Source organism: Apibacter sp. wkB309, from assembly GCF_002964915.1.
Classification (GTDB): Bacteria; Bacteroidota; Bacteroidia; order Flavobacteriales; family Weeksellaceae; genus Apibacter.
On sequence record NZ_PSZL01000001.1, the window covers coordinates 1 to 115,343 of the forward strand.

79 protein-coding genes and 1 pseudogene (1 of these 80 running past the window's edge) are annotated in these 115,343 nt (G+C 31.3%); 41 read left to right on the plus strand and 39 right to left on the minus strand.

What is annotated here, in order from left to right; genetic code table 11:
• Together C4S75_RS00005 and C4S75_RS00010 are read right to left on the minus strand one after the other, a co-directional pair.
• Positions 1-5,512 (minus strand): annotated as a pseudogene (locus C4S75_RS00005) (hypothetical protein); the annotation flags it as partial.
• A gap of 288 nt (positions 5,513-5,800) precedes the next feature.
• Positions 5,801-7,930 (minus strand): Tex family protein, encoded by a 2,130-nt coding sequence (locus C4S75_RS00010; RefSeq protein WP_105296587.1) that lies wholly within the window; start codon positions 7,928-7,930, stop codon positions 5,801-5,803.
• A 299-nt stretch (positions 7,931-8,229) separates the two neighbouring features.
• On the opposite strand from C4S75_RS00010, the gene rsmG reads away from it, so the two are divergent.
• From rsmG to C4S75_RS00030, 4 genes are all read left to right on the plus strand, one after another.
• Positions 8,230-8,856 carry a 16S rRNA (guanine(527)-N(7))-methyltransferase RsmG gene (rsmG, locus tag C4S75_RS00015; RefSeq protein WP_105296271.1) on the plus strand — a complete coding sequence of 209 codons (627 nt, stop codon included), beginning with the start codon at positions 8,230-8,232 and terminating at the stop codon, positions 8,854-8,856.
• 4 nt (positions 8,857-8,860) lie between these two features.
• Entirely contained in the window at positions 8,861-11,830 is a 2,970-nt protein-coding gene (locus tag C4S75_RS00020; protein WP_105296272.1) for a tetratricopeptide repeat protein, read from the plus strand.
• 21 nt (positions 11,831-11,851) lie between these two features.
• Positions 11,852-13,600: a hypothetical protein gene (locus C4S75_RS00025; protein WP_105296273.1), complete on the plus strand. Its 1,749-nt coding sequence runs from the start codon at positions 11,852-11,854 to the stop codon at positions 13,598-13,600.
• A gap of 71 nt (positions 13,601-13,671) precedes the next feature.
• The gene (locus C4S75_RS00030) at positions 13,672-13,893 is read left to right on the plus strand and encodes a PspC family transcriptional regulator (RefSeq protein WP_105296274.1); all 222 of its coding nucleotides are present in this window, start codon (positions 13,672-13,674) and stop codon (positions 13,891-13,893) included.
• Here the strand turns inward: C4S75_RS00030 and C4S75_RS00035 are convergent.
• The 3 genes from C4S75_RS00035 to C4S75_RS00045 form a co-directional block, all read right to left on the minus strand.
• Positions 13,888-14,688 (minus strand): rhomboid family intramembrane serine protease, encoded by an 801-nt coding sequence (locus C4S75_RS00035; RefSeq protein ID WP_105296275.1) that lies wholly within the window; start codon positions 14,686-14,688, stop codon positions 13,888-13,890. The two genes, C4S75_RS00030 and C4S75_RS00035, sit on opposite strands and share 6 nt — an antisense overlap.
• Positions 14,689-14,819: 131 nt before the next feature.
• On the minus strand, positions 14,820-15,680 hold the full coding sequence (locus C4S75_RS00040; protein ID WP_105296276.1) for a DUF2911 domain-containing protein: 861 nt from the start codon (positions 15,678-15,680) through the stop codon (positions 14,820-14,822).
• Positions 15,681-15,691: 11 nt separating this feature from the next.
• Complete coding sequence (locus tag C4S75_RS00045; protein WP_105296277.1) at positions 15,692-17,374, minus strand: glutamine--tRNA ligase/YqeY domain fusion protein; 1,683 nt, start codon at positions 17,372-17,374, stop codon at positions 15,692-15,694.
• Positions 17,375-17,552: 178 nt separating this feature from the next.
• Here C4S75_RS00045 and C4S75_RS00050 point away from each other — a divergent pair, with 178 nt between their 5' ends.
• From C4S75_RS00050 to C4S75_RS00095, 10 genes are all read left to right on the plus strand, one after another.
• Positions 17,553-19,109 (plus strand): sensor histidine kinase KdpD, encoded by a 1,557-nt coding sequence (locus C4S75_RS00050; RefSeq protein WP_105296278.1) that lies wholly within the window; start codon positions 17,553-17,555, stop codon positions 19,107-19,109.
• A 7-nt stretch (positions 19,110-19,116) separates the two neighbouring features.
• Positions 19,117-19,821 (plus strand): response regulator transcription factor, encoded by a 705-nt coding sequence (locus C4S75_RS00055; protein WP_105296279.1) that lies wholly within the window; start codon positions 19,117-19,119, stop codon positions 19,819-19,821.
• Positions 19,822-19,938: 117 nt separating this feature from the next.
• Positions 19,939-21,303 (plus strand): MATE family efflux transporter, encoded by a 1,365-nt coding sequence (locus C4S75_RS00060; RefSeq protein WP_221404039.1) that lies wholly within the window; start codon positions 19,939-19,941, stop codon positions 21,301-21,303.
• Between the two features lie 174 nt (positions 21,304-21,477).
• Entirely contained in the window at positions 21,478-28,620 is a 7,143-nt protein-coding gene (locus C4S75_RS00065) for a type I polyketide synthase (RefSeq protein ID WP_105296280.1), read from the plus strand.
• A 9-nt stretch (positions 28,621-28,629) separates the two neighbouring features.
• Positions 28,630-32,955, plus strand: coding sequence for a type I polyketide synthase (locus C4S75_RS00070; protein WP_105296281.1), 4,326 nt, complete (start codon positions 28,630-28,632; stop codon positions 32,953-32,955).
• Positions 32,943-33,242 (plus strand): acyl carrier protein, encoded by a 300-nt coding sequence (locus C4S75_RS00075; RefSeq protein WP_105296282.1) that lies wholly within the window; start codon positions 32,943-32,945, stop codon positions 33,240-33,242. Before C4S75_RS00070 ends, C4S75_RS00075 begins: the two co-directional genes overlap by 13 nt.
• Positions 33,220-33,981: an alpha/beta fold hydrolase gene (locus C4S75_RS00080; protein ID WP_105296283.1), complete on the plus strand. Its 762-nt coding sequence runs from the start codon at positions 33,220-33,222 to the stop codon at positions 33,979-33,981. Before C4S75_RS00075 ends, C4S75_RS00080 begins: the two co-directional genes overlap by 23 nt.
• Before the next feature lie 15 nt (positions 33,982-33,996).
• Positions 33,997-35,184 (plus strand): glycosyltransferase, encoded by a 1,188-nt coding sequence (locus C4S75_RS10145; RefSeq protein WP_105296284.1) that lies wholly within the window; start codon positions 33,997-33,999, stop codon positions 35,182-35,184.
• Between the two features lie 5 nt (positions 35,185-35,189).
• Positions 35,190-36,383: a glycosyltransferase gene (locus tag C4S75_RS10150; protein ID WP_105296285.1), complete on the plus strand. Its 1,194-nt coding sequence runs from the start codon at positions 35,190-35,192 to the stop codon at positions 36,381-36,383.
• 19 nt (positions 36,384-36,402) lie between these two features.
• The gene (locus C4S75_RS00095; RefSeq protein WP_158254189.1) at positions 36,403-37,971 is read left to right on the plus strand and encodes a hypothetical protein; all 1,569 of its coding nucleotides are present in this window, start codon (positions 36,403-36,405) and stop codon (positions 37,969-37,971) included.
• 75 nt (positions 37,972-38,046) lie between these two features.
• Here C4S75_RS00095 and pyk read toward each other — a convergent pair whose 3' ends face one another.
• The 6 genes from pyk to C4S75_RS00125 form a co-directional block, all read right to left on the minus strand.
• The gene (gene pyk, locus C4S75_RS00100) at positions 38,047-39,474 is read right to left on the minus strand and encodes a pyruvate kinase (protein WP_105296287.1); all 1,428 of its coding nucleotides are present in this window, start codon (positions 39,472-39,474) and stop codon (positions 38,047-38,049) included.
• Complete coding sequence (locus tag C4S75_RS00105; RefSeq protein ID WP_105296288.1) at positions 39,474-39,956, minus strand: IPExxxVDY family protein; 483 nt, start codon at positions 39,954-39,956, stop codon at positions 39,474-39,476. The genes pyk and C4S75_RS00105 overlap by 1 nt, the downstream gene beginning before the upstream one ends.
• Positions 39,953-40,705 (minus strand): ribonuclease III, encoded by a 753-nt coding sequence (rnc, locus tag C4S75_RS00110; RefSeq protein ID WP_105296289.1) that lies wholly within the window; start codon positions 40,703-40,705, stop codon positions 39,953-39,955. The genes C4S75_RS00105 and rnc overlap by 4 nt, the downstream gene beginning before the upstream one ends.
• Before the next feature lie 19 nt (positions 40,706-40,724).
• A complete protein-coding gene (fabF, locus tag C4S75_RS00115) occupies positions 40,725-41,975 on the minus strand; it encodes a beta-ketoacyl-ACP synthase II (RefSeq protein WP_105296290.1) in 1,251 nt (416 codons plus the stop codon).
• A gap of 23 nt (positions 41,976-41,998) precedes the next feature.
• Positions 41,999-42,238: an acyl carrier protein gene (locus C4S75_RS00120; RefSeq protein ID WP_055424989.1), complete on the minus strand. Its 240-nt coding sequence runs from the start codon at positions 42,236-42,238 to the stop codon at positions 41,999-42,001.
• 235 nt (positions 42,239-42,473) lie between these two features.
• On the minus strand, positions 42,474-43,250 hold the full coding sequence (locus tag C4S75_RS00125) for an HAD-IIB family hydrolase (RefSeq protein WP_105296291.1): 777 nt from the start codon (positions 43,248-43,250) through the stop codon (positions 42,474-42,476).
• A gap of 81 nt (positions 43,251-43,331) precedes the next feature.
• Between C4S75_RS00125 and C4S75_RS00130 the strand changes: the two genes are divergently transcribed.
• Positions 43,332-44,027, plus strand: a complete 696-nt coding sequence (locus tag C4S75_RS00130; protein WP_105296292.1) for a ribonuclease H-like domain-containing protein — start codon at positions 43,332-43,334, stop codon at positions 44,025-44,027.
• A 6-nt stretch (positions 44,028-44,033) separates the two neighbouring features.
• Here C4S75_RS00130 and C4S75_RS00135 read toward each other — a convergent pair whose 3' ends face one another.
• The 3 genes from C4S75_RS00135 to C4S75_RS00145 all read right to left on the minus strand — a co-directional run bounded on the left by C4S75_RS00135 (position 44,034) and on the right by C4S75_RS00145 (position 52,929).
• A complete protein-coding gene (locus C4S75_RS00135) occupies positions 44,034-45,818 on the minus strand; it encodes an LTA synthase family protein (protein ID WP_255410550.1) in 1,785 nt (594 codons plus the stop codon).
• A 778-nt stretch (positions 45,819-46,596) separates the two neighbouring features.
• Positions 46,597-47,097: a hypothetical protein gene (locus C4S75_RS00140; protein WP_105296589.1), complete on the minus strand. Its 501-nt coding sequence runs from the start codon at positions 47,095-47,097 to the stop codon at positions 46,597-46,599.
• Positions 47,098-47,145: 48 nt separating this feature from the next.
• A complete protein-coding gene (locus C4S75_RS00145; RefSeq protein ID WP_105296294.1) occupies positions 47,146-52,929 on the minus strand; it encodes a hypothetical protein in 5,784 nt (1,927 codons plus the stop codon).
• Between the two features lie 758 nt (positions 52,930-53,687).
• On the opposite strand from C4S75_RS00145, the gene C4S75_RS00155 reads away from it, so the two are divergent.
• The 5 genes from C4S75_RS00155 (at position 53,688) to C4S75_RS00175 (ending at position 60,421) form a co-directional block, all read left to right on the plus strand.
• Positions 53,688-54,563, plus strand: coding sequence for an aspartate carbamoyltransferase catalytic subunit (locus C4S75_RS00155; protein WP_105296296.1), 876 nt, complete (start codon positions 53,688-53,690; stop codon positions 54,561-54,563).
• Positions 54,564-54,597: 34 nt separating this feature from the next.
• Complete coding sequence (locus tag C4S75_RS00160) at positions 54,598-55,671, plus strand: carbamoyl phosphate synthase small subunit (protein WP_105296297.1); 1,074 nt, start codon at positions 54,598-54,600, stop codon at positions 55,669-55,671.
• A gap of 132 nt (positions 55,672-55,803) precedes the next feature.
• Entirely contained in the window at positions 55,804-58,980 is a 3,177-nt protein-coding gene (gene carB, locus C4S75_RS00165; protein ID WP_105296298.1) for a carbamoyl-phosphate synthase large subunit, read from the plus strand.
• Positions 58,981-59,306: 326 nt separating this feature from the next.
• A complete protein-coding gene (locus C4S75_RS00170; protein WP_185116728.1) occupies positions 59,307-59,720 on the plus strand; it encodes a DoxX family protein in 414 nt (137 codons plus the stop codon).
• 56 nt (positions 59,721-59,776) lie between these two features.
• Positions 59,777-60,421 carry a carbonic anhydrase gene (locus tag C4S75_RS00175; protein WP_105296299.1) on the plus strand — a complete coding sequence of 215 codons (645 nt, stop codon included), beginning with the start codon at positions 59,777-59,779 and terminating at the stop codon, positions 60,419-60,421.
• 144 nt (positions 60,422-60,565) lie between these two features.
• Here C4S75_RS00175 and C4S75_RS00180 read toward each other — a convergent pair whose 3' ends face one another.
• Entirely contained in the window at positions 60,566-61,840 is a 1,275-nt protein-coding gene (locus C4S75_RS00180; RefSeq protein WP_105296300.1) for a YeiH family protein, read from the minus strand.
• 186 nt (positions 61,841-62,026) lie between these two features.
• Here C4S75_RS00180 and lepA point away from each other — a divergent pair, with 186 nt between their 5' ends.
• From lepA to C4S75_RS00200, 4 genes are all read left to right on the plus strand, one after another.
• On the plus strand, positions 62,027-63,820 hold the full coding sequence (gene lepA / locus C4S75_RS00185) for a translation elongation factor 4 (protein WP_105296591.1): 1,794 nt from the start codon (positions 62,027-62,029) through the stop codon (positions 63,818-63,820).
• Between the two features lie 671 nt (positions 63,821-64,491).
• Complete coding sequence (locus C4S75_RS00190; protein ID WP_105296301.1) at positions 64,492-65,094, plus strand: Crp/Fnr family transcriptional regulator; 603 nt, start codon at positions 64,492-64,494, stop codon at positions 65,092-65,094.
• 107 nt (positions 65,095-65,201) lie between these two features.
• Positions 65,202-65,600: a hypothetical protein gene (locus tag C4S75_RS00195; protein ID WP_105296302.1), complete on the plus strand. Its 399-nt coding sequence runs from the start codon at positions 65,202-65,204 to the stop codon at positions 65,598-65,600.
• Between the two features lie 14 nt (positions 65,601-65,614).
• On the plus strand, positions 65,615-66,133 hold the full coding sequence (locus C4S75_RS00200) for an acyl-CoA thioesterase (protein ID WP_105296303.1): 519 nt from the start codon (positions 65,615-65,617) through the stop codon (positions 66,131-66,133).
• Positions 66,134-66,138: 5 nt separating this feature from the next.
• On the opposite strand, the gene C4S75_RS00205 is transcribed toward C4S75_RS00200, so the two are convergent.
• Both C4S75_RS00205 and C4S75_RS00210 read right to left on the minus strand, forming a co-directional pair.
• Positions 66,139-66,933 carry a UDP-2,3-diacylglucosamine diphosphatase gene (locus C4S75_RS00205; RefSeq protein WP_105296304.1) on the minus strand — a complete coding sequence of 265 codons (795 nt, stop codon included), beginning with the start codon at positions 66,931-66,933 and terminating at the stop codon, positions 66,139-66,141.
• Positions 66,912-67,355, minus strand: a complete 444-nt coding sequence (locus C4S75_RS00210; RefSeq protein ID WP_105296305.1) for a 6-carboxytetrahydropterin synthase — start codon at positions 67,353-67,355, stop codon at positions 66,912-66,914. The genes C4S75_RS00205 and C4S75_RS00210 overlap by 22 nt, the downstream gene beginning before the upstream one ends.
• A gap of 47 nt (positions 67,356-67,402) precedes the next feature.
• On the opposite strand from C4S75_RS00210, the gene C4S75_RS00215 reads away from it, so the two are divergent.
• The 4 genes from C4S75_RS00215 (at position 67,403) to C4S75_RS00230 (ending at position 73,235) form a co-directional block, all read left to right on the plus strand.
• Complete coding sequence (locus C4S75_RS00215; RefSeq protein WP_105296306.1) at positions 67,403-68,074, plus strand: ComF family protein; 672 nt, start codon at positions 67,403-67,405, stop codon at positions 68,072-68,074.
• 217 nt (positions 68,075-68,291) lie between these two features.
• Positions 68,292-68,645 carry a T9SS type A sorting domain-containing protein gene (locus C4S75_RS00220; RefSeq protein ID WP_105296307.1) on the plus strand — a complete coding sequence of 118 codons (354 nt, stop codon included), beginning with the start codon at positions 68,292-68,294 and terminating at the stop codon, positions 68,643-68,645.
• 192 nt (positions 68,646-68,837) lie between these two features.
• Positions 68,838-71,243 (plus strand): endopeptidase La, encoded by a 2,406-nt coding sequence (gene lon / locus C4S75_RS00225; RefSeq protein ID WP_105296308.1) that lies wholly within the window; start codon positions 68,838-68,840, stop codon positions 71,241-71,243.
• A 189-nt stretch (positions 71,244-71,432) separates the two neighbouring features.
• On the plus strand, positions 71,433-73,235 hold the full coding sequence (locus C4S75_RS00230) for a hypothetical protein (RefSeq protein ID WP_105296309.1): 1,803 nt from the start codon (positions 71,433-71,435) through the stop codon (positions 73,233-73,235).
• 63 nt (positions 73,236-73,298) lie between these two features.
• Here C4S75_RS00230 and C4S75_RS00235 read toward each other — a convergent pair whose 3' ends face one another.
• From C4S75_RS00235 to C4S75_RS00250, 4 genes are all read right to left on the minus strand, one after another.
• Positions 73,299-74,306: a hypothetical protein gene (locus tag C4S75_RS00235; RefSeq protein WP_105296310.1), complete on the minus strand. Its 1,008-nt coding sequence runs from the start codon at positions 74,304-74,306 to the stop codon at positions 73,299-73,301.
• A 30-nt stretch (positions 74,307-74,336) separates the two neighbouring features.
• Entirely contained in the window at positions 74,337-75,143 is an 807-nt protein-coding gene (locus C4S75_RS00240) for a hypothetical protein (protein WP_105296311.1), read from the minus strand.
• Positions 75,144-75,200: 57 nt separating this feature from the next.
• Positions 75,201-76,070, minus strand: a complete 870-nt coding sequence (locus C4S75_RS00245; RefSeq protein ID WP_105296312.1) for a hypothetical protein — start codon at positions 76,068-76,070, stop codon at positions 75,201-75,203.
• A gap of 733 nt (positions 76,071-76,803) precedes the next feature.
• Positions 76,804-76,998, minus strand: coding sequence for a hypothetical protein (locus tag C4S75_RS00250; RefSeq protein WP_105296313.1), 195 nt, complete (start codon positions 76,996-76,998; stop codon positions 76,804-76,806).
• Between the two features lie 108 nt (positions 76,999-77,106).
• On the opposite strand from C4S75_RS00250, the gene C4S75_RS00255 reads away from it, so the two are divergent.
• The 4 genes from C4S75_RS00255 (at position 77,107) to C4S75_RS00270 (ending at position 83,791) form a co-directional block, all read left to right on the plus strand.
• A complete protein-coding gene (locus C4S75_RS00255) occupies positions 77,107-77,796 on the plus strand; it encodes a helix-turn-helix domain-containing protein (RefSeq protein ID WP_105296314.1) in 690 nt (229 codons plus the stop codon).
• Between the two features lie 201 nt (positions 77,797-77,997).
• Positions 77,998-78,687: a LexA family transcriptional regulator gene (locus C4S75_RS00260; RefSeq protein WP_105296315.1), complete on the plus strand. Its 690-nt coding sequence runs from the start codon at positions 77,998-78,000 to the stop codon at positions 78,685-78,687.
• Between the two features lie 290 nt (positions 78,688-78,977).
• The gene (gene clpB / locus C4S75_RS00265) at positions 78,978-81,605 is read left to right on the plus strand and encodes an ATP-dependent chaperone ClpB (protein WP_105296316.1); all 2,628 of its coding nucleotides are present in this window, start codon (positions 78,978-78,980) and stop codon (positions 81,603-81,605) included.
• Positions 81,606-81,922: 317 nt separating this feature from the next.
• A complete protein-coding gene (locus C4S75_RS00270; RefSeq protein WP_105296317.1) occupies positions 81,923-83,791 on the plus strand; it encodes a TolC family protein in 1,869 nt (622 codons plus the stop codon).
• A 66-nt stretch (positions 83,792-83,857) separates the two neighbouring features.
• Here the strand turns inward: C4S75_RS00270 and C4S75_RS00275 are convergent, their stop codons facing one another.
• On the minus strand, positions 83,858-84,442 hold the full coding sequence (locus tag C4S75_RS00275; protein ID WP_105296318.1) for a riboflavin synthase: 585 nt from the start codon (positions 84,440-84,442) through the stop codon (positions 83,858-83,860).
• Positions 84,443-84,661: 219 nt separating this feature from the next.
• Here C4S75_RS00275 and pdxA point away from each other — a divergent pair, with 219 nt between their 5' ends.
• The gene (gene pdxA / locus C4S75_RS00280) at positions 84,662-85,759 is read left to right on the plus strand and encodes a 4-hydroxythreonine-4-phosphate dehydrogenase PdxA (RefSeq protein ID WP_105296319.1); all 1,098 of its coding nucleotides are present in this window, start codon (positions 84,662-84,664) and stop codon (positions 85,757-85,759) included.
• Between the two features lie 100 nt (positions 85,760-85,859).
• On the opposite strand, the gene rny is transcribed toward pdxA, so the two are convergent.
• The 6 genes from rny to C4S75_RS00310 all read right to left on the minus strand — a co-directional run bounded on the left by rny (position 85,860) and on the right by C4S75_RS00310 (position 90,750).
• Positions 85,860-87,431: a ribonuclease Y gene (rny, locus tag C4S75_RS00285; protein WP_105296320.1), complete on the minus strand. Its 1,572-nt coding sequence runs from the start codon at positions 87,429-87,431 to the stop codon at positions 85,860-85,862.
• A 286-nt stretch (positions 87,432-87,717) separates the two neighbouring features.
• On the minus strand, positions 87,718-87,987 hold the full coding sequence (locus C4S75_RS00290) for a cell division protein ZapA (protein ID WP_105296321.1): 270 nt from the start codon (positions 87,985-87,987) through the stop codon (positions 87,718-87,720).
• A gap of 6 nt (positions 87,988-87,993) precedes the next feature.
• Positions 87,994-88,287: a hypothetical protein gene (locus tag C4S75_RS00295; protein WP_105296322.1), complete on the minus strand. Its 294-nt coding sequence runs from the start codon at positions 88,285-88,287 to the stop codon at positions 87,994-87,996.
• 344 nt (positions 88,288-88,631) lie between these two features.
• Positions 88,632-89,393 carry a porin family protein gene (locus tag C4S75_RS00300; RefSeq protein WP_105296323.1) on the minus strand — a complete coding sequence of 254 codons (762 nt, stop codon included), beginning with the start codon at positions 89,391-89,393 and terminating at the stop codon, positions 88,632-88,634.
• A 27-nt stretch (positions 89,394-89,420) separates the two neighbouring features.
• Positions 89,421-90,143 carry a bifunctional demethylmenaquinone methyltransferase/2-methoxy-6-polyprenyl-1,4-benzoquinol methylase UbiE gene (gene ubiE / locus C4S75_RS00305; protein WP_105296324.1) on the minus strand — a complete coding sequence of 241 codons (723 nt, stop codon included), beginning with the start codon at positions 90,141-90,143 and terminating at the stop codon, positions 89,421-89,423.
• A 40-nt stretch (positions 90,144-90,183) separates the two neighbouring features.
• Positions 90,184-90,750 (minus strand): hypothetical protein, encoded by a 567-nt coding sequence (locus C4S75_RS00310; protein WP_105296325.1) that lies wholly within the window; start codon positions 90,748-90,750, stop codon positions 90,184-90,186.
• Positions 90,751-90,853: 103 nt separating this feature from the next.
• Between C4S75_RS00310 and C4S75_RS00315 the strand changes: the two genes are divergently transcribed.
• From C4S75_RS00315 to rlmN, 7 genes are all read left to right on the plus strand, one after another.
• Positions 90,854-91,936 carry a 3-oxoacyl-ACP synthase III family protein gene (locus C4S75_RS00315; RefSeq protein ID WP_105296326.1) on the plus strand — a complete coding sequence of 361 codons (1,083 nt, stop codon included), beginning with the start codon at positions 90,854-90,856 and terminating at the stop codon, positions 91,934-91,936.
• A gap of 29 nt (positions 91,937-91,965) precedes the next feature.
• Positions 91,966-93,192, plus strand: coding sequence for a metallophosphoesterase (locus C4S75_RS00320; RefSeq protein WP_105296327.1), 1,227 nt, complete (start codon positions 91,966-91,968; stop codon positions 93,190-93,192).
• Positions 93,193-93,265: 73 nt separating this feature from the next.
• Positions 93,266-94,126: a YicC/YloC family endoribonuclease gene (locus C4S75_RS00325; protein WP_105296328.1), complete on the plus strand. Its 861-nt coding sequence runs from the start codon at positions 93,266-93,268 to the stop codon at positions 94,124-94,126.
• A 7-nt stretch (positions 94,127-94,133) separates the two neighbouring features.
• Positions 94,134-94,775: a guanylate kinase gene (gene gmk / locus C4S75_RS00330; protein ID WP_317164154.1), complete on the plus strand. Its 642-nt coding sequence runs from the start codon at positions 94,134-94,136 to the stop codon at positions 94,773-94,775.
• A gap of 267 nt (positions 94,776-95,042) precedes the next feature.
• On the plus strand, positions 95,043-95,894 hold the full coding sequence (locus C4S75_RS00335) for a glycoside hydrolase family 25 protein (RefSeq protein WP_105296329.1): 852 nt from the start codon (positions 95,043-95,045) through the stop codon (positions 95,892-95,894).
• Between the two features lie 305 nt (positions 95,895-96,199).
• Complete coding sequence (gene queA / locus C4S75_RS00340) at positions 96,200-97,249, plus strand: tRNA preQ1(34) S-adenosylmethionine ribosyltransferase-isomerase QueA (RefSeq protein ID WP_105296330.1); 1,050 nt, start codon at positions 96,200-96,202, stop codon at positions 97,247-97,249.
• 19 nt (positions 97,250-97,268) lie between these two features.
• On the plus strand, positions 97,269-98,309 hold the full coding sequence (gene rlmN, locus C4S75_RS00345; protein WP_105296331.1) for a 23S rRNA (adenine(2503)-C(2))-methyltransferase RlmN: 1,041 nt from the start codon (positions 97,269-97,271) through the stop codon (positions 98,307-98,309).
• A 79-nt stretch (positions 98,310-98,388) separates the two neighbouring features.
• On the opposite strand, the gene pnuC is transcribed toward rlmN, so the two are convergent.
• The 4 genes from pnuC to gltB all read right to left on the minus strand — a co-directional run bounded on the left by pnuC (position 98,389) and on the right by gltB (position 106,018).
• Entirely contained in the window at positions 98,389-99,081 is a 693-nt protein-coding gene (pnuC, locus tag C4S75_RS00350) for a nicotinamide riboside transporter PnuC (protein ID WP_105296332.1), read from the minus strand.
• A gap of 19 nt (positions 99,082-99,100) precedes the next feature.
• Entirely contained in the window at positions 99,101-100,000 is a 900-nt protein-coding gene (locus C4S75_RS00355) for a DMT family transporter (protein ID WP_105296333.1), read from the minus strand.
• A 78-nt stretch (positions 100,001-100,078) separates the two neighbouring features.
• The gene (locus tag C4S75_RS00360; RefSeq protein WP_105296334.1) at positions 100,079-101,500 is read right to left on the minus strand and encodes a glutamate synthase subunit beta; all 1,422 of its coding nucleotides are present in this window, start codon (positions 101,498-101,500) and stop codon (positions 100,079-100,081) included.
• 18 nt (positions 101,501-101,518) lie between these two features.
• Positions 101,519-106,018, minus strand: a complete 4,500-nt coding sequence (gene gltB / locus C4S75_RS00365; protein WP_105296335.1) for a glutamate synthase large subunit — start codon at positions 106,016-106,018, stop codon at positions 101,519-101,521.
• A gap of 333 nt (positions 106,019-106,351) precedes the next feature.
• Here gltB and tssD point away from each other — a divergent pair, with 333 nt between their 5' ends.
• The gene (tssD, locus tag C4S75_RS00370) at positions 106,352-106,738 is read left to right on the plus strand and encodes a type VI secretion system tube protein TssD (RefSeq protein ID WP_105296336.1); all 387 of its coding nucleotides are present in this window, start codon (positions 106,352-106,354) and stop codon (positions 106,736-106,738) included.
• Positions 106,739-106,984: 246 nt separating this feature from the next.
• Here tssD and recA read toward each other — a convergent pair whose 3' ends face one another.
• The 7 genes from recA to C4S75_RS00405 all read right to left on the minus strand — a co-directional run.
• Entirely contained in the window at positions 106,985-108,007 is a 1,023-nt protein-coding gene (gene recA / locus C4S75_RS00375; RefSeq protein WP_105296337.1) for a recombinase RecA, read from the minus strand.
• Between the two features lie 101 nt (positions 108,008-108,108).
• Positions 108,109-108,567: a thioredoxin-dependent thiol peroxidase gene (gene bcp / locus C4S75_RS00380; protein ID WP_105296338.1), complete on the minus strand. Its 459-nt coding sequence runs from the start codon at positions 108,565-108,567 to the stop codon at positions 108,109-108,111.
• A gap of 213 nt (positions 108,568-108,780) precedes the next feature.
• Positions 108,781-109,704, minus strand: coding sequence for a GYDIA family GHMP kinase (locus C4S75_RS00385; RefSeq protein ID WP_105296339.1), 924 nt, complete (start codon positions 109,702-109,704; stop codon positions 108,781-108,783).
• Positions 109,705-109,724: 20 nt separating this feature from the next.
• A complete protein-coding gene (locus C4S75_RS00390; RefSeq protein WP_105296340.1) occupies positions 109,725-110,135 on the minus strand; it encodes a thioesterase family protein in 411 nt (136 codons plus the stop codon).
• A gap of 89 nt (positions 110,136-110,224) precedes the next feature.
• A complete protein-coding gene (locus C4S75_RS00395) occupies positions 110,225-112,180 on the minus strand; it encodes a putative porin (RefSeq protein WP_105296341.1) in 1,956 nt (651 codons plus the stop codon).
• A gap of 208 nt (positions 112,181-112,388) precedes the next feature.
• On the minus strand, positions 112,389-113,804 hold the full coding sequence (locus tag C4S75_RS00400; protein WP_105296342.1) for a RagB/SusD family nutrient uptake outer membrane protein: 1,416 nt from the start codon (positions 113,802-113,804) through the stop codon (positions 112,389-112,391).
• 17 nt (positions 113,805-113,821) lie between these two features.
• Positions 113,822-115,343 carry the end of a SusC/RagA family TonB-linked outer membrane protein gene (locus tag C4S75_RS00405; protein WP_105296343.1) on the minus strand. Its footprint extends 1,550 nt past the window's final position, so 1,522 of the gene's 3,072 nt are visible here — the last part of the coding sequence; its start codon lies off the right edge, out of view; it ends in the stop codon at positions 113,822-113,824.

Consider the following 115,343-nt stretch of genomic DNA (forward strand, 5'->3'; position numbering starts at 1 on the left):
TATAAATCCCTTTTGCTTCATTTTTAAAGGCTTCTTTGGCATCTGATTCATTTCTGTAATAACGATAATTGCTTGTCGGATAATTGCCCAGTAATTGTTCTGATTCGTGTAGATTAAATATTTCTTTTGAATCATCTTGGGAATCATCGCATTTTATTGATAAGCGTACTTCTTTTGGGATCGGTACATGGTTGGGATTTTTCTTAAACCATACTTCATTTATGCCTATACAACCACTCTCTTGGTTTAGTACTCGTACGTATAACGGATTCAGGAAGTCCACAGTAAAGTACGTTTGTTTGTCTATCGGAATTATAGTCGGATCATTTACTGCTAAGGCTTCGGACTGAGTGCGGTAATAGGTAATTTCTTGTTTCGCTGACGGGGCAATTACCAGATTATCTAAATCTTTTAGTAGTACGTCATTATACTCTCCGTCTAAGTCTTCATCACACAGGGTATAGGTTACCTTATTGGGACGTGGCGTTTCTTTTTGGGTAATTGTTATTGTTCCTTCATTTCCACATCCGTTCTCTTTGTTTTCGAATTTGACTTTTATTTCTACTTTGTTTTCTCCTACAGGGGGTTCGTAATCGGTTAAAGTATTAGGTATTTGCCCTGATGTGTCTTCTACTCTGCCAATCTCTACTCCTTTGCTGTCTTGGTAGATAATTCGTAAAGAATTGATCATTTTATTTAAACGTGTTGGATCAGGAATGCCATTTGATGAAAGCATTGACCGGGATAATTCCCAAAGATTAATTTTTGATTTTGTAGCGTCCGGTTCGTATTCGCAAATTTCTACGGATTGATTTTCTACTTTTATATAAGGATATACTTTTATTTTAATCTTTGCTATACTATCGCATTGAATTCCTTTGCTATCCTTTACTCTGACAAATACTTCATCATATGTATAAAATCCATCTGTAGTTATCACTCCGGTTTGGTAAGCATTTGGATTTGCAACAGCATTACTGATCTCTCCTTTTCGTGCTTGATTTTCATCTTTATAATATTCAAATTGAACATCGGAAGAACTACTAATCCGGTTGGAAACAGAAGTAAGATCAACGAATGATTTATCCTGACCGTCCATACATCCTATTATTTCAACTTCCTGTTTATCCAGCGATAGGCGTGGATTTACATTTACCGAAATAGCGGTAATTGTCGGACAAGTTTTATCTTTTTTATCTATTCTGACATAGATTGTATAAAACGGATTGTCAGGAGGAACATTGGTAAATTCATTATGTTTGATGGTAAAGTTTACAGGCGATACCTCATTCTTATGTTCTTCTGCATCTTGTTTCGTTCTATAGTAAGTAAAATCATATTCCGAATTGATAAAGGATAGAGATTCTCCGGTAATAATATTAGTTTTGTAATCATCTAAATTGCTGATTACATACTTGCCGTCTATGGTTCCATCGGTTTCATCACAAATATCTATAAAGTGTACATTGGCTTTAGGAACTAAAGAAATTAAAAATTCTACTTTACGGATAATTAAACACCCTGTTTTATGGTAAATAAATTTAACCCAAACTTCATCTCCTCCGGAAACTTCATATTCTTCTAAATTTGCCTCAGGTATACCTATCCCATAAATTGCGTTGTACTTACTTGCATGATAGGAAACAGTAAAATCACTCAGTGTATATGAACTTCCAATCATTTGAGATGGATATTCCTTTAAGTTAACTTTTACCTTTTTTTCTTCATTACATAATAAGGTAGCAAAATGATTTACCTCTAATTCAGGATATGCTTTAACTTCTATAGGGGCAATTGAAAAACAGTTACTTTTTATATTTCTTACTCTAACCCAAAAAGTGGTTGGAAATCGGGTAACCGAAGCACTCCCCCAAATACGATTTTGATTTTTTAGTGCATCATCCTCTCTAGTAAAATAAATAAATTCAAAGTCATTACTATCTATGTTGGAATCAAGAAAAAGGCTGTTATAATTTTCCAACCAAATAGTTTCATAGATGCTGTCTTGATCATTTTTCGTATTATTATTGCATATGGTAACACTTACATTTTGCTTTAAAACGGGAGATTCAATTAATGAAAAATTTAACATAAAATAATCCGAGCAATCTTTGGTTTTAATTTTCACCCAAATTTTTGTGGAGTTGGTTACATCAAATTCACTTACCGGATTAGTGCCATTTTTTGCATCATTTTCTGTTACATAATATTCATAATCCATTTGATTCGTCAACTTTGAATTATTGGATATAAGTGGGGCCGTTACCAGTTGGTATAAATTTGATGAATTGATCTTTTCTGTCCCGTTATTTCCAAAATCACATATATAGATGTTTGGATTACTAACTGTCGGTACAGGAATTAAGTTTATTGTAACTCGAATAATCTTAAAACACTTGGTTACCGGATCCTCCACTCTCATGCATATCTCATTATTGGTAATATTTGTTGTCGTATTTACCAGATACTTAATTGGAGTATTGCTGTCCGTATACGTTCCTAACAATTCACCGGGAGCATCTATTTCATATTCCGCATCGTATATCAAACGATAAAATTGAATGGTTGTCCCTTTTGAATCAAGTATGATTTTAGACAAATCTACTTCTTCTTTGTAGTCATCCCCTATGTCACAAACCTCTAAGTCTGTATATTCCGGTAATTGTACGGATGGAACTAAATTAAATTTAATCTCAACAATAATGGGACATTGATTTTTAAATTCTAATTTAACAAATGCCGAAAAAGTTCCTTCTCCAATTTGAAATTTAGTAGGATCTGTAATCGATGCTTTACCCCCGTCGTGAGCTTCATTTTTGGTTTTATAATACCTTAAATTTCTTATATCTTTTATAGAAGTTTTTAAACTTGATAACTGATCTTGAGTAAGAAGTTCTTCCAGCTTGTTTGGATCAGTCTTTTTAGAACCTTTTATAAATTCTAATATATTAACAACCTCAATTCCATCATCATTAAAATCACAAATAGTATGCGGACCCAATACTTTTTCTTCAATTGTTATCAAATTGAATTTCAAATCATAAGCATAGCTGCATCGATTATATCGGACCGCAGGATATATTATTTTTGGATTTTCATCCGAAGTTAGATCAAAACTCTTTTTAATCATTCCTTTTTCATGTTTAGGATCTGCCAAATACATATCCCGATCGTGCTGATTGTCAAAAAATACAATTTTATCATCTGAATCATTTCCAAAGGATGGATGAGAATATGAATAAGTATAAAGATCTTTAAGTAAATCTTCGTAATCTTTTAAGTATATTTTCTCGACACCATCATTGTATGTGTCGCATATATCAAATTCCCTTTTATATAATGTTTGATTTTTAGATACGAAGATAGTTATAGAGCTTACTGCTATAACTCCGCTTTTTTTAATCTTATATTTTAAATAAATAGTTGGTTTAGCCGGTGCCTCTACACTATAGATATAGCCGGGGGATGATTCCTTTAATTTAAGTTTATCCGTACATGCCAAATCTTTATAAAAACCTTCAATCTCAATATCTTGTGGAGTTAATGAAGTACCGGACAAAAAGTTAGGAAGATATGATTCCAAATTTACTTCTTCTGTATCATTGGCATCACATATAGTTGGATATGGCAATCCATCTCCGATGCCGCCGCCACCACCGCCGCCACCGCCACCGCTACAATCTCCGATGGCATTTAAAATCAATTTTGTTTTTACTTCTCCACAAAAATCCGGATGAGTCGCTTTGATGTAAATAGTGTTATTTAATCTCAACATACAATTATCCGGATTTACAATTTCGTTGTTGTAATAAGAATCTTTATAGTATTTCCATTTTACGGTAGTATGGGAAGGATTGATCGGAGAATTTGTTAGTAAGTTAGAGTTATATTTGGTTAGATCCAACATCACGGATTGCCCTTCCCTAACATCGCAAATTTCAGCTAAATACTCTTCTAACTCTAATTTTTTCACCAATTTTACAGTAAATGTGATTAAGGTATAACACGACTTATCCCTAATGGATTTATTCCATGCTTTAAGGTAAAACTTTACACTATCTTCGTCAGTTCCTGATAAATCAATAGGGTAATTACGTATAACAACATCGGGCAATTCTCTCATTTGATCATCCAGTATTATATACTCTGTAGTCCGTTTATTTATTCCGTAATTAAAATTATTCAGGTTCACATTCTCTATATTGTCATTTCCTTCATCGCAAACAATGAATTGCTGGTTATCTTTTAAATCAGGCCTCTTATTTAATTTAAGATTTATCTCTGTAGAAACAAAGCAAACTCCGCTTTTCAATACTTTTACATAGACCGTCATATCATCAGAAAAAGTAAAGGATTTTGCTTCTTCATCTGAAATCTGATTAGTTAAATTCTTATACCTGTAATAGGTAAATTTTAAATTTGGATCCGGGTTTATCAGTTGTTGATATGATGTTAAATCAACTGTATAACTTTCTCCATTATTAATACAAAAAGGTGGGGGTGATTGTTTTACTGCCGTAGGAAATTCTTTGCTAAACTTCACCTGTAAGGTATCCGTAAGTGAAAAACCATTACATCCATTATAAGTAACCTTTGCTCTAAAGTAAGTGTTTGAAGTAGGAGTGACTACCCAAGTATCCCCCCAATTACTTGGACTTGAAGAATTTCCTTCATACCAAGTAACGGAAATATCCGTATTTCCATTCGGAGTAAATCTCCATGCTTCTTTTTTTGCTTCCCAATCTCCCCTATTTCTTCCCGGGGGAGAAACTCCTATGTATCCATTTGAATTGATGATCCCTATTAAAGCGTTTTTATCTTTAGTGGTATTGGGGTTTTTACTTTTATTTCCAACATATATATCTATGATATTAAAAGTTTCATACAAAACAATTTGTGAAGATGAATAAATCCGATCCGGTCCGTATTGTTTTAAATTATCAAAATTAATAATGAATTTTCTATAGGGAGCTTTTCCTTCATAAGCAACTTTTACCTTGCTCGGCGTGGTATTATTCATGTCGTGATAAACACCAAATATTGAATTTTTAGGTAATCCGGAATTTGGATTATTACCTGAAATAATATACGGACATTCTTTATTTTTTTGCGACAAGTCAAAGCTGACTACTCCATTATCACTGACAATAATTTGATTATAACTTTTTCCATAAAAGCAAAAATTAAAACCTATATCGATGATATCGTTACCAAAAACATCATCGTTTTTACCATTGGAGTTACCGGTTGATACCGGAGTACCCTTGGTAAAATCTACATTTGAAGGATATTGAATGGAAGAAACTTCATATTTATTGGTTTGATTGATTATAGGATAATCTACACTTAGTTTAATGTTTTTATTTCTAAAAAACTTATAATCACAGTCAACATACACAGTATCTGAATTTCCATTATGATCTTTGATCGAGATCTTAGGTTCTTTAAAATCCTGTGAAAAAATTTTACCAATAAAAAATATTAAAATAACGAACGAATAAAGGTTTTTCATTTTTTAATTTTATTTATATTATTTAACTAAATAATACCCTATTAAATCAGATTTTATGATAAATACGGATAATGAATGGATAAAGATATTAATTCTTATTTTTTTTTACTACTATTAGAGCAATAATTATATAATTTAAAAGTTTTGAAGTGTTTTATATTTATATATACTTTTTATTTTATGTGATAAAAATATAGTATATGTATTTTAAAAAATTAAAATAATTATATAATCTATAATAGAATCTATATTTTTATCTAAAGATCTTTTATTAACCTTTTAATCAATTTAATCAATCATAGATAATTGTATTCTCTTTCGTTCCTTATCTATATCGATTATTTTTACTTCTACATGTTGATGAAGATGCACGACTGTGCTAATGTCTGTTATGAAATCATTGCATACTTTAGAAAGATGAACTAATCCATTCTCTTTAATTCCTATATCTACAAAACAACCGAAATTAGTGATATTATTGATTATTCCGGGAACTTTCATTCCCGGTTTTAAATCATCGATGGTTTTTAAAGAAGGATCGAAAGTAAACATTTTTACTTGTGTTCTTGGGTCTAGACCGGGTTTTTCCAATTCTTTACAAATATCTTCCAAAGTTAAAATCCCTACTTCTTCGTTTACGTAATTGTTTAATTTTATTTTTTGAATTAGTTCTTTATTTCGGATTAAATCTCCCAATTTTACTCCTAAATCATTAGCCATTTTCATTACTAGAGAATAGCTTTCGGGATGAACAGCGGAATTGTCTAAAGGATTTTCAGACGTCGGAATTCTTAAAAATCCGGATGCCTGTTGAAATACTTTTTCACCAAGTCTGGGAACTTTTTTCAGGTCTTGCCGGGTTGAAAATGCTCCCATTTCCGAACGGTACTGAACAATATTTTCAGCCATCTTTTCTCCTATACCCGAAACATAAGACAATAAGGATTTACTGGCTGTATTAAGGTTTACACCCACACTGTTTACGCAAGAAACAACAACTGCATCCAGTTCTTTTTTCAATAATGATTGATCTACATCGTGTTGATATTGTCCCACTCCTATGGCTTTAGGTTCTATTTTTACCAATTCCGCAAGTGGATCAGACAACCTTCTTCCTATGGAAACTGCTCCTCTTACCGTAACGTCATAGGATGGAAATTCTTCCCGAGCCAATTTAGATGCAGAATATACGGACGCCCCGGCTTCATTTACAACAAAAACTTTAAGAGGACGATCAAAAGCTATGGATTGTATTAATCGTTCCGATTCTCGGGAGCCTGTACCATTACCTATGGATATGGCTTCAATTTTATAAGCATTAATTAAAGATTTAATTTTTTTTATTGATTCTTTGATTTCTTTTTGGGGAGGATGAGGATATATGGTATCATTGTGTAATAAATTACCATTTTCATCTAAACAAACCAACTTACAACCTGATTTATATCCGGGATCAATTGCCAGTATTCTTTTTTCCCCCAAAGGAGATTGCAGTAATAATTGTTTTAAATTAGATGAAAACACTTGAATGGCTATTTGGTCGGCTGACTCTTTGGCTTTCTGGAAAACTTCATTACTTAGCGCCGGTTCTAATAAGCGTGAAAAAGAATCTTTTATTGCTAAAAGTAGTTGATCTTTAATTATTTTTTCATGAGTTTTAATTATATGTTTGCTTATTATATGTAAGGCTTCCTCTGAGTCAACTTTAACTTTGACGCGTAAAATTCCTTCTTTTTCCCCTCGTAAGATTGCTAAAAACCGATGAGATGGCGAACGTTTTAAATTTTCAGAAAATTCAAAATAATTTGAAAATTTTTGTGCTTCTTTTTCCTCCTCTTTTCCTTTAATCACCTTAGATTCCAAAAGGGCAGTTTGTTGAAAAAAACGCCTTAAATTTGAACGTACATAATTATTTTCGTTAATCCATTCCGCAATAATATATCTGGCACCTTGAAGAGCATCATCTACTGACAATACATCATCTGTGGTGTATTTTGAAGCTAATAGAGTTAAATCTGAAATCGGTTTTTGTGCCATTAAGATTTTTGCTAAAGGTTCTAAACCGTTTTCAATTGCAACAGACGCTTTTGTTTTTCTTTTCTTTTTATAGGGTAAGTAATAGTCTTCTAAAAGAGTCAGTTCGAAACAATTTTCTATTTTTTGCTTAAATTCTTCGGTTAATGCTCCTTGCTCGTCAATACTTTTTATAATAAACTCCTTACGTTTTTGAATTTCTTCAAAATCTGTTTTTAACTTAGATATATTGAATAATTGAACTTCATCCAGATTTCCGGTCATTTCCTTTCTATAACGGGCAATAAAGGGTATGGTATGATCTTCGTTTAATAATTTTACCGTATTTTCTATGCTTTTTTGAGAGATATCAATTCGTTTCTGAATGAAGGAAATCATATTTATAGTAATTATTTTATATCTAAGTAGTGTAAGTTCGTTTTTAATTTTATAAAAATAGGTAATATAAATTAATTGTCGAATCAAAAATAACTTGTTTTCAAAGTAAATTATAATTTATATTAATAGCATTCCAATTAAATTTTATCTTTACCATCTGATCTTTATAAATTTTGTTAAATGACTTCAAAAAGTCTTCTTCTTTTCCTTAAACCCTTATTTTTGTTGTAATAAAAGCAAATGTCTATTATAAAATAGAGTCTTATATTATTAAAACTTATATTTTTGTATATCTATTAATACCCATGACAAACTTAATACAAAAGTATTTTCCGGAGATAACTGAAAAACAATTGCATAGTTTCGAAAAACTCCCTGATTTGTATTCAAATTGGAATGAAAAAATCAATGTTATATCAAGGAAAGATATAGATTCTTTACTTGAAAAACATGTCCTTCATTCTTTGGGAATAGCAAAAGTAATGCAGTTCGCTCCTTCGACCAAAGTTTTGGATATTGGTACAGGTGGCGGATTTCCGGGTATACCTTTAGCTATACTTTTTCCGGAATCTCAATTTACTTTGGCCGACTCCATTGGAAAAAAAATTAGGGTTGTTAATGAAATTGCACAAGAATTAAAGTTAGATAATGTCATTGGTATTCATACTCGCGCCGAAAAAATTAAAGAGAAATTTGATTTTGTAGTAAGCCGAGCGGTTACCCAAATGCCTGTTTTCATGTCTTGGGTTAAAGGAAAATTTACATCTAAGAATATCAATAGTTTACAAAATGGCGTTTTATATTTAAAAGGAGGAGATCTAACTGAAGAATTGAAAAATTTTCCCGAGGCTACACTCTATGAGTTAAAAGATTATTTTGACGAGGAATTTTTTAAAACTAAAAAAGTCGTTTATATTAAAAATATGCACTAAAGTTATGCGAAAAAAAACCCAATGGCTTATCCCATTATTAGGAGCAAATTTATTTGTGAATGCTCAATTATCTGAAATTTATTATAACAATTACCAGATAAGCAACGCAAAGGAATTATATGAAAATGAAGCCTATAGAGGAACTCAATATATAATTAATGATTTAATTAACTTTTCCAATCTAAGATCTTATCAATTGGAAATTGCCAATTTTTACGATGCTCTCATAAGCCTCATCTTACAAGATGAAGAAGCAGAAAAGAAATTTGATGCCTTTACCAATAAATATCCTCAAAGCGTATTAACTGAAAGAGCTCACCTCCAATTGGGAAATTACTATTTAATACATCAGGATTATTTTCGCGCAGCAGAAGAACTCTCTAAAGTAGCAATAGATAAACTTCCTCCTAATAAAAGAGCCAATCAATACATCAAACTCGGGTATGCTCAATTTATGAATCAGGATTTTGAAAATGCTGAAAAAAACTTGGAAAAAGGATCTTATAGCAACCAATACAAAAATCAAATAGACTTTTTGTTAGGTCATATAGCTTATGCTAACGGTGAACATATTGAAGCTAAGGAAAAATTTACTTCCTTATTAAATCAACCGGAATTTACCGAAAAAATCAAGCCTTATATGGTACAGATTTATTTTAATGACGGTGAATATGATTCTGCCATATCAACCGGTAAAACTTTATTAGCTTCTAATCAATATCCTGAGTTAAAAAATGAGATAATAAAAATAATTGGAGAAAGCTATTTCAAATTAAAAAAGTATGCCGAAGCCGAACCCTATCTTTCATCTTATATAAAAAATAGTGCTTCTCCAACTTTGAGCGATTATTATCAAATGGGATATGTTTTGTATCAAGCCAAAAAATATGAAGAAGCAGTTACTTATTTTAATAAAATAACTGTTGGAGATATTTCTCCCATTTCGCAAAATGCATATTACCAATTGGGAAATTCATACCTGAAAACAAATAAAAAGAAAGAAGCTTTAACGGCTTTCAAAGCTGCTTCTGAAATGGATTTTGATAAAAAAATTCAAGAAAATGCCTATTTAAATTATGCGAAATTGAGTTATGAAGTAGGTAATCCATACGAGCCTGCTTCCAAAGTTTTAAATACCTATTTAAAAAGATATCCAGCTTCCAAGCATCAATCGGAAATCAATGAATTGTTGGTTAAATCATATATTAATTCCGGAAATTTCTCAGAAGCCTCTCAACTTCTATCTTCCATACCCAATAAATCTTCGGAGTTAAAACTTAAAGAGCAAGAAGTTGCCTATGCCTACGGAGTACAATTATACAATCAGGGCAAAATAGAATCGGCTTCTCAAGAATTTGAAAAAGCCATACTTTTTAAAAATAATTCTCAATTTTATGCACGTTCACTCTATTGGTATAGCGATTGTCAATACCAATTAGGAAATTATCAAAATGCTATTGATAAATTACAACTTTTGCAAAATTCCGGAATTACCATACCGGAAAGTTCTCAAGTGATGTATCAAAAAGGATATTCTTATTTAAAATTGAAGAATTTCGATTTGGCAGCAATTTCATTTCAAGAATATCTTAAAAATCCAAAGCAAGAATTTAAAGCAGATGCAGAATTACGTCTTGCCGATGCATTATTAGGCAGTAATCAGCTTAACCAAGCAATTCAAATGTATGATCAAGCATATACATCTTCTATCGAAGACAGGGAATATTCTCAGTATCAAAAAGCTATTGTATATGGTCTGCAAAAAGATTATAAAAATAAAATTGTTGAACTTGAAAAGTTCATTAAAGCATATCCAAAATCGGAAAAAATTAACGATGCTTATTTTGAATTAGGTACAGCGTACGCTGAAACTGAAAATTACCAGAATTCTAATAATTATTTTCAGAAAGTTATCAGTTCTTCCAAAAATAATGACTTAGTGGTTATGTCATATCTTGGTATTGCTGATAATTTGACCAGTTTAAAAGAATATCAAAAAGCTATTGTAAATTATGGAACTATTGCCGATAATTATCCTAAAACCGATTATGCCCTCCAAGCTTTTACCGGAGCTAAAACTGCATTTATTGAAAGCGGTAAAGAAAATGAATATATTGACTGGGCAAATAGAAAAGGCTATAATATGGACCGTGCGGAAGCTGAAGAATTATCTTTTATGTCTGCTCAAAAGAAATTTTTATCTAAAGATTACTCTGCAGCCTCTCAAGAATTTGCGACTTTTTTAACTAAGTTTCCAACTACAAATCGTAAAATAACCTCTCTCTATTATTTAGGAGAAAGTTATTTTCAGCTAACTAATTATAATCAAGCGTTAGAGGCATTAAAAGAAGTTTCAGAATCATCCAATGAATTCCAGGAAGATGCTTTGGTTAGACTTTCTCAAATTTATATAAAACAAGAAAAAGACGAAGCTGCTCAAAATTCGCTTGAATCTTTGTATAAAATTACTTCCAATCAGAACTATAAATCTTTCGCCGAATTAGAATTGATGTATATCTATTCCGATCATAAAGAATATACTAAGGCTAATGAAATGGCTATAAAAGTACTGAATAATTCCAAAAATCCTTCTACTGTAAAAGAACAAGCCACTTTGATAAAAGCGCGCAGTTTATACAATTCGGGAAAAATAAATGAAGCAAAATCAGTATTTATAACTCTTGAACAATCTAAAAACAATGCAGTAAAAGCTGAGGCCTTATACTATAATGCATTATTTAAAAATAAAGATAAAAAATACGATGCCAGTAATTCCGTAATATTTAATTTAACATCTAAATATTCTGATCAGCAGTATTGGGGAGCTAAAGCTCTTCTTATAATGAGCAACAATTATCTAAACCTTAAAGATAATTATCAGGCTACTTATATATTGGAGCAAATTATAGAAAATTATAAAGAGTTTCCGGATGTTGTACAAGATGCCCAAACTCAACTTAACCATATTAAATAATTATATCTCGTTTTGAAGTTTATGAAGACTCAATATAAAATACTGATTTTAATTTTAATAGCAACTATTTCAACCACATCAGGATATTCTCAAATTAAAGAAGAAATATTAACCATTGGAAAAAAGAAAAATCCGAATGTTAATGTAAAAAATATTGAGAAAAAGAAAACAGACCCGGATAAATATCCACCGTCTAACGAAAGCAACTCAGTAAAAAAAGATTCACTGAATTATACAATTATTGATGTTCCTGCTGTTTCTGAATTTCAAACGTCTCAACTGCCTCCCCAATCCTTAAACACTGATTTTACTAATTCATATTATGACAATCATGCTAAGTTAGGTTATGGAACCAGAAATACAGTACTGGGGGATTTATATTTTAATTATCCGATAAATAATAATTTGACCGGTATCAAATTGTCTGCACTTTCTACCGATGGTCCTAAAAACAAATACGATTGGAAAACTTCTTCTTCAACTATTGATGCAGAAGCTTTTTACATTTTTAAATTAAAAACGGGAAAATTACATTTTGCGGGAAATTATACCTATAATGGAACTAATTATTACGGTCTTAACACACCGGAAATACATGCAACTCCCCACATGAATTTAAGGCAAAATACCAATCAACTTACCTTTAAATCCGATTATGACATGTATAGTAATAATTATTTGGACAAAGCTTCTTTAAAAGCCGGATATATGTGGGACAAATTTGATTCAAATGAAACTTTTGTAGACTTAAAAGCTAAGCTGGCTAAGAGTTCCGAAAATGCAAATCTTATGCTTCCCGGTTTAAATTTTGGCGTGGAAGCAGATGTATTGTTTAATTATACTTATACGCATTTTGGATTGGACTCAAAAGATAAATATTCATTTTTAACAGCCGGATTTTCTCCTGTGTTACGAATTTCAAGTCAAGGTTCTTATTTGAAAGTGGGTGCTAATATTGCCTATAATGGCGAGTTGGAAGGTAATAATACAAAAATTTTCTTCCATCCTAAGGCTGAATTTTTATTCAATGCTGCCAGAGAAATTAATGTATATGCCGGTATTGATGGCGGTTTAAAACTTAATAATATGTCCGATTTATTTTCGGAAAATCCGTATTTATACTCCAATCAATTGTTAAGACCAACCAATATATTATATAAAGTTTATGGAGGGATTAAAGGGGATATAGATGAAAGCATTAAGTACGAAGCGGAAGGATCATTCAGTAAAGCCGAAAACCTTTATTTTTTCATGAGAAATCCTTATGACCTTACCTTGCCTTCTGTGTTAAAGGCCTATAACCGATTAAATACCTTCAATGCTGTGTACGATGATGGTAATATTATTACTGTTAAAGGTGCTTTACAATATTTTTGGACCGGAGATTTGACTATTGGATTGGAAGGAGAATATCATAATTATAATCTGGATGAGCTTAAACATGCTTATAATTTACCCAATTTTAAAGTAGGCTTAGATAGTAATTATAAAACTTTAGAAGATAAATTAAAATTAGAAGCAAAATTATTTTTTACCGGTGAGCGTAAGAGTAATTATTTTTATTACGATCCTGCCTCTTCGTCTGTTAGGGAGGGAATAACTACTTTAGACAGTTATGTAGACCTTAATCTTTCGGCTTCATATAAATTATATAAGAATTTTTCACTATTTGTTAATGGAACCAATTTATTCAGTAAAAATTACGAACGCTTTCAAGGTTATAAAGTCTTAGGAGCTCAAGTATTGGGAGGTATTTTGGTTCAATTTTAGCAAATTGATAATAGTAATTAAAAAATTGTAATTTTTTACTTTATATGAATTAATTTAATAAATACTTTTTTATGATAGAAAAATTACGCACTCTATTTGAAGCAAACGGATTTGAAGTAATTTCACGTGTATCGGAAAAATTCGGAGTACGGGCGTCTAAATTAAGACTTTTATTTATCTACTTGTCATTTATTACTTTAGGTGGAATTTTTGCTTTATATCTTACCGGAGCATTTTTTCTATGGATTAAAGACAGCATTATCACTAAACGACCTTCGGTTTTTGACCTATAGTTTCTCTTGATTTTTCAAAGAATCTTTTTCATCTTCGTGATGGACATTGTCTGTTTTATTTATCTCTGAAGTCGGATCAGATTTCGAAGGGTCTTCTTCATGAAAATATTCAGGATATTCCAATTGATATTTTTCCCAAAGTTTTTCATCATCAGAATGATCATATTCATCCTTATCCCATTGAGGTTTCTCTCTTTTTTTGCCTATTCTTCTCAACATATAAGCTAATATAAACCCGGTTACAGCTCCCGACAGATGACTTTCCCAGGAAATAGGCCGATCATCGTATATGCCTAAAAGTTCTCTGGGAAATATTCCCCAAACTAAACTCCCATATAAAAAAACGACAATCAATGAAACTGCCAGTAAGGTTTTTTCATGCCTGAAAATTCCACTAAAAAAAAGAAATGAAGCCAAAACATAGATAATACCGCTGGCTCCTATATGGCAAGATAAAACGGAAGAATTTAGTAAAGAAAAATTAGGTAGTAACCAAACCACAAAACCGGATATAATCCATCCATTTAGTAAAACGAAATATGCCAATTTTTCATAAAACTGAAAAGTAAAAAATGTTAATACAAATAAAGGAATAGTATTACTGAGTATATGGGTAAGGTTTCCATGAAATAACGGTGCGAGCAGTACTCCTCTCAACCCTTTTAGATTAAGAGGTATGATTCCATAACATTCTTTGAAAATCAATAAATTTTGTAATAGAAATACCAACCATATGGCTCCTACTAATATGATCGGAACAATAATAGCTTCTTTATGGATCGGAAGTTTATGCATTTACCTTATTTATAAATACAAATTTGAACAGATTGTAAAATCCAAAAAATTTATCTACTATAAACTATATACTACTAAAAACGGTAAGAAATCTCTTACCGTTCTGTTTTTTTTATTTTAAAATAAATAATTTATAATATTTTTTTCCATTCTTTAATAGATTCGGTATTTAATCTAATATAATCTTTATTACCTTCTTTTTGGGCTCCATCTAAAGATTTCTCAGCTGAATCTATTGCCCCTTTTATATCTCCTAACTTAGCTTGAATTTGCGATTTAACTCTGTAATACCAATAAGGGGATTCTCCTTGCTTTAAATCAATGGCTCTATTGATCCAATTTAAAGCTTTCTTCATATCTCCATTAGACTGTAAATAATAATTGGCTGAAGCATAATAGGCATTAGCATCTGCTCTTGGATTAGATAATATACCGTCAATACTTGCATTTGCTATTTTTTGTGTCGGTACATGGAAAGTTATATCTACCAAAACCTGATCCCACATAAATTGTAAATGTGCGGAATTATCTGAAAGATTATTTATTCCTATAGTAAATGATTCCACTGATTCTGCCAATTTTTTAACCGGTGCCGTTGTTTTTAAAACCACTTTTTTATCGTCCCATTTTTCAGGTGTTCCCCAATTTTCTGAATCGGAATAAAAAATTACATCCCAGGTATCTTCACGGGGGATTGTATATATTGCATATTTACCTTTAGGAATAGTTTTTCCATCAATCTCAACATCATCCCCAAACTTAATGGTTGTATTTTCATTAGCCCCTGTTCTCCAAACTTGGCCGTAAGGTACCAATCCGCCAAAAATTACCCTTCCTTTTTTATTAGGTCGAGAATACTCATATTCAACATCTGTTAAACCTACCATTTGTTCAACCTCCGCTTTTAAACTTGCTGCCGGAGTTTTTACTTGTTGAGCTTCACTGAAAAGTGAAAAAGAAGAAAGAGCAATTAAAAAGATTATTTTTTTCATAATTTAAAACTTTATTTATTAGCGATTTTCGCCCAGGTATCTTTTAATGTTACAGTTCTGTTAAAAATTAGATGATTTTCTGTTGAATCGTCATCGACTGCAAAATACCCAAGTCTTTGGAATTGATATTTTGTTCCAATTTTTGTACCATTTAAGCCGGGTTCTGCAAAACCATGAATAGTTTTTAAAGAATCCGGATTTAAAAAATTTAAAAAGTCACCTTCTTGTGTATCCGGAGATTCTTCTTTAAATAATCGATCATAGATTCTCACTTCTATAGGTAATGCGTGTTTAACGGATACCCAATGCAAAGTACCTTTCACTTTTCGCATGCTTTCTTCTGTTCCGCTTCCGCTCTTACTTTTATCGTCATACGTGCAATAAATGGTTTGTATTACACCGTTTTCGTCTTTTTCTACAGATTCTGCTTTAATTATATAAGCTCCTTTTAATCGGACTTCTCCTCCTAAGGTCAATCGGAAAAATTTCTTAGGAGCTTCTTCCATAAAATCTTCTCTTTCTATATATATTTCTCTTGAGAAAGGAACTTCTCTTTCTCCTGCTTCCCTATTCTCCGGATTGTTTTCAATAGTAACATTTTCTTCTGAGTTTTCCGGATAATTAGTGATTACAACTTTCACCGGATTGACCACAGCCATGACTCTTTGAGCAATCTTATTAAGATGATCTCTTACCGTGAATTCTAATAAAGCAAAATCAATAATGTTGTCTCTTTTAGCCACTCCTACTCGTTCCATAAAATCTTTGATAGCTTCAGGAGTATATCCTCTTCTTCTCATACCCGATACGGTAGGCATTCGCGGGTCATCCCAACCGGATACATAATTTCCTTCTACTAAACGCAATAATTTTCGTTTGCTGGTAATCGTATAACTTAAATTTAATCTGGCAAATTCACGCTGCTTACTTTTAACTTTTGATGGATCGTATACCTGATCCAAAAACCATTCATATAAAGGTCGGTGATTTTCAAATTCCAACGAACATAAAGAATGAGAAACTTGCTCTATGTAATCTGATTCTCCATGTGTCCAATCGTATAAAGGATATATACACCATTCGTTACCGGTTCTTTGATGATGTTTTTTTAAAATACGATACATTACCGGATCCCTCATATTCATATTCGGGGATTTCATGTCTATTTTTGCGCGAAGTACACAACTTCCTTCCTCAAATTCTCCTTCTTTCATTCTTTGGAAAAGATCAAGGTTTTCCTCTATGCTCCTGTTTCTATAAGGACTTTCGATACCTTCTTCAAAAGGATTTTTTTTCTGTTCATTCATCTCTTCCGAAGTTTGATTATCAACATATGCTTTTCCTTCTTTAATTAATTTTATAGCCCACTCATATAACTGTTGAAAATAATCAGAAGCATAACATTCCTTATCCCAAGTATATCCCAGCCATTCTACATCTTTTCTAATCGCGTCAACATATTCTTGATCTTCTTTAACCGGATTAGTGTCATCAAATCGTAAATTAACGGGTACATTATATTTCTGCCCCAATCCAAAATTTATCCAAATGGCTTTGATATGGCCTACATGAAGATAGCCGTTAGGCTCAGGTGGAAATCTAAACCTTAATTTCTCTTTAGGAAAACCATTTTCTAAATCTTCTTCAATTATCTGCTCTAAAAAATTTAAAGATTTTTTTTCTTCTTGGTGCATAATATAATATAGTTATAGACGTACAAATTTAAATCATTTTTAAAATTATTCTCCATATAATATTTTAAACGTACTAAATATTTCTTTAGCTTTATTTTTGATCAGATAAGATTTTAAAAATATTGAAAATTTTCGATATGTCGTAAATTTCATCGGTTAAAATGATTAATTTTGTACTATGAAGGAACGTTTCATCCCTATTTTATCGGGATTAATGACCATTTCCCTTATAGTTTTTGTGGGATTGCAGATTTTTTGGCTGAAACAAGCTATAGATGCAGGTGAACAGGATTTTTCATCTCGTGTATACAAAGCACTAAATAATTCTTCCAAAAAAATTAATACTATAGAGATTAATAAGTTTTACAAACCGTTTACTAATTTCTATCAAGACATTAATAATCAAAAAGATTCCAGCACCATCCAAACAGCCATGAGTGTTATTGACTCACAGTCTGTTAAATACATCATTTATAAAAAAACAATCGTCAATAAAAAGCCTCTTATCATTCCTTTTTCAAAAAAAGATACTTTAAAAATCACCAATTTACTAACGGATGAAGGCGTATTAAAAATTAAAAAAGATTCTCTTCAAACCAATATTAGACCGATTGAAAAAAATATTGAAAATAGTTTTGTAAGCCCTAAATTTACCTTGGACGAATTTGCAAGATTGAGTGTAAACCAGATGAGTTTGGAATCCAGGATTAACATGCAGCTAATAGATTCAGTGGTTAGCTTAGAACTTAAAAAGCACAATATTAATACTGAATTCAAATGCGGAGTGCTCAACAATAAACTTAAATTAACTAAAATCCATAGTGATGATTTTATCTTAAGTAATAAGTTTACTCAAAATTATAATGTAGTTTTATTTTCTGACGGAAAAGATAATACCCAATATTATTTATCCGTTTATTTCCCTTCTAAACAATATTCCGTACTAAATCCTATTTTGGGAGCTATTGGGGTAACCATAGCCTCTACTTTGGTCATTATAGCTATATATATTGCTTCTATATATTATATGTCCCAGCAAAAAAAGATTTCTGAAATAAAAACTGATTTCATAAATAATATGTCTCATGAATTCAAAACTCCTATAGCAACCATTAATATTGCTACGGATGCGCTAAATTCGGAGAAAGTTCAATTAGAACCGGAAAAGATGAAATTCTATACTTCTTTAATTAAGCAAGAAAATGATAGAATGAAAAAACAAGTGGAGATGGTTTTGAGAATGTCAAAACTTGAACGAAATGCACTTCAACTGATCCGAAAAGAAACAGATATTCGACAAATCCTGAAAAACAGCATTAAAACTGTTCGGGTACAAGTGGAACAACGAGGGGGGACAATCAAAGAAGAGTATTTAGCAGATAAATATATTGGAAATGTGGATGGATTTCATCTTACCAATGCTTTTGTTAACATATTAGACAACGCGAACAAATATTCATTGGAAAAACCTGAAATCTCGGTTAAAACTTACAACGATAAAAATGATTACGTAGTTGAAATTTCAGATAAAGGAAAAGGTATGTCTGAAAACGTTATAAAAAAAATATTTGAAAAATTTTATCGGGAAGAAACCGGAAACATACATAATGTAAAAGGTCACGGATTAGGCTTGGCCTACGTAAAAAATATTATTAAGTTACATAATGGTGGTATTAAAGTTGTTAGTAAATTACATAAAGGAACCACTTTTATTGTACGTATTCCTCTAAATTAAAAATATCATGGATAAAAAAGTAAAGCTATTATTAGTAGAAGATGATCCAAGTTTTGGTGCTGTTTTAAAAGATTACCTCTCTATTCACGATTACGATGTAACTCTATCTGTTGATGGTGAAGACGGGTTAGAAAAATTTAAAGCAGACAATTTTGATATTTGTCTCTCCGATGTAATGATGCCGAAAAAAGACGGATTTACATTAGCTAAAGAAATTATTGACATTAATCCGGATGTTCCGATTATCTTTTTAACAGCTAAAAACATGCGTGAGGATATTCTTACCGGATATAAACTTGGCGCTAATGATTATATAACTAAACCGTTTGATTCTGAAGTTTTATTGTATAAAATTAATGCCGTTCTTCAAAGGAATTCCAATTCTTCCGTTAATTCTGAAAATGAAGACAAAGAAATTTATGAAATTTCCAATTTTAAATTTAATACCAAATTACGACAATTAGAGGTTAACGGTAAAATGCATAAATTATCTCCTAAAGAGAATGAGCTGTTAAAACTTCTTTGCAAGTATAAAAATGATCTTATGCCAAGAGAAGAAGCCTTAACTAAAATTTGGCATAATGATAATTATTTCACTTCTCGCAGTATGGATGTATACATTGCTAAAATCAGAAAATTACTTAAAGATGACGACAATGTAGAAATCGTAAATATTCATGGAGAAGGTTTTCGCTTATTAGTGAAAGATTAACCTTTCTCAAAAACTATATGGAATAGATTATTAATATTTTTATGAAGATTAATAATCTATTCTTTCCCTTTACTTAACTAACTATTTATTAAAAAACAGACGATCTTATTATTACGAATGGAAGCTATAGATAAATCTCAAAACATTTCAGAGCTGGAGAATGAAAAACCCGGCAAACTTATTTGGAAATATGCCGTTCCGGCCATCATAGGAACTATAGTAATTGCTTTATACAATATCATTGACAGTATTTATATAGGTCATGGAGAAAATTTGGGAGATCATGCTATAGGAGGACTGGGAGTTCTTCTTCCCATAATGAACCTTATCTCAGGAATAGGTATGCTGGTTGGAGCCGGAGCGTCAACACGTACCTCAATTTTTCTAGGCCAAAAAGATATGAAATCTGCCAATATTGTATTGGGAAATTCCATCTTATTAGCTACCGCATTAACTTTCTTTTTAATCGTTGGTATGTATGCCTACATGGATCCGATACTTATTGGTATTGGAGCTACTCCTCAAACATTCCCATTTGCAAAAGAATTTTTACTCTATTATCTTCCGGGAAATATATTTTTAACCGTTAATTATGCTCTCAACAGTATCATGCGAGCATCAGGATATCCTAAAAAAGCCATGTATATGATGCTTATAGGTGTTGTAGCCAATATTATTTTGGCTCCCATCTTTATATTTGTATTGAAATGGGGAATGAAAGGTGCTGCCATAGCAACCAATATTTCCATGGCGATAGGCTTGGGTGTCGTTTTAAAACATTTTTTTAATTCTAATTCCATTGTATATTTTCACTGGAAAAGCATAAAACCCAATTATAAGATCATATGGTCCATAATTAATGTGGGGTTTGCTCCTTTTTTCATGTTACTTGCTGCATCTGTTGTTGTTTTATTCATAAATAACAGGCTTAATGTTTACGGAGGCAGCACAGCCATAGAAGCTTATACCATAGCTAATCGACTGATCATGGTATTTATAATGGTATTAGTAGGTTTAACTCAAGGGATGCAACCTATTATAGGTTATAATTTCGGAGCGAAAAATATAAATAGGGTTAAGGACACATTAATTTATAGTCTTAAAACCGGATTTTTTATTGGATGTCTAGGATTTTTATTCGGTTTTTTATTCCCTGGACTTGTTGTTCAACCTTTTAATCCTTCCCCAAAATTAGCAAAAGAAGCATCTTTAGCTTTACAAATAATGACCATTACATTACCATTAAGCGGCATACAAATGGTTATTTCGAATTTTTTTCAATGTATTGGAAAAGCTGTTATTGCTTTTATTTTAAGTATGAGCAGACAATTCTTACTACTTGTACCCTCATTATTTATTCTACCTAACTACTTAAAATTAAACGGAGTGTGGTACTCCATTCCATTATCCGATACAATCTCTACTATTTTAGCTATAATCATCTTTATTTGGCAGGTTCGCAAGATCAAAAACTTAATATAAATTAATATTAACAAAATGTTAAAATTATTTTTTTTTGATTATATTTGCGATTCGATTTCCCCCCTTTAATAACACGGGGAATATGTTTAGTTAATACTATATGATCCTAGATTATCTTAAGTAGTAAAAAACATTGATAAGTTAAATATTTACTAAATACAATTTTTTTAAGCCATGCAAGAAAAAAAAGAGTTATTTGTTCTTTCTCCTTTTGAATTACCTGACGTTGATCTAGCCTTAAAAACTATTAAAACCGGGGCTTTTCCAATTCTACATTTAGGAAGAGATAAAAACAAAGCTATTCAAAGTTTAAATGAACTTTCTGAAAAAACAAGAGAATCATTTGGTGTATGTTTTGTGTCAGAATCAATGGCTGACCTTACACTTCCTGAAAATGTAACAAAAATATTTATTCCCTTTAATTTTAAAATTTCTGTTAAAAAAAATATAGAAATTTTTCATCAAGTTCACTCTTTGGATGAGGCAGAAGAAGCTATCAAAAAAGGGGTAGAATCAATTATATTAAAAGGAAATGAAGGAGCAGGAAAAGTGGCTTATGAATCCTCATACGTTCTTTTTCAAGGAATTAAAAACAAGCACAAAAAATTAAAAACTAAAATTTACATACAAGGAGGAATGGGTATTCATACCTCTGCTGCCGCCTTAGCAATGGGGGCACAAGGTATCATACTGGATAGTCAAATTGCTCTTTTTCCAGAATGTAGCATATCAAAAGATTTAAAAAACATTTTTAACAAACTGAGTGGAAGCGAAACTGTTATTATTGACAATTTCAGAATCCTACTTAGAAAAAATTCACCGGAATTACCAATACAAGCAAAATATGCAGATATTTTACCTTTTCTAGGCGGCCTTGATCTTTCTCAAAATATAATTCCTATGGGGCAAGATATTTGCTTATCCGTGGATTTTGTAGAACGATACAAAAAGCTTGAAAATTTAATTATAGCTTTTCAAGAAGCTGCCTATGGGCATTTATTGCAAGCTAAAAATTTAAATATAATCGGAGAGAACAGCCCTCTTGCGAAAGAATTAGGAACCAGATTTCCAATCGCTCAAGGTCCTATGGCCCGAGTTAGTGACGTACCTGAATTTGCTGAAAAAATTGCCAATGAAGGTGGGGTTCCATTTATAGCAATGAGCTTGATGATTGGACAAGCAGCTAAAGATGCTGTTGAAAAAACACATGCTCTATTAAAAGATAAGGCTTGGGGAGTAGGTATCTTAGGTTTTGCTCCGGCACCATTGCGCGAAGAGCAAATGAAATACATCCTCGAAAATAAACCTCCGTTTATTATCATTGCAGGTGGTAGGCCTTCATTAGCTAAACCTTATGAAAAAGAAGGTATCAAAGCATTTTTACATGTACCATCTGTATCATTACTGGACATGTTCTTAAAAGAAGGTGCCAGAAATTTCATTTTTGAAGGAAGAGAAAGCGGTGGACATGTTGGTCCTTTACCAAGTATGGTTCTTTGGGAAAAACAAATCTATCGTTTATTAAAAGACGACCAACCAAGTACATTAAATATATTCTTTGCAGGAGGAATTCATGATGCATTTTCTTCCGCATTTATCTCTATTATGTCTGCATCCCTAGCAGCAAAAGGAGCTAAAATTGGTATATTGATGGGAACTTCTTACTTATTTACAAAAGAAGCTGTGGAAACGGGTGCTATTTCAGATGAATATCAAAAACAATCCGTAGCACATGATAAAACCGTTTTACTAGAAGCGGCTCCAGGTCAAGAAACCAGAGCTCTACCTACCCCTTTTACCAAATTATTCGATCAAGAAAAACAACGATTATTTGCGGAAGGTTTAGATTCCAAAGAAGTTTGGTTGAAACTTGAAGAAATGAACTTGGGACGTCAAAGAATTGCTGCAAAAGGAATTGAAAGACAGGGTAAAGAACTTATCAAACTATCCAATGAAGACCAGTTAAATAAAGGGGTATTTATGATTGGACAGGTTGGTGCTTTAAGAGGCAATTCAACTACCATAAAAGAACTCCACAAAGACGTAGCAATAGAAAACAATAAAGTTCTTTCAAAATTAGATAATCTTACAGAACCAACTAAAGAACCTAGTGGTTCTAAATTGGCAATTGTAGGTATGGCAGGTATTTTTCCTCAAGCCCAAACGTTAGAGGAATACTGGAAAAATATTTTGTCCGGTAAAGATTGTGTTACCGAAGTTCCTGATGACCGATGGAATAAAGAACTTTTCTATAATCCCGACACCAGAGATACTGATTTCGTTTCCTCTAAGTGGGGTGGTTTTATACCAACCATAGATTTTGACCCGTTAGAATTTGGTATCCCTCCTCAATCATTAGCTTCCATAGAACCGGTGCAGTTATTAAGCCTTTTAGTAGCTAAAAGAGCATTGGAAGATGCCGGTTATGACATGAAAACTTTCGATGGAGAAAATACATCTGTTATTATCGGTGCAGAAGGAGCAACCGAATTAGCTTCAAGTTATGGATTCAGAGGATATGCAAAACAAGTTTTCGGAGATCTTCCTGAGGAACTTAAAAATATGCTTCCTAAACTTAATGAAGATTCCTTCCCGGGGGTTTTATCCAATGTGGTGGCCGGTAGAATTACCAACAGGTTAAATTTAGGGGGTACCAACTATACTGTTGATGCTGCCTGTGGTGCATCTCTTGCAGCAGTAGATATAGGATGCCAAGAATTACAAAATTATAGAACAGACATTGCCATCATAGGGGGAGCAGATTTACATAATGGTTTAAATGACTTTTTAATGTTCTCTGCAACACATGCCTTATCAAGAAAAGGAAAATGTGCTTCCTTCGATGCTAATTCTGATGGAATTGCTTTAGGAGAAGGAATTGGAATGATTGTGGTTAAAAGATTGGAAGATGCAGAACGCGATGGAGACAGAATCTATGCCGTAATAAGAGGAACAGGTGCCAGCAGTGACGGTAAAAGCTTAGGTATGACCGCTCCAAATAAAAGAGGTCAAATGAAAGCTCTACAAAGAGCCTATAAACATGCAGGTGTTTTACCTTCAGAAGTTGAATTAATTGAAGCTCATGGAACAGGAACTGTTGTAGGTGATAAAACAGAATTAAGCGCATTGACTGAAATGTTTTTAGAGTCCGGAGCTTTAGTGGGACAAACTCATTTAGGGTCTGTAAAAACTCAAATCGGACATACTAAATGTGCTGCCGGTATGGCCGGATTGATTAAAACGGCTTTAGCAACCTATTACGGTATTCAACCGCCGACTATCAATTTAACTAATCCGAATGCTTTTTATAACAAAGAAAGCAGTCCGTTTAAATTTAATACTAAAGCGGGAATCTGGAGCAGTGAAAGAAGAATATCCGGTGTAAGTGCTTTTGGATTTGGTGGAACCAATTTCCATGTTGTAATGGAAAATTATAAATCAGAAATTCCTACTACAAGCAGCTTAACTTCTTGGCCTTCCGAATTATTTGTTTTCAAAGGAGATAACTTACAAGAAGCCAAACAAATTGCTCAAAAAGTTAAAAATTTAATTGAAATAAACAGTTCTCTAAACTTAAAAGATATAGCTTATAGTTTAGCAACTGATAACAATAAAGATATTCAAGCTTCTATAGTAGCTTCCAATACCATTGAATTAAAAGATAAAATTGAATCTCTTCTTTCCAATAAAGAAGAAGCGGGGATTTATCTAAGGGATCCTAAGGAAGGTAAAGTTGCCTTTTTATTTTCAGGACAAGGAAGTCAAAGAATTAATATGGCTCGTGATCTTTTTGTGGCTTTTCCAGCTATGAGATCCTTATTAATTCAAAATAAAGAGGTTGAAAAAATATTATTCCCTCATGCAGTTTTTGATGATGAAAGTAAGAAATTACAGCAAACTACGATCACAAAAACTCAAAATGCCCAGCCATCGTTAGGCATCGTTGATTATGCGATCGCTAGTTTTTTACGATCTTTAGAAATTGAACCGGATATGGTTGCGGGACACAGCTATGGAGAACTTCCTGCGCTTTGTTTTGCAGGAGTATTCAAACCTGAAGAATTAGTTTCTTTAAGTAGAAAAAGAGCCCATGCAATTTTAGATGCTGTTGGACAAGATAAGGGTAAAATGATTGCATTAAATCTACCGGAAGTAGAAATAAAATCATTACTTGAAGGAGAAAAAGAAGTTTGGGCCGTAAACTTCAATTCTAATAAACAAACCATTCTTGCCGGTTCTACTGCTGCAATGACTGAGTTTATGAAGAAACTTACGGATAAGAAAATCACTTACAGAGAATTGGCCGTAGATTGTGCTTTCCACAGTCCACTATTGAATAAATCTAAAGATTTATATTTGAAAGAGCTTTCTTCTGTTGATTTTACTTCTCCAACGTTGTCCATATGGTCTAATACAACTGCAGAATTATACCCTTCCAAACCTGAAGAAATTAAAAATCGTTTAGCTGAGCATTTAATTAATCCAGTATACTTTACCAAAGAGGTTACTAATATGTATGCAGAGGGTGCTCGTGTATTCATTGAAACCGGTCCGGGTAAAGTTCTCATAAATCTTGTTCAATCTACATTAGGTGCTCAAGAAATTACTACAATTCAAACCGAAGAAAAAGAAAAAGAAGGAATTACCTTTTTACTTAATGCATTAGCTAAATATATTGCTACCGGAAGAAATATAAATCTTGAAAAACTATTTGAAGGTAGAAAAGTTACTTCTATAAATTTTGATGAACCGGAAAAATATAAAAAGAGAGCTACAAACTGGCTTATCAATGGCCATTATGCTATTCCTTCCGTAGGAAGCCTTCCTCCTAACGGAGCACTTCCAATTAGCAAACCGATAAATTTAAATTTTGGAGCTATTTCCGATACTTATACCATGAATAACAATCTTACTCAAGCGGATCATGTTATCCTTGAATATTTAGGTAACATGAGATCTATGATACAAAACCAAAGAGACGTCATGTTAGGATACTTTGGTCAAAATCCAACAACTATTGCTGCTCCTCAAGCAACAACAACTATTCAAGTGCCTACTCAAAGCACTCAAATCGCTACCCCTCAACCAACGGTGGTTGTTCCGGCTCAAGTCGCCGTACCGGTACATACAGTTGCTCAAAATTCAGCTCCTGCTTTATCAATTCAAGTAATCAAAGACACTTTGCTTGATACAGTAAGTGAAAAAACCGGATATCCTATTGATATGCTAGGTTTAGACATGGATCTGGAGGCTGACTTAAGTATAGATTCCATTAAAAGAATGGAAATCATTGGAGCTTTAAAGGAAAAATTAAAAATCAATGCTGATTTTGAAGAATCTGAAGATGCTATCGAAAAAATGGCTTCTATTAAGACACTTAGCGGTGTTATCGGATGGGTTGAAGAATTAGTAAAATCAGATCAACCCGTATCTCAAGAAGCTATTGTAGCTACAAATATTTTACCTGCAGCAACTCCAAGTGCTAAAAAAGAAGCCCTTTCTTTGGAAGTGATTAAAGATGCTCTCCTTAATACCGTAAGTGAAAAAACCGGATATCCAATTGATATGTTAGGTTTGGATTTAGATTTAGAAGCTGATTTAAGTATCGATTCCATTAAAAGAATGGAAATTATTGGAGCATTACGAGAAAGATTAAATATTACTTCTGATTTTGAAGAATCTGAAGATGCTATCGAAAAAATGGCCTCTATAAAAACATTAAACGGGGTTATCGGATGGATTGAAGATTTAGCAAATGGAGATTCTTCAGAAAAAACAGACAATCAAATTGCAGCTGCACCGGCTGTAAATGAAATATCTTTTGATGCAGAATCAATTTCAGAATTAGAAAAAAACCTTGATTCAGCTAAAGACGAACCACTTTTAAGAACTCGTTTTGAACTTGAGAAATATCCAATTAATTCATCAGATAAAATAGAAATAGAAGGCAAAAAATTTGCAATTACTGATGATGGAAAATCTATGGCTAAAGATCTTAAAAAAGCTTTAGAAGCAAAAGGAGCTACAGTAGATATCATTTCAGACAGTAATATAAATCTTTCAAACTACGACGGTCTCCTTATTTTAGATGTTTCAGAATCATCTAAGCATTATACTATTAAAGATGCTTTTACTCTTATAAAAAGTGCTGATATGGATCGTATTCAATGGATCTATAGCTTCAGCGACCTGATGGGTGATTTAGAAGGTAAAAAAGATATCAAAGAATTAAAGAAAATTCAAGGGTTTCCGGGATTAATCAAAAGTTTAGCTCGTGAATATTCTAAAATAAATTGTAGAGCTATTATATCTAATACTGTATTTACTTCTAAAAATTTAACGGAAATAGTTTTAAATGAAATACAAGCAAAAGACATTTCTGCTGAAGTCATTTATAAAGATACCGAACGTTTTCGTTTTAATTTAGTACCTGAAGCTCTTGTTGTAAATGGAAGCTCTAAATTAGATCTAGATAAAGAATCCGTAGTACTTGTTTTAGGAGGCGCTCAAGGAATTACCGCTGAATTAACTAATCAACTTTCATCTGAATATCCTTGTCATTATATTTTGGTAGGACGTTCCGCTAAACCTACTGAGGAAGATAAAAAATACATTTCATTAAAAGATAAAAATGAAATCCGTAAATATCTTATCAATGAAGAGCAAATGAAAACTCCTACTGAAATAGAGAAAAAAGCTCAAAAAATTGATAAAACCAATCAAATAATACAAACCATAGCCCAAATTGAAAAATCAGGCTCTAAAGTGACGTATGTTTCTTTAGATGTAACAGATGAAAAAGGACTAAGGAAATTTATAAAAGATACGTACAAACAATATGGTAGAATTGACGGATGCATTCATGCAGCAGGACTTTTAGTTGATAAATTATTTACACATAAAACCCTTGAAGCATTCGAACAAGTTTATTCTACAAAAATAAATCCTTTACACGTACTGTTAGACGAACTTCATAGTGATATTAAATTCATTATTTTCTTCAGCAGCATCGCTTCTGTATACGGTAACAGAGGACAAACTGATTATGCCGCAGCCAACAGCGTGTTTGACATGACTTCGTGGGCTATCCAAGGAAAAACCAACGCCAGAGTTTTAGCTATTAATTGGGGGCCTTGGAAAGGAGCAGGAATGGTATCCAGCTCTTTGGAAAATGAATTTAATAAAAGAGGTGTTGCTATGATTCCTTTAAAACAAGGAGCTCGTGAATTCGTTAACGAATTAAAATATGGTAATGACAACCAAGTTTTAATTATGGGAGGAAGTGATCAAGGAGTTAAACAATTTTTCGGAATCTGAGTATAAACTATGAAAGATACAGATATTGCAATTGTAGGAATGTCTTGTTTCCTTCCAGGAGCAAATAATATCAATGATTTTTGGAACAATTTATTGAAAGGAACTTCTTCCATAACTGATGTTCCTGAAGAAAAAATTGATTCAATCTACTTTAAAAATAATTTAAATAAATTAGATCATATTTATTGTAATAAAGGAGGATTTATTCCTCCTATTACAATTGATCCATCTAAAATAGGAATAACACCGGAACAGGTACAGCACTTAGATCCTACACAACTTTTAGTAATAAAATTAGTCTATCAAGCATTAGAGGATGCTTCTGTATTTGAAAAAAATATTTCTTTAAAGAAGTCTTCGATTATAATCGGAAAAGAAAATTACATTAGTTCCAATGACTTAAAATGGATCGATATTGTTCGTACGAGTGAGCAACTTGCTTTAGCCGTTAAAAATATACTTCCGTCCATTTCCGATCAAGACATTGAAAAAGTTAAAGAGGCTTTTCAAAAGGATAAAGGGGCTCAAGAAAACAAATTACAACTTGAACATACGACAAAGTCAATTGCGGGAATAGTTTCCTCTCATTTTAATACTGAAGGTACTGCCTATACCATCGATGCATCCGAAGTAAGTTCATTACTTGCTGTTGAACAATCAATACAGGAATTACTTGCTAATAAGGTCGAAATTGCAATCGCAGGAGGTATGCAATTTAGCCAAAATTCTCCTTATTGGAGTATGTTTTCCAAATCGGGTTTATTATCTCATAAACAAGAAATTAAACCTTTTAATGAAGACGCTGACGGTATTTTGTTAAGCGAAGGAGCCGGATTTATTGTACTAAAAAAATTAAGTAAAGCTCTTTCCGATAATGATCGTATCTATGCTGTAATTAAAGGGGTGGGAATTGCTTCCAATAGCAATAATTTTTCAAACGGACAAAAAACTGCTATTCAGGAGGCTTGGAAAAATGCAAAAGTTAAATCTGAAAATATCGGATATATAGAGGCTAACGGTACAGCTATTAAAAGCGATGATAAAATTGAGATTGATGTGCTTTCTGAACTATTCAAAGATGGAAAAGTTTTAATCGGATCGGTAAAATCCAATATTGGACATACTCTTTCTGCGTCCGGTATGGCAGGTTTAATTAAAACCGCACTTTCTTTATATAATAAGAAAATCCCTGTAACTCTGAATTGTGAAAATCCTAATAATTCACTAAAAAATACACAAATTTCACCTGTTACTGAAATAATCGATTGGAATGAAAAAGAAATTCCATTACATGCAGGGGTAAGCACATTTGGTATTGATGGAATGAGTGCACACGTTGTTTTACAGGCACATAGCCATGCCGAGGAAAACAACTTATCAATTCCGATTTTTGACAACGAAGCGATTGCTATTTCCGCTTCATCTAAAGAGGCGTTAATTGAAGCATTAGATAAAAGAGATTTTTCTTTATCTGATCCAAACGGTACTTATCGATTAGTTCTTTTTAATCCGACATCGGATCGTATTGAAAAAGCTAAAAAATTAATTTCAAAAGATAAGCCTTGGAAAGGAAGACAAGATATTTGGTTCTCAAACAAACCTCTTTTAAGAAATAATGAAAAAATAGCTTTCTTATTTCCGGGATTCGATCCTTCATCTAATCCGGAAGTAGAAAGTATTGCAAAATATTTTGGGTATAAAATTCCCAAAGAAAGAATTACGGGTAATTTATTACTTGACCAGTCTTTTAAACAATTACACGGAGGTGAAATTATAGACGGAGCGTTAAAAAAAATGGGTATAATACCCGATTTAACTGCAGGGCATAGTTTAGGAGAATGGTTCGCAGCAAAATCAGGTGGTCTAATTTCTGATGAATCCGTTGAAAATTTATTAAATTCAATGGATCCGGAAAAATACAATATGGACGATGTGTATTTTATCGCCGTAGGTGCCGGTACAGAAATAGTAAATCCCATTTTAGATGGAGTCCAGGATCTTTACTTGTCCAATGATAATTGTCCCAACCAAGTTCTTTTGTGTGGAACTGAAACAGCAAAAGATCAATTAATACAAATCTTAAAATCTAAAAGTATATTTTATCAAGTTTTAGATTTTAAATCGGGCTTTCATTCACCATTCCTAAAAAAGAAGCTTTATTTACTGGACGATCTTAATTACATTAAGATTGAAAAAAATGACATTCCGGTTTGGTCGGCCACTACCCTAGATGTTTACCCGCATGATTTTGAATCTTTCAAAGAATTAACCATGCAACATCTAACTCAAGCCGTTCTTTTTCGTGAATTAATTGAAAAATTATATGAAAAAGAAAATGTTAGATTTTTTATACAAATAGGAAGTGGAAGCTTAATTGGTTTTGTGGATGATATTCTTAAAAATAAAGAATATGCTGCAATATCTGCTACAGCTCCTAAACTTTCAACTTTGGAACAATTGAGAAGGGTAATTTCTTTATTATTCATTGAAGGTAAAAAAATTAATACTTCTTTCATAGGTCTTAAAAACAAGGAAACTTCTTCTATCGAAGAAATTCAAGTTTTTGAAAACCAATCTTTAGTAAAAAACTTTCCTTTATTACAGGAATTATCCAATAAATATAAAATTCATACTACCGAATCAGATTCTATAAATTCTCTTTTCATTAAATCCAATCATCCTGTTATTCAAGCGATGAATGAGTATACTCAAGAACTTATTCTCATGCAAAAGGAATTTACTGAAATGGTTGAAACAAGAAAAGCATTTGCATCAAATTCTGATCATTTAGTTACTGATTTTGTACCCTTAAAAGAATATGCTCCTCAACCAATTATTCCTAATACGGTTACTCAAGAGATAAAAGTTGGAAGTTCTTTTGAAGAAAAATTAGATATCGACTTAAAGAATTATCCTTATATAATAGATCATTCTTTATTCAGACAACCTAAAAATTGGAAAGTTGTTGAAGATATGTGTCCGGTTATACCTATGACCATGACTTTTGAACTGTTAATAGAAGCAGCTCATAAACAAAACTTAAATAAAAAGGTTCTTCGTTTGGGACCTGTAAGTGTTTTCCAATGGATGAAAGTATATAAACCTTTCCAACATACCATTGAAGGAACATGGAAAACTGAAAATGTAGTTTCCTTGAAAATCAAAAATTTCGCAAATGGAGATGTAACTTTAGGAGATGCATATCCAAATGTAGACCCAGCTTATCTTGAAAATATTGATTTTGGAGAAAATGCGGTAGCTCTCCCTACTCCGGAAATTATTTATAAAGATCATATGTTCCATGGTCCCGGATATCAAGGTATTTTAGAAGTTACAAACATTTCTAAAAAAGGATTAAGAGCCATTGTTAAGAAATCCTTTGGTAAAGGTTCTTTAATGGATACTATTGGTCAACTTTATGGCTTATATCTTCAATTGATGTTAGAGGGAGAATCTAAAGTTAGTTTTCCGGTAAAAATTGAAGAAATTAATTTCTATCAAGATGTAGAAGATCAAGAAGGAATTTTTGAATGTATTTGTCTTCCTACCTCCTATGTAGATAAATTGGCAACTGCCGATATTATCATGAAACGCGACGGAAAAATTTGGTGTATAATTAAAAATTGGAAAAATCAAATATTTGAAGGTTTTGACACCAGACTATGGAATACGAATATGAGTCCGGCGGATCATATTTTGGCAAATGAAATAGCACCGAATGTTTATTTCTTCGATGACCGATATAAAAAAGCTGTAAATCAAGATTTCTTGATGCATATATATTTAAACACTGAAGAAAAACGTCGATATGATTCTTTAATGTTAAATAAGAAAAAAGATTTTTTAATCAGCCGTATATGTGTAAAAGATAGTGTTAGAGATTACATCAATAACCAAAATGGCATAAAATATTTCCCTATTGAATTTTCTATTCAGCACGACGAAAAAAATAAGCCATCCATACACGGGGTTCCGGAAACTGAGTCTTTAGAAATTTCAATTGCTCATAAAGGAAGCAATACGGTAAGTATGGTCTCTAATAAGCCGATAGGAATTGATATTGAAACCATTGAGGAACGTGATAAAGGCTTTTTAGATATTGCATTCACAGATAAAGAACTTACTCTTATTAAATCAAAAGAAAATATTGCTGAATGGAGCACTCGTTTTTGGGTGGCTAAAGAAGCCTATGGAAAAATGCTTGGTGTCGGATTAAACGGAAATCCTAAGCAATATGAAGTAACATCTATTGATGGTGAAAATTTAACTATCAATGAAACTATAATAAAAACAATTAAACATAATAATAAATTCATAATCGGATGGACTCTATAGAAAAACAAAAAGAAACTATTTTTGAATCACTTAAAAAATTTATTACTGAGGTAATTGGCGAAGACGTAGCGGAAGAATTAACTATTGAACCGGAAAGTGTTTTTACCAGAGATTTGGAAATGGACAGTATTGAAATTGTTTCATTTGCGGAAAAAGTAAAAGCTACCTATGGTGACAATATAGATTTTAATGGATGGTTATCAGGTATGGATATGGATCAATTAATCAATTTATCAATCAACGATGTTGTTAATTATATTGTAGATGCCAATAATTCAGATAAATAACAGAAAAACTCACATCTTAGAACTCAATCCGGAAGCTTCCGAAACAATTGTAATGGTTCATGGTATGTTTACCAATTTATCCATATTTTATTTTAATATAGCTCCGGAACTTGCTAAAAAATATCACGTGGTTATGTATGATCTACGTAGCCACGGCCTTAGCGGCAAAATTGATAATGGGTATGATTTAGAAACTCTTTCGAATGATTTGTTGGATCTTTTAAATCATTTAAATTTATCAAAGGTAGATCTTGTAGGCTATAGTTTTGGTGGTTTAATAGCTTTATATACTGCAATTCACCATCAGGATAAAATAAAAAAACTTGCTATTATCGATTCTCCTATTACAGATAAAAATGGAGATACAGAGCAAATTCTTGAAAAATATGGTAATGAGTATATTGAACACTATATGAAAAATTATAGTATTTCAACAAATATTACTCCTAATAACAAGCAACTTGAAAAAAGTAAAAAATTATTTGATTTTTTACTTCATGAAACTTCGATGCCTCAAGATTTAATAAAGGATAAGAATTTTTCAACAGAAAAAAATATGAGTCTCATAAAAAATAAAACGTTATTACTTTATGGGAATGAATCGGATTGTTTACCGGATGGGAAGTTATTAAATACCTTTATTCCTGATTCAACCTTATTTTCAGGAACAGGAGATCATAACATTCCAATTCAAAATCCTGAATGGATTAACGAAAAACTAAGTGAATTTTTTACTTAATAAATTAATTACTAGATGGCAAAATTTACTTTCATAGTTCCTCCCCTTACAGGTCATATTAATCCAACATTAAGCCTTGGCAATGAACTTTTAAATAGAAACCATGAAGTTACCTGGTATAGTTTAGATGCTAATTTAAAAGCTCAATTGCCTGAAAAAGGCCAATTAATTGTTCTTCCTTTAGAAATGGATGAAATGGCAAAAAAAAAGCTTTTTGAACATGCTCAAGAGCTTCAAAAAAAGAAAGTATACGGAATAGACAGTCTTAAATTTTTATATGAAGAAGTTCTCACTCCCATGAATTCATTAATGATGAATGGGATTGAAAATGCATTAGATGAATATAAACCGGATGTGGTGATTTCCGATCATCAAATTTTTGCCGGAGCTGTTGCTTCATTCAAAAAAAATATTCCTTATGCTACTTCCGTTACTGCACCGGCATCAATTAAAGTTAATCCTTCGTTTCCAAAAATTCATGAATGGGAAGGTGAACAGGTTATAGCTTTTCAAAATAAATATGGTGTTTCCGGATATGATCGTCTTGATTGTTCTGAATTATTAACTTTGGTATACACCTCAAGAGAATTTTTCGGTGAAACCGATTTGCCATCCAATTACAAATTTATAGGACCTGTACTATCACCACGTGCTCAAAAAATTGATTTTGATTGGGAAAAACTAGAAAAAATGGGTCAAGATCGTCCCAAGATTTTAGTAAGTATAGGAACCACATTTGATCATACACAAAAGAAACAATTTTTCAGTAAAGTTGTTGAGGCTTTTGGGGGAGAAAATATTACTGTTATTGTAGTATCCGATCCTGATTTATTTGAAAATATTCCAGATAATTTTATTATCCAAAAGAATATACCCCAACTTGAAATAATTCAACAGATGCAAGCAGTGGTATGTCATGGTGGAAATAATACGGTCTGTGAATCTCTGTCTTACGGTATTCCTTTAGTAGTTATTCCCATTGCTTACGACCAATCTTTTGTATCCAGTTGCGTTACAAATAGTGGTGCAGGTATACGTTTAAATTTTAATCGTTTTAAAACTTCTCATCTAAAAGAAGCTGTTGAATCACTATTAAATCAGAAATCATTTAGTGAAAATGCAAAAATGATTCAAAGTTCATTTGAAAAAGCAGGAGGAGTGAGTAAAGGAGCAGACTATTTACAAACATTAGTAAAAAATTAAACATTATGTCAAAATTCTTATTTGTTGTCCCTCCTTTTTTTGGGCATATCAATCCCAGTCTAAGTATAGGTAGAACTTTATTAGAAAACGGTCATGAAGTCGCATGGGCCGGATTAACCGAAATAAAACCTGAAACTATACCCGCAGGCGGTACTTTTTTTATATTAAAAGAATCATATCAAGAAAATAAAGAAGAAATACAAGATATTATTAAACTACAAGACAGAGGGGCTAAATTACCTGCTTTGGAAGCATTAAAATTGGGACTTCAGGGTACTTATATTCCTTTTGCCAGAATAATGTATGCCGAGCTTTCTAAGTTAGTAGATACTTATAAACCGGATGTTATTATCAATGACTGTATTACATTTGCGGGAGCATTTGTAGCTCATGTTAAAAAAATTCCATTGGCTACGATCACTCCTGTTACCCCAAATACACTTCATGATCCGGGGACAGCACCAAAAGTAACTCAATGGGTGCATGATTCCATCATAAATTTGCAAAAATCCTTAGGTATATCGGGTGATGAAGAATTAATTTCTTCTAAAGAAGTTAATATGTTTTATACCTCTCAAAAATTTGCAGGATATAATGATGGAGAATATCCTTCGTATATGAAATTTATCGGAGCTTTAACCGGTCGCCCGGATAATACTCCTTTTGATTGGGACAGATTGAATAAAGATAAAAATCCTAAAATATATATATCTTTAGGTACTGTCTTAGTAGATATCAGAAAAGAGTTTTTCACTAAAATGATTGAGGCTCTTAAAGATAAAAACGTAACTGTTGTTGCGGCAACAGACCCTTCTATTATAGAAAAATGGCCGGATAATTTTATTGTACAAAGTTATGTGCCACAACTTGAACTTTTAAAGCATATTGATGTAGTAATTGGTCATGGAGGATTAAATACCGTTTGTGATACTTATATGAATGGTATTCCAATGCTCATAATACCTATAGCTTTTGACCAATCTCATACCGCCACCTTAATTGAACAATACGGATGCGGCATACGGTTAAAATACAAACGCATGAGAATTATGGATATAGAACATGCGGTTGACGAATTATTATATAATGAAAAATATAAAAAAGCAGCAAAAGAAATTCAAGAATCTTTCATTGAAGCCGGAGGAAATAAAAAAGCTGCAGAGCTCATCGAAAATCTAGTTATTGAGAATAGTAAGTAAAATATTTAATTTTTATAAAATGGAAAAAACTTCTGAAAGAAATATTTACTTTTTGCTATTTATATATGTATTAAGTGTTTTATTCATATGCTCAAAGATGTCCCCTCTTTATACTACAAATGAATGGGCAGATCCTAACATTTATTTTAATGTTGCAAAAGGAATGGTTAATGGAAGGGCTTTATATACTGAAATTTTCGATCATAAAGGGCCTTTCATATTTTTTATTTATGCAGCCGGATATATAATTTCTAATGAAAATTTTTTCGGGATGTTTTTAATTGAATTAGCCTCCTGGTTTATTTTAGCATTGTCTTTATATTCTACTTCTAGACTATTCTTAGGTAAATTCATTTCTTTTGTAATTACCACCGCATTCTTTATTTTTATAATTAAAATTATGAAAGCGGGAGGTTCTGCTGAAGAATTTATTTTATGTATGGAAGGGGTCACCTTATACTTATTTTTTAAATATTTTAAATCTGACAACCCTATTCACAAACCTATATATATGTTTATTAATGGTTTGTTAGTAACTGCTGTGTTATATACTAAAATAAATCTTATAGCATTTTGGATTTTTCCCCTTTCAGCAATATTTATTAATATTTTATATCATAAGGAATATAAAAACTTTTTATACAATGTTTTAGCATTTATTTTAGGGTTTTTATTTGTTAGTATCCCTGTTATTGGTTATCTATACACACATAATTGTTTAGAAGAGGCTTATAAAATATATATTGAGTTGAATAGTGCTTATGCAAAATTAGGAACTCCTAAGGATATTGTTTTAAGGTTATTGGCAAGAATTCTTTATTTATTTTTAGAACCCACCTGTTTGTTTTTACTTGCTTTTATGGGAATATTTTTATTTCCATTTAAATATGTTAAAAATAGATTTGCTAGAGTAGGTATAGTATTTTCCGGATTTATTTTATATACGGTTATCTTTATGGGTAAATTTCAATATTATTATCCTATACCTTTTTTAATTTTCGGATTTATAGGTTTTATATATGTTGGAGCTATATTCCAAAAATGTTTTGGCTCTTTTTATATAAACTCAAGTAAAACATTATTTTTTACTATGTTGGTATTCGTATTTACCTGTGCGGGGATGTCAGGACTTGATAATACGCGCATAGAAGAATGGATATTAACGGATGAAAATTATGACCGAAAAGCTTTAATGACCATGAGGTTAAAAAAAGAAATTATGAAAGAAAATAATCCTACTTTATTAAATTTAGGATTTGGTCTGGCAAATAATCTTTTTACTACATGTAATATAGTACCTAATATTAAGTATTTTGTTACTCCTAATCTTTCTCATAAATTTTATCCTCAATTAAGAGACGAACAATTTCAATATTTAAAAGATAAAAAAACGGATTTTGTTATCATACAACAATACATTCCTAGTAATGGATATTATGATAAAATGGATTCTATTGATACGCCGTATAGTTTAAAACGAAATCCATTCTTATTGGAAAATTATAAATTAATTCTTACCGATACGATCATTAATACAATTGATGAAAGATCAGTTGATATTTATTTTCTATATAAGAAAAAACCCTAAATATAATTTTAGGGTACAACAAAAAAGAGTTCAGTTTATAACTGAACTCTTTTTTATGGTAAAAATTTAAATATGTTAAATTTGGGTAAGGCGTAATGTGTTTGTCAAACTATTCGCAAAAGAAGGCATTGCATTTAGGTTAATTACAAAATCACCTGATTTAATATACCCTTTTTGCTTAATATTATTGTTAACCTCAACAACTGTTTCATCTGTACTGTTCGCTCCTTCATATAAATACGCTTTAACGCCCCATAGTAAGCTTAGCATATTGATTATTCGTTTATTGGATGTATAAACTATAATGTTAGCTAGTGGACGATGAGATGATATTTGAAATGCTGTATATCCTGATTGAGTTAAAGTAATAATAGCTTTCGCTCCTACTTGTCCAACCATAACTGCAGCATTGTAGCAAATCATATCAGTTATATAACGCTCACTGCCTTTTTTTGGATAGTGTAAAGGGATTTGAATACGGTGATCATCTTCTACGCTTAAAATAATTTTAGACATGTTCTCAATTACTTCAACCGGATGTTTACCTACTGAGGTTTCTCCACTTAACATGACCGCGTCAGCGCCGTCTAATACAGAATTAGCCACGTCATTAACTTCGGCTCTGGTAGGGGTTAACCCGTCAATCATGCTTTCCATCATTTGAGTTGCTATGATCACAGGTTTACAGTGAGTTTTACATATGCTAACCAAATTCTTTTGAATTAAAGGAACTTTTTCCATTGGAATTTCAATTCCTAAATCTCCTCTGGCTACCATGATTCCATCGACAACATGAACTATTTCTTCAATGTTAGTTATAGCTTCCGGTTTTTCAATTTTTGCAATAATCGGGATTTTATGATCACAATGTTTCTTAATTAAATTTTGTAAATCTATAACATCCTCTTTATGTCTAACAAAGGAAAGCGCAATCCAATCAAATTCGTATTTAATTGCAGTTATCGCATCTTTAATATCCTTTTCCGTTAAAGCCGGTAAAGAGATTTGAGTATTTGGTAAGTTAACTCCTTTTTTAGATTTTAACGGACCTCCTTGAATAACTTTTGCTACTACTTTATCTGTTAAATTAGTTTCTAAAACTTCAAAAATTAATTTTCCGTCATCCAATAATATTCTTTCTCCAACTTTGACATCTTTAGCAAATTGAGGATAACTCATATAAACCTGTTTCGCGTCTCCTTCTACATTTTCATTGGTAAACGTAATTGTATCTCCAGCATTAACGATTGTTCCTTCTTTAACAATACCTACTCTAAGTTTAGGCCCTTGTAAATCGGCTAATAAGGCTACGCTAAAGCCATGTTCCTCATTAAGGTCTCTAACCGTACGTACCCATTTTTCAACAACTTCTTCTTCTGCATGAGAGAAATTCACTCTAATTACATTTACACCTGCTTGGAACATCTTTAATAATGTATTCTTATCTTCAGATGCAGGACCAATAGTAGCTACTATCTTCGTTTTTTTTCTAAATCCACTCATTATGTAGGTAATATCAAATTTTCTAAATTTTTTATTTTAATTTTATCTATATTTATTTCACTAAATTTATAAATATTTTTAAGATTTCCCAAATTTATATAGAATTCTTCATCTAATATGACATCTGATTTTAAGAAATAATTGTAATATTTATATTCAGGGATTAAAATTTTAACTTTTTCGATCTGGTCAAAAAAACTTTCGTTTTCATGTATGGTTTGAGGAAAGGAGAAGTTACTTATTAATTCTAATTTTTGTTTAGTCTTTTCGTGGAAAAACCTATAAATTGAGAAAATATAAGTAATCCCATCTTCTATTATTTGCTGGTCATTGACTCGCTTAAAATTAAGGTTACAATTCTTATTTAAATAGAATACAAAATCATAATCTTTATTAATACAGGTTTTAAATCCTAATAAATTAAAATCAAATATTGGATCATTTACTTCCCAATCTAAAGAATATGTTTTTAGTATACTCATTTATTTTGCAGAGAATTATAATACTTGCTAAGACTATGATAGGCTCTTCTGGAAGCGCTCTCTTCGGCTTTTTTCTTAGAAGTAGCTCTTCCTTTAGCAATAATCTTATTATCCAGTTGAATTATAGAATTAAAGATTAATGATTCTTCTGCATTTTCTTCTTGAAAAGTATTAAAAATAATTTCGAGTTTATTTTTTTGAGCCCATTCAATAATCAGACTTTTGTAACTTGCAATTCTTTTTTCAAGCTGTTCAAAGTTTTCTTGCTTAATGAGTGTTTCTTTAATAAAATTTCGACAAAATTCAAATCCACTATCTATATAAATTGCACCAACTAACGCTTCATATAAATTTCCATTTATATTTTCGCCCAAACTTGTATTTTGCCTCTTTTGAAGAAAAGAGGTTAATTTTAAATCTGCTCCTAAAACATTTAAGGATTTTCGACTTACCAGTTTGGATCGCATCTGAGTAAGATAACCTTCTTTTTTATCAGGTGCTTGATGGTATAAATAGTCAGATACTATACTTGATAATATGGAATCTCCTAGAAATTCTAATCTTTCGAAATTCTTATTATCATTTGTATTAATTGAGGAATGAGTAAAGCACTCATAGAAAATCGACAGGTTGGATGGTTTATATCCAATAAGATTTTCAATTTTCTTATTAAAAGTTATTTCCTCTTTTTTTTTAGAATTTTGTTTAAATAAATATGAACATAAAAGTATTTTTTTCCAAATACTCATTTGTTAGTAATCTCTTATTTTAAAATTTCTTTAAAATAACACATGCATTATGACCTCCAAAACCAAAAGTATTACTCATTGCATAATTTACTTGTTTTTCTTTTGCTACATTAAAAGTAAAATCTAATCTTTTATCAAACTCTTCATCGTCAGTAAAGTGATTGATTGTAGGCGGAACTTTATTTTCTCTGATAGCCACAATACAAGCCAAGGCTTCAATAGCACCTGCAGCACCCAATAAATGACCGGTCATTGATTTGGTTGAATTGATCTGGATGTTATACGCATGTTCACCAAATAATTTTAGGATAGCTTTTGATTCAGCTAAATCTCCCAATGGTGTTGAAGTCCCATGGACATTAATATGGTTGATATCTGTTAATTCTATTCCGGCATCCTCAATAGCATTTTTCATAACATTATATGCTCCTAATCCTTCAGGATGCGGGGCTGTCATATGATAGGCGTCGGAACTTAATCCTCCCCCAACTACTTCGGCATAAATAGTAGCCCCTCTTTTTACTGCATGTTCGTATTCTTCTAGAATAAGGGTTCCTGCTCCTTCTCCAAGAACAAATCCATCTCTATCCTTATCAAAAGGTCTAGAGGCAGTTTTAGGATCATCATTACGAGTAGACATAGCGTGTAAAGCGTTAAAACCACCAACACCACTTGCTACTATCCCGGCTTCGGAACCTCCCGTTATAATTACATCTGCTTTACCTAATCTTAATAGCATTAAAGCATCAATTATAGAATTGGAAGAAGAAGCACAAGCTGAAACAGTTGCATAATTCGGCCCTCTAAATCCATATTCGATTGAAATAAGACCTGCGGTCATATCTGCAATCATTTTTGGAATGAAGAATGGATTAAATCTAGGGGTTCCATTTCCTAAAGCATAAGCGGTAATTTCTTGCTCAAAAGTGTTTAAACCACCTATTCCGGATCCCCATACAACTCCTACTCTATCTTTATTTAAATCAGAATATTCTAATATTTTACTATCGATTACTGCTTCTTTGGTAGAAATTAATCCAAATTGAGCACATCGATCATATTTGCGAATATCTTTTTTTTCAAAATAATCCTCCGGATTATAATTCTTTACTTCGCAAGCGAATTTTGTTTTAAAATTTGTTGCGTCAAATAGAGTAATTGGACTAGCCCCACTAACTCCGCTTAATAAAGCTTTACAGTATTCTTTAAAATTATTCCCGATTGGAGTTATTGCACCCAGTCCAGTTACTACTACTCGTTTTAAAGCCATACTTGAATGTGTCTTTGTGTAAATTATTGTTTGTTTACTTCTTCAATATAAGAAATGGCTTGACCAACTGTTGAAATCTTTTCTGCTTGATCATCAGGTATTTGAATATCAAATTCCTTTTCAAACTCCATGATTAATTCTACTGTGTCTAATGAATCTGCCCCCAAGTCATTTGTAAAACTTGCTTCTGGTGTAACTTCGCTTTCATCTACTCCTAGTTTATCTACGATGATAGCTTTTACTCTTGATGTAATGTCAGACATAACCTTTTATTTTTTTATTATAGTTCAGTCGGCAAATATAAAAATTTTTTTACTATAATAATATTTTTTAATACTTTTTGATTGAAATGCTCATTCTTCAAAGAATTTATTTCAATTTTATTAACCTTAAAATCAACACATTAAAATACATTTAAATAGGACTATAAATTATTAATAATTTTTATGTTTTTCTGTCATATTTTATTAAATTATAGTTAGCAATTACAATAAAGTATCATTTAAAAAATTTTCTTTCAATGTAATTTAGCGAATCATAAACTCCTTTTCCATACTTATATGAAGAAATATAATTTGCTTTTTCTTGTAAAGATTTTACGGCATTGTTTACTGCACATCCAAAAAAGGAATTTGTAATCATTTCCAAATCATTATAGGAATCGCCAAATGAAAATATTCTACTTTCCGTATTTTTTACTATCTCTTGTACCGCTAAATATTTATTTATATTTGAAGAAAAAATTTCTATGTAAGAATTTGATGAAGTAGTTATGTGAACCTCTTTAAGATTATTTTTTAAATCTTTGATTACATCTTTTAAATTTTTTTCTTCAACAATTACTATTTTTAATACCTCTTGAAAATTATAATCTTTTAAAGGCAATGCCTGATGATTAACTCCTTTTACCTCTTTGTAGTAAACTTCTGTTTCTAAAGATGAAGCATACCAAGCATCTTCTGTGTAAAACCATAAGTTTAAATATTGCTGCTTGACTTGCAAAAAATATTTTATGATATCAAGAGATGTGGGATAGGTTTTAAATGTCTTGTTTTTATATAAAATATGTGCTCCGTTTAATGCAATTATATAATCAAGGATAAGGTCTTCCGGTGAATACATGCTTATAATTCCTTGAAAAGGGCGGCCGGATGCTAATATAACTTCACCTAATTTTAAAGCTTTTTGTAAAGCTTTAATTCCGTAAGCATCTAAGCTAGGTTTGCATGGATCAGTTAATGTTCCGTCAATATCTGTAACAAATATATTTTTCATAATATTTTACTATTTCTTAAAAATAATCAATATTATCTGAATTATAAGTTTTGATTACCTTTGAGATATTAAATATTCAGTATGTTATCTTCTATACCTTTAAAACAAATTTTATTTCTTGATTTGGAAACCGTTCCTCAATATGAAAATTGGAACGAATTATCTGAAAGAACTAAAGTTTTATGGGAGAAAAAAACTCAATTTCAAAGGAAAGAAAATGTTTCCCCGGAAGAGTATTATTATGAAAGAGCAGGAATACTTTCTGAATTTGGTAAAATTATATGTTTATCTTGTGGATTAATTATCGAGGATAAAAAAATTCGTATTAAAAGTTTTTATGGTGATCACGAAGAAAAAATATTAATAGAATTTAATGAATTATTAAAATCAAATTATTTTAAATCCAATTTAATTTTATGTGCTCATAACGGTAAAGAATTTGATTTTCCTTATCTCGCCCGGCGAATGGTGATTCATCAAATAGAGCTGCCTAAAATTTTAAGATTGCACGGTAAAAAACCATGGGAAATTCAACATCTTGATACTATGGACTTGTGGAAATTCGGAGATTATAAACACTATACATCCCTGGATTTATTATCTCATGTTTTTGGATTGCCTTCTCCTAAAGATGACATGAATGGCAGTGAGGTATCTGAAGTATATTATAAAGATAAAAATTTAGAACGTATAAAAACATATTGTGAAAATGATGTGATTACACTTATAAATGTATTTCGTAAAATGAGATATGAATCGGTTCTTGAAAGAGAATAAATTTGTTTATTTATTTTCAACCCGTAATTTATTGTTTTGCAAAAAATAGAAACATGTCTGATAATTAGCTATTGCTTCATCAGCTATAGAAGTATCAATGGATTTTGATTTTTTCATTTGAGTTCCTTCTATCACATTATATTGTTCAATTTTTTGGTTAGGTGATAAAACAATTAATTTATTATCTTTTAAATATCCTAATTTCTGATAGGTTGCGATTAATGCTCGTGGTTGATAAGTAGAGTCAAATACATCTTGCCCATAAAAACGTGATGAATAGGAAAAATGTAATTTTCCAAAAAGTGTAGGCATAAGATCAATTTGGGAAACCAGTTTAGAAAACTTTTCCGGTTTAATAAATCCCGGAGAATATATAATTGCAGGTATTTTGTATTTATCCAAAGGTATATCTTCTTTACCCGCACTTGATGCACAGTGATCTGCTACAAATACGAATATTGTATTGGAAAACCAAGGACGTTTTTTTGCTTCTTCGATAAATCTACCAATAGCATAATCCGTATATTTTACTCCTCCTTCTCTGGATTTACTGGTATTAGATATATCTATTTTCCCTGAGGGATAGGTAAATGGCCTGTGATTACTTACTGTCATAATGTGTCCGAAAAAGGGAGACTTATGTTTACTATTTTCATCAAATACATGGATTGCTTTCATAAACATATCTTCGTCACAAACTCCCCATATATTAGCAAAAGTTATCTCATCTTTTTTAAAAGAACTTCTATCTATAACATTATACCCATTTCCTTCAAAAAAAGTATTCATATTATCAAAATATCCATATCCACCATAAAAATATTGAACCGTATATCCTCTGCGTTTGAATAAATACCCAGTAGAAAACATATGATCATTGTTATTTCTTTTTATTAAGCTTTCACCGGGTGATGGAGGGATACATAGGGTAACAGACTCTAAACCTCTAACGGTTCTATTTCCGGTAGCATACATATCAGTAAAAAAAAGTCCTTCTTTTGCCAATTTATCTAAGTTTGGTGTCAAATGTTGAGTATTTCCAAATTCCTTTAGAAAACCGGCACTCATACTTTCTATGGTTACAAGAATAACGTTTTTATGAAGTTCCGGAAGAGTATCCTTTATAATTTTGGTATTATTATTTACAGACCATTCATTATCATAAATTTTATTAATTAGTGAAAATGCTTTTTGTAAGGGCAATTTTGCATAAAATTTATCATAATTTAAGGAACTGTCGCTATATGCATTACAAAATCGAACTAATCCATTTGCTTGTAATTCATTTACAAAGGCATTATCTGAATTTTCATACTTTTCATTTACTTTTAAAAGAAAAATCGCACCGATAAATAGTATTATATAAACTATACTGTTTATTAATTTTATTTTAAAATTAGGTAAATCTTCAAAATAATTTTTGGATTTTTTGAGATAAAATATGGTAATCAATACTGAGATTACTATTAATGCAGAAAACATGGGAATAATGGGATAGGATTCTAAAATATTCCCGATTACCTCATTGGTATATATTAAATAGTCAACAGCTATAAAATTATATCTTACCCCGAATTCATTCCAAAATAAAAATTCACTGATTACATTGAAATTAATTAAAAAAATGTATAAAAAGAAAATAAAAAAGTATATGCAATAACGCCATGTTTGCCTTATTTTAGGGATCAATAGTAATATTATATATGATGAAGCTTTTATTAGTACAAATGTTTTTATTATTTTAGGAACGGCACTTCCATAATCATCAAAAACCGTTTTAAAAAGAAACAAATAACCAATTAAAATCAAAAAAAGACATAATATAAAGTATTTTAAAGGTGATTTAAATTTTGAATCGGTAATGAAGATTAGATGTATCCAAAAAAAAACAAAAATTAAAATTGATACACAAAAATCATTAAGTAGACCAACAGAAAATATTTTTAAATAGTCAATAAATGAAAAATTTGAATCAGTAACAGGTGAAAAGAGGAGAACAATTCTTAAGATTAAACCAACTATTATGTAAAAACTTGAAATCTTTATAAATGGCGCTACTAACTTTTTCATTAATTATTTATCGTATTATCTTTAGTTTATTTGTTATTTATTAAATGAAACGTATTAATTTTTTTTATACTATTTAAAATAACGAAAAAAAATTATCAATAGTACAATCAACTAATAATTATTATTTTTTCTCAATTATTGTAAATAATCAAATATATAAAATTATTATAATCCACAACTTGTTTGAAAAATTTTTATGGAATTTTTAAATTTTAATTTAATCATTGCTTGAATTATTTATTTAATTATTAAGCTTATTTTTAAAAATATCTTTTTAGAACTTTTTTCTTTACTGATTAATATTCTCTATTACTATAATTATAAAATTCATTAAATAAAAAAGGGTAAATTAATTTACCCTTTTTTATCAATTAAATTTATCCATTTTATGGATTAATAAATGGTTTATTCTTCTATTCTAAAAAGAAATCTAGAGAATGAAAAAATTTAAATCTTATTATATAAAATATACTTAACATTTATCCACAAAAATTTTCTTTTACTTCCAATAATTCCATTGTAAACCATCAAAAATCGCTATACATTGACTTGCTGTATCATAACAAATCATTCCCGGATGTGGACTTTTTACATTTAAATGAGGATCGGAAATTTTTGGTAAAATTAAAGCTTTATCGACCGCCTCTAAGACTAATACTCCTTCCGGTGTTGAACTCGTATAATCTCCGATGACAACCCCATTTCCTTTTTCATCAGAATCATTAAACTTTACATTGGAAATACTACCTGTACCGGTTAAATCCATCCAACTATCATTTACTTTCACTTTAACTACTGCATCTTCTTTATCCATTATAAAAGTTCCATCAACCGCTTTCTCCGGTAACATTTCAACGATAGGCAATAGTATACCTTTAGTAGTCCCTTGACTAAAATCTAAAATTCCACCTTTATCCACCTTCTTTTTACCAATAGCAACTTGCGCGTTTGAAGTTATTGTCAGAAGCAATATAAATAAGATCAATATTTTATTTTTCATATCATTTTTCATTTTTGTGAGTTATTTTCAATTTTGCTTGTCAAAAAATTATTGAGGACAAGTTCTTTCTATACAATGCCACTCCTCACCATTATACAATTTAATACATTTATCCTTAGTATCATATATAACCATTCCTTCAACTAGTTTTTCCTGAGGAATTAAGTCAGAACTTGTTCTTGTAATTACAAAACCTTTATTTTTTGATTCCAAAACTATAAATCCATTGTAGATATTAAAAGGCCATCCTTTCAACTCTTTTTCAAGAGTGGTAATTCCTATTTTAGAAACTTCAGTTGAAGGTTCCAGATTAGGATCTAATGTACAAAATGGAACAGGTGTACAGAATGAAACCAAAACAAAGTTGTTACCGTCTATATCAATGGAGGCACAATCAATTTCGGAAGATGTCATCATATCTATATTTATTTCCATTTCCGTAAAATTATTAGGCAGAATTTCAGGCGCTTTAATTTTAAAGCTTAACGTATGATTTCCATTCGGTAAGCTAAAGTCTTCTATTTCGAACTCATTATCTTCAATATCTTCTGTGTTAATTGTACCGTCCGTCATAATAAATGAAGATTTTAAACTTCCTTTAACATATTTAAAACCTTCACTAAATGATGCATTTAAGGTTACATTATTCAATAAAGAATTAGGATTGTTTATATCCATTGTAACTAAAATGGTTTCGTCTTCTGCAATGCAAGTTTTATCAACTCTAAGATCGCTTATTATAACCGGACTAGGCAAACCTGCTGCAACTGCATTTACAGTGGTATTACCACAACCATCTATAACATCACAACTTTCATAGGATACATTTTCATTATTACGATTTAAATATTTTATAGAAGCCCTTGTGAAATAGGATGTTGTTTTATCTTCTGTGAATTTTGCTCTTGCCGTAATAATAGTTGTAGTCCCACCGGGAACTTTTATTCCTTTTATTGAAAGCAAATCACTGTCTCCATATTCTTTAGTTTCAGTAGTAAACTCTCCGTCTTCAATATTTAAAGATTCTTTCACCCACTGCATACCTTGCGGTAGTTGATCTGTTAATTCTATTATTTTGGATTCGCAATTGGTATTCATGATTTTAAATATAAAAGGCACCTCTTCACAGGTAAGGGTGGATTCAGCAACTTTAAGCGTAAATGCTAGACCATCTTCATTAACTTCCACCGGCTTTGGACAATATAGCTTTACAGCTCCAATACCTATCATTTGTGATCCCGTCGCAGGACGTCTATTATAATGAACTTTATACTCAATAACTATCTTCTCGACAGCTACGGAAAAATCTACTAAAACTTTTCCTCTGGCAGCAGTATATCCTGAAGACCTATAACCACCCGTAGCTTTTGCTTTTGCTATATTCTTATCAATAGTATAAGAACTTTTCTTTTTAGGAGCTACGTACATAAGCTTTGGTTTAACAATTCCACCTCCGCAAATTCCGTAAACATTAATTTCATCTGACCTATACGCTTGGGTATCAACATCAAATATTTCAAACATTGCAGCAGCAGCTCCTCCGGTAAATGAAATGGTAGTAGTGATAGGTTCTTTATCTTTATCGAAATTTCCATATCGGTAAAATTGCAAGGTTTTACCACTTCTTCTCGGGTACTTATATCGTAGAACTTTGCCCGGATCTGAAATATTAATATTGGCATAGAAATCATCTCCTAAATCAACCGTTTTATCTAGCTGGCCATTATTTGCCGCTCCCTTCCAAATTTGGGGTAGATCAATGGTTTTATATCCGCTGAAGCTGCAATTCGTACAAACTCCATCTGACTTAACAGCCCCAAAGGTAAAATAGGTAGTATCTTCTGTAAATTTATAATTAAATTGAACTTTGTTATCTATCCATTCGCCGGGTATAGTATAAGCCCAATTTTCATTTTTAATATCATCATCAGAATTAGCAATTAATAAATAAACCCTATAATTTTGATTAAAAACGAATTCATCTGCAGACTCATCAGCTGATAAAATAACCGATTGTTCATCTAAATTGGTTTTATTTACTAACCATATTCGATTCATTCTTCTATCTAATCCTCCACAAATAGATTGTGATAGCTCACTTAAATCTGTAGTACCGGTATCTCCGTTATGTCCCCAAAATAATCCACTTAGATCATTTTTTAATACAGACTTTTGCCCTTGTCCACATTCGGTACTTTCACCGGCTTGAATAGTTACAATTGACTGAACATCAGTAGATCGAGCTTTATTAACAAATATATTTGAATTATCATCACGTACTAAACCGGCTACATTTCTATGATAGTTAGAATAAGGCTGTGTTGATCCTTTCCAAACTTTAGTTTTAATGTCTGATAATATGTAATCAGTCGGTTGTTTTTGTAATTGCACTATTTCCTCACCCATAGTTATAGACTTAGTTGTATACAAAGTAATAGCATATTTCATTGCTAAATAGGTTTGTATACGAACTTTTTCATTCTTACTTAACTTTCTTTCATAAAAAAACAATTCTGAAATTAATCCATCAAAAAGCCCGGAATTCAAACTCGCTGCACCTATAGTTCCTCCACTAGCCATTAAGAAATCCGAACCAAAGTTAGATTCCGGCCTGGATAATGTATCAACAATACCTCCAAAATCATGTTCGATTAAAGGAAATTTCGGATCTATACCTTTATAAGCTTTACTAAGCCTGGTCATATGCAAGGCTGTAGCTCCAAATTCAAATCCTTTTACTGTACCTTGAGTTATAGCTATGGAAGTTGCTATTCTTCCTGTTCCATAATTTGGACTGAAACCTACCGCCGGGTGTCTGGTTTTCACCGTAACTGGATCCAATCCACCAAAGCCGTGGGTATAGGTTCTAACAGTTGATGGAGACGCGAAGCTATTATAAATGATAAAAGAAGTGCTATGTTCCGGCGCATTAGTACTCATAGGCCCCTTATTTATAGCAAGTGCGGAATTTTGACTAAAATATATGCTTGGAAAGAAATTCATTTTACTATTACATGAATCATATACCGGCGCTACTTTATATTTATTATCTACTAGTGAAAAATAATAATCGTTTTCATTAACGGTTTGGTCTTTCCAAATCAATAAATTAGAACTTTCCCCATCAAACACTAAACTATTTTTATCATCTGCTTTTAACCACAATCTTAATCCATTCAATACTCCCCCAGGTGCAAATCCGTATAAAGCATAACTTATATAATCTCCATCATTAATTTCAACATTTTTGGCAACTTTATTTTCCACCACATAAAATCTGGTGTTTTGGGGCTCAAATTTTCCATCAGGTGAAACTAACAAAATCTTTGCCGTCAAACTTGGTTGTATGTTTACTACATAGGAATCGGATCCTGATGTCTGTGCTTTTAAAGTCACCTGATTTCTGTAATCGATTCTAAATGGCAATTTACCGTTCGCATAAGCAGTGCCTTCAAGATAATTATAATCTAATAAATAATCTTCTAATCCATTAGAACCTAACATCAAATAATCTTTGTTTTTCAAGGTCCCGTTACCTAACTTATTCATATCTGCGACTTCATTACCAACAAAAATGGTCATAAGGTCTCTATCATAACTTACAGATTGCTTTTGATATAAATCAGAACTATCATCTCTGGCTATACCAAAAATATCATGATTAAATCCTGCATTTATTTTACCATCCCAAACTTTGTTCCCATAAGAGTCATAATAATCCGGTTCAGATTCACTATGTAATGTAATTCCATATTTAATCGCTAAATAAGAATTAATTCTATTAAAATCTTTGGAATCTATGGGTGTTCCTTTATTTCCGGAAAGAACAATTATTTCCTGAACATTACCTACAAAAGGATTGAAATTATTTAAAGTTTTACTATAGATTTGTCGAGCTCCGATAAGACTTATCGCCGGAATTTTATTTTCCATAGCATATCCGTAAAATGAATTGGAAATACCATTGAATATGATTCGTTGTGCAACATATTTATCATTGGTACGCTCCACTGCTACTACTCCGTACGTTTTATTTATACTATTGGAATGTGTTTGAACAGTATTAGACGGATTATACCCATTAGTTAATGCAGGATTCCCTAAATTCCACCCTTGGTTGTTATCATTATTGGTATTACTATAATTACTGTTTAAAGCATATAATACCGATAATCCGCTTGTATTTATTTCAGATACATAGAATATGTAGTAAGATTTATCTGAACTATAAAAACTTGGTGCAGTTAATACCGGAATTGTAGAATTTGACTGACCGGTATTAGTAAATTGCAAATGTGAATGATAATTCATTAATCCTTTTTGATTACGAATAATTGGTCCTTTAAACTCTTTAGCATCAGTAATGACCGAGTGGTCTCGTTTATATACTGAAATATCATGCCAAGTACTAATTTCAGTACTATCTTCTTCAGTGCTTGGTATATCATCAGCTCGTAACCAAAGTTCTGTTAGTAAATTTACACCTCCCGGATTAGGTCGCCCACTGGTAAAAGAAACGTAATCATCATTCTCTATCTCAACTCCTTTAACGATTCCGTCATTAACAGGATAAATACGAGTTTTTGACGGATCAAACGTTTCTACAGAACTAACAATAACATATTTAGCATCAACATTTAATTTCATGTTGACAGTTAGACTTTTAGTTCCAGTAACCTTCGTTTTCAAGGTTCTTTTTAATTTAAAAAATATATCTTCATTTAATATGCTATTAGAATATTTTTCTCCTTGCAAATGTTCATACCGTTCTACACCAATCTCATCATTAGATCCAAACATCAAAAAAGTGTTATTGGTTAGAGTTCCATTATTGTTATCATTTAATTCTGTTAATTCATCTCCAACATAAGCGGTTAAAGTTGATAAATCATAATTAGTTGATTGTTTTTGATATAATCCGTATTGATCATCTCTTCCTAAACCAAATACATGGTTTTGATAGGACATGAAATTTTCTCCGTCCCAAATTTTTTCACCTTTTGAATTAACATAATTTGGAAATGTTATATCGTCAGCTGATTCTAAAGAAATACCATATTTAACGGATAAATAAGAATTAATTTTTTGTAAATCCATATCTGATAAATAGGTATTTTTGGGGGCAGATAATACAATTATCTCTTGTATATCTCCCTCAAATGAATTGGCAGATGTTGTAGCAGAAGCTCCAACCAAACTCTGTCCGTCTCCCAGCCTTATAGAATAAGATCTTAAAGTGTTTTCGGGAATAGAGTTAAAATAAAGCATCTGGGTTAAAGTTGTACTGTTTGGACGAATTATCCCGACTATACCATAATTTTTACCTTGACTGATTTTACTTCTATAAGTTGCGCCCGCTGTAGTAAAATATGGGATTCCCGTATACCATCCCGAATAATTATTTCTCGTGGCATTTAATGTATAAACGTAAGATATCCCTGTTGTTTTTTCTAATTTTGATACATAAAATACATAATACGCTTTATTTGCAGATATTTTCAAATCCGGCCCTGCTAGAAAGGCTCTTGATCTTGGCGCAAAATACATAGACGGTTGAAAATTCATTAAATCCCCTGTTTTTTTATAGACCGGCAATAAATTATTAAATTTCTTATGATCTCTTCCATTACCGGATACATCCTTCCATAAATCCACCGTTTGATTATCCTCCAATGAGCCGACTCCCCCTTCTTGAGGTCGGTCTGCTTTTAACCATAACTCTACATTGCTATCAAACCCACCGGGACTTTGTCCCAACAAAAGCACGGGTATTACAAAATAAAATAAAAATGAATAATAAGTAATTGATCCATAATTAGCTTTTCTTTTCATATAATTTAGTTTTTTATACAGTTATAATTCTATTGAATTAAATAGAATTTTAGCCATACATCAATTCATCATAGTAATATATTTTAAATAATTATTTAGGGCTTAATTTATCTTCTATAATAAACAATGATCTATTATTTATTATCTGCAAAGAATAAAAATGATATTAACAATATATTATCTAATCAATTGTAATGTATGTTTTTTAACCTGCAAATGTAACAAAGTATTAACAAAGAAAATAAGCATTATACACATTAAATGTACATTATATCTCATTTAAAATTATAAGTAGTTAATTTTAAATATCTTAGTTTTTAACGCTTATTTAATATTTTTTTAAACTAATTTTAAAATATGAGGTATATAAATTTTTATTTTGCTTTAGAAACATATATATTTTGAATAAATAAAAATTTAAATTGCACAATCAAAAAAAACAACTTATCTTTGTAGGATTTTAAAAAATCGATTTAATAAAAAAAACAGTTTGTATAATCACACTAATTAAATCTTTTGAATAACTCTGAATCATTACCTAAAATAATAAACAAAAAAGGAAGAATTACTTTTTATAAAAAGTTTATCCCTCTACTATTCCAGATTCAGGGCAAGAAATCATCTTTAGAAGATACCGGAAATATTTTTTTTAAATATTCATTTAAAACATCTTATTATTTAAGATGTTTTTTTTTATTTTTAAATAGCAATAATAAAAATTACACTATTATAACACCAATTAAACTAATATACAAATAATGAATCATTTTATCACTTTAGAAAATCTTGATCTAAGTTTGATTGAGGAATTAGTGGATGATGCGATAAGCTTTAAAAAGAAAAAAGCTTTTCCAAATCTATCTAATCATTATATATCCAACCTGTTTTTCGAGAATAGTACTCGAACCAAACTCAGCTTTGAAATGGCTGAGAAAAAAACAGGAATGGAAATTATATATTTTGATGCAGAAAGTTCAAGTGTTAAAAAAGGTGAAACTCTTTATGATACTGTTAAAACTTTAAATTCCATAGGGGTTGAATGTTTTGTTATAAGACACATGCAAGATAGATTTTATGATGATTTAATTACAAAAATCGATGTGCCCATCATTAATGCCGGAGATGGTTGCGGAGACCACCCCACCCAATCTTTATTGGATTTAGTAACCATATATGAGGAATTCGGTACTTTTAGAGATCTGAATATAGTAATTGTTGGCGATGTGATACATAGCAGAGTAGCTCATTCAGATGCTAAAATTTTAAAAAGACTGGGATCTTCTATAACATTTGCGACTCCGGAATTTTGGAGAGATTCCAGTATGACTATGGGAACCTATGCTTCTCTTGATTCAGTAATACAAGATGCAGACGTTGTGATGCTATTAAGGAATCAAAACGAAAGACATGCGAAACAATATGACGAAAAAAATTTTTTAGAATTATATGGATTAACAAAACAGAGAGCCGATAAAATGAAATCCTCGGCAATCATTATGCATCCGGCACCTATTAACCGTAATGTTGAGATTGATGAGGATCTTATCGAATCTTCAAAATCAAGAATATTTACGCAGATGACGAATGGAGTTTTTGCCAGAATTGCTGTGCTTAACTATGTTTTTAATTCATAACCATATTCAAACCACTATAATAAATTAACAACCCTTGAAAAGAAAATTAGTATTAGAAAACGGATTAGTATTTAATGGCGAAGGCTTTGGGAGTGACCAATTCACAATCGGTGAAGTTGTTTTTACCACAGGAATGACCGGCTACCAAGAAACCTTATCAGATCCTTCCTTCCACAAACAAATTATTGTTTTCACCTATCCATTAATAGGGAATTATGGAATTAATTCCAGCGATTTTGAATCCCTTAATTCTTTTGTAGGTGGAATTATCGTTCATGAATACGCTGAAACAGAATCTCACTGGAAAAGCCAAATGAACATCGATTCTTTTTTGAAAAAACAAAATATTCCCGGTTTAAGCGGTATTGATACCCGCGCCTTGGTAAAAACCATACGAACCAAAGGCAGTATGAAAGGTAAATTCTGTGATGAAAATGAAAACATTGATGAAGTAATTAAATCTTTACAAGAGACCAAGTTAGGACATCACGTTCCCGAAGTATCTACACCAAGAGCCTATAGTGCTCCTGCAGAAGGACACAGAATTGTATTGATAGATTATGGAATGAAAAAAAGCATTTTAAAAGAATTATGCTTACGAAATTGTGATGTAGTGGTAGTACCTTATAATACAGATTCAAGCTCTATATTAGAACTAAACCCCGATGGAATTATGCTCTCCAATGGTCCCGGTAATCCGGAAGAATTAACCGAATCTATAAATACTATAAAAGAATTGAGCGGTAAAGCCCCGATATTCGGAATTTGCTTAGGTCACCAATTATATGCTCTTGCACATGGAGCTAAAACTTTTAAGATGTTATTCGGACACAGAGGTGCCAACCATCCGGTAAAAGAACTTGCCACTAACAGAGTGTATATAACTTCTCAAAATCACGGATATGTAGTTGATGAAGAATCTTTACAAAACACAACTTTAGAAGTAACGCATCGAGCTTTAAATGACGGAACTATAGAAGGATTACAGGATAAAAAGAATAGGGCATTTACTGTCCAATACCATCCCGAATCCAGTCCGGGGCCTCATGATAACGAATATTTATTTAACCGCTTTATGTCTATGGTAGAAGAGTTTAAAAATAAATAATAAAATTCTTTATATCCGAATAGTTAAGCACTATCGAATTATTACTAGGTTAAAAAGGATTAATGTAAAAGAATTAGTAAAAATTCATATAAACTGAAGTCATTACTTCAAACTAAAAATTAAAAAAACAACATGCCAAAACGCACAGATATAAATAAAATTCTTGTAATAGGTTCAGGACCTATCATTATCGGACAAGCTGCTGAATTCGATTATGCGGGAACCCAGGCTTGTCTGGCTCTTAAGGAAGAAGGATACAAAGTCGTTCTTGTTAATTCGAATCCTGCAACGATCATGACCGATAAAGAAATTGCCGATAAGGTATACATGGAACCGTTAACATTAGATTTTCTTCAACAAATTATTGCATTAGAGCGTCCCGATGCGTTGTTACCATCTTTGGGAGGACAGACCGGACTTAATCTTGCCGTTGAATTAGCTAAAGCAGGTACTCTAGCCCAATATGATGTTGAAATTATCGGAACCAAATTATCTTCCATTGAGCAGGCCGAAGACAGAGATTTGTTCAAACAATTAATGGAAAACATTAATGAACCTATTGCAGAAAGTATAATTGTTAATGACGTGGAGTCATCGGTGGAATTCGCTAATCAAATTGGTTATCCGATAATTGTTAGACCTGCTTTTACTCTGGGAGGCACCGGAGGTGGAATAGCAGAAAATGAAACCGAACTAAGGGAAATTACTGATTCCGGATTAAAATACAGTCCGGTTCATCAATGTCTTATAGAGAAAAGTATTGCCGGATATAAGGAAATTGAGTATGAAGTAATGAGGGATGCCAATGACAATGCCATAGTAGTTTGTAATATGGAAAATTTTGATCCGGTTGGAATACATACCGGAGATTCCATTGTTTTCGCTCCTAGTCAAACATTAGCAGATCAAGAATATCAATTACTTAGAAATTCTGCATTAAAAATAATCCGCGCTTTAAAAATTGAAGGAGGTTGTAATGTTCAATTTGCTTTAGATCCTTCTAGTAGAGATTATATAGTCATCGAAGTAAACCCAAGAGTTAGCCGTTCGTCTGCATTGGCCTCTAAAGCTACCGGATATCCGATTGCAAAATTGGCGGCTAAAATTGCGGTAGGATTAACTCTGGACGAAATGAAAAATCCGGTAACTAATACTACTTATGCTTGTTTTGAACCTTCGCTGGATTATGTTGTTGCCAAAATCCCTCGATGGCCTTTTGATAAATTTCAAAGTGCCAACAGGCATCTAGGAACTCAGATGAAAGCCACCGGTGAAGTTATGGCTATAGGAACTTCAATTGAAGAATCATTATTAAAGGCTGTACAATCTTTGGAAATAGGTTGTTTGCATTTAACTAAAAAAGATATGACGCCGTATGATCCTACGACATTGGAAAAGAGACTTAAAAATGCCGATGATGAACGTCTGTTTTTAATTGCCGAAGCTTTACGAAACGGTGTAAGTATTCAAAAAATACATGAAATAACCAAGATAGACCTATTCTTCCTGGCTAAAATATTACATATCATCAATATTGAAAATGAAGTAAAAGAAAAACCAAAAAATATTGAGGTTTTAGCAAAAGCCAAAAAATACGGATTTTCTGATTGGGAAATTGCCCAATTATGGAGCATGGAAGAAAAGCAAGTGTATTCTTTGAGAAAGGAAAACTCTATTATTCCGGTGTATAAAATGGTCGATACGTGTGCTGCTGAATTTATATCCACAACCCCATATTTTTACAGTACTTACGGTATTGAAAATGAATCGGTTCGTTCTGATAAGAAAAAAGTGATTGTATTAGGTTCCGGACCTATACGAATCGGACAAGGGGTGGAATTTGATTATGCTACCGTACACAGTGTTTTAGCCCTTAAAGAGTCAGGATATGAAGCTATTATCATCAACAGCAATCCGGAAACCGTTTCTACAGATTTCAGCATTTCTGATAAACTTTATTTTGAACCTCTAACCAGAGAATCCATCACTTCTATTATAGATTTAGAAAAACCGGACGGTGTTTTAGTTCAATTTGGTGGTCAAACGGCCATTAACTTGGCTCAAGCTGCCATAGATGCCGGAGCAAAAATATTGGGTACTACGCTCGAAGATATAGATCGAGCTGAAGACCGTAAAAAATTCGAAGAACAATTAAACGAATTAAATATCGCTCGTCCTAAAGGCGATACGGTATTTACATTAGAAGAGGCCTTACATGTAGCTAATTCCATTGGATATCCGGTCGTTATTCGTCCTTCTTATGTTTTAGGAGGAAGAGCCATGCAAATTGTATATCAAGATTCTGAATTGGAACGATATATGAAAGAAGCGATCAATGTTCATGAGAAACAACCTATTCTAATTGATAAATATTTAATTGGAAAAGAAATTGAAGTAGATGCAATTTCGGATGGCGAAAATGTTTTTGTTCCCGGAATTATGGAACACATTGAAAAAGCCGGAGTTCATTCCGGAGATTCTATTGCTGTATATCCTTCCCAAACGTTAACAAAAGAAGAAAAAGAAGAAATTATCAGACAAACCCAAGCATTAGCCAGAGGATTTAAAATCATTGGATTAATGAATATACAGTTTGTTTTAATGAGCGGAAAAATATATGTTCTGGAAGTTAATCCGCGTTCCAGCCGAACCATTCCATTCATGAGTAAAGTAACCGGTATTCCTTTAGCAAAAATAGCAACAAAAGCTGTTTTAGGCCAATCTTTGAAAGAGCAAGGTTATGCTATGGATTGTTATTCGGAACCTCGTAATATATACATTAAAGCTCCTGTTTTTTCATTTGCTAAATTACGTTCTGTAGATATTACATTAGGCCCTGAAATGAAATCGACCGGTGAGGTTATTGGAAAAGATACTACTTATGAAAGAGCTCTTTATAAAGCTTTAAGAGCGGGTCAAATCAATATACCTATTTTAGGAAATGCCATATTCACAGTAGCAGACAAGGATAAAGCCGAGGCTCTCCCATTAGCGAAGAGATTTTATGATATAGGTTATACAATTATGGCTACCGAAGGAACTGCCAAGTATTTCCGAGATTATAACATTCCTGTTGTTGAAATTAACAAGATTGAAAGTGAGGACAACAATATTGTTAAAATTATGCAACAAGGAAAAGCTCAATTTGTTATTAATACACTTTCTAATGACGGTACGGCCCAAGAAGACGGCTTTTTAATTCGACGAAATGCTGTTGAAAACAGTGTAGCTTGTTTTACTTCTTTAGATACTACCGCCGCCGTAATTCAAGTATTAGAATCAATAGTATTTGATATTAAACCTTTTTAAATTTAAATTTTATAAAATATACCTTCAAAAAAGCCCTGTTTTTACAGGGCTTTTTTGTATATATAATTTTTCAATGTTTGTTTTTATTTCTATAATAGTATCTTTTCATATCTGATTACGACTAATATAAATACACAATATGGTAAAAGTATCGCTTATTCAAGCCCTATTTTTATCTAGTAAAACATATTTTATACCACTTAATTACGTTTATCGTAAAACTTATTGTAATACATTTTTTACTATAATAAATTTGATTTTATTTACAAAAGATACAGAATTTATGAAATAAAAAATTTATTTTTGATCAAATTTACATTATAATTATGGCTAAAGAATTGAATTCTGATCTTGGAAAACTCCTATTACGTGTTTCAATAGGTGGATTAATGGTCTTCCATGGAATCTCTAAATTATATCATGGACACGATTTTATAAAAGGAATGCTTACTTCAAAAAATTTGCCTGAATATCTCTGGCTTGGTGTTCCTTTAGGGGAAGTATTTGCTCCGATTTGTATCTTATTAGGGGTTTTTACAAGGATTTCATCCCTTTTAGTAGCATTTACTATGCTTATGACTTTTTATTTGGTGCATGGGATGGAAGGTTTTTCACTATCACAAACCGGAGGTTTAAAAGTTGAACTTAACCTATTTTATTTATTAACCTCATTAGCGCTTTTCTTCTTAGGTTCAGGAAAATATAGCGTATATAAAGGAAACAAAGGAATTATGATATAAATGATTTCTTTCAAATTTTTGTTCATTATTTTTTTTACTACTATATTAATCCATACATGAATTTTGAAAAAATATTTGCCCACAATGAAACATGGATAGCAGAAAAGTTATCTATCGATAAGGAGTATTTCCATAAGCTATCAGAAGGACAGAATCCTGAAGTTCTTTATATTGGCTGTTCTGATAGTCGGGTAGCAACAGAAGAGTTACTTGGAGCTAAACCCGGAGAAGTTTTTGTCCATAGAAATTTAGCCAATATGGTTATTAGCACAGATTTTAATGTTCAATCTGTAATAACTTATGCTATCGATCATTTAAAAGTTAAACAAATCATTGTTTGTGGACATTATTATTGTGGCGGAGTTAAAGAGGCTATGGAGGCTAAAGACCTGGGACTTTTAAATCCGTGGTTGCGAAATATCAGGGACGTTTATAGAATTCATAAAGATGAATTAAATTTAATTACCGATTCAGAGGAAAAATACAATCGGCTTATTGAATTGAATGTGGAAGAACAATGCATTAATTTAATTAAAACCGCTGCTGTACAAAAAGCTATTATTGAAAGTAATCTAAAGGTTCATGGCTGGATTTTCGACATACGATCCGGAAAATTAATTGACATGAAAATTAATTTCAAAAAGATTCTAAAAGAGATTATGGAAATATATAATCTTTATGAAGGGAAAAGTTTATTTTAATATATGAAAACAAACCAACGGGTCAATTTCCTTTTTCTACTAAATTAAAAAGTAACTTTATTTACAATAAAAACATTTATAAAAATAATGGGAGAGTTAACTATTTGCTAATCTCTCCCAAAATAAAAATAATAAAGTAATTGTTTATATTTTAGTCCATTCGATACCAAAAACTAAATAAGCGATAATTAAGGTAAATACAACATTAAAAGTTTGTGCTCCTAAAAATACTAAAGTAGCTTTTCTGTTTTCTTTATTAATTAACGTTTTAAAATTAGTTTCTAATCCTATGGAGGTAAACCCTAAGGCAAACCATAATCCTTGAAATTTCTTCAATACACCAAGAACCGGTTTGTAGTGCTCTGTTGGAATAACAAATGAGAATAACAAAGAAGCTAAGATAAAACCTATAACAAATTTAGGAAATCGATCCCAAATTACTTTTAGATTAGGTTTATCAGCAAACTCATTCCCTTCTTTTTTAGTATAGCTCCAATAAACAGCTATTAAAAAGGCAGCAATACCTAACAATACATTTTGTGAGAACTTAACTATTGTACTAATTTTAAGTGCTTCTTCTCCATAAACGGCTCCGGTTGCAGCAACTGCTCCGGTGGTATCAATTGTTCCACCAATCCATGCACCGGCCATTACTTCTCCTAATCCTAATAATTTAGCTAATGCCGGCATAATGATAATCATAGGTACAGCAACTACTAATACTAGTGATACTACATAAGATAATTTTTTAGAATCCCCTTTTATTGCTCCTGCCGTTGCTATAGCAGCTGAAACTCCACAAATGGATACCGCACTGGAAAGCATCATAGACATTTCCTTATCTATATTGAATTTTTTGCACAGCCAGAAAGAAAAATACCATACAGAGAAAACTACTACTACTGATTGTATTAATCCCAAAGCACCCGCTTGCATAATATCTTGAAAAATAATGGTTGAGCCTAGAAAGATCAATCCTATTTTCACATACATTTCAGAAGATAAACATCCTTTCATCCACTGCGGAGTACCTATAAAGTTATTGATAACTAATCCTATAAGCAAACAAAATATTACGGTTTCAAATCCCCAATAATTCATTACCGAGTTTCCGCCAATCACCATGGCAACTATAGTAAGAATAAACAGTAAGGGAAACCCTTTTGCTGAACTCATAGGTTTTCCTTGTAACAGATCTGCCAATAATAATAAAACATAAGAAACAATAAAAATGATAAAAATGTTTATAAAATTTTTACCTGTTAAAACATTGGACAATAAATCGTCACCGGTGCTCCATTTAAATGTAGGCCAACTTAGTGTATACCCGAATGAAGAATATAAAATAATACCTAATACTATGACTAATCCACCAATGATTGTGGCTGTCCAATCCTCTGTTAAACTCAGTTTTTTCATTTCTTATTTTTGATGTTCTTTAAAAAAGTTTTTTAGTTTTATTTTAGATTAAAACTCCGCAAATGTAATAATTCCTATCGAAATAATAGGAATTCAACTAAAATTTTTTACCCAGATTCGCAGTTTGTAGTAAATACACCCTTATATTGTTTATAAAAAATGTATTTTTGCACTATTGTAGAAAATATGAAGAACATAAGAAATTTTTGCATTATTGCCCATATAGATCATGGCAAAAGCACTTTAGCAGACAGACTTTTACAACAAACCAAAACTATTTCTGATCGCGAGCTGCAAGAACAGACCTTAGATGATATGGATTTAGAACGCGAACGAGGTATTACTATTAAGAGTCATGCTATTCAAATGGAGTATGAATATAAGGGGGAAAAATATGTTTTGAATTTGATCGATACTCCCGGGCATGTTGATTTTTCTTATGAAGTTTCTCGTTCTATTGCTGCCTGTGAAGGTGCCTTATTAATTGTTGATGCAGCACAAAGTATTCAGGCACAGACTATATCCAATCTTTATTTAGCGTTAGAACACGACTTGGAAATTATTCCAGTTTTAAATAAAATTGACCTACCTTCTGCAAATCCTGAAGAAGTTACCGATGAAATTGTAAATCTTCTCGGTTGCAAACCTGAAGACGTTTTACGCGCCAGTGGCAAGACCGGAGAAGGGGTTGAAGAATTGTTGGAGCAAATTGTGGAAAGAATCCCGGCTCCATCCGGAGATCCTAATGCTCCATTACAAGCCTTGATTTTTGATTCTGTTTTTAATCCTTTTCGAGGAATAGAGGCTTTTTTCAAGGTTGTAAACGGCAGCATATCAAAAGGTCAAAAAGTGAAATTTATGGCTACCGGTAAGAGCTATGATGCTGATGAAATAGGAACTTTAAAACTAAATCAAGTCCCAAAAGATGTTATACATTGCGGTGATGTGGGATATATTATAAGTGGTATTAAAGAAGCTCGTGAAGTTAAGGTAGGAGACACCATCACATCGGTTGAACACCCTGCATCTGAAGCTATTGCCGGATTTGAAGAAGTAAAACCGATGGTATTTGCCGGAATATATCCGGTGGATACGGAAGAATATGAATTGTTGCGCTCTGCATTGGAAAAGCTTCAACTTAATGATGCTTCTCTTGTTTTTGAACCGGAATCATCCGCTGCTTTAGGATTTGGTTTCCGTTGCGGATTTTTAGGTATGCTTCATATGGAAATCATTCAAGAGCGCTTGGAACGAGAATTTAAAATGACTGTAGTTACTACCGTTCCCAATGTATCTTATAATGCATATTTAAACAAGGATCCTGAAAAAGCGATTGTAGTACATAATCCTTCGGAACTTCCGGAACCCACATCATTAAATCGTGTGGAAGAACCTTATATCAAAGCTTCAATCATCACCAAATCGGATTTTATTGGTTCTGTAATGAACCTTTGTATTGATAAAAGGGGCGAACTGACTAATCAATCGTATTTAACTACTGACCGAGTAGAGCTATTTTTTGAAATGCCTTTAGCTGAGGTGGTTTTTGACTTTTATGACAGACTCAAAACTATTTCCAAAGGATATGCTTCTTTTGATTATTCGCCTTGCGGAATGAGAACTTCCAAGCTGGTGAAAGTTGACATACTTATAAATGGTGAGCCTGTGGATGCTTTATCTGCTTTGATTCATCAAGATAATGCCTATACTATAGGTAAAAAAATGTGTGAAAAGCTTAAAGAATTAATCCCGAGACAACAATTTGATATTCCTATTCAAGCAGCACTTGGAGCTAAGATTATTGCTAGAGAAACTATTAAAGCTTTACGAAAAGACGTAACTGCCAAATGTTACGGAGGTGATATATCTCGTAAAAGAAAATTACTAGAAAAACAAAAAGAAGGTAAGAAAAGAATGCGACAAATTGGACGAGTAGAAGTCCCGCAATCTGCATTTTTAGCGGTTTTAAAATTGGATTAAGTGTTTGTTATTTATTTATAGATTATAGGCTATAATTTATGCTTATTGTATTTTTTTATAGGAGTATCATGTTATGATAATTGTTTGGATTATTGATTAATTTACCTTCTATAATTATTTTGTACCTTAATAAGTTATAGGATATATACTTACATATATTTTTTCTAAAAGGTAAACACATTTATTTCATAGCTATTATCTTTTTTATACAAATAAAACTTCTAATTATTATTATTTTATAAACATTATTTATTATTTTTATTTATAAAATTTATTTGAATATTAATTTTTATGTTTTTATATTTAATGAAAATTCTTTAAATTAATATTTCAATATTTTTTTAAATAATTAAATAAGTATAGTAATCTAAATATGTTTAGTTTTTATGTAAGATTCAAAATCCATTTAATTTTAAATAGATAAACAAATTGTTTATTATTTTTGTGAAAAATTTTTTTATAGATTAATTTTCGTAACCAATCCTAATAATATACTACAAATAGTAAAAAGGGATTACGTGTTCTTTACCATTTAACACAGTTAAGACAATGTATTTATAAAATTTTAACATCGCTTATATTATTGTTCTCTATCTCTATTAAAAAAATAGTGAAGAGAATTCTTACCAAGTAGCACAATATTTTAAGCGATTTAAAAACTCTTATATACTATGATTTTTGAAAAAATATTGGAAGAAATAAATGATGTAGTGCCTATTTCCAGAGAGGAAAAAGAGTATCTAAAGTCTATTTTAAAATTTAAAAAGCTAAACAAAAGAGATTCTCTTTTGCATCAAGAAGAGGTTGAAGATAACTATTATTATGTACTTTCCGGTTGTTTACGAAGCTATATTAACGACAAAAAAGGATTGGAGCAGGTTCTTCAATTTTCATCTAAAGGTTGGTGGATTGCAGATAATGAAAGTATTATATACAACCAACCTGCTAAATTCAATATTGTTGCAGATTTAGATACTGAAATACTTATTTTATCTAAAAAAGCAAAAGAAGAATCCGTTAAAAGGTTTCCAAAATTAGAACTTTATTATAATGAAAGTTTAATCCGCTCTGTAATTTTCTTACGTAATCGTTTATATGAAATATTAAGTTTATCTGCAGAAGAACGGTATAGAAATTTTTGTATTATGTTTCCTGAATTAAAAAATTCAATATCTCAAAAACATATCGCCTCATACATTGGTATTACTCCTGAATTTTTTAGCGCCATGAAAAAAAAATTAAAAGACAAGCAAACGTGCGTTGAGGAATTTTAATTATACATCACATCCTTAAGTTATTTAAATTTGGGAAAATATATTTCAGCGTTAAAAAAGGGGATAAAGATAGTTGATAAATAATGTATTTATTTTAAATTTACTTTATGGACCTAATAAAATATTGCATACTATTATTACAAGAAACCAATCAAGTTACTTTACCTTCTTTTGGTAAATTTGAATTAAAATTTAATTCGGTGAGAGAGGATAAGGAAACTAATCAACTACTACCACCCTCCTATTCCCTATCTTTTACTCAGCAACATAACCTCAATGATATTGCTTTAGCTAGCATAATTGCGGAATTGAATTCAATAGATGTTGAGAAAGCTAAAGATTTTGTTTATCAAACAGTTAAGGAGTGGAAAAAAATTCTAAAATCGGAACCATATTTAACCATTGAAAATTTAGGAACATTTACAGCTGAAAAAGAAAAAATTATTTTCAGTTTGAATGAAAAGAGTTTTGTTACTTACAAAAATTTTGGTCTACTCCCTCTATAATTGAATTGAAATTCATGAAAGCTAAAACTCCCTCTGATTCAAGGACCATAATGACCACCATTGTGCTAACGAATGAAACCAATGCTTATAATAATATGTTTGGCGGGGATTTACTTTCTTTAATGGATCGAGCATGTGCCATAGCTGCTCAAAGACATGCTGAAGCTAAAGTTGTGACTGCTTCTGTTAATCATGTTTCCTTTTCAACACCTATTCCATTAGGAAGCACCGTAGAGGCCATAGCTAAGGTTTCTAGAGCTTTTGGATCTTCTATGGAAGTATTTGTCGATATATGGGTGGATGATGCAATAAATCATACAAAGACCAAAAGCAATGAAGGGATATATACTTTTGTAGCTTTAGATGAATTTATGAAACCTAAAAAAATACCTGACTTAGTACCTGAAACTGAAGAAGAAATAGTTAGATATAACTCAGCCCTTCACAGAAGGGAATTATCTTTGCTGCTATCCGGAAGAATTACTCCGTCAGAAGCTGTTGAATTAAGAAAAATGTTTACGTTGGATAACTAAAAAAATTAAACAGTTTTGGTAAAAGTCTGTAAATGCAAATGATCTCCATCGAAAACGGCATAGGTAAAATACGAAATCCAATCCCCTAAATTTACATAATGGCTGTTTTTATCTTCACCAATCAATAAATCCATAGGTAAATGACGATGCCCGTAAATAAAGTAATCATAATGTTTTTCATTCAATTTTTCTTTAGAAAAGACAATCAGCCATTCATTATCTTCCCCTAAGAACTTAATATCTTCCTCCCCGCTTATTAATTTATTTTTTCTTGATAAATAAGTACCTAAGGCCACTCCTACATCCGGATGCAACCATCTGAAAAACCATCGAGCAACAGGATTCGTAAAAAGTTTTTTCATTCTTTTATACCCGCGATCTCCCGGTCCCAATCCATCTCCATGAGCAATAAAAAAACTTTTGTTGTTAATGATAAATGTTTGTTCCTCATTAAAAACTGTTATTGCTAATTCTTTTTGAAGATAATCTCTCATCCATAAATCATGATTTCCGGTAAAAAAATATATTTTAACACCCGAATCTGAAAGTTCAGCTAATTTTCCTAATATTCGAACAAATCCTTTGGGTACAACGGTTTTATATTCATGCCAAAAATCAAATAAATCCCCTAATAGGAATAATACTTGAACATCATGTTTAATTTGTTCTAAAAATTTTACGAAAATCTTTTCTCTTTTTCTGGATGAAACTTCATCAGGTGCTCCTAAATGCTGATCTGAGGCAAAATAAACTTTTTTACCTGCCGTAAGGTTAATTTCTATTGGTCTTCCCTTATCCATTCACCATATGACGTTTCGGTTTCATATAATTTAAGCTTCGCTAATAAAATATTTTCAGGAAGCTCTGATTGTATTTTTTCGGCAAAATCTATCAACATATTCTCACATGTGGGCTGATAATTCATAAAAATAACCTTATGTCCTTGATTTTGCAATTGCTCTCCTAATTGTTTATGTTCTGTTTGAGCGTTTAAAATAATGGCATGATCTAAAGGATTTATAATTAATTTCTTTACAATAGATTTCAACTCTCCAAAATCCATAACCATTCCATTTTTAACATGGTGAATATCATTACACGGCTCTCCTTTAACAGTAACATACAATTTATAAGAATGCCCATGAATGTTTTTACATTTACCATCATATCCCCACAGAGCATGTGCTGTTTCAAATGTAAATATTTTAGTCAGCCTTATCACAATAAATAAATTTGTTTATATTACGCAAAGATAATTGAAAAATACTCATGTGGCAAGAAATACTCTCTACCCTGTTTCCTAATAGATGTATTGGTTGTGAAACAATTATTTCATCATCACAAAACTATGTATGTGAAAGGTGTAAAGCTCATTTACCTTTTACTTATATTCCTTTTGACAACGCAAATTCAATTCACAGCCAACTTAACAATTATGCGAAAATAGAATTTGCATCTTCGTTATTATTTTTCTCAAAAGAAAATATTACACAACAATTAATTCATCATTTAAAATATAAAAATAAACCGGAAATCGGTTCGTGGTTAGCTGAGATTTGGTTTATGCAAAATAAAAACAATCCTTGTTTAAAAGAAGTAAAAACCGTTATTCCGGTTCCTATTCATCCGAAAAGATATAAAAAAAGAAACTATAATCAAATTTTGCTCTGTTGCAAAAAATTAGCAACTTTAATGAATTGCAATTTCGACGAGCATGTTCTCCGACGTGTTTCTCATACGAAATCTCAAACCCAGTCCAACAGAGAAGAACGTATAAAAAAAATAGAAAACGCTTTTATAAGAAATTCAAATTGTTCGAATCATTATCTATTGGTTGATGATGTCTTAACAACGGGTGCAACCTTAATTTCATGTACTCAAGAACTGTTAAAAACCAATGATTCTCAAGTAAGTATATTTACTTTAGCAACAACAATATAAATATAAAATATAGAATAATTCAGAAAAAAGCCCATAACACAAAACTATTGAAGATAAGATAATTGAATATTATCTTTATTCCCAAATAAAAATAAAAATAATTTAATGAAAAGTTGTAAAGAAAATTTTTTTTTTATAATTTTATACATTAATTTTAAGTACATAAAACTATCATTTTATCAAGGAAATTTTCATAATTTTTAGATATAAATTGCTTATGAAGAAATTTTTATTTTTTATTACGTTGCTTTTTTCAATTAACCTGGTTACTGCAAAAGATTTTCCGGCCAATATTTTAATGAACTTTTATTTACAAGAGCAACCTTATACTAAATCAAAATTATATCCTAATCCGGCAGTAAATTTTATACTTGTTAAGAATTCAAGTTCTTATAAAATTGATAATATTTCTGTTTTATCCATGGTTGGCACCAATTTGATCGATAAAGATATAATTGACTCCAATCTTAATCAGGAAATTAATATTTCAAAACTTCCTACAGGAAGATATTTTGTTAAAGTTACTTATTCCGATGGAAGCAGAGAAATTCTAACCCTTATCAAGTTATAATTCTAAGCTTTATTAGCAATTATAGTAAGTTTTTATTTGGCATATTAATTGACCTTAGTACACGTACAAACTTTGGAGGTTACAACATTTCTTATTAATAATCAATACTATACCCATTTAAGATTAAAAAAAAGTAGTTCTCTTTTTTTAGATATCTGAAAGTTTGTCATTAAATCTTTAATACGAAACATTATGAAGTTCGACATATTGTCATTAGATCAAGTTATGCAAAATGATAGTGAATTTATTCCTTTATTAAGCCAGGATGAAGAAGATAAAATGATGAATGAAACTTTTCCTACAGTTTTACCCTTACTTCCGGTAAAAAATGTAGTTTTATTTCCCGGGGTTGTTATACCAATTACTGCCGGAAGAAATAAATCCATCAATTTATTACAAGATGCTCAACAAAACGATAAGATAATAGCAGTCATTACACAAAAAGATGTAAATGCAGATAATCCGACTATAAATGATATGTACTCAGTAGGTACTATAGGTAAAATATTAAAATTACTTAAAATGCCTGATGGAAGTACCATGGTAATTATTCAGGGGATACGTAAATTTTCTATTAATAATATACTTGAGGAGGAGCCTTATTTAAAAGCAGAAATTACTTTATTGGAAGACAAAAGAAAGGTTTCTAATAAAAATAAAGAACATTTTAATGTTTTATTGGAAAGCCTTCGTGAAACAGCCATTAAAATTATTAATGAAAATCCGGCTATCCCTTCAGACGCTTCTTTTGCTATTAAAAATATTGAAGGCAGCTCCTTGTTGGTAAATTTTGTTGCTTCCAATCTTGATTTGCCGTTAGTAAAAAAACAAGAATTACTGGAAGTTAATAGTTTGTTAGATCGTGCTTCCAAAACGTTAAAGTACCTGAACGTTGAGCTTCAAAAAATATCTTTAAAAAATTCCATTCAGGATAAGGTTAACTCCGACCTCAGCAAACAACAACGTGAATATTTCCTACACCAGCAAATGAAAACCATTCAGGAAGAGTTGGGAGGCGTTTCTTATGAAGCTGAAGTTCAAGAAATGAAAGAAAAAGCTTCGAAAAAAAAATGGAGCAAGTCTATAAATGAACATTTTGAAAAAGAACTTAATCGCTTAGTTCGCATGAACCCGCAAACACCCGATTATGGTGTTCAAAGGAATTATTTAGAATTAATGTTGGATTTGCCTTGGGAAAAATATTCTAAGGATAATTTTGATATTAATCATGCTGAAAAAGTTTTAAATAAAGACCATTTTGGTTTAGAAGATGTAAAAGAACGAATCTTAGAGTATCTTGCAGTCCTAAAACTTAAAGGAGATATGAAATCTCCCATCATTTGTTTATACGGTCCTCCCGGAGTCGGTAAAACTTCATTGGGTAAATCCATTGCTTCTGCTTTAGGAAGAAAATACGTTCGTATATCATTGGGAGGGTTGCATGATGAATCGGAAATTAGAGGACATCGTAAAACTTATATTGGAGCTATGCCGGGGAGAATTATTCAATCCATAAAAAAGGTTGGAACATCGAATCCCGTTATTGTTTTAGATGAAATAGACAAAATTAGCACCAGTGGACACGGTGACCCGTCATCTGCTTTACTTGAAGTATTAGATCCCGAACAAAACAGTACTTTCCATGATAATTTCCTGGATGTAGATTACGACTTATCTAAAGTATTGTTTATTGCTACCGCCAATAATTTAGCCACCATACAACCGGCATTGTTAGATAGAATGGAAATTATTGATATTTCCGGATATACTATTGAGGAAAAAGTAGAAATAGCTAATAAATATCTTTTACCAAAGCAAATCCTCGAACATGGACTTACCAAAAAAGATATTTCAATAAGTAAGAAAGAATTGGAGTTTATCATCCAAGCATATACTCGAGAATCCGGTGTTAGAGGCTTAGAAAGAAAAATATCGAAAATTGTAAGGAATATTGCCTTACAAATTGCTCGCAATACTGAATACAACAAAAAATTGAGTCAAAATAAAATTATCGAAATCTTAGGTCCGCCTATGATGCCTGAAATGTCTGAAACTAATAAAGTTCCAGGAGTTGTTACAGGATTAGCCTGGACTCAAGTAGGTGGAGATATTCTTTTTATTGAAAGTATTCTTTCTAAAGGCAAAGGAAACTTAAGCATGACCGGAAATTTAGGTAATGTAATGAAAGAATCTGCTACCATTGCTTTGGAATACATAAAATCTAATTATAAAGAGTTCGGTATCGATCCGCAAAAAATTGAAGAAAGTAATATACACATTCACGTTCCTGAAGGTGCAACCCCTAAAGACGGTCCATCTGCTGGTATAGCAATGCTTACTTCTCTTGTTTCCTCTTTCACCGGTAAAAAGGTTAAGTCTAAATGGGCAATGACCGGTGAAATTACATTACGGGGAAAAGTTCTTCCTGTAGGCGGCATTAAAGAAAAAATATTAGCTGCGAAACGGGCCGGTATAACCGATGTCATTTTATGTGAAGAGAATAGAAAAGATATTGAAAAAATCAATCCCGATTATATTAAAGGCTTAAAAATACATTATGTAACTCAAATGTCTGAAGTTATTGATTTAGCTTTATAATAAAATTATAAAAACTATAAGCCTGATTTTCATCAGGCTTTTTTATTTATATTTATAATAAATTTAAATCGCATCATTTATCAAATAACAAAATTTAATTTTTTTTGCTTTCTGTTAAAATTTGAAAGTAAAATACTACATATTTATAGACTTTAAATTAGCTATTTTATTTTGTTTACCTTTGATATCATGAAAATAAAAGATATTGAACATTCATATCGTTCTCTTATTAATAAAGAGTTTACAACGGTACAATCACTTAAAAAAAAGATATTTATAATTGCTGCTTTAAGATTATCAGTGGTTCTTGTTGCTGCTTTACTTTGTATTTTTACTTGGAAAAACAGCTACCTTACCGCCGGTATCATCTTTTTATTTTTTTCAATATTTATCTTGTTATTAAAGTTACATCAAAAACTGTTTTATAAAAAAAATTATTCAGAAGCATTAATAACTTTAGCAGAAAATGAATGTAAAGCTCTTAATTACGATTTTTCATCTTTTGATGGAGCTTCTGAATATATCTCGACTGAACACAGCTTCAGCTACGATTTAGATTTATTTGGCGATCGATCGGTTTTTCAGGCTATTAATCGTACATGCACTTATCAAGGTAAAAAATTTCTTGCCTATCTGTTCCTTACTCCCTATTTAGACAAAAAAACCATTGTGGAAAATCAGGAAAGCATCCAAGAATTAGCTTCAAAACAAGGTTGGGTAAACCATTTCCGAGTTTTAGGGTCTTTAAACGGAAAATTAGAAAATAAAGAAAATATTGATTCAAATATATTTCCGGAAACATTTTTATTGCATAAAAATAAATTCTGGGAAATAATGATAAATATTATTCCCTGCTTGTATTTAATCTTACTTGTACTTACAACTTTTAATAAGGTATCTGCATTATATTTTATTCCTTTATGGATCATAACTTTTGCAATTAATGCCTTTGCGAATAAGCATGTAAATAATATAGTTAATAACATAGATAAAAAAACAGATGTTTTAAACACCTATACCTCACTTTTTAATGCTATAGAAAAGCAAAATTTTGATAGTTATTTGTTAGAAAATAATCGTAAAACACTTATAAATAATACTACTGCATCAAAAGCTATCAGTAAATTGAATAGATATTGTTCTCAATTAAATATGGGTATGGCTTATCCGATGATTTTATTTTTCAATCCGGTCTTATGTTGGAGTGTACGTTATGCTATTAAGATAGAAAAATGGTTAGATACCTATAAAAAGTATTTACCGGATTGGTTTGATTCTCTTTCTCATTTTGATGCTTGGTGCTCCTTGTCAACATATGCATATACACACCCCGGATATTCATATCCTAAAATAAATACTGAACATTTTATATTTGATGGGAAAGAATTGGGCCACCCACTACTTAACCGATCTAATTGTGTAACCAATGATGTTAAAATTTCAAAAGAAAATTATTTTTTAGTAATAACGGGAGCTAATATGGCAGGTAAAAGTACGTATTTAAGAACTATAGGGGTTAACCACGTGTTAGCCTGTATTGGTGCTCCGGTATACGCTAAGTCATTAGAGATATTCCCGGGAAATTTGGTAACTAATTTAAGAACTACAGATTCCTTAGTTGATCATGAATCTTATTTTTTCTCTGAATTAAAACGATTGAAAATGATTATAGACAGACTTCATTCCGGAGAACATTTATTTATCATCTTAGATGAAATTTTAAAAGGTACCAACTCTGAAGATAAGCAAAAAGGATCTTTAGCGCTTATGAAACAACTTATTTCGTTAAGAGGTAATGGCATTATTGCTACACATGATTTAGTACTAGGCACCTTGGAAGCAAACTATCCCGAAAATATAAAGAACTATCGTTTTGAAGCAGAAATTGTTCAGGATGAATTAGTGTTTGATTATAAATTAAAAGAAGGTGTAGCTCAAAATATGAATGCAACTTTTTTAATGAAGAAAATGGGAATTACAGGTATTGAATAAAAAAATACCTGCCTATTCGGCAGGTATTATATAAATACTAGTATATAACTTAATTTTTAAAATTTATAGAGATGATTCATCTATATCTAAACGAATAGCAAAGAAATAAACTCCTACTTCAAGATTGCCTCCATTATTACCTGAACCACGTAATGCTGATCTGGTTTCCAATACTTGATCACCATTTAAACTGGTACTAAAAGTTAATGCAATTTCATGCTCATATCCCGGATCACCCGGTCTTAGTTTTTTACCTGGATTTAATGGGTCGTCAGATTTAATCACTGCTATATAATTGACATATGGAGTGGTATATCCTTGGCTTTTTGCTTCAGGATAAGTTCCAACCACAGTCATTGCATATTTTGAAGGGTTTCCACCTAATCCGTTACTTGCTAAATACCAATTCAAATTGTAGCCACCACCATTACAATTATTTTCAGGAAGGGCTCCATCAATTAGACAAGGTTTACGCTTATCGCGTAGATGATTATTATCTACGGGTAAAGTGGTAAGATCATCTAAATCATGTAAATAGGTCCAAAACAAATTACCTCTATCATCCCCATTATTATAAACCATATATTTAGCCATAATCATCCAAATGCCCGGAGTTAATTTTAAACCTTGCCCGGTTATGGAAATTTCTCTATGGTCATTTGCGTTTCTTTTAAAGGGAACGCTCATATTAAAATCTTTCCTAAGTTCTGCTTGTTTTATGGTGAAAGGTTTGGGAACCCAGTTAACTATTCCCGTATTATCTTGAAACATAAGCATACTTCCTTTTCCTTCCGATTGATCACTGATACGGATTCCATTCGTTGATCCATCCGTTTTAATATGAACTTTAGCCGTTGGTGTTATGGTTCCTACTCCTAAATTTCCGTTATTATCAACTATTACATCATCGGACGTATTTGAAGATCCGTTGGTATCTCCCTTTGCATCTACATGAAAAGGTCCTTGCGGGTTAGTTGTATTTACTCCAACTGACGGAGCTGTTTGTGCAAAAGATTTAGTAAAACCTACACCTCCCGCTATAATTATATATAATAAAAATAATTTTTTCATATAATAAATTTAAAATTCATATGTATTAATTTAATTGTCTAAAAGTTCTGCATCTAATCGAACGGCGTAGAAATAAGATCCTTGAAAGTCGTCATTTGTTGTAGTATATGCGAATTCTTTATTACTTGTACTTCCAAATACTCTATATTCAAAAGTTTGTCCTTTAGGTATATTAACAAGAGCTGCTAATTGTGGCGTCCCAACTTTAGCTCCCGCTTGTTCTACCGGTATCCCCAAAATAGTATTATAAACTTTATCGCTAACTAATGGGTGCTTAGTAACATTTTTTAAATATATCCATACATTATTTCGAGGTTTTAAATCGTCGTTAACATGTTGGGTAGCTTTAACTACAAATTTAGAAAGAATCAACCATCTTCCTTGGGTAAGATGTAAAGGTTTTACTGTTAAATCTATAGCACTTTCATCTTGTGGCAACTGTATACCACTTCCAATTTCTCCGTTTTGAATATATGGTCTGGCAGGAGCTATCCATTGGGCATTTCCGAGTGAATCTGTACTAACTAATATATTATTATTAACTTGAGTTCCATCTTCTAATCGTATGTTCCCATTAACATCTAAGCCCGTATCCGGATTAACTTTTCCAACACCTAAATGACCATAGAGCTTTGCAGTCGGATCTGAGGCATTATTTGTACCGGGTTTGAAAATTACATCATCTGATGTATTTACTGGGACAGATATATTCCCATTATCTTTTTTAGCATCTATATGAAAAATAGCTTTAGGATTATCTGTGTTAACTCCTACTTGTGATAAACTAATTCCAATTGCTAATACACAAAAATTTATTGATAATATTATTTTTTTCATGACATGATTTTAAATATAAAAATTATAAGAATAATAAAGATCTTAATTTCACCCTCATTAATTAAAACTATCTATACGAATAGCTCTAAAATATGGTTTACCGGTGGTAAATGAATCATAATCACCATCTACAAATACTACTGTATTATGCCATATACTGGTACTTGCATAGGCACTAACTGTCATAGTTTGTCCCGTATCAACTTTTACGACATGAGTTAACTGAGGTGTACAAGCACAAGCTCCATCGCGTTCCGTAGCAAAACCAACAGTGGTTAATACAGCTTTTTTGAAGTCTGGCTCATTTTCATTATATAGTAACGTCCAAATATATTGATCAAAGCCATTTTCCTTTCCACAAAATTCTTGAAAATTAGACCCATTTCCTCTTGTTGTACGGGTGGTGTATTTAAGCTGAATCAGCCATGTACCTTCAGTCAGCTCTAATGACTTATCTGAAATTTTTACAGCAGGTTTTTTTCCGGCAGGTAAACTTGGATCACCGGGAATAATTGGATTGGAATCTATCAAATTAGGGGCTGTAGTTGAAGTTGCATCAAGTCTTGTATGAATTTGAATGATTGAACCTTCTCTTAGTTCCGGCATAGGTCTGGTAGAGACTACAAAATTACCATCTGCATCAGATGCAATAATTTTTCCTTTATCTATAGATCCCGGAGGAGTTACCCGCAATCCTTTACCTTTAGTACCTATAATTTCTAGCTTTGATTTAGGAGTTCGAGTACCTATACCCACATTTCCATTTGCATCTACAATAAAGTCATCTTGACTTAAATCTTTATTGGTTCCATTAATATGGAAAACTCCTTGAGGATCTTCCGTATTAATTCCCACTCTTTGGCTTTGAGAGAAAGAACAAACGGAAATCACTCCGAGTAATGAACATAATAAAATTCTCTTTTTCATAATGAATTATTAATTAACTTATTAACACTTAATTGATTTTCTATTTTTTTATTTTAAAAAATCTATTCTATTTTTAATGATCTCCTCTCTTATTTCATTATAAAAATTTTATTGCTACAATGGCATTAAAAATAGATGAACACTTAATTTTTTAAATTTTAAAACACTTAAACACTAACTTTATGGCGGTAAAGATAAACAAAAAAAAATTACAATCATAAAGTTTATATAACATTAATTACCTTTATCTTCTTACATTATCTCAAGGCTCCTAAACAAGATTTATAACATATAATGTCGGTTATTTTTATTTTTTCAGAATAAATTAGTCATTCATTTATATATATAAAACATTTATATAATTTAAATAAATTCTTGAACTATTAATTTAAAAAATCAATATTCTTATTTAAAATTAATTTAGTAACAATAAAGTTTACCTTTAAAAATATATAGATCAATAATTTTTAAATTTTACAGGATTAATTAGATACAGAGTATTTAAGCCAAGAAATTTAACTAGTATCATTAATTTTTTAAAATAGGAATTTTATTTTAAACTGCAGGTTATGATTTAAATTATGATCAACAATGAAATATTTTGTATTAAGATTATTATAATCATTTATTTAATAAGGCAACTCTCAATGAAGATAGTAATTTTCATTAATTCATAAGGAATAACTCTTATCCTTTTCATAGTGAAAAATTCAGATTTAAGAAATTAAGTTGATTAGCCTGAAATTTTCTTATGGTACTCTTTTATAAACCTTTCCCTATTACTAATTATTGCTTTTAACGCTTCTATTGCATCCATCTTTTCTCGTGAAAAACGAGCTCTTACATTTTCAGGGGTTATATTTAATAATTTCGATGCCAAAATATAATCTCCCACTTCAATTTTTCTTTTTATTTGTTCTACTGTCATAACAATAATGTATTTTTTGATATCTTTGTTTTATCTCAACACAAATATATATACATTTTGTTTATTTTAAAATTATTTTACACAAAATGTATATTTTTTATATTGAACATGGATAAAACTATCATTCTAAACGAAATTAAAAAATACTATGGTTTTACTAAAGATTCTCAATTAGTGAAACATTTAGGCATAACCTCACAAATATTGTATAATTGGAAAAGAAGGAATTCGTTCAACATTAAACTTATTTATACAAAATGTGAAATTTTTAATTATGAATGGTTGTTAACCGGAAAAGGTCCTATGCTGAAAAAAGATAATATCGGACAATCTAATATTATTTCAATAGCAGAAGAATCTGGATATAGTTCCTATAAAGGCAAAAAAAATCATATCCCTTTATATAATATAGATCGAAATGGTGGATTGAAAAATATATTTAGCAAAAAACATCATCAAGAAAATATTATAGATTTTATAAAAATGCCGGATCTGGCTGATTGCGACGGTGCTGCTTATGTAAAAGGGAATTCCATGTTACCAACTATACAAAATGGAGACATAATTATTTTTAAAACTATTTCTCTTAAAGACCTGTTTTGGGGTGAGCTTTATTTAATTGAGATATGTATGAATGATGATTCTTATTATATGTTAATTAAATATATTCAAAAATCTGAAAAAGGAGAACAATTTATTAAACTATTAGGACAAGACAACACAAACGCACCTCAAGATATTCCGGTTTCTAAAATTAATGCTATGGCTCTAATACGCGGAAGTATTCGAACCTTTTAAATTTTTATTTCATCAATTACTAATTCTTATCTCCTATATAATTTATATTATTCTATTCTTTATATTGTTTTTACGGTAATAATATAACATTGTTGTGACAATATAATAATTTTTAGTATATTTGTCTAATTATCAAATAGATATATAAACATACTGTTTATATAAAATTTATTTGAGTTTTAATTTTTATAACTACAATCTATGGAAAAAACTACCATATTGAATAAAATAAAGTTATTTTATGGATTCAAAAAAGATTCTGAATTAGCCAGATATCTTGGTATTTCTCCCCAAACCTTTTCGAATTGGAAAAAAAGAAACAGCTATGATTCTTTATTGATCCATACCAAATGTCCCGAAATAAATTTAGAATGGCTTCTCACTTATGAAGGCCCCATGTTAAAATCCCCAATTTTAGATAAAGATTTTCCAATGTCTGTATTGGAGGACCCCATGTTTAAATTACAAGAAAAAAATAATACCCATATCCCTCTTTATAATTTAGATTCTAATGGTGGATTAAAAAATATTGTTCATAAAAAATCAGAAAATACATTCATTTCAGGTTTTTTAAAAATACCTAATTTATCAGACTGTGATGGAGCTATTTATATAAAAGGAGAATCTATGCTTCCTCTTTTAAAAAATGGTGATATTGTTATTTTTAAAAATGCATCCATAGATAATATATTTTGGGGAGAATTATATATAATTGAAATTGCCTTATCTGAAGATTCCAATCATACCTTTGTTAGACACATCCAAAAATCCAGTTTAGGTAACGATTACATAAAATTAGTCAGCGCTAATTCTATGTTTGAATCTAAAGATGTTTCTTTAGATACCATAAATGCTATCGGCATGATACGAGCAAGTATCCGATATCATTAAATATTACACAAAATCTATAATTTATTTATAATATATTATACATCTGTAATTTTTAAAATTATATATGAATTTCATGTAATTTATTTTAAAGATGTAGTAATCAAAAAAACAATCCAATCTTTTAAGAGTCCAACACTCATGTCATTATGTCATTACATTTGATGTTTAAAATATAAATGATGCCATATTGTCTCGTTTTATTCATTTATTCCCTTATATATTGATTATAAAAATCTATCCATGATTTTGGTTTATATTTTGCTGAGAAAAAATGTAAGAGATTAAATAAAATGGATTTTAATAAATTAACCATCAAATCACAAGAAGCCTTGCAACAATCCCAAGTGATTGCACAAGGATTAGAAAATCAGGCCATTGAACCTGCGCATTTGCTTAAAGCTTTATTGGAAAGCGAAGCCAGTGTGATTACTTTCATATTAAAAAAACAAAACTCAAATTTAGCATATATTAACTCCGAACTTGATTCTATACTAAATTCTTTACCTAAAGTTAGCGGCGGACAAATTTATTTGTCCCAAAATTCTAATAAAGCTTTAAATGAAGCCCAATTAGAATCAACTAAGATGAAAGATGAATTTATAAGTTTAGAGCATATTTTCTTAGGACTGCTTTCCGTAAACGACAAAACCTCGCAATTATTAAAAAATCAAGGGGTCACCAAAGAAGGCGTACTTAAAGCAATCGAAGAAATTAGAAAGGGAGAACGAGTAACCTCTCAATCAGCAGAAGATACATATAATTCGTTAAACAAATATGCCAAAAACCTTAATGAATTAGCTCAAAACGGTAAACTAGACCCTGTAATAGGAAGAGATGACGAAATAAGAAGAGTTTTGCAAATTCTTTCTCGAAGAACAAAAAATAATCCTATATTAATAGGTGAACCCGGTGTCGGAAAAACTGCAATTGCCGAAGGAATAGCTCATCGAATCATTAATGGGGATGTTCCTGAAAATTTAAAGGATAAAACTATTTTTTCTTTAGATATGGGGGCTTTAATTGCTGGAGCAAAATATAAGGGTGAATTTGAAGAACGTCTAAAAGCAGTTGTTAAAGAAGTTACCGCTTCCAACGGAAATATAATTTTGTTTATTGATGAAATTCACACATTAGTTGGTGCCGGAGGAGGAGAAGGAGCCATGGATGCTGCGAACATTTTAAAACCGGCATTGGCTCGTGGCGAACTTCGTTCAATTGGAGCTACAACATTAAATGAATATCAAAAATATTTTGAAAAAGACAAAGCGTTGGAAAGACGTTTTCAAAAAGTGATGGTTGAAGAACCCGATGTGGATGATGCTATAGCTATATTACGTGGAATTAGAGAAAAGTATGAAGCCCATCACAAAGTACGTATTAAAGATGAAGCCGTAATTGCATCAGTGGAACTTTCCAATCGTTATATTTCCGACCGATTTTTACCGGACAAAGCCATAGACTTAATGGATGAAGCATCGGCAAAACTTCGTATGGAAATGAATTCCAAGCCTGAAGAATTGGATGCCTTAGACCGTAAAAAAATGCAGCTTGAAATTGAATTAGAGGCGGTTAAACGAGAAGCGGAAAGTCCTACTTCCAACGAAAGCATTAAACAAGCTAATGAAAAAAGGTTAGAAAATGTTAATGAAGAATTAGCACAACTTAATGAAAAAAGAAATGAGCTAAGCGCCTCCTGGAAAGCAGAAAAAGAAAGAGCGGATAAAGTTCAAGAAATCCGTAAAAATATTGAAGAATTTAAGATTGAAGCTGAAAAAGCAGAAAGATCCGGTGATTATGGAAAAGTTGCTGAATTACGTTACGGAAAAATTAAAGAACAAGAGGCTGAACTTGCTAAGGCTGAAGCCGAACTTTCTGATGATCGACCTAAATTGATCAAGGAAGAAGTTGATTCTGAAGACATTGCTGATGTAGTAGCTAAATGGACCGGTATTCCGGTTACTAAACTGGTACAAAGTGAACGAGAAAAATTATTAAATCTTGAATCTGTTCTTCACAAAAGGGTTGTCGGACAAGAAGAAGCAATTGAAGCAGTTGCAGATGCTATACGCAGAAACCGCGCGGGATTAAACGATGAAAGAAAGCCAATTGGATCATTCTTATTCTTAGGAACAACCGGTGTCGGTAAAACTGAATTAGCAAAAGCCTTAGCCGAATTTTTATTTGATGATGAAAATTCAATGACCCGAATTGACATGAGTGAATATCAAGAAAAACATTCTGTTAGCAGACTGGTAGGTGCGCCTCCGGGATATGTGGGTTATGATGAGGGTGGTCAGTTAACCGAAGCCGTTAGAAGAAGACCTTATTCTGTTATTTTATTGGATGAAATCGAAAAAGCTCATCCGGATGTTTTTAATATTTTATTACAAGTATTAGATGATGGTAGGCTTACAGATAATAAAGGAAGAACCGTTAATTTTAAAAATGCGATTATAGTTATGACTTCCAATTTGGGATCTCATTTAATTCAAGAAAATTTTGAAAAACTGGAAGGAAATAATTACAAAGAAATTTTAGAATTGACCAAAGAGCAGGTTATGGAACTGTTAAGGAAAACCCTTCGTCCTGAGTTTTTAAACCGTATCGATGAAACTATCGTATTTAAGCCTTTAAATAAGAATGAAATAAGAAGTATAATAGATATCCAATTAGATTCTCTTAATAAAATATTAGATAAAAAAGGAATTCGCATGAGCATGACCGATGAGGCTAAAGATTATATAATGAGTAAAGGCTATGATCCTACTTTTGGCGCCAGACCTTTAAAAAGATTGATTCAACATGAAATTTTAAATCAATTATCTAAGGAAATTTTAGGTGGAAAAATTAATGACAACGATACTATCGTCGCAGATTATTTTCCTGAAACCGGTCTAGTTTTTAGAAAAGAAAATTAATAAGAATACATAAATCATAATACATTATTTAATTAAAAAAAGGGTATATAATTTATACCCTTTTTTGGTTTTAGTTAATAAAGGTACTTCATATTATTTTTATTTTATATTTACGTCTTATATTTAGTATTCAACACTCTATCTTAATTAATAATACATAAATTTAAAGATGATGATATCATTTAAAATTAATTAGTATATTATCATATTAGACGTTAGATCTATAAATAAAACTTGATAAAAAATGTTTTTAGATAAGTTTGTAACAAAATAAATAATTATTCTACTTATAATACTGAAAATTCATTTACATAAGAATGAAACTAAACAACAGTATAATCGCTTTTTTCATAGTCGGATTTATTTCAGCGCAAAAAGTATGGTCTTTCAATGATTGTTTGTCTTACGCCAGAGAAAACAATTTGCAAGTACTTGCTTCTAAACTAAATGAACAAGTTCAAGAAAGTAATTTAAAAATTGCTAAAAAAGAAAAACTACCCGATCTTAAAGGTACTATAACCAACGGTATAACTTTTGGTCCATTGGCTACACAAAAGGTTACCCAAGATGGTATAACAGATTTTACCATAGATTCCTATTATAAATATACAGAAGGATACCAGAACAATCTTGCTCTTGAATCCTCCATGATACTTTATAACAACAGACGTTTACGATTAACAGAGGAAAAAAATTCTTTTTTGGTTCAACAAAATCAATATACCACTGAAAAAATCAAAAATGACATTTCATTACAATTAGTAGGAAATTATTTAACCGTTCTATTGAATAAAGAGCTTTTAGGAGTTCAACTAAATTCCATGGATACTCAAGCAAAAGATAAAGACAGGAATGAAAAATTATATAATGCCGGCAGCATACCTCTGAGTACTTTATATGAATCTAAATCCAATCTTGCGAATGCTAAACAAACGTATGAAAATGCTAAAATTGAAGTAGATCGTTCACTAATGGTTTTAGCCATGTTACTTCAAAAAGATTATCGAGATTTTCAGATAGAGGATGTTAAAGTTTCCGATGATATAGGAATGCCTCTTATCAATTTGGATGATATCATCAATTATGCTTTTAATAATCAACCAGTTATTAAATCTGCTGAATTAGGGGTTGAATCAGCAAAGAAAGATATTGATATTGCTAAAACCGCTTTTTATCCTTCAATTACCGGCGGATATAAAGTAAGTACTTTTTATCAGGATTATTTCGATCGTTCCAGTAAATCTATAGACGACCAATGGTATGACAATCACTCTCAAATGGTATCTGTTGGGGTTAACATTCCCATATTTAGTAAAGGAACAAATAAAATAAAAGTTCAGCAATCCCGAATTAATCAATTAATCCAAGAAAATCAGTTAGACCAAGAAAAATTAAATTTAAAGCAAAATATACAAACTTCTTATTTTGACGTAAATTCTGCTTATCAAACATTTACTTCTGCAAAAGAATTGGTAGAATCCACCGAATTATCCTATGAATTTGCACAAAAGAGTTTCACTGCAGGAAAAATTAATATTTACGATTTAAATACTGCAAGAAATAATTATTTCAACGCATTATCTCAAATGCTTCAAGCTAAATATTCATTTTTATTCAGATTAAAAATTCTAGATTTCTATATTGGAAAACCGTTAGAAATTTCATCTGATGAAAATACTAATTATAATAATTTAACACCTAGTAAAGAAACGGTTCAGGCAATAAATGATTTAACTTCAACTGATGTGGAAATTAAAAAACCGGAAGTTATAAAATCGAATAATATTACACAGGAAAGAAAAAATGCAAATCTTTCAACCCCAAAAACAACCGTTATAAAACCTGAAAATATTAGTAATGCTAAACCTAAGCCTTCTGTAAAATCTAAAGATGAAGTAAAAACTAGTACCGTTCCTGTTACGGCTCCTGTTAAAAATAATAATTCATCTCAACCCATAAAAACAGAAACGGTGAATAGTAAAAATATTCCGGTTAAATCATCAAATGAAAATTCGACAATAAAACCATCAACTAAAAATGATGCAGATGCTAAACGGGAAGCATTAATTAAAGAAAGAAGATTAAAATATAGTCAAGGCGCCAAACCTAAATTCCAGAATGATGCTCAAAGAGAAGCCTTAATTAAGGAAAGACGAGCTAAGCTGAGTAAAGGAATATATGACTAACTACTATGAAATAAAAAGACCTTTGCCAATTGGTAAAGGTCTTTTATTTTGAATTAAGTTTTTTTTTTACTTATATAAACCATACAATTTCTGTATATACTTACCAATAATATCAAATTCTAAATTTACTTTATCTCCAATTTTCAGATATTTAAAATTTGTATGATCCCATGTATACGGAATAATTGCAACTGAAAACTCATTATCCTTACTATCTACCACCGTTAAACTCACTCCATTCACAGTAATTGAACCTTTTTCCACGGTGATTTGTTTACCTGCATAGGTAAAAGTCAATAAAAAACTTCCTTCTTGATTTTCTATCGATTTCAATTCCCCTACTTGATCTACATGCCCCTGTACAATATGCCCATCTAATCTATCTGATACTTTAACACATCTTTCCAGATTAATATGATCACCAATGGTAAGAGTTGAAAAATGAGTTTTTTTTAATGTTTCAGCAATAGCTGTTACCGTATAAAATTCCGGATTTATATCTACAACTGTTAGACATGTTCCATTATGAGCTATACTTTGATCTATTTTTAATTCATCAATAAATGAAGCAGATATTGATATGGAGAGATTTTCATCTATTTTTTCCATATTAACTATCTTTCCCGTTTCTTCTACAATACCTGTAAACATATTCAATTTTTATTCAAAAGTACCATTTTATAATTTTTTTTAAATAGTCTATTGGCAATATTTAAACTCTCTAATATTTTGTTTTTAATTTATAATTATTGTTGATTTATAAATTAAAAAGCTTTATTTAATATAGCAATATTTCTATTTTATTAAATTATTATAAATTAAGTATATATTTTTTTCTACTTTTGTTATAATAAATTTCACAGTTCATATATGAGCGTTAAAAATAATAAGCTAAAAATAGGAATTAGTATAGGAGACCCTAACGGTATAGGAATTGAAGTAATATTGAAAACCCTTCAAAATAAAGAAATCTTGGATTTCTTTACACCGGTAATTTTTGCTTCTACTAAATTATTATCCTATCAAAAAAATATTTTCGGATTAAATTCTATCTATTTTCAAGGAATATTCAAAGCTGAAGAAGCTATTCAAGGAAAAATAAACGTTGTGAATTTATGGAAAGAAAATGTTTCTATTAGTTTTGGCAATTCAACCGAAGAAGGTACCAAAATAGCTAAAACTTCTTTATTAGCTGCTGTTGACGCTTTAAAACAAGGTTCCGTGGATGTTTTGGTTACTGCTCCTCTAAATTGGGAAAGCATGCAAACCCAAGGATTAAATTTTTTAAATCATACGGAATATCTTGAAAATACTCTTAAGGAGAAAGCACATTTACTTTTAGAAAACAGCGATTTAAGGATTGCATTTGCTACGTTTAATACTCCAATATCCAAAGTCTCTGAACTATTAAGTAAAGAATTAATTAAAAAACAAATTAAAGCTTTACATACCACTTTAATTCAAGACTTCTGTATTGAAAAACCCAAAATTGCGGTTTTAGGTTTAAATCCACATGCTGGAGAAAATGGTCTATTGGGAAGGGAAGAAATTAATTGTATTGAGCCGGCGATTAAAGAATCTTTTGATCGAGGCATTCTCTCCTTTGGTCCATACTCTGCTGATAGCTTCTTCTCGCCTAATATTTATACTTCTTTTGATGGAATATTAGCAATGTATCACGATCAAGGGCTTATTCCTTTTAAAACTCTAGCTTATGAATACGGCGTAAATTTTACCGGTGGATTATCTGTTGTTCATACTGAACCCAATCATGGAACAGCTTATTCGATAGCCGGACAAGGAATTGCGGATGCAAAATCATTTGAACAGGCAATTTTTGATGCCATAAAAATTTATAAAACTAGAAGAGAATATGTGAAATTAAAATCAAATGCCCTTCAAAAAACAAAAATTGAGGGTATTGATATTACTGTTGATGAAGATCTTCCCGAAGAAGGAGATGTATAATCGGATTGAAGTATAAATTTGAATATTGTTATAATCTAAAATAAAAAAAACTTTAAAATTAATTTTAAAGTTTTTTATTTTTATCTATTAAGTAAACAGTCTACCTGGCTATATTAACAGCTCTCGTTTCTCGAATAACAGTTACTTTAACCTGTCCCGGATATGTTAATTCATTTTGAATTTTTTCACTTATTTCAAAAGACAATTGTGATGCTTTCTGATCGTCTATTTTTTCACTTTGAACCATTACGCGTAATTCTCTACCGGCTTGAATTGCATAAGCTGTATTAACGCCATCAAAACTTAATGCTACATTTTCTAGGTCTCTAAGTCTTTGAATATATGATTCTACTACTTGTCTCCTTGCTCCCGGTCTTGCACCGCTAATTGCATCCGCTACTTGAATAATAGGCGCAATTAAACTTTTCATTTCAATTTCATCATGGTGGGCACCGATGGCATTAACAACGGTTTGATTTTCTCCATATTTTTCCGCCCATTGCATCCCTAATATTGCATGAGGATATTCGGATTCTTCTTCAGGAACCTTTCCAATATCATGCAATAATCCGGCACGTTTTGCGATTTTTGGATTAAGCCCTAGTTCGGAAGCTAAAATTCCTGCTATATTAGCAACCTCTCTTGAATGCTGTAAAAGGTTTTGTCCGTAGGAAGAACGATATTTCATTCTACCGACCATTTTTACTAATTCAGGATGTAATCCATGAATTCCTAAGTCGATAATGGTCTTTTTACCGATCTCTATAATTTCTTCTTCTATCTGTTGCTGGGTTTTAGCTACAATTTCTTCAATTCTTGCCGGATGGATTCTTCCATCGGTTACCAGTCTATGTAAAGATAATCTGGCTACTTCTCTCCTAACCGGATCAAAACAAGAAAGTAATATTGCTTCAGGAGTATCATCAACAATAATTTCAACCCCTGTAACTGCTTCTAAGGCCCGAATATTACGTCCTTCTCTTCCTATAATCCTACCTTTTATTTCATCTGATTCTATATTAAAAACAGACACCGAGTTTTCAATTGCTTGTTCAGTACCTACCCTCTGAATGGTTTGTACTATAATTTTTTTGGCTTCCGCCTTTGCATTTAACTGCGCTTCTTCAACAATGGCTTGGATTTGAGCTTGAGCTCTGGATCTTGCTTCCTGCTTTAGCGCTTCCACCAATTCAGCTTTTGCATCTTCAGCAGAATATCCTGAAATTTTTTCTAATATTTCTACCTGCTGTTCATGCATTTGATTTAATTCAGCTTGTTTTTTGGTTAGCGTTTCCGCTTTAATCTGATTATCATTTATGGCTTGATCTAATTGCTTTTTCTGAATATTATTCTGATGCAATTCGTCATTCAGCTTCGTTTCTTTGTCTTTAATTCTTTTTTCCACTTCAAGCATCTTCTTTTCTCTTTGATTAATTTGCTCTTCGTGTTGTAATTTTAATTCTAAGAATTTTTCTTTTGCTTGAAGCATTTTTTCCTGCTTAATGTTTTCGGCCTTAAGCTCTCCTTCCTTTAAGATCGCAGCAGCTTTGTCTTCTGCTTCTTTTAATTTATTTTCTCTATATTTATTTAGAGAACTTTTCGATAAGAAGTATCCTATAAATCCCCCAATAAAAAGGGTGGCGATTAACTCAAATATTATCGTTACATTCATACAATTAATTTATATAAAAAAACCTACATCAATCCTATTAAACTTTGATTTAAGTAAACTCCAATAAACAGGATTCAAGCTATGTTTTTTTCTCTGTAATCTGCTGTTGATATTGCTATCAAATCATCTGAGAAGATGAGAGGCAGCCCGCCATTAAAAAAAACAATCACTCAGTCAGTCAATTCGTGTTGAGTTTACTAAATTGAGTTAGAATCAATGTAGGTCATATCTTTGTTCTACATTTAATTTTAAATTCTATGATCTATTTGGAAATGCGTTACTTTATCTATAACAATTTTTTTATTTTTTTTATTTTAAGCAAAATTTCATTTTGTTCCTGTGATTTTTCCCTTAAAATGTTTTCTAATTCTGAAGCTAGTTGTAAAGCCGCCATAGCTAAAGCATCTTGTTTTTCAGAAATGTTATAGTTTTTTTCAAAAGTATTAATGTATTTTTCTATTTTTTTTGCAGCAATTCGTAATATCTCTTCTTCCTCACTTTGTACTACTAAGGGGTAATTTCTTCCCGCTACTCGTATATTTACTTTTTGAGACATTTTTATTTATGAATTCTGCAATTCTGAAATACATGCATCTATTTCTTTAATCATTCTATTCATCTGCAATTTCATCAACTTCTTATATTCTCCACTTCCAGAAATTGCATTAATAACTTTCAATCTTTTATTAAGCTCTTCAAGTTCTTTATATTGTTTTTCTTTCTGAATAAATTTATCTTCATTTTTTAAAAGAGAATTTTCTAGATATTCATTTTTTCTTTTCAACTCTTCATTTTCCTTCTTTAATTCGAGAATCTTATTTTCCAAATCATTAATTCCCTGAATAATCTCTTCCATATTAGAACGAAAAATTTACTATTCTAACTCTCTTGCAAATATATGAAATTCTTTTTTAAAAAAGTTAATATCCTAATATAATAGTTTATCCAACAGAATTTCATCAACATTGTTTTAAATAACAAATCCCTACAGTAAAATTTAAAATTTTATATGATGTTTTTAAGTTAATTATACTGAATTATTTCAACAAGTTGTTTATAAATTGAAATAACTCCATTTTAACTTTTAATTTATTATATGCTGATAAATTAGCAGAAAAAAAGAATCGGCAGACCAAAATAGCTAAAATTTTAAATAATTAATAACAACAAAAAGCGGTATAAAAAGAGATTTAAAAATAATTATTCGAATTTAATTGAAAAGACTACAGCTCTGGTATGTATCGACTTTAATGCACCTGCCCAGTACGGAGGAGTTCCCGGATTATCTGCAACCAGTTCATTATTGAAAAAAAATATTCCCCTTACTGACGGAGTCATTTTAAATCGCTTAAAGTAAAGCTCTATACCGGCTTCTAATTGATAAGAAAAGTTATTAGTTTTCATTCGGAAGATTTGATCGGTATTATCCTTTTCTTTTTTCTCATTACTTTGTAAGTTTATTAACCAACTTAAACCGGCCTGTACATAAGGTCTGGAATTATACCATCGGTCCCCGTGAAAATTTAAAAATAAAGGAAAATCTAAATATGTAGATTTTACATTTCGTTTGACATCTTGTTCTGTGTAAGTAGTTTCCAGACCATTGGCAATTTCTTCATCGATGATCTTTTGAACATTATTAAAAATTAAATCGCGTTGTGTGAAGTGCATAGCCGGTTCCAACCTCAAATCAACGTAGTCATGAACTTTCATTTTGCCAATTAAACCTACAGTAAATCCGCCTTTAGAATTCACATCAACCAAATATCTGCCGGTATGTTCTAAACCTTCTTTGTTAGGATGAATTTTTAAATCAAAATAATTCATTGCTAAATAATACCCCCAGGAAAATTCCTGATCATCAAAATCAGTATACCTTTCCATAACATCTCTTGAACGGAACTGCGCATTAACTCCACAATGTATTACTATTAATAATAAAACTATGACTAATTTCTTCATAGTAGAGAAAACGATTTTTTTATTTATTTATTTTATTCCCTCATAGACAGTGGCTACTCCAAATGTCAATCTTCTAAAGCTAGCCTCCTTAAATCCATTTTTAAGGATCAAGTTTTTCATATTTTCCCCATAGGGCATAGCATCAACGGAATTGGGTAAATAAGTATACGCTCGAGAATCTCCTGAAATTATTTTTCCTATGCCGGGTAATATATTTTTAAAATAGAACATAAAGAAAGGAGCAAAAAAACCACCGGGTTTTGAAAATTCTAAGATTAACAATTTTCCTCCCTTTTTAAGTACTCTTCCCATTTCAGAAATACCTTTTTCTAAATTTTCGAAATTACGAACTCCAAAGGAAACTGTTACAATATCAAATTCTCCTTCTTGAAAAGGTAAATTTTCCGCATCTCCTTTAACTAGTTTTATTCGGTTATTCAGTCCTTTTTTATTTATTTTAACTTGACCGTAATCCAACATTTTTTGGGACAAGTCTAAACCTGTAATTGAAGCTTTTGTTTTTTTAGCGTGTTCAATTGCCAAATCAGCCGTTCCTGTAGCAACATCTAATATTTTTTCGGGGTTATATGCCACCACTTTTTTTTCCAATTGATTCCGCCAATAAACATCAATGTTAAAAGATAACAATCTGTTTAAGAAGTCATAATTTTCAGATATATTATCAAACATCTGTTCAACCTGTTTCTTTTTACTTTCTGTTTCGTTATATGGCTTTACAATATTTGGCATATTATTAATTTGCTGTTCTCAACTTACAAAAGTAACTGTTTTATTCAAATGTTGACCGATAAAACTCTAAAAATTGGTTTTTTCTGAATAATTTAATCCTTGATTCTATGGAATCTACTTTATTAATTATTTTAGGGAAATTTTGATTAATATTATAATAGAAATCTTGTATTACTAATTGGTTGTATTCGCCAATTTCACCTATAAACTCTTTTCCATTGATATTTTTTCGATGGGCTCGATATATGGAGTCTCTGTTTTTTATATGACCATAATATCTTTTAAAAGTGAAATAGGTTGCTAAAGAAGGATTAATAAGCCCCCTTTTATTTTTAGTTATTACAAAAAAAGTATCTTTTAAAATAATATTCCCCTGTTTATTTTGACATGAAATTGTATTCTTACCCGAATTAACAGGAATTGACAAAGATTGTCCTCCCGCGAGTAAATAACTTTTTCCATTTACAAATACTTTAATTTCTTCCTTGTTGGGATTATCCAACAAAAATTCATCATTCTTTTCAATATAAAACTTGTATATAAAAAATGAAATTAATCCTATAAATAACGCTATCAATAATCCTTGTAAGGAATTTTTATTCAGCATATAACCTTACTTTGATGCACAAAGGTAACAATATAATAGATTTTTTAGTAATTATTACATAAATTTGTCAAATTATTATCAAGAATAATATCACAAATTTAATATGTTGCAAAGTATTATAACTGGCTCTGGATCGTACTTACCTAAGAAAGTCGTTCCAAATAGCAATTTTGAAGGAATTACTTTTTATGATGAAAACAGGGAACCCATAACGAAACCGACTCCAGAAATTATTAAAAAATTTGCAGATATCACTGAAATAACTGAAAGACGTTACGTTGACGATGACAATGTGATGAATTCTGATTTGGCAGCTGAAGTAGGTAGATTAGCAATTGAAAACGCAGGAATAAATAAGGAAGAACTCGATTATGTTATCGTAGCTCACAATTTTGGAGATATTGATGCTAATGAAAGACAAGTAAGAATTATGCCTTCCATAGCCGCTTTAACCAAGAAAAAGATTGGTATCAAAAATATTTTGTGTAAGCCCTATGATATGAACTTTGGATGTCCGGGATGGAATGAAGGGATGATTTTAGCCGACCAATTATTAAAAGCAAAAGTGGCAAAGAAAATATTGGTTATAGGTTCTGAAACTCTTTCCAGAACTGTTGATCCTTATGACAGAAATTGTATGATTTTTTCTGATGGAGCAGCAGGTGTAATACTTGAATCCAGAGAAACCGATAAACCGGTAGGTATTCTTCATCATTATACCAGAAGCGATAATGGAGAAGAAGTATCTTATATTGCTACAGACTCCTCTTTAAATCCTAATTATGTCGGATCGAAAGCTAACATCCGAATGAAAGGAAGAAAAGTATATGAATATGCCCTAACTTACGTTCCTCAAGTCGTAAAAAAAGTGATCGATGATGCCGGATACACCATATCCGATATAAATAAGGTACTTATCCATCAAGCGAATGCAAAAATGGATCATGCTATATTAGAAAGAGTTTTTAAATTATATAAATTAAAGGTAACCGATATTCCGGAAGGAATTGCTCCCATGACTATACAAAAATTCGGTAATTCTTCTGTAGCAACCATACCCACGATGTATGACATGATGGTTAAAGGTAACTTTTTAAACCAAACTTTGAAATCCAATGATTTGGTCATATTTGCCTCAGTAGGTGCAGGGATGAATATCAATGCAATTTTGTATAGAATGCCATAAAATTTAATTACTGAAAATTCAAAAATACATTGGGCACTTTAATAGGAATATTATTTATTGTATCATTAATTATTGAATATTATTGTTATCAAGCTATTAAAGTATTGACAACTAATAAACTTTTTAGAAAATATTGGTTAGGTTTTTCAATTTGTGCTTTATTGATTATTCTTATTTGGTCCATTTTTATTGATAGAAATAACAAAGGGCAAGTTCATTTTTTATTAGGTTTTTTTATGATTGTTTTCGTTCCGAAATTTGTTTTGGCTATAACGATCATTTTTGAGGACCTCATAAGAATGCTGACCTTTTTAGTTAGAAAAGTTACATCAAAACCTTCTGCAAATGACGCATATTTACCTGAAAGAAGAAAGGCTATAAGTGCTATTGGTTTAGGACTTGCAAGTATTCCTTTTTTATCCATTATTGAAGGTATTGTTTGGGGTAAATTCGATTTTAGAGTAAGGAAATTTACTATAAAATTTCCTGATCTACCCGAAAATTTTGACGGGTATAGAATAGCTCAACTTTCTGATATACATTTGGGAAGTTTTAACATTAAGGATTTCGATAAGGTTGCCAGAGGGATAAAACTTCTAAATGATCAAAATGCTGATCTATTTGTTTTTACCGGGGATTCTGTTAATAATCTGGCGGATGAAATGGAACCGTGGCTTCCTTTGTTAAAAACCATAAAAGCTAAAGACGGTAAATACTCCATTTTAGGGAATCATGATTATGGGGTTTATGTTTTTGGAAAGAATGAAATTGCTCAACAAAAAAATATTGATAAATTAAACGAATATCATAAATCCATTGATTGGAAATTATTAAGAAATGAATCTATAAGACTTTATAAAGATAACCAATTCATCAACATTGTAGGAGTTAAAAATTGGGGAGCAGGACATTTTCCTAAAGATGGAGATATAGAAATTGCCTCTCAAAACATTAAAGATGGTGAATTCAATATTTTATTATCACATGATCCTTCCCATTTTGATGCTATTGTAAAAAATTTTTCAAAGAAAATGCATCTTACCTTATCAGGCCATACTCACGGAATGCAGTTTGGAATAGAAATTCCCGGCGTTATAAAATGGTCTCCTATTAAATATAGATACCCTAAATGGGCGGATTTATATCAAGAAAAGGATAAATACCTTTATGTAAACCGTGGATTTGGTTTTATAGGATTTCCGGGAAGAGTAGGAATTTGGCCGGAAATAACTATAATTGAATTAAAAAAAGGTTAATTTTGCAGTTCTTTTAATTGCAAAACTACATTTAAATTAACTACGCTTAGTTATAACCATATTTTTATTAACTATGTTACAATCAATGACTGGCTATGGTAAGTCAGAAGTCAATACAGAAAATTTAAAAATTTCAATTGAAATTAAAACCCTTAACAGTAAATCTCTTGATTTATTTGTAAGGATATCGCCTAGATATAGAAATAAAGAGCTGGAATTAAGAAAAATTATTGGTAATAAATTAGTAAGAGGAAAAATAGATTTTTCAATAGTTATTGAAAATTTAGGTGCAGAAAATAATTCTCGAATCAATGTAAATGCTGTTAAAAATTATATTTCCAATTTGGAAGAATTACAAATAGAAGGCACACCCTTGGATTTCCTTAAGATGGCTATAAGAATGCCTGAAGTATTTACTAATCAAGAAATTGAAATTAGTGATGATGAATGGACTTTGGTCTTAGAATGTCTAAACGCTTCTCTTGAAAAAGTAAACGATTTTAGAGCTGAAGAAGGAAAGTCTTTAGAAAACGTTTTAAAAAAATACACTCAAAATATTCTCATTTCATTATCTGAAATTGAAAAATACGAAAAAGAAAGAGTGGATTCCGTAAGGCAGAAATTAGAAAAACAATTATCTGAATTGAAAGTCCAATTTGATGAACAGCGTTTTCACCAAGAACTTGTATATTATATTGAGAAATTAGATATAAATGAAGAAAAAGTACGCTTAAAACAACATTGTGAATATTTTTTTAAAGTAATTGAAGAAGAAGATCAAGCCGGAAAAAAATTAGGATTTATTGCCCAAGAAATGGGAAGAGAGATCAATACCATTGGTTCTAAAGCCAATCATTCTGAAATTCAAAAATTAGTCGTACTAATGAAGGACGAACTTGAAAAAATAAAAGAACAAACTAATAACGTTTTATAATTAATTCATGGGGTTAATCTATCAAAAACCGGGAAATGATACGTTTCAACTTAAAGAATTGCTTCCTGGAAAGCCTATGGAAGGCAAATTAATTATTTTTTCAGCTCCTTCCGGTGCCGGAAAAACAACCATTGTTCAATATCTTTTATCCATATTTCCTGAAATTTCATTCTCTATTTCTTGTACTACACGTCCTAAAAGAGAAAATGAAGTTGACGGAAAAGATTATTATTTTCTTACTGAAGAACAATTTCAGGAAAAAATAAAAAATAATGAATTTATTGAATATGAAGAGGTTTATAAAGGACGATATTACGGAACTCTTCATTCAGAGATAGAAAGATTATGGAACCAAGGGAAACATGTTATTTTCGATATTGATGTAAGGGGTGGACTTAATCTTAAAAAACAATTTAAAGATAGAGCATTGGCAATTTTTATAGCGCCCCCTTCTTTAAAAGATCTTGAAGAACGATTGAAAAATAGAAATACTGAAAATTTAGAATCCTTATTAACCAGAATTCAAAAAGCGGATGAAGAGCTTTCTTTTGCCAAAGATTTTGACGCTGTTATTATTAATGATAATTTGGAAAAAGCTCAAAATAAAGCTAAAACGTTAGTAAAGAATTTTCTCGATATAAAAGAATAAACTAATTACTTTCTTCCACCTCGAAAAATAATGCCATTATCATTCCGCTAATTATACATATTGTTTAAAAAATAGTATCATAAAACTATAGGGTTTAAAAATATGAATTTTTAAGAGTTTAATTTACTTAAAAAATTTCTTGGGAAAGCACAATTTACCTAGACATTTTTTTTAATTCATGTAGCATTTTTTAAATTTGAATAATCTTATTTCAAATGAACTAAATAATTCATAATTAACCAACTACTATTTTTTTTTTATATTTTCATGAAAGGAAGAATAAACAAGAAAAACAGTAAAAAGGAAATTCCCTATAAACTCTATTATTGGCTAACGGGTATAATTATTTTTTTATCTGTTCTTTTCTTTTTTAGAACTTCACTCATTATGTATTATTACATTATAAAAGAAAAATTAGCTATCGGTGAATTCGGAAATGTAAATTTCCAAAAGAGCATTAAAATATCTGAAGCCGAAAAGATTCAGGCTGTTTTTAAAAAATATAAAAATTATGCTTTCGGGTTGGATATAAGTCAACATCAAGGTAAAATTCTTTGGGATAGCGTTCAAGACATTCATAAAGATATTCCTGTCTCCTTTGTTTTTGTTAGAGCAACCCGAGGTGCTTTTACTCAGGATGCTTTTTTCAAAAAAAATTGGAAAAATCTTACGAAAAAAAAAATACTCAAAGGCGCATATCATTATTATGATGTGAATAGAAATTCTACCCTACAAGCAGAAAACTTTATTAAAACCGTAACTTTGAATAGAGGTGATTTGCCTCCTGTACTTGACGTAGAAGATCTGCCTAAAAATCAATCGTTGGAATTATTGAAATCAGGACTTATCAATTGGTTGAACATAGTTGAAAAAAACTATAATGTGAAGCCCATTATTTATTCTAATGATTCATATTTTATCTATCATATTTCTGATCTTGATTTAAGTGAATACATTATATGGACAGCAAACTATAACCCTATAGAAAGTCCTTTGCACCAAAAATGGATTTTTTGGCAATTTACGGAAAAGGGGATTGTCAAAGGATTTACACAAAATTTTGTAGACATCAATGTATTTAATGGAAGCATAGAAGAGTTACAAAGACTTACTCTTTAAAAAAATAAGGGTAGAAATATTTCCACCCTTATTGCTCTAACTAAGTATAAATTTATTTGAAAGAAATTTACTTTAAAAAAAATTAATTTACTTTTAAATTATATGATACCAATAAAATCTAGAAATATTATTCTATCATGACTAAATAATTAACATTTACTATTTTATCAATAAAACTTATAATTTAAGTTAATATTTTCAAAAAACTTGCCAAAAAGTCCTTTAGATAAAGAGCATACATAAATAAATACTTGACTTTAGGGGTATGCTTATTGTATATTTGTAATCTAAACATAATTTTAATAATGAAAACTTCAGATTTTGATTTTAAATTACCTCCTGAACTTCTTGCGGATAGACCTTCCAAAAACAGAGATGAGGCACGGCTAATGGTGGTACATAAAAATACAGGAGAAATAGAACATAAATTATTTAAAGATGTCATTGATTATTTTGATGAAGGAGATGTATTTATTTTAAATAATACAAAAGTATTTCCGGCTCGTTTATATGGTAATAAAGAAAAAACAGGAGCTCAAATAGAAGTTTTTTTATTAAGAGAGCTGGATGCCGAGTCAAGAATTTGGGATGTATTGGTAGATCCTGCAAGAAAAATAAGAATTGGAAATAAATTATTTTTTACGGAAGATGACAGTCTAGTGGCTGAAGTTGTAGATAATACTACTTCCCGAGGCAGAACCTTACGTTTTTTATTTGACGGATCTTATGAAGAATTCAGAAGAAAATTAAAAGAATTAGGAGAAACTCCTCTTCCAAAATATATTAAAAGAAAACCTGATTCAGAAGATGCTGAAAGATATCAAACTATCTATGCAAAAGAAGAAGGTGCAGTTGCTGCTCCAACGGCAGGTCTACATTTTTCAAAACATCTGTTAAAAAGATTGGAAATTAAAGGTATTGAATTTGCTGAAATTACTTTACATGTAGGATTAGGTACTTTTGCTTCAGTAGAAGTTGAAGATCTTTCCAAACATAAAATGGAAAGTGAGCAAATTTCCATTTCAGAAAAAACTTGCAAAATAGTAAATCATGCCATTGAAACCAAACACCGTGTATGTGCTGTGGGTACAACTTCCATGAGGGCTATTGAAACTTCAGTTTCTGCTAACAAACGATTAAATCCATACGAAGGATGGACCAATAAATTTATTTTCCCTTCTTACGATTTTGGTATTGCTGATTCCATGATTACCAACTTTCACACCCCTAAATCAACTTTAATGATGATGGTTTCAGCTTTTGCCGGATATGATTTAATTATGAAAGCTTACAAAGAAGCTATTAAAGAAAATTATAAATTCTACTCCTATGGAGATGCCATGTTAATCATTTAATTATAGCATTATAGTAACTTTGAATCAAAATAAGAAAGATATTAGAGCCTTAAGTTTACAAGAACTTGAGGCTTATTTTTCCTCAATAGGAGAAAAACCTTTTCGAGCCAAACAGGTTTATGAATGGCTCTGGAATAAAAATGCTCATTCTCTTTCAGAGATGACCAATCTTTCCAAATCTTTACGTGAAAATTTAGAAAATCATTTCTCGATCAAGCCGGCAGAAATCCACGTCATGCAAAGATCTATCGACGGAACTATTAAAAATGCCGTAAAATTACACGACGGAAATGTCGTGGAATCGGTTCTGATTCCTACCGCTAAACGGACTACGGCTTGTGTTTCTTCGCAAGTTGGATGCAGTTTGGATTGCACTTTTTGCGCTACGGCACAATTAACACGAATGAGAAATTTAACTGCCGCAGAAATCGTAGATCAAGTAACTTTAACTGATAAACAAAGCAGAGAATATCATCAAAAGCCCCTTTCCAATATAGTATTTATGGGAATGGGAGAACCTTTACTCAATTATTCTTCCGTAACGGATGCAATCCGAAAGATCACGGAGGACAAAGGATTAGGGATGTCTCCCAGAAGAATTACCGTTTCTACTTCCGGAATTCCTAAACTGATTGAAAAATTAGCAGATGAAAATTTAAAAGTTAAATTAGCCTTATCCTTACATTCAGCCATTGAGGAAAAACGCAATCAATTAATGCCATTTAGTGTAAAATTTCCTCTAACAAGTATAATGGAATCCCTATCCTATTGGTATCAGAAAACTAAAAGTAGAATAACACTGGAATATATTATTTGGAAAGGAATTAATGACGGCAATGAAGATATAAGAGCATTAATAAAATTTTGTAAATCAATACCGTCAAAAGTTAATTTAATACAATACAATTCCATAGAAGGAGGAAATTACTCTCAAGCCAATTCAAACATAATTCAAAATTATGTTACCGCTTTGGAGCAAGAAAATATCATTGTTAAAATAAGAAAAAGTAGAGGGGATGATATTGATGCAGCCTGTGGACAACTCGCTAACAAGCATTAATATAAAATTAAATTTTGAAGAAAGTTTAACTTAAATACTAAGTTTACTTACCTAATAATTATTTTTTTAATCTGTTGCCTTAGTTATCAGAATTGGTATACCATTTATATATTCCTACTAGCGCATTTATTTCATATAATATGGATTGAACAGCAAAAATATAATTATGCGAAATCAGATTTAATGATAACCAAACTAAATTACTAACACTCCACAAAACCCAGGAAAAAGGTTGTCTCATGATCATAGTAAATTGAGCGGATACTCCTATCATAAAAGCAATACAATTAAGTAAAAGTATGTAAGGAGAAGAATCTTTTTTAAAAAAATAATTCCCAAAGAAAAACATAAGAATTATTCCTATTATACAGAATAAGATCGTACATATTAAGGCTTTTTGATTCATTTTTGATACTTTGATTTTTCCTTCTTGATCTTGATTTTTTTTCTTAGTCCATAGAATCAGCCCGAAAACATGAGTTATAAAATAATATAGATTACTACACGCCATACCTACATTTCCAAATAACAGATGGGTATATATCTCGCCAATATTTGCCGACATTCCCAATAAATTGGATACTATCGGCGATCTATATACCAACACGTTAACACAAACATAACCAAGCAAAGCGGTTACGGTAAAAATTAGTATATGGGAAAGTGTTTCAGCATTGTCTTTCCACATAGCATATCCCAAGTATATGGTTAAAAAAAACGCAACAATAAACCAGGTAATTCTAAGTATTTTTTCAAATTTCTTTGTAAACATTTTACTTAATTATTATATTTTAATTTTGTTTTCTTTTAATTGTTACTCCGTTCTCTGATACATACACCCCCGATAAAATACATACGGTACCTAGAAAAGTAATCATCGTTATACGTTCCTTTAAAATAATTGATGCCGAAATGATTGCTATCAACGGTACTAAGTAGATATAATTGGTTGTTTTAATAATTCCAATTTTCTTTATTGATAAATTCCAGGTAAAAAAACATACCATAGATGCTATAATTCCTAAAAATAAAAGATTAAAAATTACCGTAGGAGTTAGCAATAAATCTTTTTGAAATTTGAAAGGAGCTATTAAAATAAAAGGTATTATAGTTACTATTCCATAAAAAAATAATTTACGGGTTATGAAAAGTATAGAATAGGTATTACTGAGCTTATTTAAAATCAAAGTATAGACTGTCCAAGAAAGTACTGCCGTTAAAGCCAATAAATCTCCACAAAAGTTTATCTCGAGTATGAAATTACCATTAAATATTACTAAAAAAACTCCTAATAAAGCTAATAAAGAACCATACACTAAATTTTTAGTTACTTTTTCTTTTTTATTTATTATTATAGTAAAAAGAGCTGTTACTATGGGATTAGTAGACAATATTAATGATACATTAGAAGTTAAAGATAATTTCAAAGCCATATTTTCTGTTATAAAGTATATTGTTCCTCCAAATAATCCGATTAACAAGAACAGAAATTCATCTTTATAATTTTTTGAAAAAATAACCTTAGGAGAAAAAAACCATATGCAAAAATAAGCTAATAAAAAACGGTATAAAAAGATCTCTACCGGACTTAATCCGTCATTCATTAATACTTTGGTTGAAATAAAGGTAGTACCCCATATACAAATCGTTATTATAGCTAAAATATGATATTTTAAATTTTTATTTTTCATACATTTAGTTAGTATTACAATAAAAAAGAACTGATAGTTTTATAAAACTATCAGTTTATTCCAAGATTAAAAAATATACTAGTTTCTTAGGAATTCATCTATATGCCTAGCCGTTTTTCTTCCGGAAGCGATGCTTGTTACCACCAAAGATTGACCGCTCACACAATCACCTGCTGCAAAAATTTTATCCACATTGGTTTTTCTAGTTTCATCGGTATGAATATTTTTTCTTTCATTCATGATGATCTCCATTTCTTCTAAAAAACCTTCTTGAATGGGATTGACAAATCCAAGGGCCAAAAAAGCCAAGTCAATTTTTAATATTTCGGGTTCTCCCACTTCTTTCATAGTAAATTTTCCTGATGAGTCTTTTTCCCATTCAACTTCTACTACTTCCACTCCGGTTAATTTTCCCTCTTCTCCGATAAATCTTTTGGTATGTAACGACCATCTTCGCTCACATCCTTCTAAATGTGAAGAAGAAGTTTTTAAATAGACCGGAAAAGGAACGGGCCATCGGTTTTCAACTTCTTTTAACTCTTTAGGCTTTGATAGTATTTCAATTTGTATAATATTAGCAGCTCCTTGTCGATTAGCCGTTCCTATACAATCGGAACCGGTATCTCCTCCTCCGATTACCAAAACATTTTTTCCTTTTGCGTTAATAAATTCTTCTTCGGAAATGGTTTCTTTAGCAACGATCTTGTTTTGCATTTTTAAATATTCCATTGCATAATGAACTCCTTTGAGCTCCCTTCCCTCAATTTTCAAATCTCTGGGCATCTGAGACCCGATGGCGATACAAACGGCATCGTAATTTTTTAAAATCTCTCTTCCTTTTATATCTTTGCCCACTTCTGTGTTGACTATAAATTCAATGCCCTCCTCCTTCATCAAATCAACACGTCTTTGAACTACATTTTTGTTTAATTTAAAATCGGGAATACCATAACGAAGCAATCCGCCTATGCTCGTATCTTTTTCATAAACTGTTACAGTATGTCCTTTTTTATTGAGTTGATTGGCTACTGCCATTCCTGCCGGACCGGATCCAATAACAGCTACTTTTTTTCCTGTTCGTGCAGTTGGAATTTGTGGCTTCATGAATCCCTCGGAATAGGCGTGTTCCATTACGGCCGCTTCATTTTCTCTAATGGTAACAGGCGAATCTTCAATCGCCAATACACAAGTTTTTTCGCAAGGTGCCGGACATACTCTGCCTGTAAATTCAGGAAAATCGTTGGTAGATTGTAAACTTCGAGCAGCTCTTTTCCAATTTCTTTTATAAATTAGATCTTGCCATTCGGGCATTTTATTTCCTAATGGACAACCGTATTGACAAAATGGAACTCCACAGTCCATACATCTAGATGCTTGTAAGAATCTATCTTCTGTATTTAATGTCTGCTCTACTTCTCCATAATCCGAAATTCTTTCATGTCTAGGGCGATACCCTGCTTCTTTTCTGTTTATTGTTAAAAATGCTTTAGGATTTCCCATTTTATACCTTATAATATCTTAATAATCGTATTCTAGTTTTGAAATTTTCTCATTTATTGCGCGAATTTTTTCTTCTTGCAAAACTCTTTTATATTCTATTGGAGTAACTTTAATAAAAGAATTTACTTCGTTTATCCAATTATCCAATAACCTTTTAGCTAATGGGCTTGAAGTGTGTTTGTAATGATTGCTAATAAGATCATTTAATTCACGTATATCGCTAATGTCTTCAATTAAGGAAAGTTCAACCATTTCCATATTGCAATAGTAATCGAAATCGCCATCCGGATTGTATACATATGCTATACCTCCACTCATACCGGCAGCAAAATTTCTTCCTGTTTTACCCAGCACTACCGTTCTTCCGCCGGTCATATATTCACAACAATGATCTCCTGCTCCTTCAACTACCGCAAGGGCTCCACTGTTTCTTACACAAAAACGCTCTCCTACTTGACCGTTAATATATACTTCGCCTGAGGTCGCACCATATAAAAGTGTATTTCCCGCTATAATGTTGTTTTCAGGCATAAAGTTAGATGAATCGGGAGGCAACAAAACAATTTTACCTCCTGATAATCCTTTTCCCAAATAGTCATTTGCATCCCCTTTTAATGTAAAAGTGATTCCTTTGGATAAAAAAGCTGCGAAACTTTGACCTGCCGATCCTTTAAATGTGCAATGAATGGTATTATCCGGTAATCCGTCGTTACCGTTTTTTTTTGCCACTTCTCCTGACAGCATCGCTCCCACAGCTCTATCCGTATTTTGAATCGTACGTTTCAATGATACGGGCATGGATTGGTCTATGGCATTGCGACAAGTGTTTATTAATTCTCTATCTAAAACTTTATCTATTTTATGATCTTGAAGTTTATTGTGTTTTAAAGAATTCTTATTTTTTTCGGGATAATATAATATTCTGCTTAAATCTAATTTTTCAAATCTTGGATTTTGAAGAGAGGATTTGGACTTTAACAGATCTGTTCTTCCGACAATATCGTCTAATTTGGTAAATCCCAGTGAGGCTAAATGTTCTCGTACTTCCTCTGCTAAGAAGGTAAAGAAATTTATAAGATAATCACTTTTGCCGCTAAATTTTCCCCTTAATTGCTCATTTTGAGTTGCTACTCCTACCGGACAAGTATTTAAATGACATTTTCTCATCATAACGCAGCCCAAAATAATCAATGCACTGGTTGCAAAACCAAATTCTTCGGCTCCCAGCATTGCGGCTATGACAATATCCCTTCCTGTTTTTAATTGACCGTCTGTTTGAAGGCGGATGTTACCTCTAAGATTATTTAACACCAATGTTTGTTGGGTTTCAGCTAATCCAATTTCCAGTGGTAATCCGGCATGTTTAATTGAACTTAACGGACTGGCACCCGTTCCTCCGTCGCACCCGCTGATTAAAATTAAATCTGCCTTTGCTTTTGCCACTCCGGCAGCTATAGTTCCTACACCACTTTCTGATACCAATTTTACGCTAATTATAGCTTTCGGATTTACATTTTTTAAATCATAGATTAATTGTGCCAAATCTTCAATAGAATATATATCGTGATGAGGAGGCGGTGAAATCAATGAGATACCGGGTATGGAATGTCTTGTTTTGGCTATAATCGTGTCAACTTTAAATCCGGGCAATTGTCCTCCTTCGCCCGGCTTCGCTCCTTGAGCTACTTTAATTTGAATTTCATCTGCATTCACTAAATATTCCGTTGTAACTCCAAATCTTCCTGAAGCTACTTGTTTGATCGCTGATCTCGCATTAGTTGAAAAACGTTCTTTTAGTTCTCCTCCTTCTCCTGTGTTACTTTTTCCCCCGATCGTATTCATAGCAACCGCTATGGCTTCATGTGCTTCTTTACTGATTGATCCGAACGACATAGCTCCTGTAACAAAACGTTTCATAATTTCTGAAGCAGGCTCGACTAAATCTATATCAATGGGTTGGGAAGTGTAATCGATAAAATCTCTTATAAATATTTTATCCTCTTTGTTGTCAACTTCTTGTGTAAATTCTTTAAATTTATTGTAATCTCCGGTTCGTGTGGCAATTTGAAGTTTTGCTATGGTTTCCGGATTCCAAGCATGAGCCTCTCTTCCTTTTCTCCATGCATACATTCCTAAATTGTCGTATATGGTTGAATCATGTACCCCTTCGAATGCTTCTTTAAACGATTGGATGGTATCGTATGCTATGTCTTCTAAATCTATACCTTCTATTTTTGAAATGGTGTGACCAAAATAATCGGATAATACTTTTGAACTTATTCCGATCGCCTCAAATACTTGAGCTCCTATATAACTTTTAAGGGTAGATATTCCCATTTTTGAAAGAACTTTCAATAATCCTTTATGTATGGATTTCATGTAATTTCTTTCTGCTGTTGAAAATACCATTTGTATTTCTCCTTTTTCAACCAAATCATTCAACATGGCAAATGACAGGTATGGATTTACCGCATTGGCTCCGTATCCAAATAATAAGGCAAAATGCATAACCTCTCTCGGTTCTGCTGACTCTACCACCAAATCAATTTGCATACGTTTTCTCTTTTTGATCAAATAATGATGGACAGAAGAAACTGCTAATAATGAGGGAATGGCTATATGGTCAAGGTCAGCTTTTCTATCACTTAAAATAATATAATTGCTTCCTTTGTCCACTGCTTCTTCCGCCGTTTTACAAAGTTCTTCAATACCTTTTTTCAACCCGTAAGCATAATCATCCGGTTGATACGTAAAGGTTATAGGAATCACTGTCGATTTAAATCCTTTATAATCTAAATTTTCGAGAAGATCCAATTCTTTATTGGTAATAATGGGATAGGCCAGTCCGACCATTTTACAGTGTTCGGGCATAGGCTCTAATATATTTTTATGAAGAGAACCTATGTATCCCGCTAAGGACATAACTAATTCTTCTCTTATGGGATCAATGGGTGGATTGGTTACCTGCGCAAAATGTTGCCTGAAATAGGAAAATAAACGATTGGGTTCTTTGGATAATATGGCCAAAGGGGTATCGTTTCCCATAGAGCCCACCGGTTCTTTTCCGTCTTTTGCCATCGGAATTAAGAGTTTCTCTATATCTTCACGATAATAGCCGTATGCTGATAACATGACATCCAAATTCGGAACTTCATATTTCACGCTTCTTCCCGAAGATATATCATCTAAAGAAATCCTGTTTTTATCTAACCATTGTTTATACGGATAAGCATTTGCCAATTCTTCTTTTAATTCTTTATCATACTGAACAGTACCGTTTACAGTATCGATTAATACCATTTTTCCCGGTTTTAATCTTCCTTTTTCCCTGATTTCTGAAGGATCAAAGGTAACTACTCCTGTTTCTGAAGCTACTACCATCATATCATGATGGGTAATGAGATATCGTGCGGGACGTAATCCGTTTCTATCTAACAATCCCCCGGCATATCGCCCGTCACTGAATAAAATGGTCGCCGGTCCGTCCCACGGTTCCATAAGAATGCTGTGGTATTCATAGAAGGCTTTCAGTTCGGATGAGATCGGGTTTTTATCATTCCATGATTCCGGAACCATCATGGCCAATGCATGAGGCAATGACTTGCCCGACATTACTAAAAATTCTAATACATTATCAAAAGATGAACTGTCGCTCATTCCCTGCTGCACAATCGGCCATATATCTTCTATATTTCCTATTTTTTCTGATTTTAAAACGCTTTCACGTGCTTCCATCCATAACCTGTTTCCTTTGATGGTGTTGATTTCTCCGTTATGCCCGACTAAACGAAAAGGCTGAGCTAAGTCCCAAGTTGGAAAAGTATTGGTACTGAATCTTGAATGAACCAAAGCAATGGCGCTGGTAAAATTAGGATGTAATAAATCAGGAAAATAATGTCTTAGTTGTAAAGATGTCAACATTCCTTTATATACAATGGTTTTAGTAGACAAACTTACTATGTAGCACCCGCGCTTATTTTTTATATCTGATTCTAATAGTGCTTTTTCAAATTTTTTTCTAAGTAAATACAGTTTTAATTCTAATACTTCTTGTGAATATTCTTCTCCTTTTATGAATATCTGCTTTATAATCGGCTCATTTGCCATTGATATTTCTCCAAGTATATCACTATTAACAGGTACATCCCTCAAGGCTAAAAAACTTAATCCTTCTTTTTTGATTAATTCGGACAGTAATTCAAATGCCTTTTTTTCTTCTTCTTTTTCTTTAGGAAAAAATAACAACCCGCTCCCATATCTGCCCTTTTCCGGAACTGCTATTCCTTGAAGAAGAACAAATTCATGAGGTATTTGCACCATAATTCCGGCTCCATCTCCGGTTTTATTATCGGCGCTTTCAGCTCCTCTGTGGGTCATATTTTCTAAAACTTGAAGTCCGTTTTCAACAATTGAATGGGATCTGACACCTTTGGTGTGGACTATCATTCCTACTCCACACGCGTCATGTTCAAATTCCGGATCATATAATCCTTTTTTACAGTATTCACTTTTCCACATAATTTTTACTCAGAATTTTTAAAGTTATAAAAGTAATAATTATAAATATAAATTATTGCATAAATTGCATTATAATTTGCAATTAATAAATTATAAACATAAATTATCTAGTATTTTATACCTTAAAACGCATGGGAAGCTTCGATATTATCAATTGATTTTTGAAAAATTAATATCTATCGATGTTTTTTACTGAAAATAAGATATATTAATATTTTTATATTTTACAATTAATTTAACATTAATTTAAAAATAAGACAACTTTCATGTATTATATTTGCGTTATAAATTTAATTAACACAATTTCATTAAGATAATCGTAAAATAATCACTATGTCATTTAAAGCGAAATTAGAAGTAGAAGGGAAATCATATAATGTTTTGAATATTAATTACTCTTTAGCTCAGGAAACAGATCCTACCGGTCGCCCGTCTTCCCAAACCAGAGGGGGAAGGATTGAAGTTTCAATTGAATCTACCGGTGAAACTGACATTTTTGAGTGGATGACAAATAGTTTTGAAAGAAAAGATGGTAAAATAGTATTCATTAAAAGAGACAACAATTCTACTTTAAAAGAATTATATTTTTTTGATGGATATGTTGTAAAATATAAAGAAAATTTTGATTCTTACGGTAAATCTCCTCTTACGGAAACTTTTACTATTTCTGCTAAGAGTATTAAAATGGGAACCGGAGAGCATATTAATGAATGGATTTAAGATTAAAAATCTTTTAATCGTAATTAATAACTGAATTATCGGTTTAATTTAAATTTACACGTATTGTATGGTATTTTTATTTAATTAAGAAATTCTATTATCCATTTTGGTAAGATTTGTAAAGTGGTTTCGGATATTAAGTTTCTAATTTTTAAAAATATTTATTTCTTATAAAAAAAAAACGATGAATTTCTTGAAATTCATCGTTTTTTTTATGAGTGTTATAATTAATAACTATTTTACATATTATTGTTCCGCCAATTTTTCTTTAATGCGGATTTCAATTTCCTCTAATAGTTCCGGATTATCTTTTAATAATTGCTTAACAGAATCTCTTCCTTGTCCAAGTTTCGTATCTTGATAACTGAACCAGGATCCGGATTTTCCGACAATTCCCATTTCAACTCCTAAATCCAGAACTTCTCCTACTTTGGAAATTCCTTCACCATACATAATATCAAATTCTGTTTGACGGAACGGTGGAGCTACTTTATTCTTAACTACTTTTACTTTTACTCTGCTTCCTATTGCATTATCACCATCTTTAATCGGTGAGCCTGATTTACGTATATCAATTCGTACTGAAGCATAGAATTTTAATGCATTTCCTCCGGTAGTTGTTTCCGGGTTTCCAAACATTACTCCTATTTTTTCTCTAAGCTGATTTATAAATATTACGGTACATTTAGTTTTACTAATGGTAGCGGTTAGTTTTCTAAGAGCCTGAGACATTAGTCGTGCATGAAGTCCCATCTTAGAATCTCCCATTTCTCCTTCTATTTCTGCTCGAGGAGTTAATGCTGCTACTGAATCGATAACTACAATGTCAATCGCACCTGATCGAATCAGATTATCGGCGATTTCCAATGCTTGTTCTCCATCGTCCGGCTGAGAAATAATCAGATCGTCTAAATTGATGCCCAGACGTTGAGCATAAGTCGGATCAAATGCGTGTTCTGCATCAATGAATGCTGCTATTCCTCCTTTTTTCTGAGCTTCTGCTATTGCGTGTAACGTAAGTGTTGTTTTACCCGATGATTCAGGACCAAATATTTCAATAATTCTTCCTCGTGGATAGCCTCCGACCCCTAAAGCCAAATCCAAACCGAAAGATCCGGTAGGAATGGTGTCTACTTCTTCAACAGGCTTATCTCCCATTCGCATGACTGATCCTTTACCATAGGTCTTGTCTAATTTGTCTAAAATTAGATTCAACGCCTTCTTCTTTGCTTCTGAATTGTTTGCGTCTTTGCTTTCTTTTTCTGCCATTATTTGTTTTACTTTATATATATATATTTAATTTTTCAATTGTTTTTAAATCCTTTAAAATATTCGTTGTTTACGAATATCTAAGTTAACTAAAGTTTATCTTACAGATTCATAGTATTAAGGATTTGTTCTGCATGATTCTTTGTTTTTACTTTGGTAATAATATTTTTAATTATTCCATTTTCATCAACTATATAGGTATATCGTAAGATGCCTTCGTATTCTTTTCCCAAAAATTTTTTCTTACCCCATGCTCCAAATGATTCTATTATTTTTTTATCAACGTCTGCTATAAGCGGAAAAGGAAATGAATATTTATCATGAAATGATTTTTGTTTATCTACTGAATCTTTACTTATTCCTATGATTTGATATCCTTCTTTTTGAAGCGCTGCATAATTATCTCTAAGATTACATCCTTCAGCTGAACAACCCGGAGTATTTGCTTTGGGATAAAAATATATGATAAGTTTTTTTCCTTTAAAATCTGAATATTTAATTATTTTTCCTTCTTGGTCAAGTCCTTCAAAATCAGGAATCTTATCCCCTATTTTTAACATTGTTTTGGGTTTAAACTTTTGGTTATGTAAAGATATTCATAAAAAATATAAGTATCAATTTTTTCAAAACTCTAAATTACATATCCTTACCAACCATCAATCTAAGCAATTATATATCAAACCATTAAACAACCAAATAATTCTCAGCTATAAATTTTCCATTTCTTTCCATGGAGTGTAACTAAATTTCATGAAATACTGAAATTTTAAACGCTATAGTATAAGATCCTTATAATTTTTGATTACTTCATATCCTTTGTTTTTAAAATAGGTTTCCGAACATTTTAATTTTTCAGCCATAATAAAATCTCCTCCCCAAGCTCCCAGACTCTTAACAAATCCCGGATAATCATTGAATAAAACTTTTTTTACTGTATCTATATTGATAAACTCTGAAATCAATTGTTCATGTTCTGAAATAAGAATCCTAAATTGATTAAAGGTAATTTTTGGGTCAATAATTTCTTGGGTTATATTTGAAATGGCAGCTATGAGATTTTCCGATTTCGTTTTTTGTTTATAATGTTGTATTCCTTCTCTTGAATTTTGTTTTTGATTCAAATAAATAAATAAAAGATTTTCCGTTATTGCCGAAGATATTTCTACCTTTTCAATTTTCTTTACTTCATTTTCTTTTAGTTGATAGGTAATAGGCGTATGGGCTTCGGCACAGGCTATATCATAACCGCTTCCTCCAAAAGTTTTTTCTAATAATTTATAGGGATTTACTTTTGTCCATTGTGCTATATTATTGATTAAGGTTGAGCTGGTTCCCAAGCCCCAATTTTCGGGAAAGTCCAACCGAGTTATACATTCGTATCCAACTTTATTTTCAAATTTTGTGCTTCCTAATTTTTGTACTTCTTGGAAAATATGGAGTAATTGTTTTGAAAAATTTAAATTCGTCGTTTCATCGATTTTATTGCTGTTGATATCTAAAACGGTTTTAAACCATAATTTATCATCACTTTTATAGGCAGTCCATACCAATTTATTAGAAAATTCTTGAGTTTGGTGTATTTGAAGAGATTGTCCTAATCGAGTAGGTACGGCTAAACTTACGGCACCATCCAGTACCGTATATTCTCCGGTTAAAAGTAATTTACCGTTACTTTTAAATTTTTGTAAAATACTCAAATTATGAGAGTTTATTCTGTTTATTTTTGAAGGTATTTAGCAAATGATTCATCTAATAGTGCCGGCATACTTACACGTCCATTGACTACACTTACTACTTCTGCTTTTGCTTCAGAACATACTTTGTTGTCGGACTTGCGTATAATTTTTTGATTAAATATATAACGGATTCCTTCTTTTTCCAATGAATCTATGGTACATAAAAATTTTTCTCCTCCTTTTAGAGAACTCATGTAGCGTACATGAATGCTTATTAACACTAAATCGATTCCTTTTTGGTGCAAATCGTAGAAATCAAGCCCATTATGCTCTAGAAATTCATGACGGCCTACTTCATAATAGTGTTGATAATTTGCATTGTTTACGATGCCTTGTGCATCACATTCATAATCTCGTACTTTTAAATCGATTTCAAAAAGAGGAGTATTCATAATTTAATTTTTTATACGTAATAGTAAACTCTAATTTATGAAAAATTTCGCTTATAAAAAAGGGATTGTAAGATTTTTATTCATGGTTTTTAGGTGAATATATACCAGAGTATTCCTATATTTAAACGAAAATCTGTATATGGATTGAGTGGTGAACTGTAGAATTTGTAACCACTAAAACTGGAGTTGAAATGTTGTCCTTCTAGTATAATCAACATCCTTTTGACTTTAAAATGCAGAAATAAATCTAATACGGGATATTCTCCGATATTATAATTTTCTGTTTTTGATTGCAATCTAAACTCATTGGTTACCGGTAAAAAGAGTCTGGATTGGAATTTATTAAAGTAATAAGCATTTAATCCTAATTGGAATTCTGCATTATTTTTAAATGCTTTTGATTGGTAATAAATAGTTGCTCTACCAATGAAATCCGGCAAGGGTAAGAGTTGTTTATTACTGGTAACATTTTGATATGCTAAATTAGTTTCCAAATGGAATTTTTTATATTGAAAACTGTTTTTCAAACCTACTTGTACTATATCAACCGAAGAACCGGCTTGTTTAGGAAGATAATCACTATCTAAATAGGTATAATTTTTTATATTATAAAATTGTGTAAAAACTCTTGTATTATAGGGTTTTATATGTAGTTCTCCTCCCGCTTGAACTGTTCTTTCTTTTTTCGGATCATCCATAAAATAATTCATGGATTTATAAAAACTTTGATTATACAGCAAGTTTAATGACGGTATCTGGGATTTAACTCCTACATTAGCTTCTAAATAATAATCTTTTAAAGGACTGACTATTAAATGATTGTCTAAGTAATACGAATTTTTAAATTCATCTCCCGTCATTGCCTCTCCTTGTGATTTTAAAACAATTTCTTTCTTCCAGTTAAATGCAAGTTTTCCGGCTATTCCCACTCGATTGTCTTTAAGATTTTTAGGAAAGGAAATACTTGGATCTACTATTCGGTCAAAATTAAATTCTAAATGTTCATATTTAAGTCCTGTTTCCAAATGTAATTTATCGCTCCAATCAAAAACTGCCATGGATTGATTGGTAATCTTTCTAAGTTTTTTGGTGTTGTAATGACTTTTCAAATTGTCTACATCAAAAATACCTTGTTTATCTGAAAAATAGGAATTTAGATTTTTAAATTCTTCATAGGTGAAATGGGAAGATTCTGCCGAAAAAATATTTTTTATAGATAATGGATAGGTGTTATGTCCCGAATTAAGTATTCCTAATTGTTGACCGACATAAAATCTTCTTCTTCCATATTTTGATTGCGCCCCTGTAAGGTTTACTTCCATTCGGTCCCGATCTTTAAATCGGCTGTCTCCATCCTCGAAATTTTTTGGAAATTGAATTCCTCCGTTTTCTTCATCGTCTACATTAGCTGTTATATAGTGAGTCCACAAATTATATTTTTGATTTTTGGTATGATAAGCAAGAGTGAATAAAAGTGAATTATTGGAAGCTAATTGTTCTAAATATTTTCCTTCTGAACGTAATCCTCTGTATTGTATGGAATAATTTAGCCTTGAATTGATATTATGTGTAAATAAACTTGATAATGAATGGCCTTGTTTATATCCATTATTATATTGGAATTCGGTCATCGGGGTCTGAACATCAAAATATCTTACTTCATCTGCTTCTATTAAGTTAAAAGATTTTCCCGTAGGAATTAAATCTATTCCCGAGTTAATTTTAGTTGAAAATAATAAAGGATTAAAAGTATGTCCAATATTGGAAAACGGCATGGCGCCAAAACTATCTTTGTGATTGTACATTTTATTGCTATAGTATTTATCTATAGTTAAAACCGTATCAAAGATTTTTTTCGTATGATCTTCCGTCCAATATTTATAGGATTGTATGGTTGGGTTATAAATTTTAATTGAATCAGAAGAGGTAGTCTTACTGTTTGTAACAGGCATTTCGTTTGTTTTCCCTTCTGAAACCTGAGCAAAAGAAAATATTGAAACTATGCTTGAAAATAAACAGATAAAATATATTCTAATTCTACTCATGTACGTAAACAATATGCAAATATAAAAATAAAAAAACGGCAAAAAAACCGACTGTTTACTCTATATGTTATATTATTCTTAATATCTGTTAAAATAATGCCGAATATCATTATTTACGTTCTGTATTTAAAATTATTTTAGTGTTTAATAAAAAGCTATTTATAAAAAAACCACCTTAAATAAGGTGGTTTTTTGTGTATATAATCTATTAATACCCTTTATTTTGTTGATCTTTGTTCATTCCTGCATTATTATCAATTTCGGATTGCGGTATCGGAAAAGCTAATCTGAAGTCTCCAACAGGGAAAGTAATATCTTGTTCTCCTGTTAAGTCTATTCTTGTTAAGGTTTTATTCCATCTTAACAAATCCCAAACCCTGAATCCTTCTCCTACTAATTCTTTTCTTCTCTCTTCTTTTACATCATCCAAGGTTATTGTTGTTAATGGAGTAATTCCTCTTTGAGCTCTAATTCCGTTTACTAATTCTAAGGCTTCAGCAGTAGAACCTCCTCCTCCCATTAATATGGCTTCTGCCTGATTTAAGGCTATTTCTTCATACCTTACTAACTTTTGATTGGATTCTCCTGTTAGTACCGGATATTTACCTTCTATGTAGGTTGCATTTTTGGAAGAATTTTGACGCAACATTCCGGTTTTGTCTTTACTATCTTTTTTGATTTTAGCTCTGATATCTTCAGGGTCGTATGCTGCAACTAAACTTGGATTTAATCGGGTATTGGCATATCCTTCTGATGAAAAAATATAACCTACACTTGAAGTACCAATTGCCCCTGCAACGCCATAAGCTAATTCAAATATTGAGTTAAGTCCTTCTATTCTCCAACTGGTTACATATAAACCTTTATCGATAGGTGCATATTGAGCGGTAACTTCACTAGCATATTTATAAACATTGTTATACTCTTCTTTGTATAAATAGTATCTCGACATTAATCCGGCTATCGCTCCTTTAGTTAATTTTTGTTTAACATCAATGTTATATACTGATTTTTCATAGGCTTGTTGAAAATCAGATTCGATTTGAGCATAGCATTCATCTAAGGTTGCTCTTGATACAGCGAATGTTGCGGGATTGGTTGTATTTTCTAGAATTAAGGGAACACCTAAATTTTTGTCTTGTGTATATTTTTGTCCAAACAATTTTATGAGATCGAAATATGCCCAAGCTCGGATTGCATAGGCTTGTGATTTTATTTCGTCAATTTTTTCTTCCGGAGTTCCATCTGTTATAGTTGCGTTTATGACGATATTTGCATTGGATATTACTCGATAGATTCTTTTCCATGTATCACTTGCATAACTGTCGGTTGCATTCATGGTAAATTGAGAAACTGTCTGATATCTTCCGGAAGAGCCTGTTGAGAACATTTCATCACTTCCTCTAACTTCTCCGAAAACTACATAATTACATCCGTAATAATATTGGGATCTCATTAAGGCATAAGTTCCGTTCATAAATGTTTCAAGCTGCCCCAAAGTATTAATGGGCGTTTCATCTATTACATCGGTTTGTTGCAATTGTGGGTCTGTAAAATCATCTGAGCATGATACGGTTGAAATTAATGATGATAAAACAGTTGCTAATAATATTATCTTTTTCATGGTTATCTTCTTAATTTTTAAAATCCAACATTAACTCCAACAGTAAATGTTTTTAATATAGGTTGTTCAAAATTACTTCCTCCTCCATTGACATTTTGTTCAGGTTCTATTTTCAGATGTCTTACTTTACTGTCAAAACAATAGGTCCAAATATTGGTTCCTCGTAAATATATTTTCAGGTTAGTTAATCCTATATCATCTAATACTGATTTTGAAAAAGTATATCCGATGGTTAAGTCTCTTAATCTAATGAAATCACCATCATATAAAAATCTTGTTGATGAATAGTTGGATTTTGAAGAATTGGTAAGTATTGGTTTTGGATTTGAAGCATGAGGGTTATCCGGTGTCCAGAAATCGCCTTGTTCTTCATATCCTCCATATATATGTATATATTGTCCGTCACTCGTAGTGTAATTTCTCCATCCATCATATATTTTATGTCCGAAATTACCACTGAAGGTTGCAGATAAAGATATTCTTTTATAAGATAGATCTGTTGAAAGCCCTGCCATGTATTTTGGAAGTGTAGTTCCTTGAACGGCTCTTTCTGCTTTATTATAATCGGTAGTTACTTCTCCTCCTTTTCCATTTACATACCATTGTCCTTCTCCTGTAGTAGGGTTAACTCCCGCCCATTTCCTCATATACCAACTTTTTACGGCTTCTCCTTTTCTAACAATATTTACTCCTGTGATGGATTCACCTAATGGAAGATTTGTTACTTCATTTTTTACGTAAGTGAAATTACCGGATAGATACCAGTTGAACCCGTCAGGAGTATCTGATTTGATTATTGTTCCTCCTAAATCTAATTCAATTCCTTTGTTTACCATATCTCCGGCATTAACTAATACGGTAGAGAAACCTGTGGTTAATGATATACCTTTAGGGAATATTAAATCTTTTGTCTTTTTGTGAAAGTAAGATGCTGAAAAATTCAATCTGTGATTAAAAAATTCTGTTTCGAAACCTGCATCAAACTGTCTGATTTTTTCCCAAGTGAAATCTTTATATCCTAATTGATAGATATATCCTCCCGCAGCATCATTATAATTTAAATCATATCCATATTGTGCAAATGAATTTAAATCATCATATAATAATTGATTTCCTAATTCTCCATATGAAGCTTTGATTTTCAGTAAATCAATGGATGATCCGATTAAAAATCTTTCATTGGAAATATCATAAGCTGCTCCCACAGACCAGAATGTTCCCCATTTATTACCTGAACTAAAGTTATTTAATGCTTCTCTTCTTATCGTTCCGTCCAGAAAATACTTTTTGCTGTAATCGTAACTTACATTTGCTGCATATGCATTTCTCGTAGCGATATAGCCATTTCCTGTGGTTTCTTCATTTTTAACAAAATTATCTGTAGAATATAACCCCAGTCTTCCTAATGTAGTATTTGAAGTGCTTAAGTATTTATAGTCTTTTTTATAAGCTTCTTGTATAATTCGTGTATCAAAGTGATGGTTTTCTCCTACTGTGAAAAAGTAATTTAAAATATTCTGAACATTCCAGTTAAAATAT

Bases quoted from the DNA above. Each gene is read 5' to 3' on its own strand.
- rsmG (WP_105296271.1), top strand. From the start codon at position 8,230: ATGACAAACTTAATACAAAAGTATTTTCCGGAGATAACTGAAAAACAA.
- C4S75_RS00020 (WP_105296272.1), top strand. From the start codon at position 8,861: ATGCGAAAAAAAACCCAATGGCTTATCCCATTATTAGGAGCAAATTTA.
- C4S75_RS00025 (WP_105296273.1), top strand. From the start codon at position 11,852: ATGAAGACTCAATATAAAATACTGATTTTAATTTTAATAGCAACTATT.
- C4S75_RS00030 (WP_105296274.1), top strand. From the start codon at position 13,672: ATGATAGAAAAATTACGCACTCTATTTGAAGCAAACGGATTTGAAGTA.
- C4S75_RS00035 (WP_105296275.1), bottom strand. From the start codon at position 14,688: ATGCATAAACTTCCGATCCATAAAGAAGCTATTATTGTTCCGATCATA.
- C4S75_RS00040 (WP_105296276.1), bottom strand. From the start codon at position 15,680: ATGAAAAAAATAATCTTTTTAATTGCTCTTTCTTCTTTTTCACTTTTC.
- C4S75_RS00045 (WP_105296277.1), bottom strand. From the start codon at position 17,374: ATGCACCAAGAAGAAAAAAAATCTTTAAATTTTTTAGAGCAGATAATT.
- C4S75_RS00050 (WP_105296278.1), top strand. From the start codon at position 17,553: ATGAAGGAACGTTTCATCCCTATTTTATCGGGATTAATGACCATTTCC.
- C4S75_RS00055 (WP_105296279.1), top strand. From the start codon at position 19,117: ATGGATAAAAAAGTAAAGCTATTATTAGTAGAAGATGATCCAAGTTTT.
- C4S75_RS00060 (WP_221404039.1), top strand. From the start codon at position 19,939: ATGGAAGCTATAGATAAATCTCAAAACATTTCAGAGCTGGAGAATGAA.
- C4S75_RS00065 (WP_105296280.1), top strand. From the start codon at position 21,478: ATGCAAGAAAAAAAAGAGTTATTTGTTCTTTCTCCTTTTGAATTACCT.
- C4S75_RS00070 (WP_105296281.1), top strand. From the start codon at position 28,630: ATGAAAGATACAGATATTGCAATTGTAGGAATGTCTTGTTTCCTTCCA.
- C4S75_RS00075 (WP_105296282.1), top strand. From the start codon at position 32,943: ATGGACTCTATAGAAAAACAAAAAGAAACTATTTTTGAATCACTTAAA.
- C4S75_RS00080 (WP_105296283.1), top strand. From the start codon at position 33,220: ATGCCAATAATTCAGATAAATAACAGAAAAACTCACATCTTAGAACTC.
- C4S75_RS10145 (WP_105296284.1), top strand. From the start codon at position 33,997: ATGGCAAAATTTACTTTCATAGTTCCTCCCCTTACAGGTCATATTAAT.
- C4S75_RS10150 (WP_105296285.1), top strand. From the start codon at position 35,190: ATGTCAAAATTCTTATTTGTTGTCCCTCCTTTTTTTGGGCATATCAAT.
- C4S75_RS00095 (WP_158254189.1), top strand. From the start codon at position 36,403: ATGGAAAAAACTTCTGAAAGAAATATTTACTTTTTGCTATTTATATAT.
- pyk (WP_105296287.1), bottom strand. From the start codon at position 39,474: ATGAGTGGATTTAGAAAAAAAACGAAGATAGTAGCTACTATTGGTCCT.
- C4S75_RS00105 (WP_105296288.1), bottom strand. From the start codon at position 39,956: ATGAGTATACTAAAAACATATTCTTTAGATTGGGAAGTAAATGATCCA.
- rnc (WP_105296289.1), bottom strand. From the start codon at position 40,705: ATGAGTATTTGGAAAAAAATACTTTTATGTTCATATTTATTTAAACAA.
- fabF (WP_105296290.1), bottom strand. From the start codon at position 41,975: ATGGCTTTAAAACGAGTAGTAGTAACTGGACTGGGTGCAATAACTCCA.
- C4S75_RS00120 (WP_055424989.1), bottom strand. From the start codon at position 42,238: ATGTCTGACATTACATCAAGAGTAAAAGCTATCATCGTAGATAAACTA.
- C4S75_RS00125 (WP_105296291.1), bottom strand. From the start codon at position 43,250: ATGAAAAATATATTTGTTACAGATATTGACGGAACATTAACTGATCCA.
- C4S75_RS00130 (WP_105296292.1), top strand. From the start codon at position 43,332: ATGTTATCTTCTATACCTTTAAAACAAATTTTATTTCTTGATTTGGAA.
- C4S75_RS00140 (WP_105296589.1), bottom strand. From the start codon at position 47,097: ATGAAAAATAAAATATTGATCTTATTTATATTGCTTCTGACAATAACT.
- C4S75_RS00145 (WP_105296294.1), bottom strand. From the start codon at position 52,929: ATGAAAAGAAAAGCTAATTATGGATCAATTACTTATTATTCATTTTTA.
- C4S75_RS00155 (WP_105296296.1), top strand. From the start codon at position 53,688: ATGAATCATTTTATCACTTTAGAAAATCTTGATCTAAGTTTGATTGAG.
- carB (WP_105296298.1), top strand. From the start codon at position 55,804: ATGCCAAAACGCACAGATATAAATAAAATTCTTGTAATAGGTTCAGGA.
- C4S75_RS00170 (WP_185116728.1), top strand. From the start codon at position 59,307: ATGGCTAAAGAATTGAATTCTGATCTTGGAAAACTCCTATTACGTGTT.
- C4S75_RS00175 (WP_105296299.1), top strand. From the start codon at position 59,777: ATGAATTTTGAAAAAATATTTGCCCACAATGAAACATGGATAGCAGAA.
- C4S75_RS00180 (WP_105296300.1), bottom strand. From the start codon at position 61,840: ATGAAAAAACTGAGTTTAACAGAGGATTGGACAGCCACAATCATTGGT.
- lepA (WP_105296591.1), top strand. From the start codon at position 62,027: ATGAAGAACATAAGAAATTTTTGCATTATTGCCCATATAGATCATGGC.
- C4S75_RS00190 (WP_105296301.1), top strand. From the start codon at position 64,492: ATGATTTTTGAAAAAATATTGGAAGAAATAAATGATGTAGTGCCTATT.
- C4S75_RS00195 (WP_105296302.1), top strand. From the start codon at position 65,202: ATGGACCTAATAAAATATTGCATACTATTATTACAAGAAACCAATCAA.
- C4S75_RS00200 (WP_105296303.1), top strand. From the start codon at position 65,615: ATGAAAGCTAAAACTCCCTCTGATTCAAGGACCATAATGACCACCATT.
- C4S75_RS00205 (WP_105296304.1), bottom strand. From the start codon at position 66,933: ATGGATAAGGGAAGACCAATAGAAATTAACCTTACGGCAGGTAAAAAA.
- C4S75_RS00215 (WP_105296306.1), top strand. From the start codon at position 67,403: ATGTGGCAAGAAATACTCTCTACCCTGTTTCCTAATAGATGTATTGGT.
- C4S75_RS00220 (WP_105296307.1), top strand. From the start codon at position 68,292: ATGAAGAAATTTTTATTTTTTATTACGTTGCTTTTTTCAATTAACCTG.
- lon (WP_105296308.1), top strand. From the start codon at position 68,838: ATGAAGTTCGACATATTGTCATTAGATCAAGTTATGCAAAATGATAGT.
- C4S75_RS00230 (WP_105296309.1), top strand. From the start codon at position 71,433: ATGAAAATAAAAGATATTGAACATTCATATCGTTCTCTTATTAATAAA.
- C4S75_RS00235 (WP_105296310.1), bottom strand. From the start codon at position 74,306: ATGAAAAAATTATTTTTATTATATATAATTATAGCGGGAGGTGTAGGT.
- C4S75_RS00240 (WP_105296311.1), bottom strand. From the start codon at position 75,143: ATGAAAAAAATAATATTATCAATAAATTTTTGTGTATTAGCAATTGGA.
- C4S75_RS00245 (WP_105296312.1), bottom strand. From the start codon at position 76,070: ATGAAAAAGAGAATTTTATTATGTTCATTACTCGGAGTGATTTCCGTT.
- C4S75_RS00250 (WP_105296313.1), bottom strand. From the start codon at position 76,998: ATGACAGTAGAACAAATAAAAAGAAAAATTGAAGTGGGAGATTATATT.
- C4S75_RS00255 (WP_105296314.1), top strand. From the start codon at position 77,107: ATGGATAAAACTATCATTCTAAACGAAATTAAAAAATACTATGGTTTT.
- C4S75_RS00260 (WP_105296315.1), top strand. From the start codon at position 77,998: ATGGAAAAAACTACCATATTGAATAAAATAAAGTTATTTTATGGATTC.
- clpB (WP_105296316.1), top strand. From the start codon at position 78,978: ATGGATTTTAATAAATTAACCATCAAATCACAAGAAGCCTTGCAACAA.
- C4S75_RS00270 (WP_105296317.1), top strand. From the start codon at position 81,923: ATGAAACTAAACAACAGTATAATCGCTTTTTTCATAGTCGGATTTATT.
- C4S75_RS00275 (WP_105296318.1), bottom strand. From the start codon at position 84,442: ATGTTTACAGGTATTGTAGAAGAAACGGGAAAGATAGTTAATATGGAA.
- pdxA (WP_105296319.1), top strand. From the start codon at position 84,662: ATGAGCGTTAAAAATAATAAGCTAAAAATAGGAATTAGTATAGGAGAC.
- rny (WP_105296320.1), bottom strand. From the start codon at position 87,431: ATGAATGTAACGATAATATTTGAGTTAATCGCCACCCTTTTTATTGGG.
- C4S75_RS00290 (WP_105296321.1), bottom strand. From the start codon at position 87,987: ATGTCTCAAAAAGTAAATATACGAGTAGCGGGAAGAAATTACCCCTTA.
- C4S75_RS00295 (WP_105296322.1), bottom strand. From the start codon at position 88,287: ATGGAAGAGATTATTCAGGGAATTAATGATTTGGAAAATAAGATTCTC.
- C4S75_RS00300 (WP_105296323.1), bottom strand. From the start codon at position 89,393: ATGAAGAAATTAGTCATAGTTTTATTATTAATAGTAATACATTGTGGA.
- ubiE (WP_105296324.1), bottom strand. From the start codon at position 90,143: ATGCCAAATATTGTAAAGCCATATAACGAAACAGAAAGTAAAAAGAAA.
- C4S75_RS00310 (WP_105296325.1), bottom strand. From the start codon at position 90,750: ATGCTGAATAAAAATTCCTTACAAGGATTATTGATAGCGTTATTTATA.
- C4S75_RS00315 (WP_105296326.1), top strand. From the start codon at position 90,854: ATGTTGCAAAGTATTATAACTGGCTCTGGATCGTACTTACCTAAGAAA.
- C4S75_RS00325 (WP_105296328.1), top strand. From the start codon at position 93,266: ATGTTACAATCAATGACTGGCTATGGTAAGTCAGAAGTCAATACAGAA.
- gmk (WP_317164154.1), top strand. From the start codon at position 94,134: ATGGGGTTAATCTATCAAAAACCGGGAAATGATACGTTTCAACTTAAA.
- C4S75_RS00335 (WP_105296329.1), top strand. From the start codon at position 95,043: ATGAAAGGAAGAATAAACAAGAAAAACAGTAAAAAGGAAATTCCCTAT.
- queA (WP_105296330.1), top strand. From the start codon at position 96,200: ATGAAAACTTCAGATTTTGATTTTAAATTACCTCCTGAACTTCTTGCG.
- pnuC (WP_105296332.1), bottom strand. From the start codon at position 99,081: ATGTTTACAAAGAAATTTGAAAAAATACTTAGAATTACCTGGTTTATT.
- C4S75_RS00355 (WP_105296333.1), bottom strand. From the start codon at position 100,000: ATGAAAAATAAAAATTTAAAATATCATATTTTAGCTATAATAACGATT.
- C4S75_RS00360 (WP_105296334.1), bottom strand. From the start codon at position 101,500: ATGGGAAATCCTAAAGCATTTTTAACAATAAACAGAAAAGAAGCAGGG.
- gltB (WP_105296335.1), bottom strand. From the start codon at position 106,018: ATGTGGAAAAGTGAATACTGTAAAAAAGGATTATATGATCCGGAATTT.
- tssD (WP_105296336.1), top strand. From the start codon at position 106,352: ATGTCATTTAAAGCGAAATTAGAAGTAGAAGGGAAATCATATAATGTT.
- recA (WP_105296337.1), bottom strand. From the start codon at position 108,007: ATGGCAGAAAAAGAAAGCAAAGACGCAAACAATTCAGAAGCAAAGAAG.
- bcp (WP_105296338.1), bottom strand. From the start codon at position 108,567: ATGTTAAAAATAGGGGATAAGATTCCTGATTTTGAAGGACTTGACCAA.
- C4S75_RS00390 (WP_105296340.1), bottom strand. From the start codon at position 110,135: ATGAATACTCCTCTTTTTGAAATCGATTTAAAAGTACGAGATTATGAA.
- C4S75_RS00395 (WP_105296341.1), bottom strand. From the start codon at position 112,180: ATGAGTAGAATTAGAATATATTTTATCTGTTTATTTTCAAGCATAGTT.
- C4S75_RS00400 (WP_105296342.1), bottom strand. From the start codon at position 113,804: ATGAAAAAGATAATATTATTAGCAACTGTTTTATCATCATTAATTTCA.